Genomic DNA, 112,531 nt, shown 5'->3' with positions numbered 1-112,531 from the left:
GAAGGCGAATTCGCCGGAGTTCCCGCGTCAGACCGGTTACAACGTGCCGCTTGAGCTCAGCTACACGGCCATCCCGTTCGTGATCATCGCGGTGCTGTTCTACTTCACCGTGGTGGTGCAGAACTACGTGCACGAGAAGGTCGCCGACCCGGACGTCACCGTGGATGTGACCGCCTTCCAGTGGAACTGGAAGTTCGGCTACCAGAAGGTCGACCTCAAGGACGGCAGCGCGATCTACGACGGCGTCGATCACGATCGCCAGGAGATGAACACCGAGATCGACGAGCGCTACAAGGAGCGCACCGAGGACGGTCACCCGCAGCCCGGCCCGAACAACGGCAAGCCCGCGAACGACATCTCCTACCTGCACTACGACAAGATCGAGACCGTCGGCACCTCCAACGAGATCCCGATCCTGGTGCTGCCGACCGGCAAGAACATCGAGTTCCAGCTGGCCGCCGCGGACGTCATCCACTCCTTCTGGGTGCCGGAGTTCCTGTTCAAGCGCGACGTGATGCCGAACCCGAAGGAAAACAACTCGGACAACGTCTTCCAGATCACCAAGATCGAGAAGGAAGGCGCGTTCGTCGGCCGTTGCGCCGAGATGTGCGGCACCTTCCACTCGATGATGAACTTCGAGGTCCGCGCGGTCTCGCCGGAGAAGTTCAAGCAGTACCTGGACGCCCGCAAGGCCGGCAAGACCAATGCCGAGTCCCTGGAGAGCATCGGCGAGTCCCCGGTCGCCATCACCACCAAGCCGTTCAATACCGACCGGACTGCCCGCGGTAATGAGCGCGCGGAAGCCAAGTGAGGACTGAACTGATATGAAGGTCGAAGCTCGCATCTTCGAACTGATCACGGTCTTCTTCGTGATCGTGGCCGTCGTGTACGGCTACTTCACCGGCCAGTCCCGGACCGGCGTCGAATGGGCGGGCACCACCGCCATCGTCCTGTCCGCGGGCCTGGCCCTGATCGTGGCCACCTACTTCCGCTTCGTGGCCCGCCGCCTGGACCTGCGTCCCGAGGACTACGAAGAAGCCGAAATCGTGGACGGCGCCGGCGACCTGGGCTTCTTCTCGCCCGGCTCGTTCTGGCCCATCCTGCTGGCCGCCGCGGGCTCCATCACCGCCCTCGGCTTCGCCTTCTTCGAATTCTGGCTCATCGGCACCGGCGTCGTCTGCGTGCTCATCGCCGCCGGCGGCCTGGTCTTCGAGTACCACCTCGGCCCGGAAAAGCACTGAGCTGACGCTCGGCCGAGCAAACTGAACGAAGCGCCCCACCCGAATCCGGGTGGGGCGCTTCGCTGTTCCAGTAGTAAGTCGCGATCGGTCGGCGCGCGCGTCATTCGGTATCCCAGGTCACGGAGTCGGTGAGTCGTCGTGCGAGATGTGCGAATGCCTCCGCTGTTTCTCGGGCGGAGTCGCGCGATCGTGTCCGTACTCGGCGCCGGGAACCAGCCGTAGCGCGTAGAGCGAGTTCCAGCGCGACCGAACGGCCGGCACTGAGATCGACCATCACCACGCTGAATTCGGCGGCCAGCGAGTTCAACAGCGCGATACAGCGTTCCACGATCATGTCGTCGGCGACGAGGAACTCCGCGCCGCCCGCATCGCCCGGAACGAGCAGCAGCTTCCCTGCTCCGGGTGGCATGTCGCGCAACTGCCGACGGTCGGTGGTCCGGCCGACGTCGAGTCGTGCGGCAGCACCGATTTCGCCGAGCAGATAGGAATGCAGGCCGGTCCCCGCTTTCACTCCGTGTTCCGCCGTACCGATCTCGAATACCGTCCCAGCCGTCGGCGAGCCGAAATCGGAGTCCACGTAGGCCACATCATGGCCGTGCAGGCACAGCCGGTAGGCGATGTTGGCGGTGGTTACCGTTCGGCCCGCGCCTCCCTTGTCGGAAGTCGCGAACACGAGAATCGGGTCGCTGCCGCGGAAACTCATCGGGGCACCTCCTCCCCGGCGTAGGCCGGCGATCCCCGCACCACCAGTGTGAACGCAGGGCGATGACCTTGTCATCGGTTGTGCGGGAATATGTTTCGCGACGTGAAAAGGCGGGTCGCCCCGGCCGCGGGCGACCCGCCTCCCCTCATCGGATTACCGAAAGTCAGATGCCGAGGGCGTGTTTCAGGCGGGTGGTGCGGGGGGCCATGTTGGCCAGGCCGAGGAGGGCGCGGGGGAAGCGGGGGTGGATTTGGGTGGGGCGGGTGCGGATGGCGGTTTCGATCCAGCGGGCGGCTTCTTCGGGGTTCAAAAGGGGTTGTTCGGTGAAGGCGGTGGGGGTGGTCGCGTCGGGGCGGAAGGCGGGGTAGTGGACGGCGGTGACGTGGATGCCGCGGGGGGAGAGTTCGGCGTCGGCGCATTGGCCGAAGGTGGTCCAGGCGGCTTGGGAGCTGGCGTAGGAGGCGTAGTTGGGGGCGGCGCCGGTGGTGGGGTTCCAGGGGCCTACGTTGACCACGTGGCCGGAGCCGCCGGCGAGCATGGCGGGGAGCAGGCCCAGGGTGAGGCGGAGGGGGCCGAAGTAGTTGGCGGCCATGGTGCGCTGGTAGTCGCGGAAGCGGTCCAGGGATTGCAGGACGGGGCGGCGGGTGGGACGGGCCGCGTTGTTGACCAGGACGTCGATGCTGTCGAATTCGGTGAGCAGCCATTCGACGAGCTGGTCGACGTCGCCGAGGGCGGACAGGTCGCAGCGGTACCAGTGCGCGCGGCCACCGGATTCGATGAGCTGGGCGCAGTCTTCGACGAGTTGAGCGCCGTTGCGGGCCACCAGGATCACCTCGGCGTCCTGGCTGGTGAGCAGGCGGGCGGTGGCGCGGCCGATATCGGAGCAGGCGTCGGTGATGACCACCCGCTTACCGGCTATGGGTTGTTTGCCGGGTAGGGCGGCGGGTCTGGGACGGCGGGCAGCACGGAATTCGATCATGGGACAGGCAACCTTCGCTGGAAAGAATGAGCTGAACCATGCACCGGCACCCCGCCGACAGTACCGATACCGCCGCACCGCTCCCGGCTGCTAACCGGTTGCTGGGAGTGCGGCGGAACACATTCTAATCGGTCGGGTCATAACGCCGGGCGCGTTCGGAGACGCAGATCTCGTCGATCGAGGAAACGATGTCCCGCAACAGTTCCGAGGGCAGCGCGGCCGGGCGCAGCCGGCAGGTGAAGGTGATGAAGGCGTGGTCTTCGTTATCGAGTTCGTGCAGGTAGCGGGACCGCACACCATAGGTCATGGCCGAGATGACGGTGAAGCACCCGGTGCGTTCGCGATGCCCGGAGAACAGATCGTGCAGCCGGTGGAACACCCGCGTATAGGACGTCATGGGCGCGAAAAGCGAGACGCGATAGGCCGGTCCGCGCTCCGAGGAGCTGATGACGGTATCGGCCAGGTACTCCGCATCGCGCAGCGTCAGCACCTTCGGAGCGAACATGAGGGCGCCGGCCGCGGCATTGCGCACGGGCATGCCGGCGCGCCCGCTGGCCGAGGAGGCGATGGCGCCCAGCGATTTACGGGCACGCGCACCGACCTCGCGGCGGGCGCGCAGCGACAGGTTGGGGGTGGTGGGGTGCAGGCTGGACCACTGGCCGAAGCGGACGGTGCCGAGCTGCACATGACCGGTACCGACCGGTCGCGACACTTTCAGGGGCGCGGTATCGACCCAGCGGCCGGACTGCAGCAGCGAATCGCCCGGCGACTGAATCGCTTTGAACGACTGCTCGACGAAGGTGTCGAAATCCAGGAAGCGATGCGCGTCCGAGGTCAGCCAGGTGCGGTCCTTGTCGACCGTGTTCACTTCGAGCGTCAGCGCGGTGATGATCCCGGTGCGCCCGCCCCCGCCCAGGATCTTGCGGAACCGCTCCACATGATGCGTGCGCCCGCAGGTGCCGAAACGCCCGTCCTGATCGACGTATTCGAGCTCCACCACATTGTCGCTGAACATGCCGTACTTGTGCGAGGCCGCCGAGAGCCCGCCCACGGCCGCGAACCCGCCCGCCGTGATGTCCCGATGGTCGCCGACCACCGGCAGCCCGAGCCCGTGCGCCGCAAGGGTTCTGTCGATATCGGACAATTTGGCGCCCGCCTGCACCCGCACCGTGCGCGCGTCCGCATCCACCACCTGGACCCGGTTCATCTTGCGCAGCGAGAGCACCTGCCCGTGATCGGGCACCGCCAGTTCCTCGTCCGGCCGTTCCCCACCCCGGATGATCAGGGGTTTCGTATTCTTGCGTGAATCCCGCACGGTGCGAACCACATCCGCGGTATCGCGGGGCAGGAATTCTTCGGGGAGCGTGGAGACGGGCGTGCTCATGGCGCTACAGCTAACCATAGTCGCGCCCGTCGCGCTCGTAGTTGGACAGCCGTCTCAGTGTGCGGGGGTGAGACGCTGCGTGAACAGCACGTTCCCCGTCGCGTCACACAGGTTCACCGTGAGTTCGCGGGACTTGCCGTCGATGCGCACTTCACCGAAGTGCTGGAAGGCGCCATCCAGCGGCGATGCGTTCTGAACCGGCGGCGCGTGCACGAAAACGGCCTCCGGGCCGAAGGTTCCGTCCAGGTCGTTCGGGCCGAACGCACCGGCGTTGAGCGGCCCGGAGACGAACTCCCAGAATTCATCGAAGTCCTTGAAGGCGGCGCGCTCGGGGGAATAGCGATGCGCGGCCGTGTAGTGCACGTCGGCGGTCAGCCACACCACGCCGCTCACCTTGTTCGCCTTGATGGAGCTGAGCACCTTGGCGATCTCGACCTCGCGACCGGACGGCATCCCCGGATCGGCATTGGCCGGGCCCTCGAAGGCGGTGCGATCCTTCTGTTCGCCGTCCTTGACCACCAGGCCCAGCGGCAGATCATTGGCGACGATCTTCCAGGTGGCCTTGGAGTCGCGCAAACCGTCCATCAGCCATTGGGTTTGGGCCGGGCCGAAGATCTTCCCGTCGGGGGAGCGGTTCTCGTTGTTCTCGTCCTTGTAGGCGCGCATGTCGAGCACGAACACGTCCAGCAACGGGCCGTAGGAGATCTTGCGGTAGAGGCGGCCGTCGACGGCTTCCTTGGGCTCCAACGGCATCCATTCGTGGAAGGCCTGCCAGGAGCGGGTGGCGAGGGTGTCCATGCTGCGCTCGGTGTAACCCTTGGATTCGGCGACCAGGCCGCCGTGGTACCAGTTGTTGACCGTTTCGTGGTCGTCCCATTGGACGATCTGCGCCACCGAGGAGTTGAACTTCCGATAGTGCTCGTCGGTCAGGTTGTAGGCGTAGTTGCCGCGGAACTGGTCCAGGGTCTGGGCGACAGCGCTTTTCGCCTGCGAGACGGTATTGCGCCAGACGCGGCCGTCGGGCAGCGTGACCGATTCCTGCAACGGCCCGTCGGCATAGATGGAATCGCCGGAGTGAATGAAGAAGTGCGGGTCGCGTGCGGCCATGGCGGAGAAGATCTTCATACCGCCGAGATCCGGGTTGATGCCGTAGCCCTGCCCGACCACATCGCCGGACCAGAGCAGCGTGATATCGGATGCCGACGAGGGCACGGTGCGGAAGACGCCGGTGACCGCCTCGGAGGTAGCGCCGCCCTCGCCTTCCAAGGTCACCCGGTAGTGCACCTGTGAACCGGCGGGCAGCCCGTTGACCCGCACCCGCCCGGTCCCGTCACTGTCCGGCGTCAGCATCGGCCCCTCGAAACGCTTGGCGTCCTTGAAGGATTCGGTCGCCGCGGTCTCCACGATCAGCTTGGCCGGCTGATCCGACCGCGCCCAGATGAGCGCCCCGTCACCGCGCGGATCGCCGACCGCCACGCCGTGGGTCAGCGTAGGACGCTGACGCACCAGCGCCGGGCCGTTGTCCTTGGAACACGCGACCAGACCGGGTGCGATGACCAGTCCGGCCGCGGTGGTGCGCAACAGGGTGCGGCGCGAGAAACCGGATTGCCGAGGTGTCGAATGCGGTGCCATGCCCCGACCTTTCATCAGCCGCCTCAACATCAGCTGAACTGTGCCGGACAGGTCAGCGAATGCTCGGCTACACCGCGGCGTGTCGCCAGAGCGCCGGATACCCAGCGGACGTCGTCACCCGGTTCCACTAATGTCGGGCGACGTGGACAGGGCGCAGCTGACAGCCGAGATGGCGGACGGATCCAGACCGGAATTCCTCTACTTCTGGGGACACACCCGGACTCCGGGGCACGAAGTGGGGAAGTGGGTGCTCAGCCAGTGGTGGCCGGTGGAGTTCACCGTCGACGGTCAGAATTACCACAGCGCCGAACATTTCATGATGGGTGAGAAGGCGCGGCTCTTCGGCGACGAGGAGATGCGGGGGAAGGTGCTGGCGAGCGAGACGCCCGCCGATGCGAAGCGGATCGGGCGAGCGGTCCGCGGCTTCGACCAGGACGCCTGGGTGGCGCATCGGTACGACATCGTGCTGCGGGGGAGTATCGCCAAATTCGGGCAACATGCGGCGCTCCGTGAATTCCTGTTGGCGACCGGTGAGAAGGTGCTGGTGGAAGCCGCGCCGCGGGACACCATTTGGGGGATCGGGTTGGGGGCGGAGCATCCGGACGCAGCGCACCCGGCGACGTGGCGGGGCGAGAATTTGCTGGGGTTCGCGTTGATGGATGCGCGAGCTGCGTTGGGCTGACCGGTGATTGGAGTTTTGCTCCACTTTCACCCGTGATCTGTCGGAAACCCGACGGCGGGGGCCTGAAAGTGGAGCAAAACTCCAGGTTCAGCGGTTGGCTAGTTCGGCCAGGCGGAAGGTGATCGCCTTCCGCACCGCTGGAATGCGGGTGACGTTGCTGATGAGCAAGTTCCGTATCGCGCGAGCGGGGCGTGCGCGCAGCGTCGCCATACGGGTGATGCGGTCGGTGAAAGCGACGACCCCCAACGCCACGGGGCGGCGCTTCGTCTCGTACTCGTCGAGCAGAACGGCTGCTTCGCCGTTGAGCACACGCCCGAGCAGAGTGCCCAGCAGTGCGGCGTCCTGAATACCGGTGTTCATGCCCTGCCCGCCGGCGGGGCTGTGCACATGGGCGGCGTCGCCGGCGAGGAAGAGGCGGCCGGCGCGGTAGGCGTCGGCGACGCGGTGGTGGATGCGGAAGCGGCTGCTCCACAGCACTTCCTGGACCTTGACGTGCGCGCCGGGGCGGCGGGCGTCGATGATCGCCTGGATATCGGCGAGGGTCGGGTGCTCGGGGGCTTCCGCAACGGTGGCGACCACGCGGTAACGAGTGCCGGTCTCGTCGGGGAGCGGGGCGACGACGGTGACGCCTTCGGGTGAAAGATGCAGGGAGACCTGGGTGCGCGGGTCCGGCCACGCCATGTGGACGTCGGCGAGGACGAAGGACTCCTGGTAGGTGGAGCCGGTGAAGCCGATGCCGGCGGCGTCGCGGACCCGGCTGTGCATGCCGTCGGCGCCGATCACGTAATCGGCTCGGACGGAACCGGTCTCGCCTGCGGCGTCACGGTATTCGACGGTTGCGCCGTCGCCGTCCTGGATGACCCCGGTGACCTCGTAGGGGCGATGCACCTGCCCGCCCGCCTTCTCCAGCCGCGCCAGCAGCAGCGCCTCGGTGGTCTCCTGGCCGAGCATGAGCGTGTACGGGTAGTCGGTGGGCAGGCCCGAGAAGCCGAGGTGCGCCAGGGCCCGGTCACCGTCCCACAGCACGAAATCCGGTACCACGACGCCACGTTCACGCAGCTGAGCGGTAACCCCATACTCCTCCAGCACTTCCAACGTGCGCGCGTGGATCACGGCGGCCCGGGAAGTGTTCGCGCCCTCGGCCAGACGGTCCAGCAGCAGCACGTCCACGCCCGCGTCGGCGAGCGCGATGCCGGCGGTGAGACCGGCGGGCCCGGCGCCGACGATGACGACCTGGGCGGAGGCGGGGAGGGCGTTCATGGTGACTCCTAAAGCGTCGGAAGTGACGTGGAACAGGCTGGCATCGCGGCGGTGCGCGGGACAGTGCGTGCGCCACCTGTTGCAGGTGCGGTATCACCTGGCGGCACCGTGCAATCTGCATGAGCGCCAGGGGAATCGGTGTGGTCAACATTTGTTGGCCAACGGACGTTGACATAAAGATAGGTCCCCCGTGCGCGACTGTCAACACTTGTTGGCCTACAGTTGTTGGCATGACCGCATCGCTGGAACCCGACCCCGCGCAGACCCCGGCGCCGCGCCGCTCCGACGCCACGCGCGCCGTGATTCTCGAGGCCGCGCGCCGCCGATTCGCCGAGGACGGCTTCCGCAAGGCCACCATTCGCGCCATCGCCACCGACGCCGGGATCGATCCGGCCATGGTCATGCGCTATTACGGCAGCAAGGACGGACTGTTCGCCGCCGCCGTGGATATCGAGCTGGGATTGCCGGATCTGTCCGCGGTCCCCTCGGATTCGATCGGCGAGGTGCTGGTCCGGCGGTTCCTGGAACTGTGGGAGACCGCGCCGGGCGACGAGATCCTGTTGACGCTGCTGCGGTCCGCGGTGACCGACGACGCCGTGGCGGCCCGGGTGCGCGAGGTGTTCGCCGGGCAGGTGATGCCCGCGGTGCTGCGCTTCGGTGCGCCCGCGGACGCGCTGCGGCGGGCGGCGCTGGTGGTGTCGCAGATGCTGGGAATCGCCTTGTGCCGCTACGTGCTTCGCATTCCGCCGGTCGTCGCGCTCACGCACGAAGAACTACTGGCCGAGGTAGCGCCGGCCATCCAGCGCTACCTGTCCTCCGAACCCGCCGCCTGACCGGCGAGCGAATGGAAGACCGCCGCGGTGCGCGAACCCGGTGCGGGGCAGTAGACGATCAGCCGCTGATCGGTGTCGGAGATGTGCAGCACCTGGCATTCGAATTCCAGCCGGCCGAGCTCGGGATGCTGCAAGCGTTTGTGATACCCGCGCCGCACCTCGACATCGTGCGCCCGCCACATCTCGGCGAAACGCGGTGCGGTGCCCAGCAGTTCGGTGACCAGCCCGGCCAGCGCGGGATTGCCGGGATAGCGGGCGTAGGCGGCGCGCAGATCGGCGACGGTGGACTGGGCGAAACGTTGCACGTCCTCCTCCGACCATTGCGGATGGTCGGCGGCCTGCTGGAACATCCAGCGCACCATATTGCGTTCGTGGCCGGGCACCCGTTCCAGATCGCCGATGAACGGCACCGCGGCGCGATTCCAGGCCAGCACCTCGTAGGTGGCGTCCACCAGATAGGCGGGCGTGGTGAGGCTGTCCAGGATCACCCGCGCCGAGGCCGGCACCGTGCGATCCGGCCCGGTCACGGCCGGCGGCTGCTCGCCCGCGATCCGGTACAGGTATTCGCGTTCGTCGGCGGTCAGCATGAGCGCCCGCGCCACCGCGCCCAGCACCTGCCGGGACGGCCGGGCGCCGCGCGCCTGCTCCAGCCGGATGTAGTAGTCGACCGAGATCCCGGCCAGCTGGGCGACCTCCTGCCGGCGCAGCCCGGGCGCGCGCCGGTTCAATCCGTCGGGCAGCCCGACATCGCTGGGCTGCAATCGATTTCGCCGGGTGCGTAGGAAATCCGCGAGTTCGCTCCGATCCGCCATACCTCAAGTGTCGGCCCTGTGGGCGATTCGCGGGTGGTACAACTTGTTCCTCCCCGTGGATTTCATCCGATGTCAGGGTGAATGTCATGACCATCGCACTCATCACCGGAGCCAACAAGGGCATCGGATTCGAAACCGCGCGGCAGCTCGCCGCGCGCGGCACGACCGTGCTCGCGGCGGCCCGCGACGCCGAATTGGGGCGGGCCGCGGTCGAGAAGCTGAAAGCCGAAGGGGCGCAGGCGCATTTCGTGCACTTGGATGTGACGGACGCGGAATCCATCGACCGGGCCGCCGCGTGGATCGACGCCGAGTTCGGCAGGCTCGACATCCTGATCAACAACGCGGGTATCACCGGGGGCTTCGACGGGGACGGTAAACCGTCCTCGACCTCGCTCGCCAATCTGCGGAACGTGTACGAGACCAATGTCTTCGGGGTGGTGGCGGTGACCAATGCGCTGCTGCCGCTGCTGCGCCGCGCCGAGGCCGCCCGCATCGTGAACGTGTCCAGTGAGGTCGGTTCGCTCGCGGGCATGAGCGACCAGGCCGGGCCCATGTGGCCGATGGTCTCGGTGCCGTACCCGTCGTCCAAGACGGCGCTGAACATGGTCACCGTCATGTACGCCAAGGAACTGTGGGACACCCCGATCAAGGTCAATGCCGCGAATCCGGGTTACTGCGCCACCGACCTCAATCGCAATACCGGCTTCCGCACCGCCGAGCAGGGTGCGGAACCGTCGGTGTATCTGGCCACGCTGCCCGCCGACGGGCCCACCGGCGAACTGTGGGGTTACCTCTGGGGTGCGGAGGGCGGGGCCGAATACGGGCGTCTGGCTTGGTGATTCACTCGCCGCCGCGTTCGTGCAGCAGCAGCATGCCGTAGGCGGCGACGGTATCGGCGTCCAGGATCTCGCCCGCGCGGATCATCCGCTCCAGTTCCGCCCGGGTGAACCAGCGCGACACCATGTCCTGCTCCGAGGGTTCGCGTTCGTGCGCGCCCTCGGTCAGGTGGGTGGCCAGGAAGACGTGCCCCGAATGGCTGCACACCGACGGGGCGACCGCCAGCTTGCCCAGGAAGGTCATGCGCCCCGCACGCAGCCCGGTCTCCTCGCGCAGTTCCTGCCGCGCCACCGCCTCGGCGTCGAACACCTCGTCGGCGACGGTGCCCGCCGGGAACTCCCAGCTGCGCTGGTCGATCGGGTACCGGTACTGCTCGACCAGGTGGAACCGTTCCCCGTCGAACGGGATCACGACCGCGAAATCGGACTTCTCCACCACCGAGTACAGCGACGGCTGCCCGTCCCAGCCGGGAATGTAGTCCTCCCGCACCGTAATCCATCGATTCGAATAGACCTCGCGCGAGGAAAGGGCGTCCATTCCTCCGATCCTGCCCTATGACCAGCGCTGTTGCCGCTCTCCCGGAGGTGCGCGGGTGCGATTCGGTGCTTACGATGCGCTTCGAGCGGTAGGGAGAACACCGGAATGTGGATGATCGTGTCGGTCGCGGCCGTGATGGCGGGGATGACCGCGGTGTTCTGGCAGACGGATCACCTGGTCGCGCTGTCGCCCTGGTTCGCGGCGAGCTACCTGATCGTGTCGCTGGTGCTGCACGAGCTCGGTCACCTGGCGGCCGGCCGGTTGCTCGGGGTGCGTGCGACGGCGGTGTACCTCGGCGCCCAGCCCGGGCAGTCCGGGATCCGGGAAATCCGGATCGGCGGCCTCCCGGTGTATTTCGGCCTGCACCCGACCGCGCGCGTGGAACTGCCGGTGCACCGCGCGAGATGGCCCCGGCTGATCTATTTCGCCGGTCCGGCCGCGAACCTGCTCCAGGTGGCGGTGGTAGCCGTGCCCGCCCCGATCGTGGTGCGTGTCGTGCTCGTGATGGTGCCGCTCTCCCTTGCTGTCGGCAACCTCATCCCGATGCGGGACCGGACTGGAATGTGGAGCGACGGAGCCCGCATCTTCGGCTTCGCCTCACCGACCGAGGGCCGCGAGATCGAGCAGCGTCAGCGCGTCCTGACCACCGCCTTCGGCCTGCCCGCCCCCGTATCCCCGGCCCCGCGCGCGGATCTCGCGCCGACCGTGATCACCGTCTGCCGCCGCACCCTCACTGGCCCCACCCCTACCGAAGCCGACCTGGAACTCACCGCGAAACGTCTGCAATGGTTGATCGAGAACACTCCGCGCACACCGCGATTGATCGGCCTGCTCGCCCTCGCCGCGCTGCGCTCCGGTGACCCGGGCCGGGCGGAGAGTCTGAGCGTCGAAGCCTTGTCGTACGGCCGGAGCTCCGCTGAAGGCGAGGAGGCCGAGTCCGGCGACGGCCGCGACTCCAGCAGCGGTGCAGCGCTTCCCGGCGATCCAACCTCCGCCGAACTGGCCGACATCCACGCCGTCCGCGCGCTCGCGGCGCACGTCCTCGGCGGCGATGGCCGAAACCACCTACGTGCTGCGATCGCCCTCGACCGCAGCGGCGACCTCGTCCGAGAAGCCGTGCGCGCCATAGCCGTTCAGCCCGACCCGATCCAGCACTGATCATGCCGGGATGACGAGGGGGCGCGTCCGAGTCGGGGAGAGTCGAGCTGTGCCTTCGGATTCAGCGGGCGCGGGTCACGGTGTCTGCGGCGGCGACGGTGGCGGCTGCCAGTGCTTCCAGGTCGGCGGCGGAGAGCTGGCTGTCGGGGCAGGCGACTATCGAGGCGGTGACCGCGCCCTGGGGGGAGAAGATCGGGGCGGAGACCGAGACGACGGCGTTGTGGTCGGTGAGTTCGTCGGGGAGGTAGTCGATGGTGATCAAGTCGGCGATCAGGGCGCTGAGGCGGTGGCGGAGGGGGTCGGTGACGGGGGAATTGCGCAGGGCGGCCAGGGCTTCCAGCATGGGGCCGGAGTCGTCGGCGAGGCGTTCGACGGTGTAGCCGCGGGTGCGGATGGCGTCGAGGACCGATTCCAGGCGGGCGCGATGGGTGGGATCGGCGGCGGCCAGCCAGGATTCGCGTTCGGCGGCATCGGCCCAGGCGATGTATTCGCGGGTCACCGGGGGCGCGAGGGGGAGGCGGCGGCCGGTGCGGATCCACGGGACCGACGGGGTGCCGAGGACCTCGGTGATGACGATGGTGTCCTGCTGGCGTTCGGACAGGAAGACCGGGACGCCGAACCGCTCGTGCAGGGCGCGCATGGGGGCCAGGGCCAATTGGTGCAGGGGGAAGGCGGATTCGGCGCGGCGCGCGACGGCCAGCAGTGAGAGGCCCAGGGCGTAGTTGCCGGCGTCGTCGCGGGTGGTCCAGCCGTCGGCGGTGAGCTGGGTGAGCACGGCGTGCGCGGTGGCGCGGGACATGCCGGTGGCCCGGACTATGCGGGCCAGGGACAGCCGTTCGGCGGGGTGCCGGGAGAGCAGTTCGACGGCCTGCACCACGCGGCGGGTCGGCGGCGAGGTCGCGGCGTCGGGGGCGGCCTCGGAAGTCGATGCGGCGGTGGTCATTCGGGCGGGTCCATCCCTACTGGTCGGGGGTGCGGCGAAGCAATTATCCGTGGTCGGTGCCGGTGGGGCATGTCCGGCGGTCGAGGCGGCCGATGGCCCGCGGCTGCCGGCCGTTCGGCGGGGTGCGTATTCGGGTGTACGGGCGTGCTGTTCGCGATGCGGTGGACGGCCGCACCGCCCGCCGGGCCTTTGGCTGGACGGCCGTGAACAGGCCGGACACCGGAATGCGCGGCGGGGTATTGACCGCTGCTGGTCGGCCGACCTATCGTCGGTGTCACATTATCGAACGATAGCGTCGAATATTCGACAACGCAAGTTGGGTGGATCGGCGCGGCGAGTGAGTGACGTTGATGCGTGCGGGATACGAGTTGTCGCACCTGTCCGCCCTGGAGGCGGAATCGGTGCACATCATCAGGGAGGTGGCGGCCACCTTCGAACGGCCGGTGCTGCTGTTCTCCGGCGGCAAGGATTCGGCGGTGATGCTGGAGCTGGCGCGGCGGGCGTTCTGGCCCGCGCCGCTGCCTTTTCCGTTGCTGCACATCGACACCGGGCACAATTTCGACGAAGTGATCGACTTCCGGGACCGCACCGCCGCCGAACTCGGCGCGCAATTGCTCATCGGCAGCGTGCAGGAGGACATCGACGCCGGGCGCGCGGTGGAGAAGCCGGGCGAGACCCGGAATCGCCTGCAAACCACCACTTTGCTGCGCACCATCAAGGAACACCGCTTCGACGCCGTGTTCGGCGGCGCGCGTCGCGACGAGGAGAAGGCCCGCGCCAAGGAGCGGGTGTTCAGCTTCCGCGACGAATACGGCAGCTGGGATCCGCGCGCGCAGCGCCCCGAGGTGTGGAACCTGTACAACGGCCGGCACGCCAAGGGCGAGCACATCCGGGTCTTCCCGCTCTCGAACTGGACCGAGCTGGATATCTGGGAGTACATCGATCAGGCCGGCGTGCAGCTGCCTTCGCTGTACTACGCGCACCGCCGCACCGTGCTCGAACGCGACGGCATGCTGCTGGCGGACAATCGCTTCCTGACCGTCGGCCCGGACGAGAAACCGTTCGAGACCACCGTGCGCTTCCGCACCGTCGGCGACGCCACCTGCACCGGCTGCGTGGAATCCACCGCCGCCACCCCGGCCGAGGTGATCGCCGAAACCGCCGTCACCCGCCTCACCGAACGCGGCGCCACCCGCGCCGACGACCGCATCTCCGACTCCGGCATGGAGGATCGCAAGCGAGAGGGCTACTTCTGATGCGCCGCAACCTTTTACGCCTCGCGACCGCGGGCAGCGTGGACGACGGCAAGTCGACGCTCATCGGGCGGCTGCTGTTCGATTCCAAGGCGCTGTTCAGCGATCAGCTCGACGCCATCGAGAAGGCGAGCGTGGCGCGCGGAGCCGGGCAGCCGGACCTGTCGCTGGTCACCGACGGACTGCGGGCCGAGCGGGAGCAGGGCATCACCATCGATGTCGCGTACCGCTATTTCGCCACGCCGCGTAGGAAATTCATCATCGCCGACACCCCGGGGCACGTGCAGTACACCCGGAACATGGTGACCGGCGCCTCCACCGCGGACCTGGCGCTCATCCTGGTCGACGCGCGCAAGGGCGTCTCCGAGCAGACCCGCCGCCACGCCTTCCTGTCCTCGCTGCTGGGCGTGGGCCACCTGGTGCTGTGCGTGAACAAGATGGATCTCGTCGACTACTCCGAACAGCGGTTCGAGGAAATCCGTTCGGAATTCGCCGATTTCGCCACCAAGCTGGATGTCGGCGACCTGAGTTTCGTGCCGGTGTCGGCGCTGCTCGGCGACAATGTGGTGGACACCTCCGAGCGCATGAGCGACTGGTATCCGGGCCCGCCGCTGCTGCGGCATCTGGAAGAAGTGCACGTGGCCTCCGACCGGAACCTCATCGACACCCGGCTGCCGGTGCAGTACGTGATCCGGCCGCACGGGGATTCGCAGCGCAGTTACGCGGGCACCGTCGCGGGCGGCATCTTCAAACCGGGCGACGATGTGGTGGTGCTGCCGTCCGGGCGCACCAGCAAGGTCGCCCAGATCTGGGGACCGGGCGGCGGCAAGGTGGAGGAGGCCTTCACCGGGATGGCCGTCTCGCTCACCCTGGACGACGAAATCGATATCGGCCGTGGGGATATGCTCGCGCGGCCCGGCAATCAGCCGCATCAGGACCGGGAACTGGACGCCATGGTGTGCTGGTTCTCCGACGACACCGAGCTGCGGGCCGGTAATTCCTATTCGATTCGCACGGCCGCGCAGACCTCCAAGGTCGAGGTGAGCGAGCTGGACTATCGCCTGGACGTCAACACCCTGCACCGGCAGACGGACGCGGATCGGCTGGGGCTCAACGATATCGGGCGCGTGATCCTGAAGGCGCGGCAGCCGCTGCTGTTCGATCCGTATCGCGCCAATCGGTCGACGGGCAGTTTCATCCTGGTCGACGACGCCACCAATCAGACCGTCGCGGCGGGCATGATCACCGGGCGGTCGACGGGTGCGCCGAAGGTGGAGCACAAGGCGTCCAATGTGGTGTGGCATCGGTCCGCCGTGGAGCGCACGCAGCGCCTGAGCACCGGTGCGACCGTGTGGATGACCGGGCTGTCCGGATCCGGGAAGTCCACCATCGCGGTGGAATTGGAGCGGCAGCTGATCGCCGCCGGACAGCCCGCCTATCTGCTCGACGGCGACAATCTGCGGCACGGGCTCAATCGCAATCTCGGCTTCACCGACGACGACCGGCGCGAGAACATCCGCCGCGTGGCCGAGGTCGCGGCGTTGTTCGCGGATGCGGGCATGATCGCCATCGTCTCGCTGATCAGCCCGTTCCGGGCGCAGCGGCGCGAGGCGCGGAAGTTGCACGACGAGAAGCACCTGCCGTTCCGCGAGGTATTCATCGACACTCCGCTCGAGGAATGCGAACTGCGCGACCCCAAGGGGCTGTACAAGAAGGCCCGCGCCGGGGAACTGCGCGAATTCACCGGCATCGACTCGCCGTACGAGCGACCGGAATTCGCCGAATTGACCATTACCCCGTCGGCCGGAACCCCGGCCGATATCGCCCGACTCATTCGCACCGAACTAGGGATCACCGATAGCTGATGAACCAGCCGAATATCGAACAGGCCGAGCTACCGCTCACCGAGCCGTTCCTGGCGGCCGTTGCCGAAGCCGAGAAGCTCATCGCGGCAGCCGATTTCATTCGTGACGAGCACGACCTGGCGGAGGGGTACGACTACCTCCAGGGCAGTATCGCCGCGGTCTTGCAGCTGTCGCGGGCGCACGGGACCTCGCACCCGTACTTCGTGACCTCCACCGGGCCTTACACCAAGATGGGCCTGGATAATCCGGACACGCTGTACTACCACGCGAATATCGAACCCGGTGCGGAGTACCTGCTCACCGGGGTGCGCGGGAGCACCGTCGATCTCAGCTTCCAGGTGCTCAAGGGCGATTACACCGCCACCGATGTGCCGGGCGGTGAGGACGCGTTCGACGATCGCCGGCTGGAGATCGCCGAAGACGGCAGTTACACACTGCGATTCGGGCCGCCCAAGGAGAACCCGGAGCCGAACTACTTCCAGCTCGGCGAAGGCGCGTCCATGCTCGCGGTGCGCGAGGTTTATGGGGATTGGGCGAACGAGCGCAAGGGGCGGATCCGGATCGAGCGGGTCGACACCATCGGCACCGCGCCGGTGGAAGCCGATGCGGCGCAGCTGCGTAAGCGGTATCGCGCGGCGGGGCGGATGCTGCTGACGCGGGTGCACACCTGGTTCAACTTTCCGAAGTGGTTCTATCTGAATCTGCCGGTCAATACGCTGACCGAGCCGCGGCTCACGCCGGGTGGGTTGAGCACGCAGTACTCGTCGGTGGGGCATTACGAGCTGGCGGATGATCAGGCGTTGATCATCACCGTGCCGAAATCCGATGCGCCGTATCAGGGTTTCCAGCTGGGCAACCGCTGGTACACGTCACTGGATTACGTAAACCACCAGACCTCGCTGAATTCGGCGCAGTCGCAGGTGGATCCGGACGGGAACATTCGCCTGGTCGTGTCGGCGCGCAACCCCGGCGTCACCAACTGGATCGAGACCACCGGCCGCAAGCTGGGGATCCTCCAGTTCCGCTGGCAGCGGGTCGCCCGGGCCATCACCGAAGCCGATGGACCGACCATCGAACTCGTCCCCTTCGACAAGGTCGCCGAACGGCTGCCCCACTACGAGACAAACAAGATCGACGAAACCGCTTGGCGCGCACGCATCGCCGACCGCCAGCGGGCTTTCGCTGAAAGGATGCTGGGCTGATGAGTGAGGACAACTCTCGTAACTCTCAGGGGCAAGCCCCTGAAACCCCGGACCAGCGCCTGCGGACCGCTCTGCTCGCCGACAAGGTCGTCGTGGTCAGCGGCGTGGGGCCGGGGCTCGGTCGCTCCGTCTGCCTGGAAGCCGCCGCCGCCGGCGCCAAGGTCGTGCTCGCCGCGCGCACCGAATCGCGGTTGAAGGAGGTCGCCGCCGAGATCGAGGCCATGGGCGGCACCACGCTGTGCGTGCCCACCGACATCACCGATGACGCGGCCGTGCGGAACCTGGTGGAACGCACCCTTGCCGAATTCGGGCGGGTCGACGCGCTGATCAACAATGCGTTCGCGGTGCCGTCCATGAAGCCGTTCGCGCGCACCGACTTCAAGCAGATCACCGACAGCCTGGAGCTGACCGTGCTCGGCAATCTGCGCATGACGCAGGCGTTCACCGATGCGCTGGCCGAGACCAAAGGCGCTGTGGTGATGGTGAACTCGGCGGTGCTGCGGCACTCCGAACCCCGCTACGGCAGCTACAAGGTCGCCAAGTCGGCGCTGCTCGCCATGTCGCAGACCCTCGCGACCGAGCTGGGGGAGAAGGGGATTCGCGTCAATACCGTCGCCCCCGGCTACATTCACACCGATCAGCTCAAGTGGTACTTCGGCGAGGTCGCCAAGAAGTACGGCATCACCGCCGAGCAGGTGTACCAGACCACCGCCGCCAAATCCGACCTCAAGCGGCTGCCCGAACCCGACGAGATCGCCAACTCGGTCATCTTCCTGGCGTCGCCGTGGGCCAATGCCATCACCGGGCAGACCCTCGACGTCAACTGCGGCGAGTACCACGTTTAAGGAGAACGCATGAGCGGGCGTACCAACGTCGGCACCGTCGAGGATCTGCACGCCTCGGCCACCAAGCTCACCGGGCTCGACGACTTCGGGTCCGATGATCACCTCGAGGGTTTGAGCGTGCTGCTCGAGTCCTACCAGCGCGACGCCGAGCTCACCGAGCTCGGCTCGAAGATGAGCCGGTACTTCCTGCGCGGGGCGCTGGTCGCCCGCGCGCTCAGCGAAGCGTCCTGGAAGGCCAACCCGGGCTATGCCGAAACCTCGGTCGCCCGGCCGATTTTCGTGACCGGGCTGCCGCGCACCGGCACCACCGCGCTGCACCGGCTGCTCGCGGCCGACCCGCAGCATCAGGCCCTCGAAATGTGGCTGGCGGAATTCCCGCAGCCGCGCCCGCCGCGCGAGAGCTGGGCGAGCAATCCGGTGTACCAGGGCATCGACGCCGGATTCGCGCAGCATCGGGTGGAGAACCCGGACTTCATGGGCGTGCACTACATGAGCGCCGCCGATGTGGAGGAGTGCTGGCAGCTGCTGCGGCAGACGGCCAAATCCATCTCCTACGAATCGCTGGCCTATCTGCCGACCTATTCGCAGTGGCTGCGCAAGCAGGATTGGACCAATGCCTATGAGCGGCACAAGAAGAATTTGCAGCTGATCGGGCTGGGTGATCAGCGGCGCTGGGTGCTGAAGAACCCGAGCCATCTGTTCGCCCTCGACGCGCTGATGGAGGTGTACCCGGACGCGCTGATCATCCAGACCCATCGCGATCCGGTGACCATCGTCGGATCCTCGTGCAGTCTGTCCGAGCACGCCGCCCGCGGCTGGTCCACCGGGTTCACCCGGGAACGGATCGGGGAGACCCAGCTGGAACTGTGGTCGCGGGGGCTGCGCGAGTTCGATACGGCGCGGGCCAAGTACAACCCGGACCAGTTCCTGGACATCCAGTTCGAGGATCTGCGGGCGGATCCGCTGGGCACGGTCGAGCGCATCTACTCCGCGTTCGGATTGACCTTCGACGAGCCCGCCCGGCAGGCCATGACGGCGCTGGACGAGGAGAGTAAATCCGGCGATCGGAAACCGACCCACACGTATTCTCTGGCCGATTACGGACTGACCGAAGACCAGGTCAAGGCGGAATTCCGGGTGTCCTGACCCGACCGAAAATCCTTCCAGCTATGGTTAGCATCACCTAACGCCATCGTGGGCGTTGAGTTGGAAGGACCAAGGCAATGAACGGACGCTGGAACGGGATGCCGTCGCTGCGCAAGAACGCTCTGCGCGCGACGGCACTCGGCGCGGCGCTGATGGTCGCCGCTGCCTGCAGCAGCACCTCGTCGGACACCGACGACGTGAAGGCCATCGACGGCAATACCTACGCGCAGACCAATCTGGCGGCCAATGCCGACAAGTACAAGGCCCAGTTCACCTTCCCCGACATGGTGAACGCCTGGGGCATCGCGGATCGCCCCAAGGGCGCCGGCGGCCACTTCTGGGTCGGCGGCGGCGGTTACTCCTTCCAATTCGTCGGCGATGTCACCGCTTCGCCGGATCCCAAGCTGCAGAAGCTGTTCCAGGATCCGCTTAAGCTGGTCACCGTGCCCGGCGCGGATTCCGACACCTCGGACAAGAGCATCGGCAAGACCACCGGCGTGGTGTTCAACGGCGCGCCCATCACCTCGGATCTGTTCGTGGTGAAGGATCAGCCGGTCAGCTACGACGGCAAGGACGAGAAGCTCACCGGTTCGGCGCGTTTCATCTTCGCCACCGACTCCGGCAAGATCTCCGCGTGGACCGAGCAGGGCCCGGGCGGCTCCATCGTGCGGCACGACGGCCCCGCGCCGCTCATGTTCGACGGCTCGGATCAGAAGATGCAGTTCTTCGGCATCGCTCTCACCCCGTCCGGTGACAAGCTGCTCGCCGCCGATTTCGGCGAGAACTCGCAGATCCGCACCTTCGACAAGAACTGGAAGCTGGTGCCCACCACCGGTTTCGCCAACCCCTTCGCCACCGGTGACGCGATCGACGCCGCCGATGCCTCGAAGGGCAAGAAGGTCAAGCCCGGCGATCCGGCCCCTTGGAACGTGACCACCCTGGGCCAGCGCGTCTTCGTCTCCTACGCCGCCACCAAGCCCGGCGAGGAAGACCCGTCGAAGATCGATGCGGGCGAAGAGGATTCGCTCGACGCGGCCGCCGAGAAGGAAGCCAAGTTCAAGCCCGGCAAGGGCAAGATCGCCGAATTCGACGCCACCGGCAAACTGGTCCGCACCCTCGACGGCGCCGACCGCTTCAACGCCCCCTGGGGCGTCGTGGTCGCCCCCGACAACTTCGGCCCGCTCTCCGGCAAGCTCCTGGTCGGCAACTTCGGCGGCGCCGGCCGCATCGTCGTCCTCGACGACAAGACCGGCGAATTCGTCGACTACCTGCGCAACACCGTCAACCAGCCGGTCGAGATCGGCGGCCTGTGGGGCCTGATGTTCGGCAACGGCGAAAGCCTCGGCGACGCCAACGCCCTCTACTTCACCGCGGGCCCCGAGGACGAGAAGGAAGGCCTCTTCGGCAGCCTCCGCCTGAAGTAATCCGTCACCCACGAGAGCCCCGAGCCGATTCCGGTTCGGGGCTCTCGTGTTTCGCGGGCTGCGGCTAGTGCGCGAGGGCGGCCTGCTGGCGGCGGAGGGCGGCGTCGAGGGCGAGGGTGTCCTCGAGGACGAGGTCGTCGGTGAGGCGCCCCCAGCGCAGGGTGAGCCATTGGATCGCGGTGTTGCGGTAGGGGGTTCCGTCGGCGAGGGTGCCGGTTACTCGGAGGCGGGCGGCGACGGTGGTGTTCCAGGGCCAGCCGTTGGCTACGACGTCTTCGAGTTCGAGGCGGATGCCGGGGAGGTGTTGTTCGAAGGTGTCGAACCAGGCGCGGAAGGCGTCGCGGCCGTGCAGGTCCGCGCCGAGCGGGGAGTCGCCGAGGAAGCGGAAGTGGACGTCCGGGGCGGCCATGCCGACGGCGGCGTCGAAATCGCCCGCGCCGGCGCGACGCCAGGTTTTCCGGACCAGGTAACGCACGATAGCGTGGTACATATAATGACGTTAACCTGCTGACTTGCTTCTAGCAAGGGACTCTCGGGAAGGGTGGGCCGTGGCTCGGACGGATTTCGGGGCGATCGCGTGCTCGATCGCGCGGTCGGCGGCCATCGTGGGGGATCCGTGGGCGCTGCTCGTGGTGCGGGATGTGGCGGTGGGGCTGCATCGGTTCGACGAGTTGCAGCGGGATCTCGGGGTGGCCACCAACGTGCTCAGCGACCGGTTGCAGCGGCTGGTGGATGCCGGTGTGCTGCAACGGGATCGGTATGCGACGCAGCCGGATCGGTTCGAGTACCGGCTCACCGCGAAGGGGCGGGATCTGGTGCCGGCGCTACTGGCATTGATGGCGTGGGGTGACCGGTGGGAGGCGGGGGCGGACGGGCCGCCGTTGCTGGTGCGCCACCACGACTGCGCGCACGTCACGGCGGCGGCGGTCAGCTGCGCGCACTGCGGGGAGTCCCTGGACGCGGGGGCCGTGGAATACCTGCCCGGTCCGGGTGGTCGCGGGGGACCGGGCGCGGCCTTGATCGGCGGATACCTCAGCCCGCCTGCGTGACCGGGATCGGCAGGGCCGCAGCCCATTCGCGGGCCATGTCCTTCGGCTTCACTTCGCTGGAACCGTCGTGGCGGGCGTGTTCGCCGATCTGGATCGCGCCGCGTTCGGTCAGCTTCTCGGCCGCGATCTCGCCGCCGCGGTTGAAGGTGTCGCCGTAGACGCTGTCGCCGAGGCCGAAGACCGCGAAGCGCAGGCCGGTGAGATCGGGGCGGGTGGCGTCCAGGGCGTCGAAGAAAGGCTCTGCGCCGGTGGGCAGGTCGCCGTCGCCGTAGGTGGAGCAGACGACCACCAGGAGTTCTTCCGCGGTCAGGTCGGCGGGATCGAAATCCATCATGTCGTAGATCGACACATCGCAGCCCGAGAGTTCGTCGGCGATGCAATCGGCGACGGTTTCGGCGGTGCCCATTTCGGTTCCGAACAAGATGACGACGCGCACACGGCTCCCTTCGATAGGTAAGTAAGCCTATCCTAACCAACGGGTTTGCCGAGCTCCACGGCTTCCCGCGCAGTAGCGGGGCTACTTGCGGCGCTTCTTCTTCGAGAACGGCTCGAAGCGCAGCGACAACCCGTCCACGAACGCGGTGAGCGCGAGTTCGAAACTCTCCGAATCGATTTCGTCGGCCTTGGCGCGCAGTAGATGCGCCTGCTCGAGGTGTGGGTACCGGTCCCGGTAGACCTGTACGTCATCGACGAAGCCGCGCGAGAACGAGCCGATGGTCGCGCCCATGACCAGGTAACGCGTGGCGGCGCCGATCATGGTCGCCTCGCGCGGCGGCCAGCCCGCGCCGACCAGTCCGCCGTGCACGGCGTCGGCGTGGCGCAGGTTCTCTTCGCGCTTGCCGGGGCCGGTGGCCAGGTATGGGACGAAATTGGGGTGTGCGACCAGTGCGTCGCGATAGGACCGGGCCCAGGACATGAGCCCGGCGCGCCAATCGCCGGACTCGAAACCCGAGGTGTCGACGGTCGCCATGATGGCCCCGGCGATCTCGTCGTACAGATCGTCCTTGGTCGGGTAGTGCCCGTATAGCGAGGCCGCCTGCACGCCCAGTTCGGTGGCCAGCTTGCGCATGGACAGCTCCGCCAGCCCGTCCCGGTCGATGAGTTCGACCGCCGCGTCGCGTATGCGATCACGGCTCAGCAGTGGCACTTTCGGCCTGGCCATGGCACCTCCCTCGGCTGTCCCGGGTGAAGTTATCACCTCGCCCTTGATAAACCGAACAGCGTTAGGATAGCGTGGGTCACATAAACCTAACAACGTTTGGTTAAGGAGCATTCGCTCATGGACTTCGAACTCGGCGAATCCCAGCGCGAGCTGCGCGACCTCGCGCGCGCCTGGGTGGACAAAGAGGTGGTTCCGTTCGCCGCGGCATGGGATCGGGCCGAATCGGTGGATACCGCCATCGTCGGCAAGCTGGGGGAGATGGGGTTCCTCGGCATCGAGATCCCCGAGGAGTACGGCGGTTCGGGCGGCACCGCCACCGACTACTGCCTGCTGCTGGAAGAGCTCGGGCGCGGCGACTCCTCGGTGCGCGGCATCGTCTCGGTCTCGCTGGGACTGGTCGGCAAGTCGATCAAGACCTACGGCACCGAGGAACAGAAGCGGCAGTGGCTGCCCCGGCTGTGCGCCGGCGAGGCGCTGGGCTGCTTCGCGCTGACCGAACCCGGCACCGGATCCGACGCGGGCAATCTGACCGCCAAAGCCGTTCGGGACGGCGATGATTGGCTGCTCTCCGGCACCAAGATCTTCATCACCAACGGCACCTGGGCCGATGTCGCGATCGTGTTCGCGCGCAGCGGCGGGCCGGGACCGAAGGGCGTCACCGCCTACCTGGTCCCCACCGACGCACCCGGCTTCACCCGCACCGAGATCAAGGGCAAGCTCGGGCTGCGCGGACAGGCGACCGCCGAACTCGTGCTGGACAACGTCCGCGTCCCCGACAGCGCCCGGCTGGGCGCCGAGGGCCAGGGCTTCAAGATCGCCATGGCCGCGCTGGACAAGGGCCGCATGGGCGTCGCGGCCGGCTGCGTCGGCGTCGCCAGGGGCTGCCTGGAAGCCGCGGTGAAATACGCTCAGGAGCGCGAGCAGTTCGGCAAGCCCATCGCCTCCTACCAGCTGGTTCAGGAACTGCTCGCCGATATCGCCGTCGATGTGGAGGCGGCGCGGCTGCTCACCTGGCGGGTGGCCGATCTGGTGGAGCGCGGCAAACCGTTCGGCACCGAAGCCTCGGTGGCGAAGCTGTTCGCGAGCGAAGCGGCGGTCAAGGCCGCCAACAATGCCATTCAGGTCTTCGGCGGGTACGGGTACATCGACGAGTTCCCGGCCGCCAAATACCTGCGCGACGCGCGCGTGCTGACCCTGTACGAGGGCACCAGCCAGATCCAGAAACTGCTCATCGGCCGCGCCCTCACCGGCGTCAACGCCTTCCTCTGAAACCCCTCTCGGACAAGGAGAATCGAATGTCGAAAGTTGCCTTCGTGACCGGTGCGGCGCGCGGGATCGGCGCGGCCACCGCCGCCCGGCTGGCCGCCGACGGGTTCACCGTCGCCATCGCCGATCTGGACCCGGCCGCTTGCGCGGACGCGGTGGCCAAGATCGAGGCCGACGGCGGCAAGGCGATCGCGGTGGCCTGCAATGTGACCGACGAGGCCCAGGTGGACGCGGCCGTCGACGGGGTGGTGGCGCAGCTGGGTTCGCTCGACGTACTGGTCAACAACGCGGGCGTACTGCGCGACAACCTGCTGTTCAAGATGTCGGTCGAGGACTGGGACATCGTGATGGGCGTGCATCTCAAGGGCGCGTTCCTGTGCTCGCGGGCGGCGCAGCGGCACATGGTGAAGCAGAAGTCGGGCAAGATCGTGAACACCTCCAGCGTGTCGGCGCTGGGTGCGCGCGGGCAGGCCAACTACAGCGCCGCCAAGATGGGGATTCAGGGGCTGACCCGCACGCTCGCAATGGAATTGGGGCCGTTCGGGATCAATGTGAACGCGGTTGCGCCGGGGTTCATCGTCACCGAGATGACCGATGCGACGGCCGCTCGCGTGGGTGCGACCCCGGAGCAGTTCCGTGAGGAAGCCGCCAAGATCACCCCGCTGCGCCGGGTCGGCAAGCCGGAGGACATCGCGAACGTTGTCTCGTTCCTGGTCTCCGATGACGCGTCGTTCGTGACCGGCCAGACCATCTACGTCGACGGCGGACGCCGGCTCTGACGCCTGCGGTCCATGACCCACCCCGCGCGCCGTCAGATCGGCGCGCGGGCGCACTGAGAGTTGGTTCACCCATGCAGAGAACAGTTTTCGACGCCGACCACGATGCCTTCCGCAAGACGGTGCGCGCGTTCATCGAAGCGGAAGTCGCCCCCGTCTACGACGAGTGGTACGCGGCGGGCATCGTGCCGCGCGAGTTCTATTACAAGCTGGCCGAACTCGGCGTCTTCGGCATCGAGGTGCCGGAGGAGTTCGGCGGCGCGGGCATCGAGTCCTTCAAGTTCCAGGCCATTCTGCTGGAGGAGACCGCCCGCGCGGGCGTGTCCTTCGGCGGCTCCGGCGTGCACGTCGGGCTCTGCCTGCCCTACATCAAGCACCTGGCCACCCAGGAACAGAAGCAGCGCTGGCTGCCCGGCTTCGCGGCGGGCGAGATCATGTTCGCCATCGCCATGACCGAACCCGGCACCGGCTCCGACCTGGCCGGAATGCGCACCACCGCAAAGCTTTCCGAGGACGGCACGCACTACGTGCTGAACGGGTCCAAGACCTTCATCACCGGCGGCGTGCACGCCGACCGCGTCATCGTGTGCGCCCGCACCGCCGCACCGTCGGAAAGCGATCGCCGCCACGGCATCTCGCTGTTCGTGGTGGACACCAAGTCCCCGGGGTACACCGTCGGCCGCAAGCTCGACAAGCTCGGCCTCAAGACCTCCGATACCGCCGAACTCAACTTCACCGACGTGAAGGTGCCGGTCGCGGACCTGCTCGGCGAGGAGCACAAGGGCTTCTCCTACCTGGGCCAGAACCTGCCGCAGGAGCGGCTGTCCATCGCGGTCGGCGCGTACGCGCAGGCCAAGGCGGCCATCCGGTTCGCCAAGGAATACACCCAGCAGCGCAATGTGTTCGGGCAGCCGGTCGCGTCCTTCCAGAACTCCAAGTTCGAGCTCGCCGCCTGCCAGGCCGAGACGGACGCCGCCGAAGCCGTGGTGGACCGCGCCCTGGAGGCCCTGGACGCCGGCACGCTGACCCCCGCCGACGCCGCCTCGGCCAAGCTGTTCTGCTCCGAGGTCGCCGCCCGCGTCATCGACCGCTGCCTGCAGCTGCACGGCGGCTACGGGTTCATCAACGAGTACCCGATCGCCCGCCTGTACGCCGACAACCGGGTCAATCGCATCTACGGCGGCACCAACGAGGTGATGAAGATGATCATCGCCAAGGACATGGGCCTCTAGGCGCTCGGAACGAAGGAGTTCTCATGACCGCGACTCTCTCCCTGGCCAGCATTCTCGCCGAACCGGCGCGCCGGCGGCCCGACCACCTCGCGCTCATCGAAGGGGCGCAACGGATCACCTTCGCGCAGCTGTGGCGGCAGGCGCGCGAACAGGCCGCGGCGCTCATCGAACTCGGGGTGCGGCCCGGGGATCGGGTCGCGCTCATGGGACCCAATACCGCCGACTTCCCGCGCGCCTACTTCGCGATCCTGGCGGCGGGCGCGACCGTGGTGCCGGTGCATCTGCTGCTCACCGCCGACGAAGCCGAATACGTGCTGCGCGACAGCGGGGCGAAACTGCTGGTCTGCCATGAGATGGTGACCGCGGTCGGAACGGAAGCGGCGGCGCGCGTGGGGATTCCGTGCGTGAACCCGAAAGAGCTGACGGCGGAACCGATTCCGGCGTTCGTCACGCGCGGACCGCTCGACACCGCGGTGGTGTTCTACACCAGCGGCACCACCGGGCGGCCCAAGGGCGCGGAGCTGAGCCATCTCAATATGGTCATGTGCGCCACCGTGAACGCCTTCGACGCCAATGAAGTGCATCGCGACGATATCGCGCTGGGGGCGCTGCCGCTGTTCCACGTGTTCGGCCAGACCGTCTCCATGAACTCGCACTGGCGGGTCGGGGCGACGCTGGTGCTGCTGCCGAGATTCGATGCGGCGGAAGCGATCCGGCTGATGAACGCCGAAGGGGTCAACACCTTCCACGGCGTCCCGACCATGTACCTCGGGCTGCTGGAAGCCGCTCGTACGGCCGAGACGTTGCCCAAGCTGAAGTTGTGTATCAGCGGCGGCGCGGCGCTGCCGCCGTCGGTGCTGGAAGAGTTCGAGCGCGTCTACGGCGCGTACATCCTGGAAGGCTACGGCCTGTCCGAGACCTCGCCGACCGCCTCGGTGAACCAGCCGGAGCTCGGCCCCAAGGCGGGCACGGTGGGCCATCCGGTGTGGGGCGTGGATGTCGAGATCGCCGATCCGGCGGTGCGTGACGCCATCGCACTGCTGCCGGTGGACACCGTCGGCGAGGTGGTGGTGCGCGGGCACAATGTGTTCGGCGGCTACACCGGAAAACCCGAAGCCACCGCCGAAGTCATGACCGACGGCTGGTTCCGCACCGGCGACCTCGGCAGCAAGGATGCCGCCGGGTATCTGCGGATCGTCGACCGGATCAAGGAAATGATCATTCGCGGCGGGTTCAACGTGTACCCGACCGAGGTCGAGGCGGCGCTGCTGCGGCATCCGAACATCGCCCAGGTGGCGGTGATCGGCGTACCGGACGAGAACTACGGCGAGGAGATCCTGGCGGTGGTGGTGCCGTCGGGTCCGCTCGGCGCCGAGGAAGTCGTCGACTTCGCGAAAGAGCATGTGGCACGGTACAAGTACCCGCGCCGCGTCGAGTTCGTCACCGAGCTGCCGCTCGGCCCGACGCACAAGGTCCTCAAGCGAGAATTGAAGGAGCGGTACTCATGATCGACTTCGAGAGCTTCGATCAGCTGCGGGCGGCGGCGGGCACCGAGATCGGCGTCAGCGACTGGATCACGGTGGACCAGAAGCGCATCGACACCTTCGCCGATGCCACCGACGACCATCAGTGGATTCACGTGGACGCCGAGCGGGCGGCGGCGGGGCCGTACGGGCGCACCATCGCGCACGGGTTCCTGACGCTGTCGCTGGTGGTGCCGCTGACCGCGCAGGTGATGACCTTCAGCTGCGCGAGCATGGCGATCAACTACGGGCTCAACAAGGTTCGCTTCATCACCCCGGTGAAGGTGGACTCGCGCATTCGGGCCCGCTTCACCCTCGATTCCGTCACCGACATCCCCGGCGGCGTGCAAGCCGTCCGCACCGTCACCGTCGAGATCGAGGGCGAGGCGAAACCGGCCTGCGTGGCCGAGAGCATCGCCCGCTACCTGGCCTGAGTCACGGCTGCCAGGAGTCCGCGTCGGCGATGGGCGTTCCGTAGCCGGCCCGGCCCGACTGGTCGATGCCGTGCGCGGCCCAGGTGTAGAGGTGCAGTTCCAGGCCGTCCGGGTCGTTGAACACCAGCAGCCAGCCGATGGACGCCTCGATGATCGGCGAATGCGCGATGCCCAGCTCGTCCAGCCGTGCGGCCCACCCCGCGAGGTCCGCACGGTCCCGGGCGGCGAAGCTCACCGGGTCGAAACCCTTGCAGCCGCGCGCCGCGACCTCGTTCACCCGCAGGCACAGCTCGGTCGGGCCGAGCCCGGGCACCGAGCCCGCGACCCCGCCCACCGAGCCGTCGGCATCGCGGAACTCGTACTCCGGGCGGAAATCGAAGACCTCGCGATACCAGCGCACCGACCGCGGCATATCGGTGACCGGGAGCTTGACGTGATGAATGCCGGCGACTTCGGGCATCGGGATCACCTTCTCCTGATTTCACCGCAGTGGCACTGCGGCGGATATTGATAGAATCCTCTCCATGACCGACGCCGTCAAGAGGCCGTATCGCGCCGCCAAACGCGCCGAGACCGCCGCGGCGACCCGCGCCGCCATCCGCCGGGCGGCGACCGAGCTGTTCGTCGAAAAGGGGTATGTGGCAACGCCGTTGCGCGAGGTGGCGAAGCGTGCCGGGGTGGGCGAACGCACCCTCTACGACGCGTTCCCCACCAAACTGGATCTCTTCCAGCACACCTTGAACGTGGCCACGGTCGGTGACGAGGAACCGATCGCCGTAGCCGACCGTCCCGAAGTCCTGGCCGCCCTCGACGACCCCGACCCGCGCGCCGCCCTGACCGGCCTGACCGGCTACACCGCCGAATTGTTCGAGCGCGCAGGCGATCTCATCATGGTGGGCGTGGACGCGGCCGCTGCCGACCCCGCCATGCGCGCGGGTGACGAAGCGGGCGCGAACGCCACCCGCGCCCTGTGGCTCACCTGCACCGGCAAGCTCGCCGAGCGCGGCAGCCTGCGTGCGGGACTCGACCCCGAGACCGCCGCCGACATCCTGTTCGCGCTCGGCTCCCCGCACATCTTCCGGCTGCTACGCCGCCGCCGCGCCTGGTCTGCCGATCGCTACCGAAACTGGTTGCGGGACAGTTTGATCGCTCAAGTTCTCTGACCGACGGGGCCAGGGATAGGCGGCTACCAGTTGACGACGCCCGGGCCGAAGGGTTCGGCGTTCAGGGGCGTGCGGTCGGGGGTCATCGTCGCGACCACGGCGATACCGGCGGCGCGGAAGTTGTTGAGGGCGCGGCCGATATGGTCCGCGGAGGTGATGAGGAGCGCGGCGTGCGCGCCGATGGCGTTCATCAACTCCGCGGAGAAGGCGGCGTTCTGGACGGTGGAATTGGCCTTGGTCTCGGTGAAGATGCGGGAGGCGGCGATGCCGCGCTCGATCAGCCAGTCGGCCATGGCCTGCGCCTCGGTGACGCCGGCCTGCGGATTGCCGCCGGTGACGATCACCGGGGCGGTGGGGGAGAGCAGGGCCGAGACATAGCCCGCGTGCAGGCGGTTGACGAGCTCGGGACGCATCTCGCCGTCTTCCTGGAGCCCGTAGCCGAGCACCACGATCGCGGTGTCGGGGGAGAACAGGGCGGGCAGATCCAGGCCTGGGAGGGTGAACGTGGTGAACGAATTGATGGTCGCGAGCACGTCATTGGTGACGCCGGAGACCGCGTCGGGCTGGGTGTCGGCGTGCGCGGGCACGGCCGCGGCGGTGCCGATCATGGTGACCGCGGCGCCGGTGGCGAGCACGCGGGCGGCATAGATCCGGAACCAGTTCGGCTCCGACTTGCGATGGCGTCCCGCGCCCGACCGCCACTGCCAGGTGGGCAGCTGCCACTCGGCGCGCAGGCTCTGCCAGTCCGGGCGCAGGCTCGGCAGGTTGATGCGGGCCGCCGCGCGCCGGCGATGCCGGCCCGAGACGCCCGACCGGGAGGCGAGTGCGAGGGTGCGCGGCGCCGAAGCGGACGCGCGGTGACGGACGGATTTGGATGAACGGAGCTGTGCGAACATCGCGACCCCCTGGGCAGTCAACATTGTGACCACTAGCCGGTTCACATTTCGGTCAATGATGGCGTGAAACGGCCCGTCAGGTACGTGATTTCACAAAATCAAGATCCGAATCGTCCCGCTGGCCGGACACCGGCGACCCGGGCCGATCCCCTAGAGTTGGCCCCATGATTACTGCCATCGTCCTGATTCACGCCGAGTCCGCCGCCATCCCGGAGACCGCGCAGGCGGTGGCCGATATCGACGGCGTGGCCGAGGTCTTCTCGTGCGCGGGCGACGTCGACCTGATCGCCAAGGTCCGGGTGCGCGACCACGAACAGATCGCCGAGGTGGTGACCGGACGGATCAACAAGACCCCCGGCGTGATTCGCACCGACACCCACATCGCGTTCAAGTCCTACTCGCGCGCCGACGTGGAAGCCGGTTTCTCCATCGGCGAATAGACGGTTACTCCGGCTGGAACGAGGCCCCGAGTGGATTGGCGCTGTGCCCCGGGTCCACCACATTGGTGACGCCGCCCTTGCAACCGGGCAGCAGATACACCCGGACCGCCTTGCCGGTGTTGTTGGTGACCGACAGGCGCCGGGGCACCTTGCGCACCGTCATGCACCCGGTCGGATCCGGATAGTCCTCGCCGTCCACCACCACGGTCCCGCCCTCGGCGGCCTGGCGGACCGGATGCGTCGAACTCTGGGCCCCGGCGGGGACCCCGGCGATCAGCAATGCCGCCGCCGCGACCACACCGGTCACCATCAGTCCGGCGCGTAGTCCGGGCTTCCACAAGACGGCTCGCATAAGGCCGAACTGTAGCCCGCTACCAGGCTTTTCAGGGCGGAACAACACACCTGGCCGGAATCCGGCCGGTGCGTCGCCGCCCATCGCTCAGTTGTCGCCGAGCTTGTTGGTGACCTCGACCCAGCGCTCCAGCAGCGCCGCGGCCGCACCGGTGTCGATGGCCGCGGCCACCCGCTCCAGCGCCGCGGCCAGCTTGTCGTGAATATCGGCGGCGGGGTCGGCGCCGGGCAGTTCGTAGGCCACCACGGCGGCGGCCGAATTCAGCAGCACCGCATCGCGGACCGGCCCGCGGTCGCCGGCCAGCATATTCCGGGCGATCACCGCATTGAGGGAGGCGTCGCCGCCCTTGAGGGCCTCCGGCGCCACCCGCTCGATGCCGAGTCGCGTTGGGTCGATGGTGGTTTCGGAGCGCTCGCCGCCCACCACCACCCAGGCATCGGTGGTATCCGCGGTGGTGATCTCGTCCAAGCCGTCGTTACCCCGCACCACCAGCGCCGATGCCCCGCGCTCGGCGAACGCGCCCGCGATCACCGGCAGTAGATCCGGGAAGGCGCAGCCGATCAGCCCCGCGCCCGGCTGGGCCGGATTGGTCAGTGGCCCGAGGATATTGAAGACGGTGGGAATGCCGATCTCACCGCGCGCCTGGCTGGCGAAGCGCAGCGAGGGATGGAAGACGGGCGCGAAACAGAAGCCGATGCCGACCCGGCGCACGCATTCGGCCACCGATTCCGGGCCGAGGGCGATCTTCACGCCCAGCGCTTCCAGCACATCCGCGCCGCCGCTCTTGGAGGAAGCCGCGCGATTGCCGTGCTTGACCACGGGAATCCCGGTGGCGGCCACCACGATCGAGGACATGGTGGAGATGTTCACGGTGCCGGAGCGGTCGCCGCCGGTGCCGACGATGTCCACGGCCGGAGTTTCGACGTGCACGCGGCGCGCGTGCGAGAGCATGCCGGAAGCCAGACCGCCCAGTTCGGCGGGCGTCGGGCCCTTCATCTTCATGGCCACGCCGAACGCCGCGATCTGCGCGGAGGTGGCGCTGTCGGTGAAGATCTCGTTCATGGCCCACGCGGCCTCGTCCTCGGACAGATCATTGCCGTCGGTGAGGATGCCGAGGATTTCTCGCCAGCTGCGCGCGCTCATTGCTCTGCCTTCCGGGTGTTGTTGCCGCAAGCCTAGTGCGACGGGCCTAATTCTTTACGCCTGGTTCGCGACCCGCCGGTTGCAGGGCGTCCCAGCCGAGCACGTCGCCCTCGTGCCGCTGGGCGATGGCGGCCATCCGGGAGCGCTCCTGCGAACAGTGCAGGGCATCGAGCACCTGCACGCGCTGCAGCACCAGCTTGGCCGGATCCGACTCGTCGACCGACCCGGTGTCATAGCCGAGCTGCCCGGCGATGATCTGTACCTCATTCACCCGCACCGTGGGTATGCGCAGGTGATGCCGGAGAACGACCGGTTGGTCCGGAGTCCAGTTCAGGGCCTTCCCCAAGGCGGCCGAACACGCTTCCGCGTCATCGAAACTCGACGCCACCACGACCAGATCCGGGCGCCGGGCATCCAGTTCCGTTGTCCCGCCGCGCTTGAACAGTCCGCGCCACCACGCCATCGACCCACACTCCCTCGAAATCCGGCTCAGGTTCCTCTTACCTGGGCAATCTAGGCTGCTCCGTGACACGCCGAGCGGTCCCTGAGAGACCCGCTCGCCCTGCGGTTTCCGACACGTACGACAAAGTTTCGTACCCGCCTACTCCTGTCGTACTACGACAAGTCATACTTACCGGCGTGACGACCGCAGTAGGGACCCCAGGATCGGCCATTACCCAGCGTGTGCATTCGCTGAACCGGCCCAACATGGTCAGCGTCGGTACCATCATCTGGCTGTCGAGCGAGCTGATGTTCTTCGCCGGCCTGTTCGCCATGTACTTTGTCGCCCGCGCTCAGGCCCACGGGAACTGGCCGCCGGAGCCGACCGAGCTGAACCTGAAGCTCGCCGTGCCGGTGACCGCCGTCCTGGTCGCTTCGTCCTTCACCTGCCAGATGGGCGTGTTCGCGGCGGAGAAGGGCGACGTCTTCGGTCTGCGTCGCTGGTACCTGATCACGCTGATCATGGGTGCGTTCTTCGTCGGTGGCCAGGGCTACGAGTACTACCACCTGGTCGCCGAGGGCACCTCGATCTCCAGCTCCGTGTACGGCTCGGTGTTCTACATCACCACCGGCTTCCACGGCCTGCACGTGATCGGCGGTCTCATCGCGTTCGTGTTCCTGCTGATCCGCACCACGCTCAGTAAGTTCACCCCGGCGCAGGCCACCGCGGCCATCGTCGTGTCCTACTACTGGCACTTCGTCGACATCGTCTGGATCGGGCTCTTCGCCACGATCTACTTCGTCCGCTAACCCCGGGCGAAGCGCTTCGACGGCAGCCAGCCCCCGCCGTCGGCACCAACACTTTTTGTACAAGTCGGTTCCGTCTACTCCAAAGGGACACAGATGAGTTCATCTCCCCCGTCAGCGCCAGATCCCAGCGAAGGGAACGGCGAGGCCACCAAGACCCGGAAGCAGCGTCGTATGCGGCGCAAGCTGGCCGGCGGTCTGGTTCTTCTGATGGGCCTCGTCGGAGCCGGCTTCGCGGCCGCGGCCCTGACCCCGCAGGCGCAGGTCGCAACCGCGCACGAGGACCAGTCCGCGCTGATCCGCGAGGGCAAGCAGATCTACGACACCTCCTGTGTCACCTGCCACGGTGTCAACCTGCAGGGTGTCCAGGATCGCGGCCCCAGCCTGATCGGCGTCGGTGAGGCCGCCGTCTACTTCCAGGTCTCCTCCGGCCGTATGCCGGCCGCGCGCAACGAGGCTCAGATCGAGCGCAAGCCCCCGAAGTTCGATGCCCGCCAGACCGACGCCCTGGGTGCCTACATCCAGGCCAACGGTGGCGGCCCGACCGTGCTGCGCGACGCCAACGGCGAGATCGCCCAGGAGTCGATCATCGAAGGCGCCGACCTCGGCCGCGGTGGCGAGCTGTTCCGCATGAACTGCGCCTCCTGCCACAACTTCACCGGCAAGGGCGGCGCGCTGTCCTCCGGCAAGTACGCGCCGCCGCTGGAGGAAGCCTCCGAGCAGCAGATCTACCTCGCGATGCTGACCGGCCCGCAGAACATGCCGAAGTTCTCCGACCGGCAGCTGACGCCGGAGGAGAAGAAGGACATCGTCGCGTACATCAAGGACCGTATGGAGACCAAGTCCGAGGGCGGCTGGGGCCTGGGTGGCTTCGGTCCCGCCACCGAAGGTCTCGCCATGTGGCTGATCGGCATCGTGGCCCTGGTCGGTTCCGCGATGTGGATCGGATCCCGGTCATGAGCGAACAGGAGCGAAACAGCATGGGGGCCAACCCCACCGAACCCACCGATGAGCAGCTCGACGCCATGTCGCGCGACGAGCTGGTCAAGCTCGGTACCGAGCTGGACGGCGTCGACGTCGCCTACCGCGCCCCGCGCTGGCCGGTGCCCGGCACCAAGGCCGAGAAGCGCGCCGAGCGCAAGGTCGCGCTGTGGTTCGCCATCTCCGCGCTCGCGGGTGCGGCGCTCATCGGCGTCTACCTGTTCTGGCCCTGGGAGTACAAGGGCCGCAACGACGAAGGCAATGCCGCCTACACGTGGACCACTCCGCTGTACGGCCTGACGCTGGGTATCTCCATCCTGGCCATCGGCATCGCCGTGGTGCTCATCCGCAAGCACTTCATCCCCGCCGAGATCTCCGTGCAGGATCGCCACGACGGCGCATCCTCCGAGGTCAACCGGCGCACCCTGGTCGCTCAGCTGCAGGACGCCGCCGAGACCTCGACCCTGGGCCGCCGCAAGCTCATCACCCGCACCGCGGGCCTGGGCGCGGGCATGTTCGGCATCGGCGCGCTGTTCGTCTTCGCCGGCGGCATGATCAAGAACCCGTGGGCCAAGGGCGACAAGTCGCCGCTGTGGGTCTCCGGCTGGACCCCCGACTACGAGGGCCAGACCATCTACCTGCGTCGCGACACCGGCCGCCCCGAGGACGTCGTCCTGGTGCGCCCGGAGGACCTGGACGCCGGCGCCATGGAAACCGTCTTCCCCTGGAAGGAAGAATGGCGCGGTAACGAGCACGCGACCCTGGAGTCGCTGCGCGGTATCCGCAACGCGGTCATGCTGATCCGCTTGCGCACCAAGGACGCCGAGCACGCCATCAAGCGCAAGGGCCAGGAGAGCTTCAACTACGGCGACTACTTCGCCTACTCGAAGATCTGCACCCACCTCGGCTGCCCCACCTCGCTGTTCGAGCAGCAGACCAACCGGATCCTGTGCCCCTGCCACCAGTCGCAGTTCTCCGCGACCGAATGGGGTAAGCCGGTCTTCGGTCCCGCCGCCCGCGCGCTGCCGCAGCTGCCGATCACCGTCAATGCCGAGGGCTACCTGGTGGCCGTCCACGACTTCGTCGAAGCCCTCGGCCCGGCCTTCTGGGAGCGTCGTTCATGAGCCCGAGCAAAGCCGCCGTCCAGGCGAACGAAATGGACGAGCGCTACCACCTGGCCGCGTTCGCCAAGCGCTCGATCAACAAGGTCTTCCCGACCCACTGGTCGTTCCTGCTGGGTGAGATCGCGCTGTACGCGTTCATCATCCTGCTGCTGTCGGGTGTGTACCTGACGCTGTACTTCGACCCGTCCATGTCGGAGACCGTCTACAACGGCGCTTACCAGCCGTTGCGCGGTGTCACCATGTCGCGGGCCTACGAGACCGCGCTCGACATCTCCTTCGAGGTGCGCGGCGGTCTGTTCGTGCGCCAGGTGCACCACTGGGCGGCGCTGCTGTTCGCGGCGTCGATCATCATCCACCTGTTCCGCATCTTCTTCACCGGCGCGTTCCGCAAGCCGCGTGAGGCGAACTGGGTGATCGGCTCGCTGCTGCTCATCCTGGCGATGTTCGAAGGCTTCTTCGGTTACTCGCTGCCGGACGACCTGCTCTCGGGTACCGGTCTGCGCGCGGCCTTCTCGGGCATCACCATCGGCGTGCCGGTGGTGGGCACCTGGCTGCACTGGCTGATCTTCGCCGGTGACTTCCCGGGCCACATCATCATCCCGCGTCTGTACATCGCGCACGTGCTGCTGCTGCCGGGCATCATCCTGGCCCTGATCGCCGCCCACGTGGCGCTGGTCTGGTACCAGAAGCACACGCAGTTCCCCGGACCGGGCCGCACCGAGAAGAACGTCGTCGGCGCCCGCATCGTCCCGGTGTTCGCCGCCGACCAGGGTGCGTTCTTCGCCTTCACCCTCGGCGTGGTCGCCATCATGGGCGGCGTGCTGCAGATCAACCCGATCTGGAACCTGGGTCCCTACAACCCGTCTCAGGTCTCCGCGGGTTCGCAGCCCGACTTCTACATGATGTGGACCGACGGCATGGCGCGTCTCATGCCGCCGTGGGAGCTGTACCTGGGCCGCTACACGGTCCCGGCGCCGTTCTGGGTCGCGTTGATCATGGGTCTGGTGTTCACCGTGCTGGTGGCCTACCCGTGGATCGAGAAGCGCCTCACCGGCGACACCGCCCGCCACAACCTGCTCCAGCGTCCGCGCGACGTGCCGGTCCGCACCGCCATCGGCGCCATGGCCATCGCGTTCTACCTGGTGCTGACGCTGGCCTGTGTCAACGACATCATCTCGCTGAAGTTCTCGATCTCGCTGAACGCGACGACCTGGTTCTTCCGCATCGCCCTGCTGGTCGCCCCGCCGCTCGCCTACTTCGTGGCCTACCGCTTCTGCATCGGCCTGCAGCGCTCGGACCGCGCGGTGCTCGAGCACGGCGTCGAAACCGGTGTGATCAAGCGGCTCCCGCACGGCGAGTACATCGAAATCCACCAGCCCCTGGGCGGCGTGGACTCGCACGGCCACGCCATCCCGCTGGAATACCAGGGCGCCCCGGTGCCCAAGAAGATGTCCAAGCTCGGCTCCGCCGGCAAGCCCGGCACCGGTTCCTTCCTCTTCGCCGACCCCCCGGCGCAGCAGGAGAAGAACGTCGAGCTCGCCCACGAGGAAGAGCACGCCATGCTCGAAGCCCTCGAGGCGCAGCAGCCGTCCGGTGGCAAGAGCAGCCACTGATCCGGTCGTTGAAAAGGGAAGGCCCCGAGTCGAATCAGACTCGGGGCCTTCCCCGTTTTCCGGGCCCTTCCATTCAAGGCCTGCAGCTCGGCTTGGTCCAGGTGAGGGCGTAGCGCCAGAGGAGGAGGCGGCGGTAGTGGGCGCCGGGGAGGTGGGATTCGGCGAGGGTTCGCATTTGGGAATAGGTTTCGGGTGGGGGCCAGGCTACGGGGGAGGGGTGGGTCCATTGGGTGCGGATGATGCGGTGCCAGGTGCTGGCCAGGAGGGTGGCGGCTTCGAGGGGGAGGTCGCGGGGGAGGTCGGGGCGGGCCATGCCGAGGATGGCGAGGGTGCCGCCGGGGCGTAGGAGGTCGCGGATGCGGGTCAGGGCGGTGGGGGCGTCCATGTGGTGGAGGGTGGCGACCGAGACTATGCCGTCGAAGGAATCGGGGGTGAAGGGGTGGGTTAGGAAATCGGCTTGGAGGTAGGTGATTTCGCCGTCGGGGGATTGGGCGCGGGCCAGGTCTATGCCGTGTGCGTCCAGGTCTATGCCGGTGACCCGGTGGCCTTCGGCGTGCAGGCGGCGGGCCAGCATGCCTTCGCCGCAACCGATGTCGAGGACGGCGCCGCCTGCGGGGAGGGCGTCCGCGAGCAGGCGGTGGTAGTGGATGTTGTGGTTCCAGCGCTCGGCGTCCGGGACGTGCATGGGGTCCATTGTGGCCGAGATGATCGGTGTGGGGACCGCCCCGGCCGGAGCCGGGGCGGGAGCGGTGTCAGGCTTTGTCCGGCAGCACCTCGATCAGGGCGAAATCCAAAGGCAGGGTGTGCGTTCGGCCGATGGTCAAGCCGGCGTCGGCTGCCAGCTCGGCGTAATGGGCCAGGGTGCGTTCGCGGCCGCCGACATTGCAGAGCATGTGGATGTCCCAGGCGGGTGCGAGGGAGGGCAGATCGGTATCGGGGAGGAGGCGTTCGATGATGTAGAGGCGGGAGTGAGCGGGCATGGCGGCGGCGCAGCGGGACAGGATGGTGCGGCAGCGTGCGTCGTCCCAGTCGTGCAGGACGCGGGACAGTAGGTAGATGTCGCCGCCGCCCGGGACCTCGGACGTGAAATCGCCTTCCAGTAAATGGCATTGGTGCAGACAGCCTGCTTGCTCGAGTGCGGTGCGCGCGGTGATCAAAGCGGAGGCGCGTTCCAGCAGAACGCCTTTCGCCTGTGGCGCGGTACGGAGCAGGGCGGCCAGCAAAGTGCCGTTGCCGCCTGCGATATCGACGATGGTCTCGGCGCCGGTGAGTTCGATCAGTTCGCCGACCTGGCCGAAGATGGCGGCGCTGGCGGCCATGGCATTGTCGAAAAGTTCGGCGCCGGAGGGTGTTCCGGAGAAGTACTCGAAATGGTGCCGGCCGAAATGATGGTCGAATCCGGCTGTGCCCGTCCGCACCGCGTGATCGAGATGGGCGAAGGATTCGTAGAACGCTCCGCCGTACAACTGCGCCAAGGGCTGCAACGATTGGGCGGCGGCGCTCGAGAGCAGCGCCCCGGAATCGGTGAGCTCGTATCCGTCCCCGCGCGGCCGCACGATATCGAGTTCGGCGAGGTAGCGAAGCAATCGGGCCAGGCTGTCCGGGTCGGTGGCGGTCAGTTCGGCCAGGTAGGCGACCGAAGCGCCCGGGGCGGCGGCCAATCGGTCGGCGACGCCGAGGGTCGCGGTGACGGCGAGCGCCTGGGTCGCCCACGCGCCGGTCATCAGGCGGAGCAGGCGGGTGGGTGCGTCGTGCGAGGCATGGCAGTGCGCGGTCAGGATCGGCGAATGCCTGCCTGCCACATGCAATTCCAGGCGGCGGTAGGGGCGGTCCGTGGCGGTGGTGCGGAAGTAGAGGACGGTCGCGTTCTCGTGGCTGTTGTATCCGCCGCCGTCGGCGTGCATGCGGCCGCGACGCAACAGCAGGGTGCGCAGTCCGGTCAATTCGACCGGGTCGGTGCTCTCGACCTCCAGCGCCAGATGCGATTCGTTCCCGGCGGCGCGTTCGGCGGCCGCGATCTCGGTCTGATCACCGATCAGCGCGAAGATCTCCAGCAGGCGCGGATCGCCGTCCGGGCTGGGTAGCGCGACCCGGACGATCCGAACATCCAGTCTGTCCGCTGATCTCCCGTAACGGGTAGCCAGCCGCGCCCGCACCACCATGGACGGCGTGGCCGGCCCGGCGGTCATCCCGCGCTGCGCCAAGGCGGCAACGAGGGTCTCCGGATCCGGCGGGAACACCAGTACAGCGGTGTGCGCGAAGCGGCACCGGGCCACGATCGCGGCCCGCTCGCCCGCGGTCAGACCGGGCAGCATGGCGTTCAGCACGGCCTCGGTGTCGTAGGTCGTGGCGAATCTCGCCGCGGCGTCCAACTGGTGGAGATCGAACGAATCGAGCTCGGCAGGCGCTGCCAGCGCGGGGGTCACGCGTCCTCCTGAGGGGATGGCGAAATAGGTTGTTCAGTTGTGGGACAGGGAGTTCAGAGTCCGACGTAGTTGTCGGCGAAGAAGTCCTGATGCGCCCGGGAGGTCGCCAGGTCGCGCAGGCGGGAACGACGCAGTACGCGTTGATAGTCGGCATGCGGATCGCCGGCGGCCGGGGGATGCAGCAGGTCGATCATCCAGTGCGAGAACTCTTGGGCACGTTCGATTATCGGCGTGTAGTCGGCCGTATATCGGTCGAGGCCGTCGAGGTCGCCGTACCGCACCGCGCTGGTGAGTGCCCGTGACAGGAGTTCGGCGCCCAGGATCGCGAGGTTTGCGCCCTTGGCTGCCGATGGGCTGATCGCGGTGGCGGCGTCTCCGGCGAGCAGCAGGGCGCCGTATCGCAGCTGATCGCGGATCTCCGAACGCAGACGCACCAGCCCGCGCTCGATGATCGGGCCCTGCGTGAGCGGTCCGTGCCTCGCGCTGTCCAGGCGCTGGTTCAACGCGGCCCATACGCGCGCGTCATCCCAGTCCTCGGGCGTATCGGCCGGATCGCATTGCAGGTAGTAGCGGGTGATTTCGGGGGTGCGCGGCATCTGCCCCGCGAAGCCGTCGGGGTGGACGCCGTACAGCACATTCGGCGAACTCGGCGGCGCTTGCACCAGCAATGCCAGCCAGGTGATCCCGTGATCGCGCACCGCCCGTGACCCCGGAACCGCGGCGGCCCCCACCCCGCGCCCGCCATCGCAGCCCGCCACATACCGCCCGGTTATCCTCCGCTCCCGCCCGTCGCGGTCACGAACCAGCACCCACGGCCGCTCGCTCTCCAGCCCGCCGACGTGTTCGGCCGCGGTCTCGAAATGCACTGTGCCACCGTGCCGCAGAAATTCTGCGACCAAATCGGAAACCAGCGCCTGCTGTGGGTACACCGTATGTACCCGGCGCGAACCCCTTCGCCCATAACGCAATTCGAACCCGCCGTCGGGCCCCCGGAATTCGCACACATCATGCTCGCGACCGCGCCGAAGCAGCCCCTCGGCCAGCCCGTGCGTACGCAGTACCCGCACCGCGTCGGGCGCCAAAAACCCTGCTCGAGCGCGGTTCTCGATCCAATGGCGAGACTGCCGCTCCACCACTGCGCACTCGATCCCCGCCGCCCGGAGCAGGTTCGCCAGCACCAACCCGGCCGGCCCCGCACCCAAAACGACGACCTCGGTGTCGATCTCGCCATCCCGGCGATCCATCGACTCCACGTTGCTCACGAAACCGTCCTAACCGAAAGGAAAGTGGTGACGCGGAAGTGTGTTCGGCGGCAGATGTTACTGGCCTTGACAAGTCCAACCCGGGATTGCTTCACAAACCGTGTGGCGGCGTGGCGGACCTGCCTTTATGCCGACAAATCGCCCGTAAAAGACAAACCACGCACCGCGTCCTTCGGGGTGTCAGCACACCTGTCAGCCCGCTGTCAGCGCGATATCAGCGAGCCCGGCGAAAGTGTGTACATCGAACAAAGCGACCGGATCCCCGGTCCACCAAAACCCAAGGAGCACAACAAATGTCCACCGTCGCCCTCACCGCCGAAGCCACCTCCACCCTCCGCACCGCCGCCTACGGCGCCGTCTCCCTCCTCGCCGCCGCCGGCGCGCCCCACAAGTCCGTCGCCCAAGCCACCATCGCCCTCACCTCCGCCACCGGCCTCGTCGGCCACGTCCTGTCCACCAAGTCCCGCGACATCCACCTCCCCGGCAAGTCCGTAGCCGAACTCGCCGACCACGTCCTCCCCGCCCTGACCTCCGCCACCCACCTCCTGAACGCCCAGTCCCCGACCGAATCTGCCAACTTCCGCACCACCATCCTGGTAGCCGTCGAAACCGCCACCACCGCCAAAGGCCAGCCCACCCCCGCCGTAAATGCCATGGCCCGCAAAATCATCGAGTCCCTCGACGCCGCCTGATGCGGCCCGCCGGCGGCGCGTCGCCCACCCGGCGCCGCGCCGCCCGAACCCCGAATCGCCTCGACCATAACCGATCCTGAAGACTCGAAGAGCATGTCAGCACCCTCCTGGTCGGCCCTCAGTGGCGCAGACGGGCTCGTTGTTCGGGCCATCCCGGCGTCGCGTCGGAATCGCGCGGGAAACGTTGGAGCTCTTCCTGATACGCATCGACTGCTGGAGGGATGCCTTCCCAGCGCGGCTCTCTGGTCCAGTCGAAGCCGATGTCGAGTCGAGTCGGATAGGTGAACCGAACCTTGGCGCTGAACCAGGTGCCTATCCCAGGTCGGTACATGCCGACTCTGAGCCGATCCAGCATCTCGAACAACTCGCCCGGTGGAGTCCAGGCGAGTCGTTCGTTGAACAGATTCAGTGTGCTGCAACGGAAGTCGAAATAGCTGCCGACAGAGTGGAAATTCAGATGGAGGATGTTGTAACAGGGCGGCAAGGTGTCGACGAGCAACGCACTGATCTCATCGGCCAGGCGGCCCTAGACTGCGGCGTCCGTCTGTCCTTCTGCGGCAAGTGCATTGGCGCGCGGCAAGAGCTTCTCGGTCGACGGAGGATGCCGATCGGACCTGTGATGGAAGTTGTACCCAGCCGAATACGTGAAATTGGTTCCTGTGAAACCCGTCTCGGGCGTATCCAGCCACAAGCGCATCGAGTACCACGTGCCACCATCCTGTAGACACGTGGCTTGTCGTAATTGTGTGAGCAGCACAATGATCTGGGCGCACGTCTCCGGGTCGGCTGCGACCGGGTCGGAAATAGTGGTGGTCCCGTCATCCATCACGGTCGTCAGCCGTAGCCGGTAGTCATCCACGGTCACCGCCGCATACAGCTCCACCTGCGCCCAACCGTTTTCGGGTGCGAGCCGGCCCAGCGCTGCTCCGATTCTGCCTTCGAGTGTCAGCCGTTGGCTGCGGCTGGAGTCGGGTCCGATGCTGATCGCTGCCCCCGTTCGAGTCGGATTCGTGCCAGGCTCGACGGTAGTGCCGGGTGCCGGTGCGGGCAAACGTGGTTCCGGGCTGATCAGTCGGTGACCGGGTCGGTGGCTGCGGCTTCGGCGCGGGCCAGCCAGGTGAGCCAGGGGCCGGCGCCGAGGCGGGGTTCGTGGTAGGCGTCGGTGGTTCGGACTATGCGGGTGCCGGGTTGTTCGAGCCAGCGGGCGAGGAGGGCGGCTTCTTCGGGGAGGGCGCCGCGGAGGGGTGGGTAGGGGGCGTGGGGGTGGGCTGCCGGTGTTAATGCGGTGTCGTCGAGGGGTGGTTCGGCTTCGGTTGGGTTCAGGCGGGTGGGGATTACGGTTTCGGCGGAGGCGGCTAGGTGGTCGACTATGTGCATGGGGGCGGTGCCGCGGGGTGCGTTGCCGGCGGCGGCTAGGCGGGCGTGGCGGATTACGGCGAAGTGCCAGCCGCCGGCGCCGTCGGGGTGGGCGGCTATCAGTTCGGGGATGCGGGCGAGGGCTGCCAGGCGCTGGGTGCGGCGGAGGGCGCGGACGATGGGGACGGTGCGGTCTCGGAGGCGGGCGGCGGCTTCGAAATGCTCTGCGGCGGACAGGGATTCGAGCTTCGCGTTGATGGCGTGGAGAAGCGCGTCATCGGCGCCGGTGAAGAGGGCGCGGATCGCTTCGGGGGCGTGACTGTATTCCTTTATATATAGGGGGCTGTTTTCAGTGGCCGCGGGGCAACCGCCGACGATGGCTGGCTGGCAATCGTGGCGGCCGGTGCGGGGGATGCGGGTGGTGCAGGTGCGCAGGCCGGCGGTTTCGGCGAGGGTGATCGAGATCTCCTGGGCTTCGGTGCGGGAATTGAAGGGGCCCAGGGCATCTCGGGTGGGGGTGCGGGAGACCGTGAAACGGGGGAAGGGTTCGTCGGTGAGGGTGAGCCACCAGGCGCGCTGCGGGAATTTGGAGCGGCGGTTGTAGGGCGGGGTGTGGGCGAGCAGGAGCCGGAGTTCGCGGACGCCCGCCTCCAAGCCGTGGGCGCACTCGACGTGGTCGACTCGGGTTGCCAGCTGGACCATTTCGCGCATGCGAGGGCGAGTGTCGGAACCGGTGAAGTAGTTGCGGACACGGCGGCGCAGATTCACGGCCGTCCCTATATAGAGGACTTCGTCGGAGGGGCCGCGGAAGAGATAGACGCCGGGGGTGGCCGGGAGGTCGGTGGCGAGAACGCGTTTGGCGCGCTGGCGGCGCGTGACTTCGGGGAGATAGTCGAGGAGTTCGGTGAGGCTGTGCACGCCCTGATTGCCGACGCGGGCGATGAGGGCGTGCAGCACGTCCACGGTGGCGCGGGCGTCGTCCAGGGCGCGGTGCGTGGGGCGGGTTTCCGCGCCGAGCAGCTGTGCGAGAAACCAGAGCTTCGCCGACGGCGCTTCGTCCTTGGGCAGCACGCGGCGGGCCAGCTGCACCGTGCACACCACTTGGAAGGCGGGCCACGGGAGTTCGAGGCGGTGCGCGGCGGCGCGCAGGAAGCCGGTGTCGAAGCGGGCGTTGTGGGCCACCAGCACCGCGCCTTTGGCGAACTCCAGGAAACCGGGCAGTACTTCTTCTATGCGGGGCGCGTCCATGACCATGGCGGTGGTGATGCCGGTGATGTGGACGATCTGCGGCGGGATGGCGCAACCGGGGTTGATGAGGGTGGCGAACTCGCCGAGCACCTCGCCGCCGCGCACCTTCACCGCCCCGATCTCGGTGATGGCGTCCCCTTCGGGGCTGGTACCGGTGGTTTCCAGGTCGACGACCACGAATGTGGTGTCGTACAGCGGGGTTTCGAGTTCGTCGAAGGCCAGCTGCTGGGACACGGACAGCAAGCGTAGGCGCGAGGTCCGACAAGATTCGCGTGTCGCGCGGGACGGCCGCGGCCGTCCCGGACCCCGCCGTTGACCTTGTTGGGCTCCGCCGCAGGTCAGCGACTCGAGGCCGGTGGTGCCATCGAGTCGCGCGCCATGGGATTTCCGGGGGAAATGTCTGGATATCGCATCGAGATACTCGAGATGAGAACTCCGAATTGCAGAAATATGCCGAAATGTGGTCAGGGTCACATTGATTCATGATGTGTATCAATTCGGGCGGACCGGCCGGATGGTTCGGCTCGGTGCCGACCGCGTGCTGCTGGCTCCCCGCGCGGTCGGGCGTGTCGCTCGAGGTCAACCGTCCAGCCCAGGTCGCGGGGTTAGGTGCTGAGCTGGTGTTATACGGAATCCGTCGAGCTCGAGCGCGTTTCACGGGCGTGTCGGCTACCGGCGGGTAGCCGCCGGGAAGCTCCCGGCAAAACCGGCGTCGTTATCGTTTCGTGATTGCTGTGACGTTTGTCGCACCGAAATACGAGCGCGTAACTATTTCCGATCACCGAGCGTTCGTCTCGGCTTTACAAGCCACCGTTATGTCCTCGTAATCTTCCTGAGACCTCGCGGAGTCCGACGCACCACCCGGTGCGACGCTGCGGGGCAGATTGGAAGTACCTCATCATGGCGACCAACACCGTCAAGCGGGTCCGGGGCATGCAGCGCGGCGCGCAGCGTGCTGTCGCGGCCGGCGCCGTCGGCGCTGCCACGCTGAGCGCGCTGCTGCTGCCCGCCGCCCCCGCGTCGGCCCAGCCGGTGACCATCCCCGGCGTCGGCACCTTCGACGTACCGGACCAGATCCAGCTGCCGGCCGGCATTCCCGGTGTGCCGGAATCGATTCCGGTGACCATCCCCGCCATCCCCGGCGTCGAGACCCCCGGCGCGCCCGCCGCCCCGGCTCCGCAGACGAGCCCGCGCGCGGAGGCTGTGAACGCCGCGCTGAGCAAGGTCGGCTCCCCGTACGTGTACGGCGCCGCCGGCCCGAACGCCTTCGACTGCTCCGGCCTGGTGCAGTGGTCCTACGCGCAGGCCGGCGTGAGCCTGCCGCGCACCAGCTACGAGCAGCTCAATGCCGGCTACGCGGTGTCCGAGGATGCCCTCGAGCCCGGCGACGTGGTCTCGTTCTACGGCGGCAGCCACTCCGGCATCTACGTCGGCGACGGCAATGTGGTGCACGCCTCGACCTCCGGCCAGCCGGTCAAGGTCGCGCCGATCTCGTCCATGCCGTTCGCGGGCGCGCGCCGCATCTGAGGCTCGAACCGCAGGTCGTGACCTGCAAACGAAGCGGCGGCCGTAATGATTTCGTGGCCTGCTGGACACAAGCGGTCGCCGTTTCGTAATCTTATCGAGACCTTCTTTTCCAGCTCGGGGTAAGAGAACGGGACAGGCCGACGGTGGCAGCGCAGCAGCATCGAACACGGCGGGATCGGGTGCGGGACCATCGCACCGCGAAACTGGTGGGAGCGGCCCTGACCGCGGGGGTCATCGCGGTAGCCGCGGGGGCCGGACCCGCGACAGCCGATCCGGTCGCCGCACCGGCATCCGCGGGGGAAGCGGTGCAGCGGCTGGTGGATCTGTCGCGGCAGTCCGAACAGCTCAATCAGCAGGCGCTCGACGCGCAGACGGACTTGGACAACAAGCTCACCGTCGCCCGGGACGCCGACGCCAAGGCCGGCAGCGCCGCCGCCGCCCTCGAAGCGGCCCGCGGCGAGATCAAGAAGTATCAGCCGGTCATCGATCGCGCCGCCACCTCCAGCCTGCTCGGCGGGCGCACCAATCGGCTCAGTTCGCTGCTGGTCAGCAGCTCCCCGCAGCAGTTGCTGGATCAGATGTCCATCGTGGATCTGGTCGGGGCGCGCACCAATGAGCAACTGAGCCAATACAAACAGGTGAGCGACGCCGCCACCGCCGCCGAGAAGACCGCGCGCGCCACCGCCGAGGAGGCGCGCGCCGCCAGCAATCAGGCCGACGCCTTGCGTGCCGAGCTGGAACGCAAGCGCTCGGATCTGCAAGGTTCCATCGCCGGTGTGATCGCCGCCTGGGGTCAGCTCTCGGCCGGTGACAAGTCCGCGCTGGCCGGTTCCATGTTCCCGCCCGGCTTCGATCGGGATTCGTTGCTGCGCGGGCTGGTTCCCGGCAGCGGCACCAGCGCCCTCGCCGCCGGGCTGACCCGGGTCGGCGCGCCCTACGTCTGGGGCGCGGTCGGTCCCGACCAGTTCGATTGCTCGGGACTGGTGCAGTGGGCTTTTCACCAGGTCGGCAAGAACGTGCCGCGTACCAGCCAGCAGCAGTCCAACTTCGGCACGCCCGTGGACCAGAAGGACCTCCAGCCCGGCGATGTGGTGTTCTTCTACTCTGAGGTCTCGCACGTGGGCATCTACGCCGGCAACGGATTGATGCTGCACGCTTCGACTTTCGGCGTACCGGTCCAGGTCGCGCCGATGGGATCCACCCCGTTCCATTCCGCGCGCCGGTTCTGACCGCGCCGCACCCGGAGGAGGCAGCATGCGTACCCACGGTCCGGCCTGCGTCCCGCCGCGTACGGAGCTGCCATGACGGGATTGCGGCGACTGCGCGGGTGGTGGCTGGCGAAACGGCGGTTCCAGTTCGCGCTCACCCTGGTCACGGTCAGCGCGCTGACCGCCGCGTGCGGGGCGCTGCTCATGCTGCCCAATTCGGTACTGCCGAAACTGCGTGCGGTGGCGCCGGCTTCGGATGCACTGACCGTCACCGATCCGCAGCTCGCCGAGCTGCGCCGGACCATGGAGTCCTACGGCAAGCTCGTGATCGAACCCGTGCCCACCGGAGCCGGGAAGGTGGGCGCGGTGGTCGGGCATCCCGCGCGGCAGAGCGATATCGACGTGCTGGCCGGGGAACTCGCGGCGGCGACCACTGCGGTCAGCTCGCTGTGGGGATCGGACTGGTCGCAGGCTCCGGTCGTGGTGGTCGCGTCCTCGCCCGCCGAATTCGCCGCGCTCACCCATGAAACCGGAACCGTGCCCGCCGAAGTGGCGGCCGCGACGGTGGCCGATCCGTTCCATCCGGGCACACAGCCGAAGGGGCAGCGGGTCGTTTTCGGATCCGAGGCCGGGCGGCGGCTGGGCGCGGACGGACTGCGGGTGACGCTGCGGCACGAGCTCACGCATGTGGCGACACGGGCCGTCACCGTCGATGGTTCGCCGCAGTGGATGCTCGAAGGCTTCCCCGAATACTCCGCCTATCGCGGGCTGCGGCGGCCGATCACCGAGACCGCGCCGACGCTGACCCATCGCGCTCGCGCCGGGGAACTGCCCGCCGAGCTGCCGTCCGACGCGCTCTTCGCACCCGGCGGGCAGCCCGCGCTGGCCTACGAACAGGGCTGGGCCGCCTGCGCTTTCATCGCCGATCGATTCGGTGAACAGCAGCTCGTGGCGCTGTACCGGCAGCTGGCCACCGGGGCCAAGGATCGGGCCGCGGTGGACGGCATCTTCCAGAAGACGCTGGGCACACCGTATTCCGCCTTCGTCGCGGACTGGCGGGCGTGGATCACCTCCCGCACCGCCGAAGGCGCGTGACCAGCGCGGTCACTGATCGTGCGGGCCGCCGGACTCCGCGAGATCGCGCAGGCGGTGCAGGTCGCGGCGCAGATTCCGTTGCAGCAGACCGCCGAACAGCAAAGCCACCACGCGGTCGGCGCCACGCGCGCGCAGCAGCGTTTCCAACCGGACCTCGCAGCGGTCCGCGCCGAGCGGCGTGACCGTGCGCGTTCCGGTCGCATCGACGCCGCTGGTGGTGCGCCATTCGAACCGCACACCCGGTTCGACCGCCACCACCTCGCCGTCATTGCGATAGGTGCGCCCGGCGAACCGCAGCTCCTCGGCGGTGCGCGTGCCGACCTTGACCGGGCCTTCCGGGTCCGGAGCCATGGTGCGCACACCCTCCCGCCATTTCGGATCATTGCCGTAATCGGCCAGCAGCGCCCACACCGCGGCGGCCGGCCGGGCGATCTCGGTCTGCGCGGACAAACGGGTCGTCATCGATTCCCTCCCTCAACCTCGAGATTCGATGGTCGCGCCGGCTGGGCGCCCGATGCCATAGTCGTAGGAGATATGGAGAGGAATCGGCCATGGGATTCGGAAAACCCGGCCGGCCCAAGGAGGATCGGCTCGCCCGGCAGCAGGAGATATTCCTGGCTGTCCGCCCGCTGCTGACCCCCGGCCGCACCCGGCAACTCACCATGGCCCAGGCCGCCCGGCAGGCGCATCTCTCGGTCGGCGGGCTCTACCACTACTTTCCTTCCAAACGCGACCTCGTGCTCTTCGGCATCGACCCCGAGAATCTGGGCCGGGTCTGCACGGATTTCCGGGCCGAGCACGCACGCGCCGGCACCGACGCCCGCGGTCTGCTCACCGCCAGCCTGGACATGTTGGCTTGGGCCGCACTGCATTACGTACAGCCCTCGGTGCTGGCGGCGGTCGAACTCGGCCTCGACACTTTCCGCGCCGCCCTCGACGAGGTGCTGACCACCGAGCTCATCGGCCTGATGGAGACCGTCGGCCGCGCCTATCCGGCGCTCACTCCGGAGGGCGCCGCCGCGCTGCAACTCACCCTGCGTCGCATCTGCACCCTCGCCTTCGTCGATCCGTCCATGACCCGGGCGCAGCTGCGCGACCAGTTGCGCGCCACGGTCGATGGAACCCTCGCGCACGCGGGCTGACGTCCGTCCGTCGATGACTCCCCTGCTTCGCGCGAGGGCGCCGGAGTTCGGCGGCTCATCGTGCGCGAAGGTCGGGCGTCTTCTCGGGCGGAGTCCGTCCGCACCGGCGCGTCGTGCGCGAGGATTCGGGCTGGGACGGGGATCGGGGGGCGGTGCAGTAGGTTTGTGGGATGGGGCGAACTCTGCTGGTTACCAATGATTTCCCGCCGCGACCGGGAGGTATCCAGTCCTATGTGCATTCGCTGGCCATGCAGCTGCCGCCGGACGAGCTGGTGGTGTACGCGCCGCGGTGGAAGGGCGACAGCCACTGGAAGTTCGATGCCGATCAGCCGTTCCAGGTGGTCCGGCATCCCACCACCTTGATGCTGCCGACGCCGCTGGTGGCGCGGCGGGCGCGCAAGCTCATGCGGGACGAAGGCTGTGACCGGGTGTGGTTCGGCGCCGCCGCGCCGCTCGCGCTCATGTCGCCCTACCTGCGCAAACACGGCGCCCAGCGGATTCTCGCCTCCACCCACGGGCACGAGGTGGGATGGTCCATGCTGCCCGGGGCGCGCCAAGCCCTGCGCGTCATCGGCGATCACACCGATGTGGTGACCTACGTCAGCAAATACACCCGCCGCCGGTTCGCGCCCGCGTTCGGCGCGCAGGCCGCCCTGGAATATCTGCCGCCCGCCGTGGATTCCGAAGTGTTCAAACCGGATCCGGCCGCGCGCGCGGAACTGCGCGAACGCTACGGGCTGGGCGAACGCCCCACCATCCTGTGCCTGTCCCGGCTCATGCCGCGCAAGGGCCAGGACGCCTTGATCGTGGCCATGCGCGAGATCCGCAAGAAGATCGACGGTGCGGTCCTGGTCATCGCGGGCGGCGGCCCCTACGAGGGCAAACTCCGCGAACTCACCAAGATCATGGAGGTCGAGAACGACGTGGTCTTCGCGGGCCGCGTCGCGTCCAAGGAACTGGCGGCGCACTACACCTTGGCCGATGTCTTCGCCATGCCCTCCCGCACCCGCGGCTTCGGCCTGGACGTCGAGGGCCTGGGCATCGTCTACCTGGAAGCCTCCGCCGCGGGGATCCCGGTGGTCGCGGGCACCTCCGGCGGCGCCCCCGAAACCGTGCGCGAGGGCGAAACCGGCCTGGTTGTGAACGGCCGCTCCGGCGCGGCCATCACCGAGGCCATCGTTTCCATCCTCTCCGATCGCGATGCCGCCGCCCGTATGGGTTCGGCCGGTCGTGCCTGGGTACAGCAGCAATGGAGGTGGGATCTGATGGGAGAGCGACTACGTGAACTCCTCGACCCGGGCGTCGCGCAGGCTCTGCGCTAGGCTCAGCGCCGTGAGCAGTATCCAGGTTGCCGATCAGACCTTCGTCGCCGCGCCGGGCACGGCCGTGGCCGAGGTGCTGGCGGATCGTGGCCGGTGGCGCCGGTGGTGGCCGGACCTGACGATTCAGGTGCGGGAAGACCGGGGCGACAAGGGGATTCGCTGGACCGTGGAAGGCCCGGTGAACGGGACCATGGAGGTGTGGCTGGAGCCCATGCTGGACGGGGTGATCATGCATTACTTCATGCACGCCGAACCGCAGGGCCTGTCGGGGATGTCGGCGCGGGACCTGCTGGCCGCCAACCGGGTGCGCCGGATCGCCGGGAAGAAGATGACGTTCGAGGTGAAGGCCCGGCTGGAGGCCGGTCGCAAGGCCGGCGTCGCGCCCGCCGCGCGCTAGTTCGCCACCATCGTGGCGGTCCGCCCGCCGCGTCCAGAAAGGAAGCGTTGCCACCCATGGCCGATCGCACTCAACGGTCGATCGTGATCGCCGCCCCGTCGGATCGGGTGATGGCCGTGATCGCCGACCTGGAGTCGTATCCGGAATGGGTCGCCGCGGCCCGCTCGGTCGAGGTGCTGGAGAAGTACCCGGACGGCCGCGCCCGCACCGCGCGCTTCGTCTTGGACGCCGGAGTCGTCAAGGACACTTACACGCTGTCCTACACCTGGCGGCCCGACGGCAAGGCGGTCAGCTGGACGCTGGTGGGCGGTGACCTGCAGAAAGCGCAGGACGGCACCTACGAATTGATCGCCCTGCCGGACGGCACCACCCAGGTGGTCTACGAACTCACCGTCGACCTGAACATTCCGATGATCGGCATGTTCAAGCGCAAAGCCGAGAAGGTCATCACCGATACGGCCTTGAAGGAACTCAAGAAACGGGTCGAAGGCTGACCGCGAGCACACAGGGGAGCCCGCCGCGGCCCACCACCCGGGTGGAGCTTTTCGTCGGCAAGGGCGGAGTGGGGAAGACGACGCTGGCCTGCGCGACCGCGCTCGCCTACGCGCGTGACGGCCGGCGGGTGCTGCTGGCCTCGCTGGATCAGGCGCATTCACTCGGCGACGCGCTGGGTTTCCGGTTCCGGCGCGAACCCGGCGGGGTGGCCTCGGTCGCCACCGGGCTCGATGTGATCGAAGTGGATTCGCTTGCGCTGCTGGAGGATCGGTTCCGGTCGGTGGCGCTGATGCTGTCCGGTGCCGGACACGATCACGGCGTCGACGTCGGGGCGCTGGATCCGGCCGAACTCACCGGGCTGCCCGGCGTGCAGGAGATCCTGGCGCTACTGGAGATCACCCAGTTCGCCGCGCGCGCCCGCTGGGACGTGATCGTGGTGGACTGCCCGCCGTCGGCGGACATGCTGCGCATCGTCACCACGCCCGACACGCTGCTGGGTTACCTGGAGCGGGTGTGGCCGGCGCACGCGCGCACGCTGAGCGCGGCGGGCGGGGACTTCCGGCGCGCCGTGCTGGCCGTCAGCGTCGAGCAGATCGCGTCCGCGGTGGCGGGCGCGCGGGATCTGATCGCCGATCGGGAGCGCACCGGCGCTCGCCTGGTGACCGCGCCGGAACGGGTCGCGGTCGCCGAATCCGCGCGGGTGCGATCCGCCGCGGCCCTGCTCGGACTGCGCCTGGATTCCATCCTGGTCAACCGGGTACTGCCGGAAATGCCTGCTCCCGCAGACAATGCGGACCCGCACCCCGCGGTGCGCTGGTACTTCGATCGCCGCGGCGAACAACTTGACGTGGTGGCCGAACTCCGCAAGCGAATGACCGGTATTCCCGTCCAAGTGGTCGGGCACGCCGGGGCCGAACCGATCGGTCTGGCCGCGCTTTCCGCGCTGTCCTACCAGGTCGACGCGAGTGGTAACTGGGTGGGAACGGGTCCGGTACCTATGCTTGGCACAGACGTGGACGCCGGGACGTCCGTTCCGACCGGGCCGGACGTGCGGCTCGAGTCGGGAACAGGGCTGCAGTCGGTGTTCGCGATGCGCATGCATCTGCCGGTGGTCGACGCGTCGACCCTGCAGCTGGGACGAGTGGAGGACGATTTGATCGTGGGAGCGGACGGCGTCAGGCGGCGCCTGCGCCTGGCACCGGTATTGCGGCGGTGCACGGTCGACGCCGCCGAACTCGACGGCGACCAACTCGTCATCCGATTCCGTCCCGACCCGCAGGTGTGGCCGAAATGACCAGTACGCACGATGGCACTGCGGCGCCCGGCCCGGCCGAGGTCAATTTCGCCGAATTCGCCGAGGAACTGCGGCTGCTCGCCGAGGCCGTGCTCGAACGGGTCGAACCGGTGCTGCGCCGCACCGCTTCCGACGGACGCGCCAACTGGGACAACTGCAGCTGGTGCCCGGTGTGCGCGGCCGCGGCCATCGTGCGCGGGGAGCATCACGATGTGGTGGCCGCCATCGCCGATCATGGGACCGCCATCGTCACGGTATTGCGCGAAGCGCTGGCCGGGGTGCCGGTGGATCCGGTGATCCCGCCGGATCTGGACCCCGAATCGGCCGAATTCCATGCCCACCACCAGCATTCGAGCCAGCGGGCGGGCATTCCGCCCGAGGCTCCGGAGGCCGCGGCCGAGGGCGCACCGGATGCCGAGCGCCGCAGGCGTTTCGGGCGCGGACCCGGGACGGCGCGCCGTCCCGGCGCCGAGAATGCCGGAGCGCCCGCGGATTCCGCGCCGGGCGGCCGCCAATCGGGGGAGCGAGGGCGGTCGAAGCCGGGTTACGTGCCCATCAACGTCACCATCAAGGCATGAACGGCGGTGGGAACGTGCCGTTGACAGTCGGAATCGATGTGGGCGGCACGAATATTCGCGCGTCGGTGGTGGACGGGGCCGGTGAGGTCCTCGACACCGTGACCGCGCCGACCCCGCAATCCGCGCGGGCGCTGGAGGACGGTCTGGCGCGCGCGGTGCGTGAGCTGTGCGCTCGGCATCCCATCGGCGCGGTGGGGCTGGCGGTGGCCGGTTTCGTCGACGAGGACCGCGCCACCGTGCGTTTCGCGCCGCACCTGCCATGGGAGGACGCGCCGGTCGCGCAACGCCTCACCGATCGCTTGGGCTTGCCCGTCATTCTCGAACACGATGCCAACGCCGCGCTCTGGGCCGAATATCGTTTCGGCGCAGCCGCGGGCGGCCGCAATGTCGTTCTCGTGGCGATCGGTACCGGCATCGGCGCGGCTCTGCTCATCAGCGGCCAGCTGTATCGCGGAAGCTACGGCGTGGCACCCGAACTCGGCCACATCCAGGTCGTCCCCCAGGGCCGCGCCTGTGCCTGCGGCAAACGCGGCTGCTGGGAACGCTATTGCAGCGGAACAGCTCTCGTGGACACCGCCCTGGAGATGCTGGCCACCGACCCCCAGCGCTCCAAAGTCCTTGCCCGCGAAGCCCTCCGCGACCCCGGCTCCCTGACCGGCCGCCGCGTAGCGGGCGCGGCCCAGGACGGCGACCCCGTAGCCCAGGAAGTAATGGCCGACTTCGCCCGCTGGCTAGGTCTCGGCCTGGCCGCCGTCAGCGACATCTTCGACCCCGACCTGATCGTGGTCGCGGGCGGCGTCAGCACCTCGGCCCCCCTCTTCCTCGACGACGCCCGCGAGCACTACGCCGCCTCCATCACCGGCGCCCGCCACCGCCGCCTAGCCCGCATCCGCACCGCCCAACTGGGCGAAGCCGCCGGCATGATCGGCGCCGCCGAGCTCGCCCGAGCCGCCCTCGAAGCCCCCCAAGACGCCATCCCCGCCCACCACTGATCCGCCACGCCCACGTCTCAACCAACCTTCAGCTCGTAAAAGGTGGATGAACCGATCACATTGGGCGGGGGAGAGGTTGGTCACCGATCGGTCTCAGCGGTAGGGTGGGCATTTGAGTGTGGTGCCCGCAACGAGGCCGGTCCCGGGTATCGAAACAGGGGAAAGGACGCAATGTTCTACTGGCTGCTGAAGTTCGTCTTCGTGGGACCGCTGATCCAGTTGCTGAACCGGCCCAAGGTCGAAGGCGTCGAGAACATACCGGCCGAGGGTGCGGCGATTCTCGCCGGTAATCACCTGTCGTTCACCGACTGGTTGTTCACCCCGCTTGCCAGCCCCCGGCGCATCACCTACCTGGCCAAGGCCGAGTACTTCACCACCCCGGGCCTCAAGGGGCGGCTGCAGAAGTTCTTCTTCTCCGGCACCGGCCAGTACCCGATCGACCGTTCGGGCGCGAGCGCTGCCGAAAGTGCGCTGAACACCGCGCGCAAGCTGCTCGAGGAAGGCCGCCTGGTCGGCCTGTACCCCGAGGGCACCCGTTCCCCGGACGGCCGCCTGTACAAGGGCAAGACCGGTGTGGCACGCCTCGCCCTGGAGACCGGTGTCCCGGTGATCCCGGTGGCCCTGATCGGCACCGACGAGGTGTGCCCGCCCGGACCGTTCCGCTGGCGCCCGCGCAAGGTGACCGTGAAGTTCGGCAAGCCGATCGACTTCTCCCGCTACGAGGGCATGGGCGGCAACCGTTTCGTCGAGCGGGCCGTCACCGACGAGATCATGTACGAGCTCATGACCATGGCCGGCCAGGAGTACGTGGACGTGTACGCCGCCAGCCTGAAGGAAGGCGTGCCCTCGGGTTCGCGCCCGGACGCCGACCGCGTCCCGCAGACCATGGCCGGCTGAGTCCGAGCCTGGCGCAAAGCAGAGAACCCCGGGAGCGATTCCCGGGGTTCTGTCGTTTCAGCGGTCCTGCGGATTCAGAACGCCTTCATCCGCCGATGCGCCTCGATGGCCTCGAACTTGGCCAGGTTGTGCCGGGCGTCGGCGAGCGCGTCGTGCGCGTCCTTCGGCACCGGCGGCAGCGCGGGCCGGCCGTGCTGATCCCAATGCTGGCGCAGCTCATTGGTGTAGCGCGGCAACGCGTTCGGCAGATCGACCATCGAGCCCCACAGCTGGCACAGCGCGACGTGGTCGTAGGCGCCCACCCACGCCCACAGCTCGGGCTCCACGCCCGGGCGCGGCACCAGGAACTTGTACAGGTCGTCGCGGATCCTCTCCCGGCTCCGCCACAGCGGCGAGGAGGGCGGCGGCAGCTTGGGCAGCACGTTGCGGCGGACGAACGGGCCGGCTTTCTCCGCATCGAATTCGGTGGAGACGGCGTAATATTCGCGCCCGTCCTCGCAGACGACGGCGATCGACACCAGGTCGATGGTGGTCCCGTCCTCGATGAATTCCGAGTCGTAAAAATACCGGATGGTTCTCTCCTCAGTTCGTCGCCGCTGACCGCCGCCACCGACAAGCTCGCCGATCCGCGCGGATCGTCCGATGTGCCAGCCTAGGCAACCGCGCCCGGCTCCCGCCCGGCAGGCGCAGACCATCCGGCACGGTGTGAGTCATCCTCACCCTGGGGGTGGTCCAAGTCACCGATAGCGGTCCGTATTCTGAACGGGTGAACTGGACCGTCGACGTACCGATCGATCGCTTGCCCGAGCTGCCCCCGTTGCCCGCCGAGCTGCGTCGGCGTCTGGACGACGCCCTGGCCCGACCGGCGCTGCAGCAGCCTTCGTGGGATCCCGAGCAGGCCGCCAAGATGCGCACCGTGCTCGAATCCGTGCCGCCCATCTGCGTGCCCGCCGAGGTCGAGGAACTCAAGCTACGACTGGCCGAGGTCGCCCGCGGCGAGGCCTTCCTCATGCAGGGCGGCGACTGCGCGGAAACCTTCGCCGACAACACCGAACCGCATATCCGCGGCAATATCCGCACCCTGCTGCAGATGGCCGTGGTGCTCACCTACGGCGCCAGCCTGCCGGTGGTCAAGGTCGCGCGCATCGCCGGCCAGTACGCCAAGCCGCGGTCCTCCGACACCGACGCGCTGGGCCTCAAGTCCTACCGCGGCGACATGGTCAACTCGCTGACCGCCGATGCCGGTCTGCGCGAACATGATCCCTCGCGCCTGGTGCGCGCCTACGCCAATGCCTCGGCCGCCATGAACCTGGTGCGCGCGCTGACCTCCGCCGGCATGGCCGACCTGCACAAGGTGCACGACTGGAACCGCGAATTCGTCGCCCAGTCCCCGGCCGGCGCCCGCTACGAGGCCATGGCCACCGAGATCGATCGCGCGCTGGCGTTCATGAACGCCTGCCGGGTCAACGATCCCAACCTGTCCAGCGCCCGCCTGTACGCCAGTCACGAAGCGCTGGTGCTGGATTACGAGCGCGCCATGCTGCGGCTGGCCGAGCATCCGGTGACCGGTGAGCCGTCGCTGTACGACCTGTCGGCGCACTTCCTGTGGATCGGCGAGCGCACCCGCGGGCTCGACGGCGCGCACATCGCCTTCGCCGAACTGCTGGCCAACCCCATCGGCCTGAAGATCGGTCCCACCACCACGCCGGAGATGGCCGTGGAGTACGTGGAGCGCCTGGACCCGAACAACGAGCCCGGCCGGCTGACCCTGGTGGCGCGCATGGGCAATGGCAAGGTGCGCGATGTGCTGCCCGCCATCATCGAGAAGGTGCAGGCCACCGGACATCAGGTGATCTGGCAGTGTGATCCCATGCACGGCAACACCCACGAGGCGTCGACCGGTTACAAGACCCGGCATTTCGATCGCATCGTGGACGAGGTGCAGGGCTTCTTCGAGGTGCATCACGCGCTGGGCACCCATCCGGGCGGCCTGCACATCGAGCTCACCGGTGAGAACGTCACCGAATGCCTCGGCGGCGCGCAGGACATCTCGGACCTCAACCTCGAAGAGCGCTACGAGACCGCTTGCGATCCGCGCCTGAACACTCAGCAGTCCCTCGAACTGGCCTTCCTGGTCGCGGAAATGCTGCGCTGATCATCCCTGCGCGACAAGCGAATACGTACGGCCCGATCGGAATCCGATCGGGCCGTACGTATTTCCTATGGGAGTTAGCGATCAGGGCAACGCGACCAGCGTGATATTGGCGCCCGGCTCCACGTTCGCGGTGGGCGCGACACTCTGCGAGATGACGATCGAGGAATCGTTGGAGGCCAGCTGCCGCACCGTGACGGTCAGCCCCATACCCTCCAGTTTGGCGCGCGCGGTGGCGACGCTGTTGCCGAGCACCGAGGGCATCTCGAGCGCGTTGTTGACCAGCAGCACCACGCCGTTGCCGGAGTCCACAGTGGTGCCGGACGCGGGATCGGTGCCGATGACCTGCCCGGACTTCACCTTGCCGTCGTATTCGCTGCGGGTGGAGCTGACGGTCAGCCCGGCCTTCTGCAGGGCCGTGCGCGCCTCTTCCTCGGTCTTGCCGCTCACATCGGGCACCTTGACCGGCTGCGAGCCCTTGCTGCGGTAGACCTTCACCTGCGCGTTGGCGGGCAGCACGGTGCCGGGGCCCGGATCGACCTTGGCCACACTGCCTTTGGGCGCGGTGCTGCCGACCTCGCCGGCGTCCACGGGCGTCAATCCGGCCTCGCGAATGGCCTTGTTGACAGCGTCCACGGCCTGTCCGGGCTGGATGTCGGGGACCTTGGGCTTACCACTGGACACCAGCACGGCGATGGTCGCGCCCTTGAGGACCTTGCTGCCGGCGGACGGATCGGTGCCGACCACATTGCCGGCCGGCACCGTATCGGAAGCCTTGTTGCGGATCTCGGTTTCGAAACCGGCGGACTGCAGGGTGCTGACCGCCTTCTGCTGATCCATGCCCGCGATCGACGGGACCGCGTCGTAGCGGCCCACCCCGAGCCACCAGCCGCCGATGCCGAGCAGCAGTGCGAGGGTGATCACGATGCCCAGCCAGATCATCACCCGCCGCCGGGACTTGCCGCGATCCTCGATGAAATCGCCGCGCCCGGGCGGCTGCTGCTGGGTGGGCGGGGCGCTGGGCGGTGCGTAATCGGGGGCGAGTTCGCGCGCGGCGGTCATCACCCGGGTCTGCTGATGCGGCGGCTGCACGAATTCGGTGGGCGGGTCCACCGGGAGTCTGGTGGTGAGATCGGTTGCGCCGGGCGGGCTCTGGCGCGCGCCGGCGGCCTGCGGGGCGTGGCGAGCGGGGGCGTGCCGAACCGGGGCGGGGGTGTGCGGGGCCCGGGCGGGCATCTGCGGCGTCGGGCCGCCGACCTGGTAGCGGGCGCTGAGGTGTTCGGCCGATTCCTGCGGCGCGGGCACCCGGTAGTCGGGTAGCTGCAGTTCGCGGGCGATCCGGCGTAGCTCATTGGCCATCGAAGTGGCGTCGGGGAAGCGGTGCGACGGTTCGCGGGCGGTGGCGTGCGCGACCAGTTCGTCGATCTCCGGCGGGACGCCGCCGATGAACCGGCTCGGGCTGGGCACGTCCTTCTCGGTGCGCTGCAGGGCGATCGAGAGCGAATTGTCGCCGGTGAAAGGCGTACGGCCGGTGAGCATTTCGAAGATGAGAATGCCGGCCGAGTACACGTCGCTGCGGGCGTCGGCATCGCCGGTGGTGACCTGTTCGGGCGAAAGATAGGCGGCCGTGCCGAGAATCACGCTGTCGGCGGTGATCTTGGCTTCGGCGACGGCGCGCACCAGGCCGAAATCGGCGATCTTCACCTCGCCGGAATCGGAGATGAGCACGTTCTCGGGCTTGATATCGCGATGCACCAGACCTGCTGCGTGCGCCACCCCGATGGCCTGCAGCACCGGTTCGGCTACCGCGCGCACCGCGTGCGGCGGCATCGGGCCGCGTTCGCGCAGCAGCTCGCGCAGCGTGCCGCCCTCCACCAATTCCATGATCAGGAAGGGGTGGTCGCCGTCCACGCCCTGGTCGTACACCGCGACCAGCGACGGGTGCTTGAGCTTGGCGACCGCGCGCGCCTCCAGTTCGAATCGCGTCAGGAATTGGGGATCGGAGGCGAATTTCGGATCCATCACCTTGATCGCGACCGGTCGGTCCAACCGGGTGTCCACCCCCCGGAACACCATGGACATACCGCCACGCGCGATCGGCGCGTCGATGCGGTAGCGCCCTTCCAGCATCTCGCCGATCAACTGAGTATTGCCCTTCCACGTCCCAGGCCGCCCGGTGCGGCTCACCCGATGGTAGTCGCGTCGGGGTGTGATGCGACCGTGGCGACGCGAGCGACTACCGTTATCGCCGTGAGTGCCTTTCCTTGCAGCGAAGACGTCCTGCCGGACTCGGTGACCCTGATCCCGCTGCCCGACGTGGCAGAACAGCTGGGCATGGTGGTCACCCGGGTGCATCAGATGCTGCGCGACCACCAGATCATCGCGGTCCGCCGCGACGGCGTGGCCGGCATCCCCAAGGAGTTCTTCGACTCCACCGGGGCCGTCGCCAAGCATGTGACCCCGCTGATCACCGTCATGCGTGACGGTAAATACACCGACGAAGAGATCCTGGAATGGATCTACAAAGAGGACGACTCGCTCCCGGGTCGCCCCATCGACGCCCTGCACGGGCCCCTGGCGCGTGAGGTCATTCGCCGCGCGGCCGCGGACCCGTTCTGAGCGGAAGTTGATCCGCACCCCGGCATTGACATGCCGGGGTGCGTGAAAGCGGGGGTGCGGGAAATGTCCCGCACCCCCACTTGTTTCGGCCGCCGTGGCCGGTCAGTGGGGGGTGGTGCCGCGGAATGGGCGGGAGGCGGCGAATTCTTTTGCGGCGACGCGGATTCGGCGGTGGGCGGGGACTACCGCGCGGCGGGTGAAGATGGTGTAGTCGTTGCGCTCGATCTCGTCGAGGATGCCGCTGTAGAGGGTGGCCGCGGTGCGGATGCCGGGGCGGACGCGGGGGGTCAGCAGGTCGATACCGGGGACGGCGCGGCGGTAGATGCCGCGGTTGACGGCGATCAGGTGGGCCAGGGCGCGGCGGACGCGTTCGTCGGTGCGGCCGGTGCGGCGGCAGTGGTGGAGCAGGTCGGCGTCGACGTCGAAGGCGGAGAGTTCGTCGGTGGGGAGGTAGATGCGGCCGCGGTCGAGGTCTTCGGCGACGTCGCGCAGGAAGTTGGTGAGCTGGAAGGCTTCGCCGAGGGCGGCGGCCGCGGGTTCGGCTTCGGCGCGGGGGACGACGGTACCGAGGACCGGGAGCAGTTGCAGGCCGATGGCGGCGGCCGAACCGCGCATGTATTCGCGCAGGGCGGCCATCGACGGGTAGCGGTCGCGGTATTGCGGGCCGCCCGGAATGTCCATGCGCATGGAGTCGAGGAACACCCAGAAGTGTTCCGGCGCAATCTCATAGCGCCGGATGGTGTCGGAGACGGCCAGCAGGATCCGGTCTTCGTCGTTCGCCGGGGCGACGGCCGGCGTGTGCACCAGCCGCCCGCGTAGTTCGTATTCGATGCGATCCAGCGCCCGCGTCGATTCGGCGGCGTGCGCGGGGGCGTCCGCGGCATCGACGATGTCGTCCACCATGCGCGCGAACGCGTACAGCGCGTGCACGGCCGGTCTTCGCTCCGCCTCCAGCAGACGCGTGGCCAGGAAATACGTCCGCCCGTGCGCCGCGGCGACCCGGCGGCAGTCCCGGTAGGCGCGCGCGAGCTGAGCCTCCTCCGCCGATCCGCCGATGCTGGTCAGGTGGGCGCCGGTCATGTGGTGGCGGCGTGGCCGACGCCGTCCGCCCGTGCCGCCTCGCGTTGCGGGTGGTGGGCGCTGAGCTTCAGCGGGTCCGCGTTCTTCAGCGCGAGGGCCGCGACGACGGCGGCGAAGGTGGCCAGGGCCACGTGCACGAAGTTGTACAGGCCGATGGAGCCGTCGGGCTGGAAGACCAGCATGAGCCAGGTGCACAGGCCGACCAGCCATTGCAATGTCCTGGTGGACAGGGCGAATCCGGCGGCCAGGGCCAGCGGCCAGGAGTAGTACCAGGGCAGCGCGGCGGGGGAGAGGATGACGATCGCGACGAATGCGACCAGGATGCCCATCACCGCTTCGCGTTCGGTGCTCTTGAACCGCCACCAGGCCCAGACGAGCACCGCGACCATGGCGATCGCGCAGATGGTGCGGGTCACCGACAGCACCGATTCCAGGCGCAGCGGCGTCACCCAGGTGACCATGTGCGCCATCACGGTCGGCAGCGACAGCCAGTTGATGATCTTCTTCGAGCCGGAGAGCGCGGTCAGCCAGCCGACCCCGTCACGCCCCAGCCCCGTCAGCCAGGTGGCCACCGCGAACACCACCACGAACACGGCCACGCCCAGCCCGCTGATCTTGGCGAAAGTCCGTACCGGATGCGGCAGTTCGCCTTCGTTCTGCGCGGCCCGGCGCTCGCGTTCGTGAATCATCCAGATCCACACCAGGAACGGCAGCGCCACGCCCGCGGTCGCCTTCACCGCCACGCCGATCGCCACCACCACGATGCCCGCCGCGTGATGGTGTTCGAGCACCAGCGCGATACCGGCGGTCATCAGCCCGACCATGAGCATCTCGTTGTGCACGCCGCCGATCAGATGGATCAGCACCAGCGGATTGAGCACCGCCAGCCACACCGCCACGGTCGGCTTGCCGCCCAGATGCTTGGTCAGATGCGGTACCGCCCAGAGCATCAGCGCCAGACCGGGCAGCATGACCAGCCGCAGCGCGATGGTCCCCGCCACCACGTTGTCGCCGGTGATGGTGGTGATGCCGCGCGCCATGAGCAGGAAGATCGGCCCGTAGGGCGCGGTGGTGGTGGTCCAGACCGGGCTGACATTGTCGAGCAGGATGCCCGGGTTCTGCACCGGCCCGACCAGGTACGGGTTGAAGCCGTCGCGCAGCAGCGCGCCCTGGGCGAGATACGAGTAGGCGTCGCGGCTGAACATGGGCACCGCGAACAGCAGCGGGAAGATCCAGATGCCGACGATGGCGCGCAGCTCGTTCAAGCTCACCGTCGCGCCCGGCTGATTGCCGATGACGATGCGCCCCAAGCGCACCCACGCGGTGATCATGGCGAGCACGCCGATCCAGACGAACACCGTCGACAGCGCGTACCCGTGCCCGAACCGCAGCCACGACAGGTGCGCGGCCTCGAGCAGCGGATCGGTGCGGCGCACGCTGCCCGCGCCGAAACCGCCGAAGGTGATCAGCAGCGCGCCGAAGAACCCGAGCGCCGCGGCATGCCCTTCCGGGCTGCGCGCGAAATCGGCGGCATTGTGCAGCGGGTGATGCGACGGGGTCCGATGGTCCGGGCGCGGCGTCGCGACAGCGCGGGCGCGGGTGGCGTCCGGGGCGATGGCGGCGTCCGTATCGGGGGTCGGCATAAGGCGGTCGTTCCCCCCGGAAAGGTCGGCGGCGGTCGGCCGCGCTGGATTCAGGACGCCGGTCAGTCTAGTGCTTCGCGGCCGGTGCTACCGCCCCGGTGCGGGGTGATCGGGTCCGGGCATGTCGGAGATCACCCTGTGATGCGTGCCGCGGCCAGTTTTCCGGACAGCAGCACGGTCGGCACGCCGACGCCGGGAACGGTTCCCGAGCCTGCCAGGACCACGTTTTCGCGCCCGCGCACCAGGTTCCGGGTACGGAACGGGCCGGTTTGCCGGAACAGGTGTGCGGCGGAGAACGGGGTGCCCGCGAGCATGCCCTGGCGGGCCCAGGTGCGTGGGGTGTCGATGTGGTCGACGGTGAACGCGGTCGAAATGCCTTGGTAGCCGCGGGCTTCCAGGGTCTCCAGGAGTTCGCGCAGGTAGTAGGGGGTGAGGCGGTCCCAGTCCAGCGGCGCCGCATCCAGATTCGGGCACGGGGCCAGGAGTGAGAAAGGTTCGTAGCGCCGGGTCTCACCCAACCGACCGGTCGCGTCGATGTGCGGTTCGGTGCGATCGAGGTACAGGTTCGGGTCGGTCAGCGCCGGCCGGGTCAGCAGCAGCGACGGATCGCTCATCAGCTGACCGCGCCCGCGCCGCGCCGCGATCTCGGCGAACGTCCGCGTCCACTCCTGCCCGAAGTCGATGGTGTGATGCGCCTGCACGGGCCAGCTCGCCGCCACGTCCGCGGGCACGGTGCCGTGTGCGACCACCGCCGACGGTGAGGCGCGCAACCAGCGGCGTCGGCGCAGCCCGAAGCGGGCGAGCGAGCCGATATCGGCGGTTACCACCACGGCATCGCAGGGCAGGGCGCGCCCGTCGGCGGTGTGCACGGCGGTCGCCCGCTTGCCCTCGTAATTGATCCCGGCGACTTCGGCGTTCAGCTCGAGCGTGCCTCCGGCCTCGGTGAACGCCTTCGCCATGGCCTCGGCGATGGCCCGCATGCCGCCCTCGGGGTACGAAACCCCCAGGCAGGTGTCCATATACGGGATAGCTCCGTAAACAGCGAGCGCCTGATCCGGCGAGGTCCCCGCGAACAATGCCTGGAAACTGAACAGCCGGGCGAGCTGCTCATCGCCCATGATCTTCCGCACCCGCGGCCCGAGCCGTCCGAACCCGCCCAGCCGCACCAGCTTCAGCAGCGCCCGCCGCTTCTCCGGAATCCGCACCATGTCCAGGGGCGAATCGAAATTGGTGTCCATGAACTGCCCGAACTCGGCCTCGTACACCCCGCCCAGCCAGCCCCGCAGTCGCCGATACCGTTGCGCCGCACCGGAACCCCGCACCCGCTCCACCTCGGCCGCCATGGCCTTCGGATCCGAGTAGACCCCGACATCGCTCCCGTCGGCGAACCGCGCCCGATACGCGGGCTCCATCTCGATGATCCGCAACCCCACGCTCTCCCGGGTCTGCCCGACCGCGCCCAGCGCCTCGTCGATCAGCTGCGGAACAGTCAGAATCGTCGCCCCGGAGTCGATCTCGTAATCCGGCCCCCGGTACCGCCCGACCCGGCCGCCCGGATGATCCGCGCGCTCGAGCACGGTAACCCGCCGTCCCGCTCCGATCAGATGCAGCGCGGCAGCCAGCCCCGACAGTCCGGCCCCGACGACCACGACCCGATCAGTCGCTCCCGCAACCGTTTTCATCACGCGCCCGCTCTCCCGCCCCTACCGGAGCCGTCATCCGTCTCACGCGCCCGTCACGCGCTCGCCGCCCTGCCCGCACCTGTCCGGCCGCACACCATTCGCATGCGCGAACCGAGTCCGGTGGTCAGCGTGCCGGGACCGGCGAGCGGGACGGACCCGGTCATCGCCCGGCGGCTGTCGCTGTGCGAGCCTGCCGCAGCGGACAATTCGCCTGGTGGCTGGACCGTATCAGTGCACCGCGCGGGCGCGATCAGGAGGCCCGCGCGGTCGTGATCAGTGCGCCCTAACGGTCGTGGTCAGTAGGCCCGCGCGGTGGCGGCGAGGGCCATGGCGCGCAGCTGCTGCTTTGCGTCGGTGGTGGCGGTGCTGGCGTCCAGGGCCGTCAGGGCCTGTTCGGTGAGGCCGGTGATGCGCTGCTCGACGGCGTCGGCCGCGCCCAGTTCGGTGAGGACGGCGCGCAGTTCGGTGACCTGCTCGGGCGTCACGTCGGTGCCCAGGCTGGTGCGGATCAGCGTGGCGGCGGCCGGGTTCGAGTGGTCGGCGCGCTGGAGGGCCTCGGCGATGAGGACCGTGCGCTTGCCTTCGCGCAGATCGTCGCCGGACGGTTTCCCGGTCACAGCGGGATCGCCGAAGACGCCCAGCAGGTCGTCGCGGAGCTGGAAGGCAATGCCGATATCGGTGCCGAATTCGCGATAGGCGGCGATCAGGTCGGCGTCGGCGCCGGCCAGGGCCGCGCCCATGTGCAGCGGACGTTCGATGGTGTAGGCGGCGGTCTTGTACCGGTTGATGCGCAGTGCCGCCGCCACGGTCTCGTCGCCGCTGACCTCGCCGTAGATGTCGAGCAGCTGCCCGCCCAGCACCTCGGTGCGCATGCCCGCCCACACGGGGGCGAAGCGGGCGGCGGCCGCGGCGGGCAGGCCCGCGTCGCGGACCATATCGTCGGCCCAGGCCAGCGCCAGATCGCCGATCAGGATGGCGACGCTCTCGCCGTAGTGAGCGGAATCACCCGCCCAGCTCCGATTCCGGTGCCGCTCTTCGTAATCCACGTGCACGGTCGGGAAGCCGCGCCGGGTGCGCGAGGAATCGATGATGTCGTCGTGGATGAGCGCGCACGCCTGCACCAGCTCCAGCGCGGAGCAGGCGGTCAGCACGGCATCGGCCTCCGGCTCCGCCGCATCGCGGCCCGCGCCCAGCCAGCCGGTCCACGCGAAGGCCGGGCGGGTGCGCTTGCCGCCGCGCAGCACGAAGTCCCGCAGCGCCGCGGCGGCGTCCACGAACACGGGTCCGAGCGGTTCCACGAGCTCGGCGCGGGTCGCGAAGAACCCCTCGAGTCGTTCCTCCACGGCGGCGACGACTGCGCCCGCACCGACCGGATTGCGGGTCGGAGTACCAGGTCCGGCGGACAGAGGAACCTCCTGTGGTGTGGCCGCGCTCCCCGCGCGACGCCGAAAAATCCCCGCCGCCGACTGTACCGAGCGCCCGGTCGCCCCACGGAATCGGTCGGCCGGGAGCGCACGGCCCGGCGATCCGCCCGCCGTAGCGCCCGATTCCCCGGGTCCGAGCGGGAATTCCAGGTCGCGCGCGCACCCGGGGAGCGGCGCGGCGCGGCTTCCGGCCCGGGGCCCGCGTGGAGCGCGCTTGCCGCCCCTTAAAATGGCCGGGTGAGTTTCGACAATGTACGGGGATATTCGACCCCTGGCCGAGTTTCCCGCACACCGCAAGTGTCCGGAACTCGCTCCGTGGTGCAGCAGCTGGGCCCGCGGCCCGATGGGTCGGTTCCGTTCTCGGTCGAGTTCAATCCGCCGCGTGACGCGGCCGGTGAGGCTCGGTTGTGGCGGGCGGCGCGGGAGTTCGAGCGGCTGCATCCGGCGTTCGTGTCGATGACCTACGGTGCGGGCGGTTCCACCCGCGATCGCACCATCCGGGTGACCGGGCAGCTGGCGCGCGAGACCACGCTGCTGACGGTGGCGCATCTGACCGCCGTGGATCACAGTGTCGCCGAACTGCGTTCGATCGTCGGCGCGTACGCGGATTCCGGCATCCGGAATCTGCTGGTGCTGCGCGGCGATCCGCCGGGCGATCCGCTGGGGGAGTGGGTGCGGCATCCCGAAGGCGTCGAGTACGCCGACGAACTGGTGCGCATGGTGCGCGACCTCGGCGACTTCCATGTCGGCGTGGCCTCGTTCCCGCAGGGGCATCCGCGCTCCACCAGCCTCGAGCACGACACCGCGCACCTGACCGCGAAACTGCGTGCGGGCGCGGAGTACTCGATCACGCAGATGTTCTTCGACGTCGATCACTACCTGCGCCTGCGCGATCGGGTGGTCAAGCACGATCCGGTCGAGGGCGACAAGCCGATCATTCCCGAGCTGATGCCGATCACCTCGCTGCGCACCGTGCAGCGCGCGGTCGAACTGTCGGGCCGCGAACTGCCGGCGGCGGTGCTGGAACGGTTGCAGAAGGCCGCCGGCGACGGGCCGGAGGAGGATCGCGCCGCGGTGCGCGCCGCCGGTATCGAGATCGCCACCGAGATGGCGCAGCGGCTCATCGACGAGGGCGCGCCGTGCCTGCACTTCATCACCCTGAATTTCGCCAAGGCCACCAGCGAAGTGCTGGCGAACCTCGGTTACACCGTGTCGGCGGCTCCCGCCTCGGCCTGATTCCAGTGCGCACGCCGGGGTTCCGCACCCCGGCGTGCCGAGTGGAATGCCGGGATTTCGCTGGTAGGCGGAGTACCGTCGCCCTCGGACCATGATTTCGAGGGGAGCAAGCGAATGCCTGTGAGGACCGATCTCATCCGTTTCGCGGGCGTACTCGGTGCCTGCGCCCTGCTCACCGCCACCGGTCCGGCAACCGCCGCGCCATCGGGTGAGACCCAAGCCATCGCCCCCGGAGCCGGCCAATTCGCCGCCCCCGCAACCGGTACCGCAGAGGCCGCCGCCATGCTCGCTGCGATCAATCGCGCCAACCAGGCCGCCGCGCCCTCCGACTGGTTCTCCGCCTACGGGCAGACCCTCGACGGTCTCCAGGCTCTGGGCGTCGAACCGTTCCTCTACCCGACCGCCTCCCCGTTCTGCCTGGGCGGCACCGTGCTCGGTCTCGCGCCCGCCGTCGCCGGCGCCATCCCCGGGCCATGGCCGCGCTACGCGGTCTCCATCCCCGGGCTCGACCTGTCCGCGGTCAAGGCGGGCCAGACCATGTACGCCTTCGTCCCCTACGGCCTCAACGCCGACGGCGCGGATACCTCGGGCATGCAGGTCATCTGGCTCAACCTGACCACCGGCCGGGGCGGCGCGGCGCCCATGGGCTCGCTGGCCCAGGTCGTCAGCGGCATGATCCCGCCCCAGGTGCCCAGCGAACTGCGCCCGGTCGTCGAACAGGCCGTCAGCGATTTCTTCACCAGCGCCCTCCCGCGCGGCGGCGTGCGCGCCGTACCGGTCGACACCGGCTCGGGCACGGTCCTGGCGACCATGTTCGGCGTGGTCCGCAACGGCCAGAGCTCCTGCTTCTTCTTCCCGACGGTGGGAATCACCCCCGTTCCCTGAATCCGTTCGGACCCAACGGGTCTCGGCGGTCCAGCGGGGATACTTGGTCGGTGGCCTGGTGAGCGTGGGGGAGAAGTGGCCCGGTTCGCCGACGTGGGTGTTCTGCCTGGTTCACCGATCGGTGGGGAGAGCTCGGCCTTTCCAGGACAGCGCACGGTCGCGGTGCGCGCGATGGGAGCGCGCCGACAGGCGTGCGTATGCCGCGATCGACACCGGATGTGCCAGCGCCGCAACCATATCGGCGCGCGTAATAGGCCCGCCGTTCTCGGTGGAGCGCGCGAGGAGCCGCCCAGCCACGCCCGCCGCATATCCCAGCGCCCCGATCCGCCGAACCCTGCCGCGTCCGCCCAGCGCGGCGATCGGCGGCACCCAATAGGCGAGCGCGGCGAACACACCGACAGCCAGACTGCCCACCGGACCGCCGTAAGCCGACCACAGCCAGCGCGTATACCCGGCCTCGACTTCGCCTGCGCCCCGGTACATCCGGGTCGCCGCGACCCGCCCGCCACCGACCAGCACGGTCCGCCGCCCCGCCCGCCGCAGCTCCCGGGCGATCGCCAGATCCTCGGTCACCTCACCGGCCACCGCCGCATGTCCGCCGATCGCACGATAAGCCTCGGCATCGAACACCAGGAACTGCCCGCACGCCACCGCCATCGACGGCCGCAGACTCCGATTCCCCACCGCCACCGGCAAAGTCGATGCCCACGACCAAGCCAGCAGCGGCTGTACCAGCCACTCGGCAATCGACCCGGCCCGCTGCCGTGGCCACGGACAGACCAGCGCCGCCCCCGACCGCCGCAGCTCACCGACCGCCGCCGCCAGCGCCCGTGGCGTCAATCGCACATCGGCATCCAGGAATACGAGCGTGCCTGCGTCGCAACCGGATTCGTGCCGATTTGTGCCGGTCTCCCGGTCGCGCTGGGTTTTCGCGAAGGCGGCAGGCTCCTCGGGGCGATCGATGGGATCATCCGTTCCACCCGGCCCGCCGCCGTCCGCCCGCGATTTGCTCCGATCGCGAGGGGGCGGTGAGGCCCCGGCCAGGGCGGCCAGGAGATCGCACGCGGCGGTCTTGCCGTTCCAGCCCGCCGGCGGCTCGGTTTCGTTGCGTACCAGGGTGAATCGGGAGTCGCGGCTGATTGCGGCGGCGGCCGCGGCGTGAGTGCCGTCGATGGACGCGTCGTCGAGGACTATGACGCGAAGGTGCGGAAGTCCTTGCTGGGCAAGCAGATCAGCAATCAGCGCGGGGAGGCGGTCGGCCTCGTCGCGAGCCGGCACGCAGACGGTGACCGGTTCGGTCACCGTTTCGGCGTGATCGCGGAGCTGCCGCATGGTGAGGCGATTGCCCAGGGCGGCAACGGCTCCGGCGACGGCGAGGCCGGTGCCCGCCCGCACCAGGCGGGCGGCGATCATTCGCGGGTGTCGGTGAAGGTCTTGTCGGGGCGGATCCAGCGGGCGGCGCGGACGTAGGCCGGCGGGTCGGGGTTGCGGCTCATGTAGGCGAGGACGGCGACCACGGCGGCCACGGCCAGGGTGATGCCGCCGACGATGCCCGCCCAGCCCGCGAAGGAGCGCGTATTCGGGTCGGAGTAGCCGACTTCGGCGTTCAGGTTGGTGACCTCGCCGGCGGGCAGCTTCCACGTCACCACGGAATCGCCCTCGCGGGTGCCGTTGGTGGTGGCCACGCGGGCCGGGAAGGCGATGGTGAACTGGACGTCGGAACCGCGCGGCGGCAGGCTCTTGAGATCGACGCGGCCGGTCAGCGTGACCAGGTCGCCGGAGCGGCTGAACTGCAGGGTGAACATGCCCTGGGTCTGGTCGGACAGGCTGCCCAGCTGCTGCACCTCACCGAAGGTGAGATCGTCGAAATAGACCTGGCTGCCGACGTACCCGTCCTGGGAGTAGGAGTCCACGCGCACCTTGGACGAGAGCGCGTCGGGCGCTTTCAGCTGCGGGCCCTTGTCCTGGTTGTTCTGCGGCACGGCCGCGGCGATGATGCGCCCGGACACCCGGTCGTTGGACGACACGCCCATCGAGACCTGTACGCGCAGGCACCCGGTCAGCATTACCGCCAGCGCCGCGAAAAGTACGGCCGCCGCGACCCGCACCCAACGGCGCGGTCGCCGCACAACCGGCGCGGATTCGAGCGTTTCCCCTGCGATGGCGATGATCGGACTCGGCTGCACGGCTCACATCGTGCCATGACCCCCGGGCCCCAGCGTGATTCGACGGGCGCGTAACGCGCGAACCAGCGGAAACCCGAGCGCGCCGAGCCCGAGAAACCCGTAGATCGCCGACACCGGCAGCCCCAGGAACACCGCGTGCGCCAGCGCCGACCCCAGCCAAGTCCACCCGAACACCGCGACCGGAACGACACGCGCGACCCCGCTATCGGGCGCGGTCCGATCCCACAGCTGCAGCAGCCCCGCCATCACCGCCGCCACGCCCAGCCAGCCCACATAGTTCGTCACCGGAATATCCGGCAACCCCGGCAGCCCCGCGACACTCGAGCACCACGTCCACTGCCCATCGGCCACCATCTGCGGATCCAGGAACAGATCCCACCCCACCGCCCCCACCGCCGTCATCGAAACCCGCTGCCACGCGCGGGGATACAACATCCCGGCCACGATCCACACCGGATACAACCCACCGGTCCAAGCCAGCGGCACGATCAACGGCACCCCGGCCAGCTCCGGCCCGATCCGCCCGCTCGCATAGTCATAGCAACCGAACGGCACACCACTCGCCGTCCCGATCATCTCGGCGACGAACCCGACCCCCGACACGATCACCAGAAACCCGGCCGCCCACAGCGCCCCGCGCGTGAGCGCCGCGTGCGTCAGCGCCGTAGCGGCCGAAAGCAGGACCACTGCCACGGTCACCCCATCGCGGGCGGAGCCGTGCGTGAGCGGATAACTGATTTGCACCAGCACCAGCAACACCGCTGGCAACGCCGCGATTGCAGTCGGCCTGCTCAACATGACGCCAGCCCTGGACCACCCGAGCACCTCTGTTCTTGTCCGCCGCGCGCTCCTGCCGTCGGAACGCCCCGGCAGTCCGGCGAATCCGCCGTCGCCCAGCTCGGAGGGTTCAGGTTGTTCACCGGCGCAGGAAGCTTGGTCGGCGTGAGCGCAGGTCGCGTTCGACGAGCCGGGCGACGCTGCGGCCGCTCGCGCCGGAGACGCCGCCGCCGGGATGGGTCGACGCGCCGGTCAGGTACAGGCCCGGTGCACCCGGGACGCGGTGCCCGGCCATTTCCGGCAGCGGTCGCCACATGAACATCTGGTCTATGGACATCTCGACGTGCATGACATTGCCGCCGATCAATCCCATCTCGCGTTCCAGGTCTGCGGGGGTCTGGACGAAGCGGTCGAGCACGGCGCCGGCGAATCCCGGTGCGTGGGCGTCTACTTCGGCGATGATGCGGTCGCCCTCGTGGTCGGCGTGTGCAACCCACGAGCTACCGTCGGCGAGTTCGTAGGGATGCCATTGGGCCCACAGGGAGAGTTGATGTTGCCCGGGCGGGGCGAGGGTGGGGTCCAGGGCGCTGAAGCTCATGGCCAGCACCACCGGGCGCGGCGGCAGATCGCCGGCCATGGCCGCGCCGTGTGCCCGCCGCAGCTGGCGCCGGTCGCTCACCAGGAGTTGCAGACCGTGCGCCGACTCTTCGGGTTTCGCGCCCGGATACTGCGGCAGCGCGCTGGTCGCCGCCCGCACCACCATGCCGATGCCCGGCCCGACGCGGATCCGCCGCCGCCAGTCCGCGATCGTGCCCGCGTCGAATCCGCCCTGCTCCAACAACTCCAGCGTGGTCAGGATGTGACTGCCCGCGATCACGGTGTCCGCGTGCAGGTTCCGCCCGCTCGCGGTGCGCACCCGCCAGCCGTTTCCGGCGCGTGCGACGGAAATCACGGCGTCACCGGGGCTTACGGTTCCGCCATCACTCCGCAAACGCGCCACCAGGGCTTCGCTCAACGCGCCGCTGCCGCCGACCGCGCGCCCGGGCGGCAGCGTGTGCATGAGCGCCGCGAACCCCACCATGGGCGCGGACCCGGGTTCGGACATGGGCGGGCCGGACTGCGCGCCGAACCAGGCCAGCGCCGCCTTCAGCCGCTCGCTGTCGAAAAGGCTGTCCAGCAGCGCGTCCCCGGTCTGCATCATCTCCCGCGAGAGCGCGTTCCCGCTGCCGCGCCCGGTCGCGCCCGCCGCCTCCCGCGCGTCCAGCCCCCAGAACGACCGCAGCAGGTTCCCGCCGGTCGGCGCGCCCCCGAACGCCCGCATCACCCGCGCGCTCCGCTCGCCCCACACCTTCACGAACCGCCGGTACGCCACCGCATCCCGCTCTCCGCAGGCCGCGGCGATGGACGCGCACGTGCGGTCCACGTCCCGGTGGAACACGATCGGCGGCAGGTCGGCGCCCGGCGGCGCGGGCGCGAAAGCCCAAGGATCACAGTCGATATACCGCAGCCCGAACCGCGCGAGCTCCAGCTCCTCGATGATCCCCGTGTGCCGCACCATGATGTGCGCCGACGACCCGCGATCCACCCGATGCCCCGGGAACCGCTCCACCGTCGACACGGCTCCACCGAGCACCGTGTCCCGCTCGAGTACCTCGACCGCATGCCCCGCCCGGGCGAGATAGCACGCCGCGACCAGCGCATTGTGCCCCGAGCCGATGATCACCACGCTCATGCGACGACCTCGCGGCGTCGGATTCCCTGCACTGCGCATCCCTTTCGTCCCGCGCTCGAAGCGGCAACCGCCACGCGCTGTGTAGTGAGTCCTCGGGGCCGGTCGTGTCGAAGCGGCGCCCCGGCTCCGACCGGCGTCCTGCCGTCTCGATCGGGCGATCCGGTGGCCGTGGTGATCTCCCGGTGCGGCGGGACGCCGTTCGCCGCCGCTGGACGTGACCGCCGCGAAGCGCCGCCCGGCATTCGCCGCATCACAGCGGCAGCTGGCGTCCGAGTACCGCGAAGCGGCGGGTGTCGCCGGAGAAGATGAAGTGGCGCACGATATCGCCGAAACCCTGGCGGCGGTACAGCTTCCAGGCCCGATTGGCTTCCTGGTCCACCTCGGGGGTGGAGAGCAGGACCATGCGCTCGGGGCGGTTCTGCAGCAGCCGGGTGAGCAGGATCTCGCCGATGCCGCGGCCCTGGGCGCTGGGGTGCACGTGCAGTTCGGTGAGCTCGAAGTAGTCCGAAAGCAGGTCGCGCGCCGCGTGTTCGGGCCAGCCGGTGCGGCGCATCCCGCTGTAGACCTGCTGATGCCACCACTGGTGCGGCGCGCCGCGATACCCGTAGGCGATGGCCACGATGGGCGCGGTGCGCAGGTCGAGACGGCCGTCGTCGTCGGGGAGCAGCGCCGCCACGGCCTGCCAGCCGGGCCGCGTGGTGTGCTCGGTCCACATGGGCGCGCGCTGGTGTTCGGTGCCGCGCGGGTAGTCCATGGCCGCGACGTAGACCGACAGGGCGTCGTGCAGCCGGGCGCGCAGGGTCGCGGCCGAGAGATCGACGACGACGGGTGCGGGCGTGGTGTTCGGAGTGACTGCGGTCATCGGTTGGGCGCGGCTCTCGTTCGCGGCGGGCGGATGGATCCGACAGTAGCCCGGATGCGGGCCGTGGAACTTGTCGGTGGGTCTCTCTATATTCAATCCCAAGTGAAACCTTCGAATACTTGTTCGATCTTCATCGCCTGTGCTGGGGAATCGGGACGCCGTCCCGGACCCGGCGGGGGAATACCGGTGAGGTCCGGACGGGTAGACGAGTGGGGAGGTACCGATGACCGGCAAAACCGAACGCCCGCCGCATTCCGGCCGGGCCGGAGATCTGTTGCGCAAGGCCGACAACCTGCTCATACAGTCGGCGGGGGAGAAGGACCCGGCCGAGCGCTTCCGCACCGCGTACCTCGCCGCCCTCCGCGGCGCCGGCGCGGTCCTGGCTCTCACCGGCGCGGATCGCGCACCCCGGGCCCGATCCCGCAATGCCTGGGTGCTGATGCAGCGTGCCGCACCGGAATTCACCATGTGGGCGGACTACTTCACCGGGCAGTCCGAAACCCGGGCCGCGCTGGAGGCCGGCCTGCCCCGGCCGGTCGATGATCGGCGCGCCGACGAGTTCGCTTCGCGGGTAGGCGCATTCCTGCACGACGTGGAAGATCTGCTGGCCGCGGCGGCCCGGCAACGTCCCAGCACGGGGTGGGTCGCGGGAATGCTGGCCTGAGTATCGGCGAGTAGGTGGTAGCGCTCTGATCGAACTCGTATTATTGGTGGCAGACAGCCGCCAAGGTCGGCTATCCGTCGCCTACCCGGAGGCGACAGCCACTACCTAGTGCCGGGGGAGGTACCGTGCCACTCTCCGAGCACGAGCAGCGCATGCTCGAACAGATCGAGAGCGCGCTCTATGCTGAGGATCCGAAGTTCGCCTCGACCGTTCGGGGCGGACGGTTACGTTCTGCCACGGGACGACGCAGACTCCAAGCGGCGGCTTTGTTCGCCCTCGGGCTGTTTCTGTTGGTGGCGGGCATTGCCGCTCCGTTCAAGCCGGGCGGTTTCCCGATCATCAGTTTGATCGGTTTCGCTGTGATGTTCGGCGCGGGCGTGCTGTTGCTGATCGGTGGCCCCCGGATGTCTTCCGGTGGCGGCCGCGGCACGGACGCCGTTCCGGGCGCGAGCAGCGGTCCGGGCGCCCAGCGCGCCAAGCCGAAGAAGCAGGGCGGCTTCTCCTCCCGTATGGAGGATCGTTTCCGCCGCAGATTCGAACAGGACAACTGAACCGGTCGGTCGTGCAGCCCTTTTCGGGGCGACGCACGGGCCAGGGTTGCTCCAATAACTGAAGACAGCGCGACACGCCGTGACGCCACACCGATTTGAGGTGTGGCGTCACGGCGTTTCCTGTAGGTCGCCGAACGGCGTGTCGCCCCCTTTCCGCTTCTCCCCACCACCCCCCACACGCATCCCCCACCCCGCCCCACGGCCGCCGGATATGCGCGCTATCTGCGGGTTTGCTGGCAGTTCCCGGGGCCCCGCCGGCGCGCGTCGCGCGTGTCGGGGGAACTGCGGCGAAAGTTCCCCACCCTCGTGATAGCTGGTGTGACCTGCGAAGTTCGCCAAGCGGGGACCGAGATCACCGCCGCTTTCGATTGAAAGTGGGGGAAAGTGGGGTAATGTGGAGCGCGCACTACAGGAGGCCGAACAGTCGAGAGGGTGATCCGGTAGGAGGTGTCGAGGCTTGTTTCTCGGTACCTATACCCCTCGGTTGGACGACAAAGGGCGACTGACGTTGCCTGCGAAGTTTCGCGACGAGCTGGCGGGAGGGTTGATGGTCACGAAGGGACAGGACCACAGCCTTGCCGTTTACCCGAAGGACGAGTTCACCGCCTTGGCGCGGCGAGCCGCCGCGGCGTCGAGAAGCAATCCGCAGGCCCGTGCGTTCGTCCGGGCGCTGGCGGCTTCCACCGATGAGCAGCGTCCCGATGCTCAAGGCCGTATCACGTTGTCGATCGAGCACCGCCGCTACGCGAACCTGACCAAGGACTGCGTGGTCATCGGCTCGGTCGACTTCCTCGAAATTTGGGACAAGACGGCGTGGGATTCCTACCTCGCCGAGCACGAGGAGGACTACTCGCAGGCCAGAGACGAGTCGCTGGGCGGGATCTTCTAGCCCGCAGCGAGGCGAGTGCCCTGCGGCCTCTGCCCGACACCGACCCTGACGTACTTCCCCAACGCCAGGTGCGGTGCTTCGGTCAGAGACCACGGGGCATTGGCCACCGCAGAGTCAGAATCGCAAGCGACCCGCCACGGCGGCCGTGCGACGTACGTGAGGCAGGAAATCCGGGAGGTCGAGGTGCACCGAAGCAGTGACGGCCCCCGCCATGTTCCGGTTCTCCTCCATCGCGCAGACGAAATCCTCGGTCCCGCACTGGAATCCGTCGACGGCGCGGTCTATGTGGACTGCACGCTCGGGCTCGGCGGTCATGCCGAGTACTTTCTGCGGACCTATCCGAACATTCGTCTCGTCGGACTCGATCGCGACACCAATGCGTTGAAGCTGGCCGGTGAACGACTACAACCGTTCGCGGACCGGATCACCCTGGTGCACACCACCTATGACGGCATCGCCGGCGCGCTGGAACAGGCCGGGCTGTCCGCCAAAGGTTCGGTGCGCGGCATTCTGATGGACCTGGGTGTCTCCTCCATGCAGCTCGACGAGGCCGATCGCGGATTCGCCTATTCGATCGACGCGCCCCTGGATATGCGCATGGACGCCACCACCGGTCCCACCGCCGCGGATGTGCTCAACAACTACAGCCACGGTGACCTGGCCCGGGTGCTGAAAATCTATGGCGAGGAACGCTTCGCGGGGAAAATCGCCTCCGAGGTGCTGCGCCGCCGCCAGCGCACGCCCTTCACCACCAGCGCGCAACTGGTGGAACTGCTCTACGACACCATCCCCGCCGCCGCCCGCCGCACCGGCGGGCATCCGGCCAAGCGCACCTTCCAGGCGCTGCGGGTCGAGGTGAACCGGGAGCTGGAATCGCTGGAGGCGGCCATGCCCGCGGCGCTGGACGCGCTCGCGCCGGGCGGCCGCATCGTGATCATGAGCTACCAGTCCCTCGAGGATCGGGTGGTCAAGTCGGAGCTGGCGAAGCGTTCGGTCTCGCGCACGCCGCTGGACCTGCCCGTCGAACTTCCCGGCATGGGACCGGAATTCAAGATTCTGACCCGGGGCGCGGAGAAGGCCACCGAGCAGGAGATCGAGGAGAACCCGCGGGCCGCTCCGGTGCGCATGCGGGCCGCGGAACGCATCGCAGGGGAGGACGCGCAGTGAGGTTCCGGACGCGAGTTCGTTTGCGGGAGGGGATCTTCCTCCGGTACACCGGCGCGCAGGCGGCCGGGACCGATCGGGCCAGGGGGAGCGGGGGCGCTGTTCCCTCCGGGATCGGGGCCGCCCTATGACGATCCGGACGCAGGCGGCGGGCCGGGGGGCTCGCCGGGTGCAAGCGGCGGACCGGGTGAAATCCGGTGCGGCGCAGCGGGCTTACGCCAAGCGCAAGAACCGTGCGGGCCGTACCGAACTGCCGCCCATGCTGCGGCGCACCGGGGATCCGATGCCGCGCGGGCGCATGTACTTCGTGGCGACCATCATCGCCCTGCTCGGTTGCGGGCTGGCCATGACGCTGCTGCTCACCACCCGCGCCACCGAGGACAGCTATCAGCTCGGCGCCGCGCGCCGGCACAATACCCAGCTCGCCGATGAGAAGGCCGCGCTCCAGCGTGAGGTGGAAGCCGCCGACTCCGCGCCCGAATTGGCCCAGCGCGCCGCCGAACTCGGCATGATCCCGGCCAAGGATCCCGCGCGCCTGGTGATCGGCCCCGACGGCCAGGTCATCGTGGTCGGCACCCCGACGCCCGCCCAGGGCTCCCCGGCCGCACCTCTGAACACCACCCCGTCCGCGCCCTCGACCGCACCGAAACTGTCGCAGGCACAAGGGGAGCGTGTGGTCCCGGTGACCACCACCCCGAACGCACCCACCACCCCCGCCGCTCCCGCCGCCCCGCAAAACCTTGCCGGACAGCAGAACCCGGCCGGGCAGAATGCCGGAACCCGGAATCCCGCCGCCCAGAACGCGGGCGCGCAGAACACGGGTGGCCAGAACCCCGGTCCGCAGAACGCCGGTGTGCAGAACCAGGCCGGGCAGACGCCCGGCACGCAGAACGCGGCGGCGCAGGTTCCCGGTGCGCAGAACGGGGCCGGGCAGAACGCCGGCGCACCCGACACAGGCACCCAGAACCCGGCCGTGCAGGCCGCGCCGGGAGCAGGTCGGTGAGCCCGTCCCGCGCCGCGCGCGGGCGTGACTCGGGCCGGGGCCGAACGGATTCCGGACGGGTGCGGGCCGCCGCTGGGCGGGGCCGGGCCGGTTCCGGCCGGGCGAGTTCGGGGCCGGGACGGCAGTCGAGACCGCGGCCCACCCCGGGGATGGACGGGGCGACGCGGTTCCGGTTCGGGGTGGGCCGGGTGGTCATGCTGGTCGCGCTGCTGGTGGCGGCCATTCAATTGCTGTGGGTGCAGAGCTTTTCCGCGCCGAAGCTGTCGGCGGAGGCGGCCAGTCAGCGCACCGTGCGGCTGCCGGATGTGGCGGCGCGCGGGACCATCACCGATCGCAACGGGAAGTCGCTGGCCTACACGATTTCGGCGAAACAGCTGACCTTTCAGCCGGTGAAGGTGCGCAAGGATCTGGCCGACGCGCACGAGAAGAAGCCGACCGCACCGGAACCGGACGCGCGGCTGCAGGCCATCGCCAAATACATTCACGAGAAGCTGGGCGCCGCGGCTCCCGAGAAGGACGTGCTGGCCAAGCTGCGCAGTGACGAGCCGTTCGTCTACCTGGTGCGCAATGTCGATCCGCGGGTCGCCTCGGATATCAGCCTGCAGTTCCCGGAGGTCGGCTCGGATCCGCAGGAGCTGCGCGAATATCCGGGCGGCTCGCTGGCCGCCAATATCATCGGCGCGACCGGCTGGGACGGGCACGGGCAGATCGGCCTGGAGTCCTCGATGGACGCCATCCTCGCCGGTTCCGACGGTTCGCTGACCTACGACCGCGGCTCCGACGGCGCGGTCATCCCGGGTTCGTGGCGCGACCGCCAGCCCGCCGTGAACGGCAACGGCGTCGAACTCACCATCGACTCGGACCTGCAGTACTACGTGCAGCAGCAGGTGCAGCAGGCCAAGGAGCTCTCCGGCGCGCAGGCCGCCTCGGCGGTGGTGCTGGACGCGCACACCGGCCAGGTGCTGGCCATGGCCAACGACTCCACCTTCAATCCGAAACTGGGACCGCAGTATTGGTCGCAATCCGACCTCGGCAACCCGTCGGTGCAGGAGGTGTACGAGCCCGGTTCGGTGAACAAGATCGTCACCGCGGCCGCGGCCATCGAATACGGGCTCACCAATCCCGATGAGGTGCTCCAGGTTCCGGGCAGCATCTCCCTCGGCGGCGTCACCGTGCACGACGCCTGGGATCACGGCGTCGCTCCGTACACCACCACCGGCGTCTTCGGTAAGTCCTCCAATGTGGGCACCCTGATGCTGGCCCAGCGGGTCGGCGAGGACCGCTACTTCGACATGCTCAAGAAGTTCGGCCTGGGCCAGCGCACCGGCGTCGGCCTGCCGGGCGAGAGCGCGGGCGTGCTGCCCACCCGCGACCAGTGGTCGGGTTCCACCTTCGCGAACCTGCCCATCGGCCAGGGCCTTTCGATGACCACGCTGCAGATGACCGCCATGTACCAGGCGATCGCCAATGACGGGGTGCGGATTCCGCCGCGCATCGTCAAGGCCAAGATCGCCCCGGACGGCGCCCGCACCGAGGAGGAGCAGCCCGAGGGCGTGAAGGTGGTCAGCCCGCAGACCGCGGCCACGCTGCGCCAGATGTTCCAGTCGGTGGTGCAGAAGGACCCGCGCGGCGTGCAGACCGGCACCGGCGGCCCGGCGGCCATCGAGGGCTACCAGGTGGCCGGAAAGACCGGTACGGCGCAGCAGATCGACGCCAAATGCCGTTGCTATTCCAGCGATCGGTACTGGATCACCTTCGCCGGGATGGCGCCCGCCGACAATCCGCGCTACGTGATCGGCATGATGCTGGACGCGCCGGTGCGCAGCTCCGACGGCAGCGGCGGCGGATCGGCCGCGCCGCTGTTCCACAGCATCGCCTCCTGGGCCTTGCAACGGGACCGGGTGCCGCCGTCGCCGCCCGCGAAACAGCTGATTCTGCAGGCGAGTTAGAGCAGGTAGGCGATGGATGTGACCCCCGCCGCGCTCGCCGTGGGGACGGGCGGGCGACCGAACTGCGCCGTGCCGACTGCGCGGCGATCGAACACAGGTAACCTGACACGTCGATCCGAGTCCCAATACTCGGAATCGGCATAAGACCACCATCCCGGAGAGGAGCTTCGTGCCCGCGCAGTCGCCGCCCCGCGGAGATTCGGCAGAGTCGCCCCGCGGAAACTCGAGCGAGCCGCAGGTGCTCCGGCCCGCCACCCCGCAGCCGACCGGCTTGCCCACGGTGGCCGAGCTGACGGGAGCCCGCCTCGCGTCGTCGCAGGTGACAGCGTGGGAGGAGGTGGTGGTCACCGGTATCGAGCAGCGTTCCAACGCGGTTCGGCCGGGTGACCTGTTCGCCGGACTGGCGGGCGCGAAGGCCCACGGCGCGCGGTTCGCCCGCGATGCGGTGGCGCGCGGTGCGGTCGCGGTGTTCACCGATCCGGCCGGCGCCGAGATCGCCGGCGAACTCGGCGTGCCGGTGCTGGTGCACGACACGCCGCGCGCGGTGCTCGGCGAGTTGTCCTCCGCTCTTTACGGTGATCCCTCTCGCAAACTGCGCATCGTGGGCATCACCGGCACCTCGGGCAAGACCACCACGTCGTACCTGGTCGAGGCCGGGCTGGCCGCCGCCGGGCTGCGCACCGCGCTCATCGGCACCATCGAGACCCGTATCGGCGGGGTCCGGGTGCCCTCGGCGCTCACCACCCCCGAGGCCCCGCAACTGCACGCCATGTTCGCGCTCATGGTCGAGCAGGGCGTGGACGCCGTGGTCATGGAGGTCTCCAGCCACGCCCTCGCACTGGGCCGGGTGGACGGCGTGGACTTCACCGTCGGCGCGTTCACCAACCTCTCGCAGGATCACCTCGACTTCCACTCCGACTTCGAGGACTACTTCGCCGCCAAGCGCCGCCTCTTCATCCCCGATGGCCCGGACAGCGCCGCCTCGCCCCGCCCGTCGGTGGCCGCGCGCACCTCGGTGATCTGCGTGGACGATCAGTGGGGCCGCCGCCTGGCCGGGGAGATCGCCGGCGATCTGCCGTCCGACGCCGCCTTGCCGACCGCGGCCGATCCCGCCGCCGGGGAGGCACCGCGCCGGCTGCTGACCGTTGCGACTACTGTTGGCGCACAGGCTGATTGGACCGTCACCGCATCGGCCGAGGGGCCCGGCGGCACCCAGGAGTTCACCGCCGCGGGCCCGCACGGCAAGGTGGATGTGCGCCTGCGGCTGCCGGGGGCGTACAACATCGCCAACGGCCTGCTGGCCGTCGCCGTGTGCGCGGCGGCGGGCGTGGACGAGACTTCCGCTGCGGCGGCGCTGGGCGCGGTCGACGTGCCCGGTCGCATGCAGCGGGTGGACCAGGGGCAGGATTTTCTGGCCGTGGTGGATTACGCGCACAAGCCGGCCGCGATCGAATCGGTCGTGGCCACGCTGCGTGCGTTGCTCACGGAGAAGGGGGAGGGGAGGTTGGCGGTGGTGGTCGGCGCGGGCGGCGACCGCGATGCCGGGAAGCGTCCTTTGATGGGCGCGGCCGCGGCGCGCGGAGCGGACCTGCTGATCATCACCGACGACAATCCGCGCAGCGAGGATCCGGCGAGCATTCGCGCCGCGGTCCGGTCCGGGGCCGTCGAGCTCCCGGACGGCGAGCGCGGGGAGGTCCGGGAAGTCGGGGATCGGGCCGCCGCGATCGAAACCGCCGTCGACTGGGCCCGCCCCGGTGACGTGGTGCTGGTCGCGGGCAAGGGACATGAGACAGGGCAGGAGATTTCAGGCGTGAAGTATCCGTTCGACGACCGCGAGGTGCTCGTGGCAGCCCTGTCGCGAAAGACGAGGGACCTGACGCATTCATGATCGAGATGACTCTGCGGGAGCTCGCGGAGGTCGTGGGCGGCACGCTGCACGACGTCCCCGACCCCGAGGCGAAGGTCACCGGACAGGCCGAATTCGATTCGCGCCGTGTGGGTTCCGGTGATCTGTTCCTGGCGCTGCCGGGGGAACGCGTCGACGGCCACGAGTTCGCGGCCAAGGCGATCGAACAGGGCGCGGTGGCGGTGCTGGCCGCGCGCCCGGTCGGGGTGCCCGCCGTGGTGGTCGCGCCGCGCCCGCACGCCAGCCGCGCCATCGCGCTGGCCGCCGATACCGATGGTTCCGGGGCCGCGGTCCTGGAAGCGCTCGCCAAGCTGGCCCGCGCGAGCGTGGACCGCCTGGTGGCCGGCGGCCTGACCGTGGTCGGCGTGACCGGATCCTCCGGTAAGACCTCCACCAAGGATCTGCTCGCGGCTGTACTGGCCCCGCTGGGACCCGTGGTGGCCCCGCCGGGCTCGTTCAACAACGAGCTGGGCCATCCGTGGACGGCCCTGCGCGCCGATGCCGAGACCAAGTTCCTGGTGCTGGAGCTGTCGGCCCGCGCACCCGGAAACATCAAGGCGCTCACCGAGATCGCGCCGCCGCGCGCCGGTGTGGTGCTGAACGTGGGCACCGCGCACCTGGGCGAGTTCGGCAGCCAGGAGGTGATCGCGCAGACCAAAGGCGAACTGGTGGAAGCCCTTCCGGCCGACGGCCTGGCGGTGCTGAACCTCGACGATCACCTGGTCGCCAAGATGGCCGAGCGAACGAAGGCCCGCGTGGTCACCGTCGGTCTGGCCGCCAACGCCGATATCCGCGCCACCGACGTCACCCTGGACGAGCAGGCTCGCGCGCGATTCACCTTGCACGCCAACGGCGAATCCATCGCGGTTCAGCTGGCCGTGCACGGCGAACACCAGGTCGGCAATGCCCTCTCCGCCGCCGCGGTCGCCATCGACCAGGGCGCGGATCTCGCCACCGTGGCCGCCGCCCTGGCCGGCGCCAAGCCGGTCTCCGCGCGCCGCATGGACGTGCGAACCCGCGCCGACGGCGTCACCGTCGTCAACGACTCCTACAACGCCAACCCGGATTCGGTGCGCGCCGCCCTCAAGGCGCTGGTCACCATGTCCAAGGCCGGTACCGAACCGCGCCGCAGCTGGGCCGTGCTCGGCGAAATGGGCGAACTCGGCGACGAATCCGTCCTCGAACACGACAAGATCGGCCGCCTGGCCGTGCGCCTGGATGTCGACCGCGTGGTCGTCGTCGGCGCCGGCCGTCCCGTGCGCGCCCTCTTCCAAGGCACCGTGCAGGAAGGCTCGTGGGGCGACGAAGCCGTCCACGTGCCGGATATCGCGTCCGCCATCGAACTGCTCGACGAAGAACTCGAACCCGGTGACGTGGTGCTGGTGAAAGCCTCCAAGTCCGTTGGACTGTGGGCGGTCGCCGAACATTTGACCGGTGCGGAGCAGGAGGCCGCCCGATGACCCAGATTCTGCTCTCGGCCGCGATCGCGCTGGCCGTTTCGATTCTGCTCACGCCCGCCGTGATCAGCTACTTCGCCAAACAGGGCTTCGGCCAGGAGATCCGGGTCGACGGCCCGGAGAGCCACAAGGCCAAGCGCGGCACCCCGACCATGGGCGGCGTGGCCATCCTGGCCGGTATGTGGGCGGGTTACCTGGGCTCGCACCTGATCTCGATGAGCTACGGCGAGCCCGGCCCCTCGGCCTCGGGTCTGCTGGTGATGGGCCTGGCCACCGCGCTGGGCGGCGTCGGCTTCCTGGACGACATGATCAAGCTGCGCAAGCAGCGCAATCTGGGCCTGACCGCGGCGGGCAAGTACATCGGCCAGCTGGGTTCGGCCATCATCTTCGGTGTGCTGGCGCTGCAATTCCGGAACGCGGACGGGCTCACCCCCGCGAGCCGGAAGCTGTCCTACGCCCGCGATATCACCACCCTGTCCATGGGCGTGATCATCTTCCTGCTGTTCGTGTCGCTGGTCGTGGTGGCCTGGTCCAACGCGGTCAACCTCACCGACGGCTTGGACGGCCTGGCCGCCGGTTCGATGAGCCTGGTGCTGGGCGCGTACATGATCATCACCTTCTGGCAGTGGCGCAATGCCTGCTCCACCCACGTGGCCGGCGGCTGCTACAACGTGCGCGATCCGCTGGACCTGGCGCTGGTGTGCGCCGCGGGCGGCGCCGCGTGTATCGGCTTCCTATGGTGGAATGCCGCGCCCGCCAAGATCTTCATGGGCGATACCGGTTCCCTCGCGCTGGGCGGTCTGCTCGCGGGCCTGTCCATCACCACCCGCACCGAACTGCTGATGATCGTGATCGGCGCGCTGTTCGTGGCCGAGGCCGCGTCGGTGATCCTGCAGGTGGCGGTGTTCCGGACCACCCGCAATCGATTGTTCAAGATGGCGCCCTTCCACCACCACTTCGAGTTAAGTGGCTGGGCCGAAACCACGGTGATCATCAGGTTCTGGTTGCTGGCCGGTATGGCATCGGCGATCGGCCTGGGCCTGTTCTACAGCGAATACCTCTCAGCGGTCGGGTGATAGGACGATGGTCGAACATGCTCCGCGGGTCCTGCGTTCGCCGGGACCCATGCTCGAATTCCTGCGCGGCCGTGATGTTCTCGTGGCCGGCTGGGGTGTTTCCGGGCGCTCGCTGATCGAGCCGCTCCAGGACATCGGCGCGCGCCCGGTGGTGACCGACGGCGGCGGCAAGGCCCTGGCCGAGGCCGCCGAACTCGGGCTGGCCACCGCCACCGCCCAGGACCTGCTGGAACCCGATGCGCTGCAACGCTTCGCGCTGGTCATCACCAGCCCGGGCTGGCGGCCGGATTCGCCGGTGCTGGTTTCCGCCGTCACCGAGGGCATTCCGGTCTGGGGTGACGTGGAATTCGCGTGGTGGGTGGATCAGGCGCGCATCTACGGGCCGGTCCGCAAGTGGCTGGTGATCACCGGCACCAACGGCAAGACCACCACCACCCAGATGACGCACTCGATTCTGCGTGCGGCCGGGATTCCCAGCGTGGCCTGCGGCAATATCGGGCTGCCCATCCTGGACGCGCTGCGCCGCAATCCCGGACCGCAGGTGCTGGCCGTGGAACTGTCCTCGTTCCAGCTGCACTGGGCGCCGTCGGTGCGCCCGGAAGCGGGCGTGGTGCTGAATGTGGCCGAGGATCACCTGGATTGGCACGGCGGGCTGGACGCCTACGCCGCCGCCAAGGCCCGGGCGCTGACCGGTCGCGTCGGCGTCGTCGGCCTCGACGATCAGGTGGCCGCCGCGCTGGCGCGTAAGTCCAAGGCGCGCCGCACGGTCGGTTTCCGCATCGGCGTGCCCGCTGACGGCGAACTGGGCGTGGTGGACGGCAAGCTGCTGGATCGCGCCTTCACCAAGGCCGCCATCCTGGCCGAGACCGGCGATATCAGCCCGCAGGGTCCGGCCGGTGTGGCCGACGCCCTGGCCGCCGCCGCGCTCACCCGCTCCATCGACGTGGCCCCGCAGTTCGTGAAAGAGGGGCTGCAGGAGCACAAGGTCGGCCCGCATCGCGCCGCCTTCGTGCGCGAACTCGCCGGCGTCGAATTCGTCGACGACTCCAAGGCCACCAACCCGCACGCCGCCCGTTCCTCGATCCTGGCGCACCAGTCGGTGATCTGGGTGGCGGGCGGACAGCTCAAGGGCGCGGGCGTGGAAGACCTCGTCGAAGAGGTGCGCGAGCATCTCGTCGCCGCCGTGCTCTTCGGCGCGGACGCCGCCGTGATCGCCGCCGCACTCGCGCGACACGCGCCGGATGTCCCCGTGGTGGAGCTGAATTCGGGGGACGATGCTCGGATGGGTGATCCCTTCACCGAAGTCGAACCCGAAGCGGTGATGGCCCGCGCCGTGCGCGTGGCCGCAGGATACGCCACTCGCGGCGACACCGTGCTGCTGGCTCCGGCCGCGGCCTCGTTGGACATGTTCGCCGACTACACGCACCGCGGCCGCAGCTTCGCGGCGGCGGTGCAGGCCCTGGACGAGAAGGACATCGGGAGACCGCAATGACCGCATCACGGCACGCCGGGAGTTCCACGCCGCGGCGTGCCGTGAAAACGGCCTCGGGTCCGGCCGCGCGCCGCACCGGCATGAGCTGGTTCGGGGCCTGGCTGGCCCGCCCCCTCGCCTCCTTCCACCTGGTGGTGGCGATCGCGGTGCTGCTCACCGTGCTCGGGCTGGTCATGGTGCTCTCGGCGTCCAGCGTCGAATCGTATGCCGGTGGCGGATCGGCGTATTCGCTGTTCATCCAGCAGGCCATGTTCGCGGTGTTCGGCGCGGTGCTGTTCTACATCGCGCTGCGGATTCCGTTGCGGGTGATGCGGCGGCTGTCGTTCCCGGTGTTCGCGCTGTCGGTGGTGGCGCTGGTGCTGGTGCTCATCCCCGGCATCGGCTCGGAGGTGCAGGGTTCGCGGCGCTGGTTCGACTTCGGGCTGGTGTCGGTGCAGCCGTCGGAGCTGGTGAAGATCACGCTCGTGGTGTGGGGGTCGCATCTGCTGGCCTCGCGGCAGAGCGAAAAGGCCGGGTACAAGGAAATTCTCATGCCATTGGTGCCCGCGGGCCTGCTGGTGTGTTTCCTGGTCGTGCTCGAGCCCAACCTGTCCACCACCATCGCGCTCGGCATCGTGCTGTCCTCGCTGCTGTGGTTCGGCGGGCTGCCGCTGCGCATGTTCGTGACCATCGCGGCCTCGGGCGCGGTGGCGGCGGCCATCCTGGCCTTGTCGGCCGGGTACCGGTCCGATCGCATGCGCGCCTTCTTCAATCCGGGTGAGGATCCGCAGGGCATCGGGTATCAGTCGCGGCAGGCGCTGTATTCGCTTGCCGACGGCGGGATCTGGGGCCGCGGGCTCGGGCAGTCCCGGGCCAAGTGGAGCTATCTGCCCAATGCGCACAACGATTTCATCTTCGCGATCATCGGCGAGGAACTCGGCTTCCTCGGATGTGCGCTGGTGCTCGGCCTTTTCGCGCTGTTCGTCTACACCGGCCTGCGCATCTCCACCCGCTCGGTGGACCCGTTCCTGCGGCTGCTGACCGCCTCGGCCACCACCTGGATCACCGGCCAGGCGCTGATCAACGTCGGCTACGTGGTCGGCCTGCTGCCCGTCACCGGCCTGCAGCTGCCGCTGGTCTCGGCCGGCGGTTCCTCGCTGGCCATCACCCTGTTCATGTTCGGCATCATCGCCAATGCCGCCCGCCACGAACCCGAGGCGGTGGCGGCGTTGCACGCCGGGCAGGACGGCCGGGTCAGCCGCATGCTCCGGCTGCCCAAGCCCGAAATGTATTCCCCCGCACGGGCCCAGGCCTCCCGCGCCCGCGCCAAGGCCAAAGCCAAGCCCAAGGTCAAAGCGGCTCCGCAACGCCGCGCGCTGCCGCCCACCGGACGCGGCCGGGGCGGATCGGACAACGGCGGCCGCCGCTCGATAGATTCGGATTCGGCCCGCCGTTCCAGCCGCTCCACCGAATCCTGGCGCAGCACCCGGGCCTGGGAACCCAGCTATCCGGTCAATCACGCGAGAGAACGAGGTAATTCGAGGTGACGGCGGCCGGCCTCCCGATGCACACGACCCGGCCACTGTCTGTGATCGTGGCCGGCGGGGGCACCGCGGGCCACATCGAACCCGCCCTCGCCGTGGCCGACGCGCTGCGCCGCCGCGACCCCGCCATCCGGGTCACCGCACTCGGCACCCACCGCGGCCTCGAGACCACCCTTGTCCCCGCCCGCGGCTACCCCCTCGAACTCATTCCGCCGATTCCCTTGCCCCGCACACTCACCGCCGACCTGCTGCGGCTGCCGGGCCGCATCCGCGCCGCGGTCCGCCGCACCCGCGAGGTGATCGACGCGGTGGACGCCGACGTGGTGATCGGCTTCGGCGGCTACGTCTCGCTCCCGGTCTACCTGGCCGCCGGACGCGGTCTGCGCGGTACTCGTAAGCGGGTTCCCGTGGTGCTGCACGAGGCCAATGCCATGGCGGGCATCGCCAACCGGGTCGGCGCGCGCCTGGCCACCCGGGTACTGGCCGCCGCACCCGATTCCGGTGTCCGCGCCGCGGGCCGCGCCGACGCCGAAATCATCGGCATCCCGGTGCGTTCCACCATCACCACCCTCGACCGCGCCGCCCTGCGCGCCGAAGCCCGCGCCCACTTCGGCCTGCCCGCCGACGGCCCGGTACTGCTCGCCTTCGGCGGCTCCCAGGGCGCCCGCTCCATCAACGAAGCCGTCTCCGGCGCGGCCCCGCAGCTGGCCGCCGCCGGGATCTCGGTGCTGCACGCGCACGGCCCCAAGCACACCCGCACGGCCGACCCGCGCGCGACACCCGGAGCCGGTGCCGCCAAATACCTTGCCGTGCCCTACCTTTCCCGTATGGACCTGGCCTATGCCGCCGCCGACGCGGTGATCTGCCGCTCCGGCGCGATGACCGTGGCCGAGGTGTCCGCGGTCGGCCTGCCCGCGTGGTATGTCCCGCTCCCGCACGGCAACGGCGAACAGGAGTTCAACGCCCGTCCGGTGGTCGCCGCCGGCGGTGGCAGAATCGTCGCGGACGCGGAGCTGACTCCGAAATACGTGATCGACGAGGTGATACCGCTGCTCATGGATCCTGACCGGCTGACCACGATGGGCCGTGCCGCCGCCGACGCGGGCCACCGCGACGCCGCCGACGCGGTCGCGCGCATCGCGATGGAGGTGGCGGGCCTATGACCACGGGAACCCTGCGAGTAATGGAGGTGGAGGGTCGATGACCGACGCGGCCGATATCGAGCGGACGGCGGTCGATCAGCAGACCGATCTGCCGGAGTTGTTGCAGCGCGTGCACATGATCGGGATCGGCGGGGCCGGCATGTCCGGTATCGCGCGGATCCTGTTGTCGCGCGGCGGGCTGGTGTCCGGATCGGACGCCAAGGAGAGCCGGGGCGTGCTGGCGCTGCGGGCGCGCGGGGCGCAGGTGCGGATCGGGCACGACGGGAGTGCGCTGGATCTGCTGCCGGGCGGGCCGACCGCGGTGGTGACCACCTACGCCGCCATCCCGAAGACGAATCCCGAACTGGTGGAAGCGCACAAGCGCGGGCTGCCGGTGCTCCTGCGCCCGGCCGTGCTGGCCGAACTCATGCAGGGGCACAAGACGTTGCTGGTGTCGGGCACGCACGGTAAGACGTCGACGACCTCCATGCTGGTCGTGGCGCTGCAGCACTGCGGGCTGGATCCGTCGTTCGCGGTGGGCGGCGAGCTGAACGAGGCGGGCACCAATGCCCATCACGGAACCGGCGGGATCTTCGTGGCCGAGGCCGACGAGAGCGACGGCTCGCTGCTGCAGTACGCGCCGGACGTCGCGGTGGTGACCAATATCGAATCCGATCACCTGGACTTCTTCGGGACCGACGAGGCGTACGTGCAGGTCTTCGACGATTTCGTGGACCGGCTCGAACCGGGCGGCAAACTGGTGGTGTGCCTGGACGATCCGGGTTCGCTGGGGCTGGCGCGGCGCTCGGCGGCGCGGTTGGCCGGCGATCCGCGCGGCATCGAGGTGATCGGTTACGGCTCGGGCGATTTCGCCGAAGCCGGCATCACCGTCGGTGCGCGGCTGCTGTCCTGGGAGCCGCGCGATGTGGGCGGCAATGCGGTGTTCCAGCTCTCGGACGAGGCCGCGCCGCGCGGGCTGCGGCTGTCGGTGCCGGGGCGGCACATGGCGCTCAACGCGCTCGCGGCACTGCTGGCCGCCCGCGCCACCGGAGCCGATATCGACGAAATCATCCAGGGCCTGGAGGGTTTCGGCGGCGTGCACCGGCGCTTCCAGCTCACCGGGCGCGAGAACGGCGTGCGCGTGTTCGACGATTACGCGCACCATCCGACCGAGGTGCGCGCGGTGCTGTCCGCCGCCGCCGAACTGGTCGCGCAGGAAGCCCGGGACGGTGCGCGGTCGCGGCCGGGCCGGGTGATCGTGGTCTTCCAGCCGCACTTGTACAGCCGCACCGCCACTTTCGCGACCGAGTTCGGCGCGGCCCTCTCGCTCGCCGACGAGGTCGTGGTGCTCGACGTGTACGGCGCGCGCGAGGAACCGCTGCCGGGCGTGAACGGCGCGCTGGTGGCCAATGCGGTCACCAAACCCGTGCACTATCAGCCGGATATGTCGCGCGTCGGCAAACAGGTCGGTTCGCTGGCCCGGCCCGGCGATGTGGTGATCACCATGGGCGCGGGCGATGTGACCATGCTGGGCAGCCAGATTCTGGACGGGCTGCGGGCGCGAACCTCACACGGGCGGTGACCGATGAGCCCGGGTGGGGGAGCGGACGGCAAATCCGGTCACGAGGACGATTGGGACGAAACGGATTCCGGGCGCGCGGGGGTCGCGGACTCCGCTGACGCCGCCGCGGCCGAATCCGCGGCGGCCCGGCGCGCCCGCTTGCGCCGGGGCCGCGCGCCCCGAGAATCGCGGCTCGGCAATGCCTTACGGTCCGGGCGGGTGCGCCTGGGCATCGCCGCGGGTGTCGTGGCGGTCATCGCGCTCGGACTGGTCGCCTGGTTCACGCCGGTGATCTCGGTCAGCACGGTCCGCGTCACCGGCCTGTCCACGGTTCCGGAACAGGAAGTGCTGACCGCGCTTCAGGTTCCGGAGGGCCTGTCCATGCTGCGCCTGGACACCAATGCCATGGCCGAACGCGTCGCCGCCCTGCCCAAGGTCCGGTCCGCCCGCGTGCAGCGGGTCTTTCCGTCCAGTGTCGAAGTGACGGTGGACGAACGAGTCGCGGTAGCCTATTTCGACAGCCCCGACGGCACCCATCTGCTCGATCGTGACAGCGTGGAATTCGCCATCGAACCGCCCTCGCCGAGCCTGCCCAAACTGGTCACCGAGCATCCCGGCGGCACCGACCCGGTGACCGAGGCGGCCGTGGCCGTGATCGCCGCCGCCCCACCGGATCTGCGCGTCCTGGTGGAACGGATCATCGCGCGCTCGGCCTCCGATATTGCTCTCGAGTTGCGCGACGGGCGTACCGTGCTGTGGGGTGGGGTGGCGGACTCGGCGCGCAAGGCGGCGGTCGTAATGCCGGTGCTGACCCAGGACGGCAAGGTGTTCGACATTTCGAGTCCGAATCTGGTCACGGTAAAGTGAGCGATACCCATTGGGCCGCCGGAAATTTCGGCGGCTTGCCGGAATGTCACCGCTGGTTCCGATCCCGGCACCGGAGGGCAACCGTCCACGATACGATGCGCAAGTGGGCCGGACGAGCCGAATCACACAAGATTCTGGTACTGCGTTCGGCGCGCCTGCGCCCGTAACGCGGTGGCTGCGAATACCGTTCGGCACCAGTCGGATACTTGACATAACGCTGAACCTATGGTTGAGGGTTTACCGGACCGAGACCAAACGGGTCGCGTAACGGCGAGTATCCGAAGACGACAAGCTTTTTGGATCGAAGGAAGGCGAACGCGAATGACGCCCCCGCACAACTACCTTGCTGTGATCAAGGTCGTCGGTATCGGCGGCGGCGGCGTGAACGCCGTCAACCGAATGATCGAACAGGGACTCAAGGGAGTCGAGTTCATCGCGGTCAATACCGACGCGCAGGCTCTGCTGATGTCCGATGCCGACGTCAAGCTCGACGTCGGCCGGGAACTCACCCGTGGTCTCGGCGCCGGCGCCGATCCGGAGGTGGGCCGCAAGGCCGCCGAGGACCACAAGGACGAGATCGAAGAGGTGCTCAAGGGCGCCGACATGGTCTTCGTGACCGCCGGTGAAGGCGGCGGCACGGGCACCGGCGGCGCGCCGGTGGTGGCCAGCATCGCCCGCAAGCTCGGCGCGCTCACCATCGGTGTGGTCACCCGCCCGTTCTCCTTCGAAGGCAAGCGCCGCAGCAATCAGGCCGAGGCCGGTATCCAGGCGCTGCGCGAATCCTGCGACACCCTCATCGTCATCCCCAACGACCGCCTGCTGCAGCTGGGCGATGCGGCCGTCTCGCTGATGGACGCCTTCCGCTCGGCGGACGAGGTGCTGCTCAACGGTGTGCAGGGCATCACCGACCTGATCACCACCCCCGGCCTGATCAACGTCGACTTCGCGGACGTCAAGTCCGTCATGTCCGGCGCGGGTTCGGCCCTGATGGGCATCGGCTCCGCCCGCGGCGAGGGCCGCTCGGTGAAAGCCGCCGAGGCCGCGATCAATTCGCCCCTCCTCGAGGCCTCCATGGACGGCGCCCACGGCGTGCTGCTCTCCATCGCCGGCGGCTCCGACCTCGGCCTCTTCGAAATCAACGAGGCGGCCTCCCTGGTGCAGGAAGCCGCGCACATCGAAGCCAACATCATCTTCGGTACCGTCATCGACGACTCCCTCGGCGACGAGGTGCGGGTAACCGTCATCGCCGCCGGTTTCGACGGCAGCGGCCCCGCCCGCCGCATCGAACCCGCCGTCGGCCGCCTGCCCTCCTCCTCGACGAGCACCGCCCGCGCCGTCGCCGGCGAGGTCGGCTCCGCGCGCACCGAATTCACCTCGCGCACCCCGGAACCGGCCCCCGTCCGCGCCCCGGAGCCCGCCCCGGCCCCGGTCTCCCGCATCCCGGCCCCGTCCTACGAACCGGCCCGCCCGGTCGAGCCGACGGTCCAGCACAACTCCCGCGAGCACATCCAGCCCTCCGACGATGACGACGAGGTGGACGTCCCGCCCTTCATGCGCCGGTAAGTTCCAGCGCCCATAGGGATTTCACATCGACCGTGCCCGCCCCGTCACCCCGGGGCGGGCACGGTCGTTTCACCGGTGAGCACGCCCCGCGCATGACATGTGCCACGCCCGCCAGGTGGGAGTTGCCCGGAGTTCACCACTACCCTCGTAGGTATGACTTCAGCGGCACCGGTTTTCCGGACCAGACGAGTGGTGACGTCCCGGACGGGCGGGTTCTCGCAGGCTCCCTACGACTCGTTCAATCTCGGTGATCACGTGGGGGACGATCCGGAGGCGGTGCGGCGCAATAGGGTTCGGCTGGCCGAGAGTATCGGGCTGCCGTTCGAGCGGCTGGTGTGGATGGAGCAGATCCACGGGCGGAATGTGGAGATCGTGGACGGGCCGCGGGCGGAGCCGGTTCCTGCCACGGATGCGCTGGTGACCACGCAGCGGGATCTGGCGTTGGTGGTGCTCACCGCGGATTGCGTGCCGATTCTTTTGTCGGACGACGAGGCGGGGGTGATCGCGGCGGTGCACGCGGGGCGGATCGGGGCGCGGATCGGGATCGTGCCGCGAGTGCTGGAGGCGATGGTTTCGGTGGGGGCGAAGCCCGAGCGGATCGGCGCGTTCCTGGGACCGGCGGCCAGCGGTCGCCAGTACGAGGTGCCCGCCGCCATGCGCGCGGACGTGGAGGCGCATCTGCCGGGGAGCGCGACCACCACGGCGAAGGGGACGCCGGGACTGGATCTGCGGGCCGGGATCCGGCGGCAGCTGGAGGCGGCGGGCGTGGCGGCGGTGGCCATGGATCCGCGGTGCACCATCGAGGACAAGACGCTGTTCAGCCATCGGCGCGGCGCGCCGACTGGAAGACTCGCCGGTGTGATTTGGATGGCATCGGAAGGAACCGCAGAATGACCGAAAACGGAGTCACCGCAAGGGGTTCCGAAATGGCGAACGAGGCGCAGGTCACTTTCGAAGGGGAAAGGGCCGAGCAACTGGCCGGTTCGCTGCGCGCCCTCACCGCTCGCATCGACGCTGCGTGCCGGGCCGCCGGGCGTGCACCCGGCGAGGTCCGGCTGCTGCCGGTCACCAAGTTCCACCCCGCTTCGGATATCGAGATCCTCTATGGCCTGGGGCTGCGTGAGTTCGGGGAGTCCCGTGAGCAGGAGGCATCGGGCAAGGTGGCGCAGTTGCGCCATCTGTCTCGAGTGCGCTGGGAATTTATCGGGCGCTTGCAGCGTAACAAGGCGAAATCCGTTGCACGCTGGGCAAATACGGTCTATTCGGTCGATTCCGACCGGTTGGCAAGTGCCCTGGACGCCGGCGCCCGGGCGGCCCTGGACGCGGGGGAGCGCGATACCCCGCTGCGGGTGCTGCTGCAAGTCAGCCTCGATGCCGACCCGGCCCGCGGCGGCGCCTACGAAGCGGAGTTGCTGGCCCTCGCCGATCAGGTGGAGACCGCCGCATCGTTGCAGCTCGGAGGCTTGATGGCGATCCCGCCGCTGGATGCCGAGCCGGACGCGGCGTTCGCGCAACTCGCCCGGCTCCATACCTCTCTTTTGGCGGAACATCCCCAGGCCACGGAGCTGTCGGCGGGTATGTCGAACGATTTGGAGGCCGCGATCCGCCACGGATCGACGTGCGTGCGTGTCGGAACCGCGTTGATGGGCGCGCGACCGATAACCTCGGCGTAGCAAAGAAACCTCATCAGTCACATTTGAAACATATGCTTGGTGACAGACGAGGTCTGAGCAGGACAACACCCCAGGCCAACCGGGGCCGAAGGAAGGTCGACCAGATGAGCGAGCGCAGCGAGCGGGAAAAGTACGCAGCCACGAGCGTGCTCGTGCTGGAAACGAGCGCCAGCGAGGTGGAAGCATGAGCACGCTGCATAAGTTCAAGGCGTACTTCGGGATGGTTCCGCTCGAGGATTACGAAGACGATTACGTCGACGACCGCGGAGTGAGTGGACCCGCCCGGAGTGCCGACGAGCGTGGCCAGCGTCGTGCCCCCCGTTCCTACGCAGATCGCGAGTACGACCGGTACTCCGACGAGCGCTACGACGACGAGCCGGCGTACGCCGAGCCGTCCTACAAGGCGCCGTACAAGCCGGGTTACAGCGTGTCCCGCCGGGACGACTACGCGGACGAGCGCGAGCGCGGCTACGACGCCGACGACCGCTACGAGCCGCCGCGCCGCCCCACCCGCATCGACACCGCGCCCTCCAGCCGCACCCGCAGCATGGGCGGCAGCGCGCCGAGCATGCGCGGCGCGACCCGCGGCGCCCTGGCCGTCGACACCGAGGCCGAGCGGCGCATGGAAGAGCTGCGGATGGAGGAGCGCCGGCTGGAGCAGCCCGCGCCGCGCCGTTCGCAGATCTTCGAGGACGGAGGCCCCTTGTCCAAGATCACGACACTGCGCCCGCGCACCTACGCCGAGGCCGCCATCATCGGCGAGCGGTTCCGCGACGGCACCCCGGTGATCATGGATCTGGTCGAGATGAGCAACTCCGACGCCCGCCGCCTGGTCGACTTCGCCGCGGGACTTGCCTTCGCCCTGCGTGGTTCGTTCGACAAGGTCGCCACCAAGGTGTTCCTGCTCTCGCCCGCCGACGTCGACGTCTCCGCCGAGGAGCGCCGCCGCATCGCCGAAAACGGTTTCTACAACCAGAAGTAACCAGCTGTACCGGTTCGGGAGTTATCGGTTGCGGTGGCGCGTGGGGGCGAGCCGCGACCAAAAGTAAACGGCGGCAACGAATTGCCGTTCGTCAACGGGGGTTGCGAAGAAGTCGCTGTCGCGCGGCTGACCGATTCAACGGCCGATTCGGCATGCGGGGGAAGCGATCATAGCGGGGGAATCTTACTGTGACCGGCACGATCCGTGTTTCTGTTTTGCTGATCATGGATTCTGAGGCAGAGTGGTCGGGTGGCCCTCTTCCAGGTGTTGTACTTGCTGCTCTTCGTCTTCTGGCTGCTGTTGATCGCCAGGGTCATCGTGGAGTTCATTCGCAGCTTCGCCCGGGACTGGCGACCCGCCGGGATCCTGGTGGTCATCCTGGAGGTGATCTTCACGATCACCGACCCACCGGTGAAACTTCTGAGGCGTTTGATACCCCCAGTGAATCTTGGGGGAATTCGGCTCGATCTGTCGATTATGGTGCTGCTGTTTATCGTCTTCATCCTGATGACGATCACGGGCTCGCTCGGGCAGTCGGTAGCTCAGGTGTGACAGAATGGGCCGAAAGAATGCTTGCCCAGATCTACCGCTAGATCTCCATACGAAGCGTGAAGGGATCGTTCCATGCCGCTGACCCCCGCCGATGTTCATAACGTCGCGTTCAGCAAACCACCGATCGGGAAGCGCGGCTACAACGAGGATGAAGTCGACGCCTTCCTCGACCTGGTCGAGCAGGAGCTCTCACGCCTCATCGAAGAGAACGCCGATCTGCGCCAGCGGGTCGCCGAGCTGGATGCCGAACTGGCCGACGCCAAGAAGAACCGCGGCCCGGTACAGGCGGTGAAGGGCCCGCAGGTCCCCGAGCCGGTCAAGGCCGCGCCGGTGGCCCCGCCGCCGCCCATGCCGGCTCCCGCGCCGGTCGCCCAGGTCAAGGCCGAGGCCCCGTCCGCGGACGCGAATCTGCAGGCCGCCAAGGTGCTTTCGCTGGCCCAGGAGATGGCCGACCGCCTCACCTCCGACGCCAAGACCGAGGCCGAGCAGCTCCTGGCGAATGCCAGAGCGAACTCCGAGCGCCTGGTCAGCGACGCCCGCACCCGCTCCGAAGCGATGATCGCCGACGCCCGCCAGAAGGCCGAGGCCATGCTGTCGGACGCGCAGAACCGCTCGGATTCCCAGCTCCGCCAGGCCAAGGAGAAGGCCGACGCCCTGCAGGCCGACGCCGAGCGCAAGCACACCGAGATCATGGCCACCATCACCCAGCAGCGCAGCGTGCTGGAGAGCCGGATCGAGCAGCTCAAGACCTTCGAGCGCGAGTACCGCGTGCGCCTGAAGTCCTACCTGGAATCGCAGCTGGAAGAGCTGGAGAACCGCGGCTCCGCGGTGCCGGTCGACGGCGGCGAGTTCGGCGAGGGCGCGTCCGGCAACGGCGCACTCCTGAAGGGCGGCAAGTAAACTCGTAACTACGGACATCGGTGTCGCATTGCCCGGTCCTGACGGCCGGGCGGCGCGGTACCTCCACCGCCGCTATCGACACAGCGCTAGGGGTTGGTGCTCTTGCTCGTAGTGACGCTCGTTCTCGCGGCCATCGGCTTCGGCTTGCTGGTAACCGCGCTGACCACCGGTTCGGTGATCTGGGCGTGGGGCTGCATCGTGGTGTGTGTGATCGGCGCGGTGCTGCTGCTGGTGAGCGCGTTGTCGCTGCGTGACGGTGACGAGGACGCCGAGTCTCATCCCGGCGGCAGGCACGCCAGGCATTAGGTCTCCCGGCACCAGGTTTCGGCAAGCGACCTGGACGGGCGGGCCGGGGGAATATCCACTGGACGCGCCCCGCTAGAATCGGACACAGCAGTTCGGCGTCGATCCGGCCATCACCGGGGAGCCTTCGGAAGAACGGCGCGGGATTTCCGCGCTCACTAGAACCGAACGGGTGAGCCCGTCACAGCTCGCAATGAAGTGGTTCGGCCGCAGGAGTCTCGTCACGGCCGGGCAAGCGGGGTGGTACCGCGGTCACGGCGCACCGAGCGCCGGGATTCGTCCCCGTGCCTACCAGGTGATGGCACGAGGAGACGAGAGGCCGCGATGGCGGACGAGACGACCACCCGAAACGCGTACCCCCGGGTCGAACTGGCCGCGACCGGCGGTCCGGTGTCGTTCCCGGACTTGGAGCAGCGCGTGCTCGAGTACTGGAGCGCCGACGACACCTTCCGGGCCAGCATCGAGAACCGTTCCGATGCAGAGGAATTCGTCTTCTACGACGGCCCGCCGTTCGCGAATGGCCTGCCGCACTACGGTCATCTGCTGACCGGATACGTCAAGGATTTGATCCCGCGTTTCCAAACCATGCGCGGTAAGAAGGTCGAACGGCGATTCGGCTGGGATACTCACGGGCTGCCCGCGGAAATCGAAGCTGAGAAGCAGCTGGGTATCACGGACAAATCACAGATCGATGCCATGGGGCTCGCGGAATTCAATGCCGCGTGTAAATCCTCGGTGCTTCGCTACACCAACGAGTGGCGCAACTATGTGACCCGTCAGGCCCGCTGGGTCGACTTCGACAACGACTACAAAACCCTCGACCTGGACTTCATGGAATCGGTCATGTGGGCGTTCAAGTCGTTGTACGACAAGGGTTTGATCTATCAGGGCTTCCGGGTGCTGCCCTACAGCTGGTACGAGCAGACCCCGCTGTCCAATCAGGAAGCGCGCCTGGACGACGCCTACCGCATGCGCCAGGATCCCGCGGTCACCGTGGATATGGTGCTGTCGGTGCCGGCGGATCATCCGCTGTCGGCCCTGGACGGCGCGAACGCGCTCATCTGGACCACCACGCCGTGGACGCTGCCGTCCAACCTCGCCATCGCCGTGCACCCGGACGTCACCTACGCGCACGTCGAGGGCAAGGACGGCAAGCGCTACCTGCTTGCCGCCGAGCGCGTCTCGCACTACACGCGCGAGCTGGGCGACGAACCGGTCGTGCTGTCCGAGCACACCGGCGCGGCGCTGGCCGATCTGCGCTACGCCCCGCCGTTCGACTTCTTCCTCGGCCACCCGAACGCGCACCGCGTGCTGAACGCCGACTATGTCACCACCGACTCCGGCACCGGCATCGTCCATCTCGCACCGGCTTTCGGTGAGGAGGATATGGACGTCGCCACCGCGGCCGGCATCGAACTGGTGCAGCCGCTGGACGCGGGCGGCAAGTTCACCTCGATGGTGCCGCCGTACGAGGGCCTGATGGTCTTCGACGCCAACCCGGTCATCATCAAGGACCTCAAGGCGGCCGGAAAGCTGCTGCGGCACGAGACCATCGAGCACTCCTACCCGCACAGCTGGCGTTCCGGGCAGCCGCTCATCTATATGGCGGTGCCGTCCTGGTTCGTGGCCGTCACCAAGTTCCGCGATCGCATGGTCGAGCTCAACAAGGAGATCACCTGGGTTCCGGAGCACATCCGCGACGGCCAGTTCGGCAAGTGGCTGGAGAACGCGCGCGACTGGAACATCAGCCGCAACCGCTACTGGGGCGCGCCCATCCCGGTGTGGGTGTCGGACAACCCCGAATACCCGCGCGTGGACGTGTACGGCTCGCTCGATCAGCTCGAGCACGACTTCGGCGCGCGTCCGGAAGACCTGCACCGGCCGATGATCGACGAGCTGGTGCGCCCGAATCCCGATGACCCGACCGGGAAGTCGATGATGCGGCGCGTGCCCGAGGTCCTGGACTGCTGGTTCGAGTCCGGTTCCATGCCGTATGCCCAGGTGCACTACCCGTTCGAGAACAAGGAATGGTTCGAGGGCACCGCCGACGCGGCCCCGCACTCGCCGGGCGATTTCATCGTCGAGTACAACGGCCAGACTCGCGGCTGGTTCTACAACCTGCACGTGCTCTCGACCGCGCTCTTCGACCGCCCGGCGTTCAAATCGGTGGTGGCGCACGGCATCGTGCTCGGCGACGACGGCATGAAGATGTCGAAGTCCAAGGGCAACTACCCGAACGTCAACGAGGTCTTCGACCGCGACGGCTCGGACGCCATGCGCTGGTTCCTGATGGCGTCCCCGGTCCTGCGCGGCGGCAACCTGATCGTCACCGAGCGCGGCATCCGCGAAGGCGTCAGCCATGCGCTGCGCCCGCTGTGGAACGCGTGGACCTTCCTGCAGCTGTACGCCTCGACGCCCGGCACCTGGCGCACCGACTCCAGCAATGTGCTGGACCGGTACATCCTGGCCAAGCTGGCGCAGACCCGCGACGTCATGACCGAGGCGCTCGAGGTCTTCGACATCGCCGGGGCCTGTGACGAGCTGCGCTCGTTCGCCGACGCGCTCACCAACTGGTATGTGCGCCGGTCGCGTTCGCGCTTCTGGGAGGAGGACCGCGACGCCATCGACACCCTGCACACGGTCCTCGAGGTGACCACGCGGCTGGCGGCCCCGCTGTTGCCGCTGCTCACCGAGGTGATCTGGCGGGGCCTGACCGGCGGCCGTTCGGTGCATCTGACCGATTGGCCGGCCGCGACCGATCTGCCCGCCGATCCGGACCTGGTCTCGGCCATGGACGAGGTGCGCACGGTGTGCTCGACGGTGCTGAGCCTGCGCAAGGCGCAGAACCTGCGGGTGCGGCTGCCGCTGTCGGAGGTGACCGTGGCCGCCGCCGACGCGGAACGACTGCGCGAGTTCGCCGAGCTGATCGCCGACGAGGTGAACGTCAAGAAGGTCGACCTCACCACCGATGTGGCCTCGCACGGCCGCTTCGAGCTGGTCGTGAACGCCCGGGCCGCCGGTCCGCGCCTGGGCAAGCAGGTGCAGACGGTCATCAAGGCGGTCAAGGCCGGCGAGTGGAGCGAGGCCGCCGACGGCACCGTGACCGCGGCGGGCATCGCGCTGCTGCCCGAGGAGTACACCCAGCGCCTGGTCGCCGCCGAACCCGAATCCACCGCCGCGCTGCCCGGCAATAGCGGTCTGGTGGTGCTGGATTCGGTGGTCACCGAGGAATTGGAGGCCGAGGGCTGGGCCCGCGACCTGATCCGCGATCTGCAGGAGACCCGCAAGTCCCTGGGCTTGGACGTCTCCGACCGCATCACCGTGGTCCTCGAGGTGCCGGCCGAGCGGCTGGGCTGGGCGGAGACGCACCGCGAGCTGATCGCCGGTGAGATCCTGGCGACCGCACTCACCTTCGGGGATGCGGGCGCGGGGGCGGCCGAGATCGTCGGCGGTGTGAAGGCGGCGGTCACCAAGGCGTGAGCGCAGCCGTCGCCACGGCGGCGGGTGTGAGGTGAGGCAGGGGCGGGATCCGTACGGGTCCCGCCCCTGTCGCACGCTGTGATGTCGAGACCGTGGCCGTTTCCGTCATGTCGCTCCCGCGGCAGCGCGCTTGCGGCGACTAGCATAGCCATTTGCTATGTCCGATTGATCCTTTTGTCGAAAGGTTCAGCATGCGGGGCAAGCGGTTGGCGGTGCTGCTGGTGCTGTGCGCGGCGGGTTGCGCGGTGCGGCAGGGGGATATCGAAGTTCCGGGCACCACGACCGCCGACGGTAATGCCGCGGTGACGGCCCCGGCCCCGGTGGCGAAAACCGCGGTCCTCGAGGGGTTCTCGGCCCCGGAATCGGTGTACTTCGTGGGCGATCGGGTGTTCGTGTCCAATTTGGGCACCGCCGATCGGTCCGCGAAGGACGGTGACGGCTTCCTTTCCGAACTCACCCCGGCGGGCGCGGTGGTGGAGCCGAAAGCCTTGCCGCGCGAGGGTGATCCGGTGCTCGACGCCCCGAAGGGCATGGCGCACATCGGCAATCGGCTGTACGTGGCCGATGTGGACCGAATCGTCGGCTACGACATGGACACTCGTGAGCAGGTGTTCGAAGCGACCATGAGCACCGCCCGGCTGCTCAACGGGCTGGCGGTGCTGAACCCGACCACGCTGCTGGTGACCGACACCCTGGCCTCGTCGCTGTATCGGCTGGATCTGGACTCGCGGCAGTTCGCCCTCGTCGCCGACGGCATGTCCGGCGCGAACGGCATCGCCCTCGATCCCGCAGGTCAGGTGGCGTACGTGGCCGCTATGGGCGTGGATTTCGGCGGCGGCAATGTGTACCGCCTCGACCTGGCCGCGGCCCCGGTGACCCCGGTCCGGGTGGGCACCTTGTTCGGCATCCACGACGGCATGGCGGTGCGCCCCAACGGCGATCTGGTTGTCTCCGACTGGGTTTCGACGCCCGGCGACGAGCCCGGCACGGTCACCGTCTACGACCCGGAGGGCATCGCGCTGGCTCCGGTCGCGGTCTCCGCGCCCCTGCACGGCCCCACCGGTTTCGCCCTCGACCCCGACGGCCTGAGCATCTGGATTCCCTCGCAGGCCGATAACCGCGTGGTGCTCGCCCCGCTTCCCGCGACGGCCACGTGACCTGGATCTCGAGACACGCCCGGTTTGTACCCCTTGTGGCCAGTGTGGCCGATGCGATAGAACAGCTAATTGATAGCAATCGAGTTGTTCGCGGCATTACCTGATGCAAGGGGCAAGTGCATGACACGCAGACTGCTACGCCGATTAGCCGTATCCCTACTCTCGATCGCAACGTTGACGGTGCCGAATGCGGTACTGGCGAGCTCCGCCTCGGCGGATTCCGGTTCTGCTTCGGGCTCTGCCTCGGGTAGTGCGAGTGGTTCCGCCTCGGGCAGTGCCAGTGGTTCAGCAAATCTCCCGCTAGCCAGCCCGCGCGCCATGGTCGCGCTCACCCTGGCCACCACCCAGACCGGCAAGCCGTATCTGTGGGGCGGCACCGGCCCCGATGCCTGGGACTGCTCCGGGCTGGTGCAGTGGGCCTTCCGCAGCGTCGGCATCGATATGCCGCGCACCACCTGGCAGCAGGCGGACGCGGGGCTCGAAGTCCCTTACGGCGCACTGCAACCCGGCGACATCATCATCCTGAACGGCGACGCCTCCCACGTCGGCATCTACGCGGGAGGCGGCAATGTGTTCAATGCCCACAGTCCGGGCGTGCCGGTCGGCCTTACCCCGCTGTCGGACTTCGAGATCTACGACATTCGCCGTTTCTACTGAATCCCGTTACTCCACAACCAGTTCCACCGGGATATTGCCCCGGGTGGCGTTCGAGTACGGGCACACCTGGTGCGTGGTCTCGACGAGCTGCTTGCCGGTCTCGTTGTGCAGATGCTCGGGCAGTTCCACGCGCAGCACGACCGAGAGCGAGAAACCGCCGCCCTCCTGGGCGTTCAGCCCGACCTCGGCCGTCACCGCCGCGTCCTCGGCCTCGATCTTCATGCGCTTGGCGACCAGCTGCAGCGCGCTGGCGAAACAGGCCGAGTAGCCGGCCGCGAACAGCTGTTCGGGATTGGTGCCCTGGCCGTCGCCGCCGAGCTCCTTCGGTCGCGCGAGGGTCAGATCGAGAATGCCGTCATCGCTGACCGAGCGGCCTTCGCGGCCGACCGAGGTGGCTACTGCGGTGTACATGGGGGCCATGATTCCTCCTAGACAGACTTGTCTGTTCACTTCGTGCTCGAGGGTAGACAGATCTGTCTGCTATCGTCAACAGTGAGATTCCGATTCGGAAGGAAGTGCAGGTCAGCGATGAGCGAAGCGCGTGAGCGGCTGCTCGACACCGCCACCCGGCTGTTCTACGCCGAGGGCATTCACACGGTGGGCATCGACCGCATCATCGCCGAGGCCGGCATCGCCAAGGCCACCTTCTACCGGCATTTCAAGACCAAGGAGGACTTGGTCGTGGCCTATCTGATCCGCGAGTACGAGCGACAGCGCGGCGTGCTGGAAGCGGTGCCCGGCGACGGCGTCGACAGCATCGCGGCGATCTTCGAGCGGCTCGGCGAGCTGAGCTGCGGGCCCGGCTTCCGGGGTTGCCCATTTCTGAATGCGGCCGTGGAGTTTCCGGATCCCGGCCATACCGTGCGCAAGGTGGTGGACGACTACCGCGCCTGGTTCCGCGACCTGATGGCCGACCGGCTGGCCGCGGCCGGGCACGGCGATCCGGAGGGGACGGCGCGCGCGCTGCTGCTGACCCGCGACGGCGTGGCCGTCAGCGGCGGGGTGGGCGATGCCGAGACGGTGCGGGCCGGTGTGCGAACCGCCTTGGCGCACTTGGATTCCCGGCGCTGATGCCGGTGCGCTGACTTCGGTTCAGCCGCGCGGGCGCAGGCCGTCGAGGACCTGCTCGACCAGGGCGGGGGAGTCGGCGACGTCGGCGACGCCGAGCAGGAAGCGGAAATAGACCGGGCCGTAGAGCAGCTGGACCATGGTCGCGGTGGGCAGATCGGCGCGCAATTGCCCGGCGGCGACGGCGATGTCGAGGCGGGCCCGGCACTGGGCGGCGCGCGGTTCGATGATCGTCGCGCGCACCGCCTCGGCCAGGCGCGGATCGGTCTGGGCCTCGGCGATCACGCCGCGATAGACCCCGCCCACCTCGCCCGCGAGGGCTTTCGACAGGCCCGCGAACTGGGTTCGCAGGTCGGCCGCGATATCGCCGGTGTCGGGAAAGTCGGTGGCGCTGCCGAGCTGTTCGTTGATGGTGTCCAGGGCCAGCGCGCCCTTGGACGGCCACCAGCGGTAGATGGTCTGCTTGCCGACCCCGGCCCGCGCGGCGATCGCCTCGATGGTGAGTTTGCCGTAGCCATTGCGCACGGCCAGGTCCCAGGTGGCGTCCAGAATGGCCTGGTGGGAGCGTGGACTGCGCAATTCCGGATTCGGGGGTGGGGTCACGGGGTACATCCTAGCGTGGAACGAGACGCAACGTCTCGTCTTGACAGTCCATCCGGCCCGGGGCTAGCGTCATGACACGAGACGGACCGTCTCGTTCGCTGAGGTAGATCCCCGCACATCGTCGAAGGAAGCCGCCATGAGCACGCACGCCGAGCACTCCGAGACCGCCGCCGCCCGCTTCGAGCGCGGGCTCACCGTCCTGGATCGGGTCGGCGGGCCGAACGGCCGGGCCGTCGTCGAATCGCTCGCCGATATCGCCCCCGACCTCGGCCGCTATGTCGTCGAATTCGGTTACGGCGACATCTATTCGCGTCCCGGCCTCACCCTGCCGCAGCGTCAGGCCGTCAATGTCGCCGCGCTCACCGCGCTCGGCTTCGCCGCCCCGCAGCTGCGCTGGCACATCGACGGCGCGCTCAATGTCGGCCTCACGCCCGCCGAAATCGTCGAGATCATCGTGCACACCGCGATCTACGCGGGCTTCCCGGCCGCGCTCAACGGCCTCACCGTCGCCCGGGCCGCCTTCGCCGATCGGCCCGAGGCCGGAAACCCGGTGTCCGCCAGCACTATCCGGCCCGGGGAGACCACCGAACAGCGCTACGAACGCGGCCTGGCCAAACTCGCCGAGGTCGATGGCGCGGCCGCCGACCACGTCCTGGCCGCCCTCGCCGATATCGCCCCGGACCTGGCGCGCTACCTCATCGAATTCTGTTTCGGCGACGTCTATTCGCGCCCCGGTCTGGACCTGAAGACCCGCGAACTGGCCACCGTCGCCGCCTGCACAGTGCTCGGCACCGCCGGCCCGCAATTGCGCGTCCACCTGCACGGGCTGCTCAATGTGGGCGGCACCGAGCAGGAAGCCGTGGAGACCATCATCCAGATGGCGGGCTACGGCGGGTTCCCGGCCGCCATCAATGCCATCGGGGCGGCCCGCGAGGTGTTCGCCGAGCGCAAGCCGGAGTGAAACCCCGGGCCCGGCGCCGCCGTCCGTGCGAACATGGCCGCGCCCTTGCTGTTCGACTTCGACGCGCGACAGGATACGCATGGACGATGTGACCGCGGTGGGACGGGCGGCGGCCCCGGTGAATTCGGGGCGGCGGATCGCGGTGGCGAGCTTCATCGGCACCGCCATCGAGTACTACGACTACTACATCTACGGCACCGCGGCGGCGCTGGTGCTGAACAAGCTGTTCTTCCCCACCTTGTCGGCCTTCGCGGGCACGCTCGCGGCGCTGGCCACCTTCGCCATCGGGTTCATCGCCCGGCCGCTCGGCGCGGTGCTCTTCGGTCATTTCGGGGACCGGATCGGGCGCAAGGCCACGCTGGTGGTTTCGCTGCTGCTCATGGGATTGTCCACGGCCGCAGTGGGTTTGCTGCCCGGTTACGGCACGCTCGGCATCGCCGCGCCGTTCCTGCTGGTGGTGCTGCGGGTATTGCAGGGCGTCGGGCTCGGCGGTGAATGGGGCGGCGCCGCACTGCTTTCCACCGAACACGCACCGCCCGGGCGACGGGGACTGTTCGCGGCGGCCGCCCAGATGGGCGCGCCCGTAGGGTTTTTCGCCGCCACCGCGATCTTCTGGGCGTTGTCGAGCGGGCTGTCCGATGCCGCCTTCGAATCCTGGGGCTGGCGGATCCCGTTCCTGCTGTCTTTCGCCCTGGTCTTCGTCGGACTGCGGATTCGCTTGCGAGTGGCGGAGACTCCGGTTTTCGCCGCCCTCGTCGCGGACCGGGAAGCGCGGCGCGCACCGCTGATCTCGGTCGTCCGCCGCTATCCGCGCGAACTGCTGCTGGGCGCGGGCGGGATCGTGGTGTCCTACGTGCTGTTCTACACGGTGGCCACCTACTGCCTGAGCTATGCCACCAAGACCCTGCACGTCCCGCGGAACACCATGCTGGCAAGTACTTCGGTGGCCGTCGTGGTGCTGGGCGTGACGACCTTGCTGGTGGCCCGGCAATCGGATCGCATCGGCCGCCGGGTGCTGCTGCTCGGCGGTGCGGCGCTCGCCATGGTGTTCAGCCCGGCGCTGTTTCCCTTGCTGGACACCAGGAATCCGGTGCTGATCACGGTCGGGCTCTCCGGTGCGCTGCTGTGCATGGGCATTGTCTACGGTCCGCTCGGCGCGTTCCTGCCGGAGCTGTTCGGCACCGATGTCCGCTACACCGGCGCGGGCATCGCCTACAACCTGGGCGGCGTATTGGGCGGCGGCATCGCGCCTTTGGTGATCGCGCAACTGGGGGAGAGCCATGGTTCGGGGGCCATCGGGTGGTTCATGAGCGCGATGGCGCTGTGCTCCCTGCTGTGCCTCGTCGCACTGCCGGAGACGCGCCATCGCGCCCTGGATCGGGTCTGATCAGACGCCGACCGCTTCTTCCATCTCCTCCTCGGCCTCTTCCCGGGCCTCGTGCCGCGCCGCGGGATCCGGGCTCACGGCGGCGGGGCGCTGCTGCCGCTCGCGCAGCGCCGCCAGGCCGATGAGCACGAAACCGGCTGCCAGCCAGGCGATCAGGGTCGCCAGGTGCCCGGTGAATCCGGTGCGGCCGAAGTACAGCAGGCTGCGCGCGCCCTCGACGAACCCGGCGCCGTTCCAGAAGGAATGCAGCACACCGAAGAAGTCGTGCTGCAACCACGGGCTGTACACGCCGCCGGAGGTGGTGAAGTTGAGCATGACGAACAGCACCATCATGACCAGGGTGGTCCAGCGCTGCAGGAAGGTGTGCAGCCCGATGCCGATGGTGAGAATGCCCGCCGAGTAGATCCACGACATGGCCCAGATGCCGGCGTAATCGTGGTCGATGATGTGAAAGACCGGACCGGCCAGCACGATTCCGATAATGCTGACCGCCAGCGAGGTCCCGATGGCGAACAAAGCGCGAATCCGCATGGACAGCCCCGCCCCCGCCGCGCCGATGGCGGCCACGCTGCCGTACGAGCCGATGGACAACGCCACCAGCAGAAAGAACAAGCCCTGTGCGGTCGGATCACCCGAACTCGGCGGCGCCACATCGGTAATGGTCAGCGGCACGCCCTGCTGCGCCGCCACCGGTGTGAAGACCAGTTCGGTGGCCATGGCCGTGGTGTCGGATCCGGCCTTGGCGACCAGCAGTTCGGGATGCTGCGGATCCGGCAGGTAGGCCCCGGCCAGCTTGCGATCCATCAGTTCGCCGACGGCGCCGTCGCGGCTGGGCAGGGTGACGACGTCGAGTTTGTCGCCGCCCTTGTCCTTCAGCGTCTGCGCCAGCACCTTGACCTGTGGGGCGTCGCCGACCACCGCCACCGCGAGCCGATTGGGCTCGGGCTGGTGGAACGCGCCCAGGTAGGCGAGGCCCATGCCGACGCACATCAGCAGGGGGGTGAGCAGATGGGTGGCGACATGCCGGATCTGATGCGAGGCCATGGAATCTCCGAACAGTTGGTAAATGCAACTATATGAGGTTGTACTATACAACTATGAGCGGCGAAACGGTATTCCCCGGCGGCGAACCCGGTCGTGACCAGGCCATCGAGGTGATTCAGCGCGAGCTCACCGCCTTCGCGCGCCGGGCCCGCGGCCGGGCCGCCGAACTACACCCGGAGCTGTCGCTGGTCGCCTCCAGCGTGCTCGACCTGGTCATCGAGCGCGACGGCTGCCTGGCCGCCGATCTGGCCGGGCACTTCCACCTGGACAAATCCACCGTGAGCCGCCAGGTGTCGGCCCTCGAACAACTCGGCTACCTGGTCCGCGAGGTCGATCCGGCCAATCGCCGCAACCACATCCTGCGGGCGACCCCGGAAGGGCGGCGGGTAGCACGCGCGGCCGCCCGCAGCCGCGCCGACGCCTTCACCGAGCGCTTCCAGGACTGGGACGACGCCGATGTGGCACGGCTGGCGGCGTACCTGGTCCGCTACAACGCCGCCGACGAATAGACCGGGCCCCAGGCTGGCACCGGTTCGCTCGCCATCCGCCGCTCCCGCGCGGCCGGCGGCCGATCAGGACTCCGGCAACTCCAGTCCCTTGGCCAGGACCGGCCACGAACTGCGCAGCGCGTCCTGCCAATACCCCCACGAGTGCGTGCCCGCCTGGCTGATGTCGAAGGTGGCCGGAATCTGCAACTGCTGCAACCGTACCTGCATGTTGCGCGCGCACCAGTCGCTGGCCGCCTCCAGCACGCCACCGACCAGCAACTGCTGCATCAGGCCGCCGTCGTTGGGTCCGAGCGTCCGCACATCGGTGAGGGTGTCGTGGCGGCCCGGCAGGCCGCTGCCGTTGGAGATGTAGAGCCCGAGGCCCCGCAAACCCTCGGCATGCACGTACGGATCATTGGCTGCCCACATCGGATCCTCCGGCGGCCCATACATATTCGCCGGATTGCCGCCGCCGATCGACACCACCAGCTCGGCGAACTGCCGCCCGATCGGATCGCTGATCTGCGCGCACCCGCTGTAGGCCGCCACCGCCCGGTACAGTCCCGGCTTGGCCAGCGGCAGCTGCAGCACCGACGTCCCCGACATGGACATCCCGGCAATGGCATTGACCCCGTTGGTGTCCAGGGCCCCGTCGATGATCGGCGGCAGCTCCTCGGTGAGGAAGGTCTTCCACTTGTTCACGCCGAGCTTGGGGTCGCTGGTCTGCCAATCGGTGTAGTAGCTGAACGCGCCGCCGATGGGCATCACCACGTTCACGTTCTTGTCGGCGAAGAACTGCACCGAATCGGTATTGCGCTTCCAGGTGGCGGTGTCCTGCCCGCCGCCGGCGCCGTTGAGCAGGTACAGCACCGGCCGCGGTTCGGTGGCGTCGGCGGGCCGCTGCACTTCCACCCGCACCTCGGTGTTCATGGCCGCCGAACGCACCCGCAGGGTGAGGTTGTGCGCGTCCACGATCTCGAAACCGGCGATGGCCGAGCCGTCCTCGGAGACCGGGGTATCGGCGAGCGTCGCGGTGCTGGTGATGGGATCCCGTGGCGCCGCCGCGGCTTCGGCGCCCCACCACGTGGTCGGCGAACTCCCGAGCAAACACACAGCGGCAGCGAGCGCCGACGCTCGTGCACCATATCCACTACGCAAGATCCAAACCTCTTGTACATCCATACGTGATTCGAGAGAGCTAATCGCGAATCCGTTATGAGTGTTTCAGATTTGCCGGGATCTTGGGGAGACTCATAGGTGGCACCCGGCCCATGTGTGCCGGACCACCTTGTGGAACAGGGCCGTTACATTCGGACTACTCCTCGACGAGACCGCGCAGCACCGGTCCGTAGTCCGGATGCGCCAGCGCCGAGGCGAACTGGGCCACCAGATAGTCGGCCGGATTGCCGGTGTCGTACCAGCGCCCGCGAATCACCTGGCCGTACACCGGGTTAGCGGCCGCGAACAGGTTGATGGCATCGGTCAGATACACCTCGCCGGTGCGATGGGTGTACCAGTTGTCCACCTGCGCACGCAGTTCGGCGATGATGCCGGGCGTCACCACATAACCGCCGATGGCGGCATATGAGGACGGCGCGTCCGCGGGCTTCGGCTTCTCCTTCAGCCCGCTGATCCGCATCAGGCCCGCACCGACGGTGTCCTCGACGACCGGCACGCCGTAGCGCTGGGATTCGGCCGGGTCCATCGGCATCAGCGCCAGCACCGGCGCATCGGTTTTCACATAGGCGTCGATGAGTTGCTGGGCGCGCGGCACCTCGGCCACGAACACGTCGTCGGGCCACAGCACCAGCATGGGTTCGTCGCCCAGATTGCGGGCGGCGTTCAGCACCGGGGTGCCGTTGCCGTAGGGGCCGTGCTGATCCAGATAGGTGATGTGGCCCTGCCGGCTCAGCTCGCCGACCTCCTCGACGGCGTCGGCGTAGGCCGCCTTGCCGTCGGCGCGCAATTGCGCGACCAGGGCCGGATTGGGGCGGAAGTGGTCCTGGATCAACGACTTTCCGCCGCTGACCACGATGGTGATGTCGGTGATGCCGGAGGCGACCAGCTCGCGGACCGTGTGTTCGATGACCGGTTTGTCGCCGACCGGGAGCATCTCCTTGGGGATCGCCTTGGTCAGCGGTAGCAGGCGGGAACCGATGCCGGCGGCGGGGATCACGGCCTTGCGAATCGTCATTACCCGATCATCACACACCGGCGCTTACGTACCTGTCGGTAGCCGCGCGTAGATTCCCGATTGTGAACCCCCCTGCCCGAAATCCGAGCGAGCGTATCGTGCCTGGTCACGGCTCTGCAGCCGGTGCGGACGGGTTAGCCGGGGCGATGCTGCACCCGGATTCGCGCCCGGGCCGGCGCTGGGTGCTGCACATCGATATGGACGCCTTCTTCGCCTCGGTGGAACAGCTCACCAGGCCGACCCTGCGCGGGCGGCCGGTGCTGGTGGGCGGCATGGGCGGGCGCGGGGTGGTGGCCGGGGCCAGCTACGAGGCGCGGGTGTTCGGGGCGCGGTCGGCCATGCCCATGCATATGGCGCGGCGGCTGGTGGGCGGCGGCGCGGTGGTGGTGCCGCCGCGCGGCGCGGTGTACGGGGAGCTGAGCGGGCAGGTGTTCGAGGCGCTGCGCTCGCGGATTCCGGTGCTGGAGACGTTGTCCTTCGACGAGGCGTTCGGCGAGCCGGCCGAGCTGGTCGGGCGGCCGGCCGCGGCGGTGCTCGAATTCTGCGAGGAATTGCGGGCGTTGGTGCGCGAGCGCACCGGCCTGGTCGCGTCGGTGGGCGCGGGCAGCGGCAAACAGCTCGCCAAGATCGCCTCCGGGCTCGCGAAACCCGATGGCGTGCGGGTGATTTCCCCCGCCGAACAGCAGGGTTTCCTGGCGGCGCTGCCGGTCGGCAAGCTGTGGGGCGTCGGGCCGGTCACCCAAAGCCGTTTGCGCTCATTGGGTATCGAGACGGTGGGCGCGCTGGCGGCGCTGCCGGAAACCGAGGTCACCTCGATTCTCGGCAATGCCATGGGCATCGCATTGCACCGGCTGGCGCGCGGCATCGACGACCGGCCAGTGGCCGAACGCGCCGAGGCCAAGCAGATCAGCGCCGAAACCACCTACGAGACCGACATTCTCACCCTCGCGCAGCTGCGCCCGGCCATCGACGCCATGGCGGTGTCGGCGCACCGGCGGCTCACCGAGGACGGCCGGGCAGCGCGCACGGTGGTGCTCAAACTCAAGAAGTCCGACATGTCCATCGTGACCAGATCGTCCACCCTGCCTTACGCCACCGAGGATTTGACGACGCTGACCGCCGCCGCGCAGCGCTCGGCCATCGACCCCGCGGAACTGGGCCCGATCCGCCTGGTGGGCGTCGGTTTCGCGGGTTTGTCGGAGATTCGCCAGGAATCGTTGTTCCCGGAGCTGGATCAGACCGTCGAGACCGCCGAATCGGTCTCGGAGGAACCGACTCTCGGCCTCGCCGAAGTCCCCGGACCGCCGCCGGTGCCGCCGCCGACCAGGTCCTACACCACCCAGATCTGGTATCCCGGCCTGGATGTCGAGCATCCGGAGTACGGTCATGGCTGGGTGCAGGGCGCGGGCCACGGCGTGGTGACGGTCCGCTTCGAGACTCGTTCCAGCGGACCGGGTCCGGCACGCACCTTCGCCACCGAAGATCCGCAGCTGAGACGCGCTGATCCGCTCGGCAGCCTCGCGTGAACCCACGGGATTCCCGCTCTAAGGGGCAAATCGCCGAATTATGAGGATTCGGACTGAAAGTGCCGCGGCACCGCTTCCGGAGTCGGTTTCGCAGCCGACTCGTTGGTAGTCTCGGCCCTCGTGCAGCGTCGCCGGTCGGGTGCTCGGCTGTCATGTTGTCGTAACGGACCTACTCGAACGCAAAGGACGAGCAGTTGAAGCTTCAGAAGACTGGACGAATCGCGGTCGCCACCCTCGCCGTCGTAGCCGCTCTCGGGCTGACGGCGTGCGGCAGCGGTGACAAGAAGGAAACCACCAAGCCCAAGGTGAGCACCTCCAAGACCACGAGCGCGGCCCAGAACTACCCGGCGGCCCCGACCGTCGCGGATCTCAACGCGGAACTGCAGAAGGCCCTGGACCCGAACGTCCCGAACGCGCAGAAGCTGGACATGATGCAGGGCGTGCAGGCCGACCCGAACCTGCCGCAGCTGCTCAGCGACGCCTACAAGGCGAACAACGCCAGCATCACCGTCACCGGCGTCACCGACCTCGGCAACGGCACCCTGACCGCCGACGCCCAGGTCGCCGTCAACGGCGGCGCGCCGCAGAACGCCGTGGTGCCGTTCGTGGCCGAGGACGGCAAGTGGAAGGTCCAGAAGGAATGGATCTGCAACATGCTGTCGCTGGGCAACCAGACCTCGCCCGCCTGCAGCTAGCGCTTTTCCGGCGGGCCGGGCCTCCCACCAGGGCGGACCGGTCCGCTGGTGGACCGGGCCAAATCTGCTTGCCGGACGCGGGGGAGCGCGTTCCCAGGAACGCCGCCTAATATCTCCGGTCGTGACCGACGTGTTGGAGAGAGCCGGGCAAGGCCCGGCCGGGAGTGCAGGTACCGCCGCAGTAGAACGGACTCCCGGTGGCTGGCAACGGCCGCTCGCTCTGATCGCCGGCTTGATCGCGATCCTCTCCGCGATCGCCGTGCCGCTGCTGCCGGTGCGGGTCGACGCCGCCACCATCTCGTGGCCGCAGGACAACTCGACCCGCAGCATCGAAGCGCCGCTGGTGTCCTACGCGCCTTTGACTTTCGACGCCACCATCCCGTGTTCGGCTGTGGCGCAATTGGCTTCGACCGGCGGGACGCTGGTCGCCACCGCGCCCAACGGCGCCCCGGACCTGGAGCGCTACGGGTTCACCGCCCGGGTCAAGGCCGCGAGCACCGCCTCCGACGGGACCGTGACGCCCGCCAAATTCGAAGCGGTACTGCAGAATCAGGCCCTGGTCAGCGTGCCGGTCGAGCAGCTCGCCGCCGGCTGCGCCTTCACCGTGCACTCGGGCATGACCCAGACCACGGCGGTGCTGACCGGATCCACCCTCGCACCGGTCACGCTGTCCGGGGACTACCGGCCGCAGCTGGTCGGCATCTTCA

110 protein-coding genes (2 of these 110 cut by a window edge) are annotated in these 112,531 nt (G+C 68.5%); 71 read left to right on the top strand and 39 right to left on the bottom strand.

Annotated features, from left to right (window positions below):
* Positions 1-811, top strand: the 3' portion of a protein-coding gene (gene ctaC / locus NY1_RS24085) for an aa3-type cytochrome oxidase subunit II (RefSeq protein WP_084535262.1). 185 nt of this gene lie to the left of the window's left edge; the window shows 811 of its 996 coding nt (coding positions 186-996); its start codon lies beyond the left edge, outside the window; it ends in the stop codon at positions 809-811.
* 13 nt (positions 812-824) lie between these two features.
* A complete protein-coding gene (locus tag NY1_RS24080; protein ID WP_067717536.1) occupies positions 825-1,241 on the top strand; it encodes a cytochrome c oxidase subunit 4 in 417 nt (138 codons plus the stop codon).
* Positions 1,242-1,341: 100 nt separating this feature from the next.
* Here NY1_RS24080 and NY1_RS24075 read toward each other — a convergent pair whose 3' ends face one another.
* From NY1_RS24075 to NY1_RS24060, 4 genes are all read right to left on the bottom strand, one after another.
* Entirely contained in the window at positions 1,342-1,944 is a 603-nt protein-coding gene (locus NY1_RS24075; protein WP_067717533.1) for an SCO2523 family variant P-loop protein, read from the bottom strand.
* Between the two features lie 163 nt (positions 1,945-2,107).
* Positions 2,108-2,923: an SDR family NAD(P)-dependent oxidoreductase gene (locus tag NY1_RS24070; RefSeq protein ID WP_084535261.1), complete on the bottom strand. Its 816-nt coding sequence runs from the start codon at positions 2,921-2,923 to the stop codon at positions 2,108-2,110.
* Between the two features lie 124 nt (positions 2,924-3,047).
* Positions 3,048-4,307: an FAD-binding oxidoreductase gene (locus NY1_RS24065; protein WP_067717530.1), complete on the bottom strand. Its 1,260-nt coding sequence runs from the start codon at positions 4,305-4,307 to the stop codon at positions 3,048-3,050.
* A 54-nt stretch (positions 4,308-4,361) separates the two neighbouring features.
* A complete protein-coding gene (locus tag NY1_RS24060; protein ID WP_067717528.1) occupies positions 4,362-5,939 on the bottom strand; it encodes an alkaline phosphatase D family protein in 1,578 nt (525 codons plus the stop codon).
* 142 nt (positions 5,940-6,081) lie between these two features.
* Between NY1_RS24060 and ybiA the strand changes: the two genes are divergently transcribed.
* On the top strand, positions 6,082-6,621 hold the full coding sequence (gene ybiA, locus NY1_RS24055; RefSeq protein WP_233434451.1) for a riboflavin biosynthesis intermediates N-glycosidase: 540 nt from the start codon (positions 6,082-6,084) through the stop codon (positions 6,619-6,621).
* An 87-nt stretch (positions 6,622-6,708) separates the two neighbouring features.
* Here ybiA and NY1_RS24050 read toward each other — a convergent pair whose 3' ends face one another.
* Positions 6,709-7,881 carry an FAD-dependent monooxygenase gene (locus NY1_RS24050; protein ID WP_067717525.1) on the bottom strand — a complete coding sequence of 391 codons (1,173 nt, stop codon included), beginning with the start codon at positions 7,879-7,881 and terminating at the stop codon, positions 6,709-6,711.
* A 230-nt stretch (positions 7,882-8,111) separates the two neighbouring features.
* Between NY1_RS24050 and NY1_RS24045 the strand changes: the two genes are divergently transcribed.
* Positions 8,112-8,714, top strand: a complete 603-nt coding sequence (locus tag NY1_RS24045) for a TetR/AcrR family transcriptional regulator (RefSeq protein ID WP_157762453.1) — start codon at positions 8,112-8,114, stop codon at positions 8,712-8,714.
* On the opposite strand, the gene NY1_RS24040 is transcribed toward NY1_RS24045, so the two are convergent.
* Positions 8,687-9,526 carry a helix-turn-helix transcriptional regulator gene (locus tag NY1_RS24040; protein WP_067717522.1) on the bottom strand — a complete coding sequence of 280 codons (840 nt, stop codon included), beginning with the start codon at positions 9,524-9,526 and terminating at the stop codon, positions 8,687-8,689. The two genes, NY1_RS24045 and NY1_RS24040, sit on opposite strands and share 28 nt — an antisense overlap.
* 86 nt (positions 9,527-9,612) lie before the next feature.
* Between NY1_RS24040 and NY1_RS24035 the strand changes: the two genes are divergently transcribed.
* Complete coding sequence (locus tag NY1_RS24035) at positions 9,613-10,365, top strand: SDR family oxidoreductase (RefSeq protein ID WP_067717520.1); 753 nt, start codon at positions 9,613-9,615, stop codon at positions 10,363-10,365.
* A 1-nt stretch (position 10,366) separates the two neighbouring features.
* On the opposite strand, the gene NY1_RS24030 is transcribed toward NY1_RS24035, so the two are convergent.
* A complete protein-coding gene (locus tag NY1_RS24030; RefSeq protein ID WP_067717518.1) occupies positions 10,367-10,900 on the bottom strand; it encodes an NUDIX domain-containing protein in 534 nt (177 codons plus the stop codon).
* Positions 10,901-11,011: 111 nt separating this feature from the next.
* On the opposite strand from NY1_RS24030, the gene NY1_RS24025 reads away from it, so the two are divergent.
* The gene (locus NY1_RS24025) at positions 11,012-12,058 is read left to right on the top strand and encodes a site-2 protease family protein (RefSeq protein ID WP_157762451.1); all 1,047 of its coding nucleotides are present in this window, start codon (positions 11,012-11,014) and stop codon (positions 12,056-12,058) included.
* A 61-nt stretch (positions 12,059-12,119) separates the two neighbouring features.
* Here NY1_RS24025 and NY1_RS24020 read toward each other — a convergent pair whose 3' ends face one another.
* Positions 12,120-13,001: a helix-turn-helix domain-containing protein gene (locus NY1_RS24020; RefSeq protein WP_067717513.1), complete on the bottom strand. Its 882-nt coding sequence runs from the start codon at positions 12,999-13,001 to the stop codon at positions 12,120-12,122.
* A 350-nt stretch (positions 13,002-13,351) separates the two neighbouring features.
* On the opposite strand from NY1_RS24020, the gene cysD reads away from it, so the two are divergent.
* The 6 genes from cysD (at position 13,352) to NY1_RS23990 (ending at position 20,736) form a co-directional block, all read left to right on the top strand.
* Positions 13,352-14,257, top strand: a complete 906-nt coding sequence (cysD, locus tag NY1_RS24015) for a sulfate adenylyltransferase subunit CysD (protein WP_067717511.1) — start codon at positions 13,352-13,354, stop codon at positions 14,255-14,257.
* Positions 14,257-16,119, top strand: a complete 1,863-nt coding sequence (gene cysC, locus NY1_RS24010) for an adenylyl-sulfate kinase (protein WP_067717508.1) — start codon at positions 14,257-14,259, stop codon at positions 16,117-16,119. Before cysD ends, cysC begins: the two co-directional genes overlap by 1 nt.
* Entirely contained in the window at positions 16,119-17,321 is a 1,203-nt protein-coding gene (locus NY1_RS24005) for a hypothetical protein (RefSeq protein WP_067717505.1), read from the top strand. Before cysC ends, NY1_RS24005 begins: the two co-directional genes overlap by 1 nt.
* Entirely contained in the window at positions 17,321-18,166 is an 846-nt protein-coding gene (locus NY1_RS24000) for an SDR family oxidoreductase (RefSeq protein ID WP_084535260.1), read from the top strand. Before NY1_RS24005 ends, NY1_RS24000 begins: the two co-directional genes overlap by 1 nt.
* Positions 18,167-18,175: 9 nt before the next feature.
* Positions 18,176-19,312 carry a sulfotransferase family protein gene (locus NY1_RS23995; RefSeq protein WP_067717502.1) on the top strand — a complete coding sequence of 379 codons (1,137 nt, stop codon included), beginning with the start codon at positions 18,176-18,178 and terminating at the stop codon, positions 19,310-19,312.
* A 77-nt stretch (positions 19,313-19,389) separates the two neighbouring features.
* The gene (locus NY1_RS23990; protein ID WP_439956034.1) at positions 19,390-20,736 is read left to right on the top strand and encodes a TIGR03118 family protein; all 1,347 of its coding nucleotides are present in this window, start codon (positions 19,390-19,392) and stop codon (positions 20,734-20,736) included.
* A 64-nt stretch (positions 20,737-20,800) separates the two neighbouring features.
* Here the strand turns inward: NY1_RS23990 and NY1_RS23985 are convergent, their stop codons facing one another.
* Positions 20,801-21,226, bottom strand: coding sequence for a nuclear transport factor 2 family protein (locus NY1_RS23985; protein WP_067717500.1), 426 nt, complete (start codon positions 21,224-21,226; stop codon positions 20,801-20,803).
* A 58-nt stretch (positions 21,227-21,284) separates the two neighbouring features.
* Between NY1_RS23985 and NY1_RS23980 the strand changes: the two genes are divergently transcribed.
* A complete protein-coding gene (locus NY1_RS23980) occupies positions 21,285-21,785 on the top strand; it encodes a winged helix-turn-helix transcriptional regulator (protein ID WP_067717490.1) in 501 nt (166 codons plus the stop codon).
* On the opposite strand, the gene NY1_RS23975 is transcribed toward NY1_RS23980, so the two are convergent.
* On the bottom strand, positions 21,769-22,221 hold the full coding sequence (locus NY1_RS23975) for a flavodoxin domain-containing protein (protein ID WP_067717487.1): 453 nt from the start codon (positions 22,219-22,221) through the stop codon (positions 21,769-21,771). The two genes, NY1_RS23980 and NY1_RS23975, sit on opposite strands and share 17 nt — an antisense overlap.
* A gap of 81 nt (positions 22,222-22,302) precedes the next feature.
* Positions 22,303-22,947 carry a TetR/AcrR family transcriptional regulator gene (locus NY1_RS23970; protein ID WP_067717484.1) on the bottom strand — a complete coding sequence of 215 codons (645 nt, stop codon included), beginning with the start codon at positions 22,945-22,947 and terminating at the stop codon, positions 22,303-22,305.
* 117 nt (positions 22,948-23,064) lie between these two features.
* Between NY1_RS23970 and NY1_RS23965 the strand changes: the two genes are divergently transcribed.
* From NY1_RS23965 to NY1_RS23945, 5 genes are all read left to right on the top strand, one after another.
* Positions 23,065-24,216, top strand: a complete 1,152-nt coding sequence (locus NY1_RS23965) for an acyl-CoA dehydrogenase family protein (RefSeq protein WP_067717481.1) — start codon at positions 23,065-23,067, stop codon at positions 24,214-24,216.
* A gap of 26 nt (positions 24,217-24,242) precedes the next feature.
* Positions 24,243-24,992, top strand: a complete 750-nt coding sequence (locus tag NY1_RS23960) for an SDR family NAD(P)-dependent oxidoreductase (RefSeq protein ID WP_067717478.1) — start codon at positions 24,243-24,245, stop codon at positions 24,990-24,992.
* 71 nt (positions 24,993-25,063) lie between these two features.
* Positions 25,064-26,221 carry an acyl-CoA dehydrogenase family protein gene (locus NY1_RS23955; RefSeq protein ID WP_067717477.1) on the top strand — a complete coding sequence of 386 codons (1,158 nt, stop codon included), beginning with the start codon at positions 25,064-25,066 and terminating at the stop codon, positions 26,219-26,221.
* Between the two features lie 23 nt (positions 26,222-26,244).
* Positions 26,245-27,729 (top strand): long-chain-fatty-acid--CoA ligase, encoded by a 1,485-nt coding sequence (locus NY1_RS23950; protein WP_067717475.1) that lies wholly within the window; start codon positions 26,245-26,247, stop codon positions 27,727-27,729.
* Positions 27,726-28,178, top strand: a complete 453-nt coding sequence (locus NY1_RS23945) for a MaoC family dehydratase (RefSeq protein ID WP_067717473.1) — start codon at positions 27,726-27,728, stop codon at positions 28,176-28,178. Before NY1_RS23950 ends, NY1_RS23945 begins: the two co-directional genes overlap by 4 nt.
* 1 nt (position 28,179) lies before the next feature.
* Here NY1_RS23945 and NY1_RS23940 read toward each other — a convergent pair whose 3' ends face one another.
* The gene (locus tag NY1_RS23940; protein ID WP_067717471.1) at positions 28,180-28,638 is read right to left on the bottom strand and encodes a VOC family protein; all 459 of its coding nucleotides are present in this window, start codon (positions 28,636-28,638) and stop codon (positions 28,180-28,182) included.
* A 64-nt stretch (positions 28,639-28,702) separates the two neighbouring features.
* On the opposite strand from NY1_RS23940, the gene NY1_RS23935 reads away from it, so the two are divergent.
* A complete protein-coding gene (locus NY1_RS23935; RefSeq protein WP_067717468.1) occupies positions 28,703-29,341 on the top strand; it encodes a TetR/AcrR family transcriptional regulator in 639 nt (212 codons plus the stop codon).
* A 23-nt stretch (positions 29,342-29,364) separates the two neighbouring features.
* Here NY1_RS23935 and NY1_RS23930 read toward each other — a convergent pair whose 3' ends face one another.
* Complete coding sequence (locus NY1_RS23930) at positions 29,365-30,237, bottom strand: YdcF family protein (protein WP_233434450.1); 873 nt, start codon at positions 30,235-30,237, stop codon at positions 29,365-29,367.
* A gap of 164 nt (positions 30,238-30,401) precedes the next feature.
* Here NY1_RS23930 and NY1_RS23925 point away from each other — a divergent pair, with 164 nt between their 5' ends.
* Positions 30,402-30,677, top strand: a complete 276-nt coding sequence (locus NY1_RS23925; protein WP_067717463.1) for an Lrp/AsnC family transcriptional regulator — start codon at positions 30,402-30,404, stop codon at positions 30,675-30,677.
* 4 nt (positions 30,678-30,681) lie between these two features.
* Here the strand turns inward: NY1_RS23925 and NY1_RS23920 are convergent, their stop codons facing one another.
* The 3 genes from NY1_RS23920 to NY1_RS23910 all read right to left on the bottom strand — a co-directional run bounded on the left by NY1_RS23920 (position 30,682) and on the right by NY1_RS23910 (position 32,635).
* Complete coding sequence (locus NY1_RS23920) at positions 30,682-31,029, bottom strand: hypothetical protein (protein WP_157762450.1); 348 nt, start codon at positions 31,027-31,029, stop codon at positions 30,682-30,684.
* A gap of 87 nt (positions 31,030-31,116) precedes the next feature.
* A complete protein-coding gene (trpD, locus tag NY1_RS23915) occupies positions 31,117-32,172 on the bottom strand; it encodes an anthranilate phosphoribosyltransferase (RefSeq protein ID WP_067717459.1) in 1,056 nt (351 codons plus the stop codon).
* Positions 32,173-32,218: 46 nt separating this feature from the next.
* Positions 32,219-32,635 (bottom strand): hypothetical protein, encoded by a 417-nt coding sequence (locus tag NY1_RS23910; protein WP_067717457.1) that lies wholly within the window; start codon positions 32,633-32,635, stop codon positions 32,219-32,221.
* A 176-nt stretch (positions 32,636-32,811) separates the two neighbouring features.
* Here NY1_RS23910 and ctaE point away from each other — a divergent pair, with 176 nt between their 5' ends.
* From ctaE to qcrB, 4 genes are all read left to right on the top strand, one after another.
* The gene (gene ctaE / locus NY1_RS23905; protein ID WP_067717455.1) at positions 32,812-33,423 is read left to right on the top strand and encodes an aa3-type cytochrome oxidase subunit III; all 612 of its coding nucleotides are present in this window, start codon (positions 32,812-32,814) and stop codon (positions 33,421-33,423) included.
* Positions 33,424-33,516: 93 nt separating this feature from the next.
* Positions 33,517-34,380, top strand: coding sequence for a cytochrome bc1 complex diheme cytochrome c subunit (gene qcrC, locus NY1_RS23900; protein WP_067717452.1), 864 nt, complete (start codon positions 33,517-33,519; stop codon positions 34,378-34,380).
* Positions 34,377-35,525: a cytochrome bc1 complex Rieske iron-sulfur subunit gene (qcrA, locus tag NY1_RS23895; protein ID WP_067717784.1), complete on the top strand. Its 1,149-nt coding sequence runs from the start codon at positions 34,377-34,379 to the stop codon at positions 35,523-35,525. Before qcrC ends, qcrA begins: the two co-directional genes overlap by 4 nt.
* A complete protein-coding gene (qcrB, locus tag NY1_RS23890) occupies positions 35,522-37,138 on the top strand; it encodes a cytochrome bc1 complex cytochrome b subunit (protein ID WP_067717449.1) in 1,617 nt (538 codons plus the stop codon). The genes qcrA and qcrB overlap by 4 nt, the downstream gene beginning before the upstream one ends.
* Positions 37,139-37,211: 73 nt before the next feature.
* On the opposite strand, the gene NY1_RS23885 is transcribed toward qcrB, so the two are convergent.
* From NY1_RS23885 to NY1_RS23875, 3 genes are all read right to left on the bottom strand, one after another.
* Positions 37,212-37,823, bottom strand: a complete 612-nt coding sequence (locus NY1_RS23885) for a class I SAM-dependent methyltransferase (RefSeq protein ID WP_067717781.1) — start codon at positions 37,821-37,823, stop codon at positions 37,212-37,214.
* A gap of 67 nt (positions 37,824-37,890) precedes the next feature.
* Positions 37,891-39,564 carry a methyltransferase gene (locus tag NY1_RS23880; protein WP_067717447.1) on the bottom strand — a complete coding sequence of 558 codons (1,674 nt, stop codon included), beginning with the start codon at positions 39,562-39,564 and terminating at the stop codon, positions 37,891-37,893.
* 53 nt (positions 39,565-39,617) lie between these two features.
* Positions 39,618-40,826, bottom strand: a complete 1,209-nt coding sequence (locus NY1_RS23875; protein ID WP_233434449.1) for an FAD-dependent monooxygenase — start codon at positions 40,824-40,826, stop codon at positions 39,618-39,620.
* Between the two features lie 293 nt (positions 40,827-41,119).
* Between NY1_RS23875 and NY1_RS23870 the strand changes: the two genes are divergently transcribed.
* A complete protein-coding gene (locus tag NY1_RS23870; protein WP_067717444.1) occupies positions 41,120-41,518 on the top strand; it encodes a hypothetical protein in 399 nt (132 codons plus the stop codon).
* Between the two features lie 118 nt (positions 41,519-41,636).
* On the opposite strand, the gene NY1_RS23865 is transcribed toward NY1_RS23870, so the two are convergent.
* The 3 genes from NY1_RS23865 to NY1_RS23855 all read right to left on the bottom strand — a co-directional run bounded on the left by NY1_RS23865 (position 41,637) and on the right by NY1_RS23855 (position 44,356).
* A complete protein-coding gene (locus NY1_RS23865) occupies positions 41,637-42,017 on the bottom strand; it encodes a hypothetical protein (protein WP_067717438.1) in 381 nt (126 codons plus the stop codon).
* A gap of 27 nt (positions 42,018-42,044) precedes the next feature.
* A complete protein-coding gene (locus tag NY1_RS23860; RefSeq protein ID WP_067717436.1) occupies positions 42,045-42,401 on the bottom strand; it encodes a hypothetical protein in 357 nt (118 codons plus the stop codon).
* A 185-nt stretch (positions 42,402-42,586) separates the two neighbouring features.
* Positions 42,587-44,356: a DEDD exonuclease domain-containing protein gene (locus NY1_RS23855; RefSeq protein WP_067717776.1), complete on the bottom strand. Its 1,770-nt coding sequence runs from the start codon at positions 44,354-44,356 to the stop codon at positions 42,587-42,589.
* Positions 44,357-45,022: 666 nt separating this feature from the next.
* On the opposite strand from NY1_RS23855, the gene NY1_RS23850 reads away from it, so the two are divergent.
* The 3 genes from NY1_RS23850 to NY1_RS23840 all read left to right on the top strand — a co-directional run bounded on the left by NY1_RS23850 (position 45,023) and on the right by NY1_RS23840 (position 47,952).
* Entirely contained in the window at positions 45,023-45,649 is a 627-nt protein-coding gene (locus NY1_RS23850; RefSeq protein ID WP_067717433.1) for a C40 family peptidase, read from the top strand.
* Positions 45,650-45,828: 179 nt separating this feature from the next.
* Complete coding sequence (locus tag NY1_RS23845; protein ID WP_067717430.1) at positions 45,829-46,878, top strand: NlpC/P60 family protein; 1,050 nt, start codon at positions 45,829-45,831, stop codon at positions 46,876-46,878.
* A gap of 72 nt (positions 46,879-46,950) precedes the next feature.
* Positions 46,951-47,952: a hypothetical protein gene (locus tag NY1_RS23840; protein ID WP_067717427.1), complete on the top strand. Its 1,002-nt coding sequence runs from the start codon at positions 46,951-46,953 to the stop codon at positions 47,950-47,952.
* A 9-nt stretch (positions 47,953-47,961) separates the two neighbouring features.
* Here the strand turns inward: NY1_RS23840 and NY1_RS23835 are convergent, their stop codons facing one another.
* Positions 47,962-48,414, bottom strand: a complete 453-nt coding sequence (locus NY1_RS23835) for an SRPBCC family protein (RefSeq protein WP_067717426.1) — start codon at positions 48,412-48,414, stop codon at positions 47,962-47,964.
* An 89-nt stretch (positions 48,415-48,503) separates the two neighbouring features.
* Here NY1_RS23835 and NY1_RS23830 point away from each other — a divergent pair, with 89 nt between their 5' ends.
* From NY1_RS23830 to NY1_RS23795, 8 genes are all read left to right on the top strand, one after another.
* Positions 48,504-49,094, top strand: a complete 591-nt coding sequence (locus NY1_RS23830; protein WP_067717424.1) for a TetR/AcrR family transcriptional regulator — start codon at positions 48,504-48,506, stop codon at positions 49,092-49,094.
* 170 nt (positions 49,095-49,264) lie between these two features.
* Positions 49,265-50,416, top strand: coding sequence for a glycosyltransferase family 4 protein (locus tag NY1_RS23825; RefSeq protein WP_067717422.1), 1,152 nt, complete (start codon positions 49,265-49,267; stop codon positions 50,414-50,416).
* A 10-nt stretch (positions 50,417-50,426) separates the two neighbouring features.
* Positions 50,427-50,813 carry a polyketide cyclase / dehydrase and lipid transport gene (locus NY1_RS23820; RefSeq protein WP_067717419.1) on the top strand — a complete coding sequence of 129 codons (387 nt, stop codon included), beginning with the start codon at positions 50,427-50,429 and terminating at the stop codon, positions 50,811-50,813.
* 56 nt (positions 50,814-50,869) lie between these two features.
* Entirely contained in the window at positions 50,870-51,307 is a 438-nt protein-coding gene (locus NY1_RS23815; RefSeq protein WP_067717418.1) for an SRPBCC family protein, read from the top strand.
* Between the two features lie 41 nt (positions 51,308-51,348).
* Positions 51,349-52,602: an ArsA family ATPase gene (locus tag NY1_RS23810; RefSeq protein WP_067717417.1), complete on the top strand. Its 1,254-nt coding sequence runs from the start codon at positions 51,349-51,351 to the stop codon at positions 52,600-52,602.
* A complete protein-coding gene (locus NY1_RS44695; RefSeq protein WP_233434448.1) occupies positions 52,599-53,180 on the top strand; it encodes a hypothetical protein in 582 nt (193 codons plus the stop codon). Before NY1_RS23810 ends, NY1_RS44695 begins: the two co-directional genes overlap by 4 nt.
* Positions 53,177-54,172 carry an ROK family glucokinase gene (locus NY1_RS23800; RefSeq protein ID WP_067717415.1) on the top strand — a complete coding sequence of 332 codons (996 nt, stop codon included), beginning with the start codon at positions 53,177-53,179 and terminating at the stop codon, positions 54,170-54,172. The genes NY1_RS44695 and NY1_RS23800 overlap by 4 nt, the downstream gene beginning before the upstream one ends.
* A gap of 171 nt (positions 54,173-54,343) precedes the next feature.
* Positions 54,344-55,069 carry a lysophospholipid acyltransferase family protein gene (locus NY1_RS23795; protein ID WP_067717413.1) on the top strand — a complete coding sequence of 242 codons (726 nt, stop codon included), beginning with the start codon at positions 54,344-54,346 and terminating at the stop codon, positions 55,067-55,069.
* Positions 55,070-55,143: 74 nt separating this feature from the next.
* Here the strand turns inward: NY1_RS23795 and NY1_RS23790 are convergent, their stop codons facing one another.
* Complete coding sequence (locus tag NY1_RS23790) at positions 55,144-55,641, bottom strand: polyadenylate-specific 3'-exoribonuclease AS (RefSeq protein WP_067717773.1); 498 nt, start codon at positions 55,639-55,641, stop codon at positions 55,144-55,146.
* Positions 55,642-55,835: 194 nt separating this feature from the next.
* On the opposite strand from NY1_RS23790, the gene NY1_RS23785 reads away from it, so the two are divergent.
* Positions 55,836-57,224 carry a class II 3-deoxy-7-phosphoheptulonate synthase gene (locus NY1_RS23785; RefSeq protein WP_067717411.1) on the top strand — a complete coding sequence of 463 codons (1,389 nt, stop codon included), beginning with the start codon at positions 55,836-55,838 and terminating at the stop codon, positions 57,222-57,224.
* A gap of 81 nt (positions 57,225-57,305) precedes the next feature.
* Here the strand turns inward: NY1_RS23785 and pknB are convergent, their stop codons facing one another.
* Positions 57,306-59,351, bottom strand: coding sequence for a Stk1 family PASTA domain-containing Ser/Thr kinase (gene pknB / locus NY1_RS23780; RefSeq protein ID WP_084535280.1), 2,046 nt, complete (start codon positions 59,349-59,351; stop codon positions 57,306-57,308).
* A gap of 120 nt (positions 59,352-59,471) precedes the next feature.
* On the opposite strand from pknB, the gene NY1_RS23775 reads away from it, so the two are divergent.
* Positions 59,472-59,840 carry an Rv2175c family DNA-binding protein gene (locus NY1_RS23775; protein WP_067717407.1) on the top strand — a complete coding sequence of 123 codons (369 nt, stop codon included), beginning with the start codon at positions 59,472-59,474 and terminating at the stop codon, positions 59,838-59,840.
* 102 nt (positions 59,841-59,942) lie between these two features.
* On the opposite strand, the gene NY1_RS23770 is transcribed toward NY1_RS23775, so the two are convergent.
* The 4 genes from NY1_RS23770 to NY1_RS23755 form a co-directional block, all read right to left on the bottom strand.
* Complete coding sequence (locus NY1_RS23770; RefSeq protein WP_067717405.1) at positions 59,943-60,920, bottom strand: phytoene/squalene synthase family protein; 978 nt, start codon at positions 60,918-60,920, stop codon at positions 59,943-59,945.
* Positions 60,917-62,563, bottom strand: coding sequence for an alpha-(1->6)-mannopyranosyltransferase A (locus tag NY1_RS23765; protein ID WP_084535259.1), 1,647 nt, complete (start codon positions 62,561-62,563; stop codon positions 60,917-60,919). The genes NY1_RS23770 and NY1_RS23765 overlap by 4 nt, the downstream gene beginning before the upstream one ends.
* Positions 62,564-62,694: 131 nt before the next feature.
* Positions 62,695-64,245 (bottom strand): phytoene desaturase family protein, encoded by a 1,551-nt coding sequence (gene crtI, locus NY1_RS23760; protein ID WP_067717403.1) that lies wholly within the window; start codon positions 64,243-64,245, stop codon positions 62,695-62,697.
* Positions 64,246-64,541: 296 nt separating this feature from the next.
* Positions 64,542-65,651, bottom strand: coding sequence for a polyprenyl synthetase family protein (locus tag NY1_RS23755; protein WP_067717768.1), 1,110 nt, complete (start codon positions 65,649-65,651; stop codon positions 64,542-64,544).
* A gap of 255 nt (positions 65,652-65,906) precedes the next feature.
* On the opposite strand from NY1_RS23755, the gene NY1_RS23750 reads away from it, so the two are divergent.
* Positions 65,907-66,905 carry a methylenetetrahydrofolate reductase gene (locus NY1_RS23750; RefSeq protein WP_084535278.1) on the top strand — a complete coding sequence of 333 codons (999 nt, stop codon included), beginning with the start codon at positions 65,907-65,909 and terminating at the stop codon, positions 66,903-66,905.
* Positions 66,906-67,019: 114 nt separating this feature from the next.
* Positions 67,020-67,790: a hypothetical protein gene (locus NY1_RS23745; protein ID WP_067717400.1), complete on the top strand. Its 771-nt coding sequence runs from the start codon at positions 67,020-67,022 to the stop codon at positions 67,788-67,790.
* Between the two features lie 111 nt (positions 67,791-67,901).
* Here NY1_RS23745 and NY1_RS23740 read toward each other — a convergent pair whose 3' ends face one another.
* The 5 genes from NY1_RS23740 to NY1_RS23720 all read right to left on the bottom strand — a co-directional run bounded on the left by NY1_RS23740 (position 67,902) and on the right by NY1_RS23720 (position 73,347).
* The gene (locus NY1_RS23740; protein WP_157762448.1) at positions 67,902-69,203 is read right to left on the bottom strand and encodes a glycosyltransferase family 2 protein; all 1,302 of its coding nucleotides are present in this window, start codon (positions 69,201-69,203) and stop codon (positions 67,902-67,904) included.
* Complete coding sequence (locus tag NY1_RS23735) at positions 69,200-69,976, bottom strand: LppM family (lipo)protein (protein ID WP_408639301.1); 777 nt, start codon at positions 69,974-69,976, stop codon at positions 69,200-69,202. The genes NY1_RS23740 and NY1_RS23735 overlap by 4 nt, the downstream gene beginning before the upstream one ends.
* Positions 69,977-69,979: 3 nt before the next feature.
* The gene (locus tag NY1_RS23730) at positions 69,980-70,774 is read right to left on the bottom strand and encodes a carotenoid biosynthesis protein (RefSeq protein WP_067717760.1); all 795 of its coding nucleotides are present in this window, start codon (positions 70,772-70,774) and stop codon (positions 69,980-69,982) included.
* Positions 70,775-70,892: 118 nt separating this feature from the next.
* Positions 70,893-72,485, bottom strand: a complete 1,593-nt coding sequence (locus NY1_RS23725; RefSeq protein WP_067717398.1) for a phytoene desaturase family protein — start codon at positions 72,483-72,485, stop codon at positions 70,893-70,895.
* 250 nt (positions 72,486-72,735) lie between these two features.
* The gene (locus NY1_RS23720) at positions 72,736-73,347 is read right to left on the bottom strand and encodes a GNAT family N-acetyltransferase (RefSeq protein ID WP_067717396.1); all 612 of its coding nucleotides are present in this window, start codon (positions 73,345-73,347) and stop codon (positions 72,736-72,738) included.
* A gap of 223 nt (positions 73,348-73,570) precedes the next feature.
* Here NY1_RS23720 and NY1_RS23715 point away from each other — a divergent pair, with 223 nt between their 5' ends.
* The 24 genes from NY1_RS23715 to NY1_RS23600 all read left to right on the top strand — a co-directional run bounded on the left by NY1_RS23715 (position 73,571) and on the right by NY1_RS23600 (position 101,858).
* On the top strand, positions 73,571-74,011 hold the full coding sequence (locus NY1_RS23715; RefSeq protein WP_067717393.1) for an SAV_6107 family HEPN domain-containing protein: 441 nt from the start codon (positions 73,571-73,573) through the stop codon (positions 74,009-74,011).
* 125 nt (positions 74,012-74,136) lie between these two features.
* A complete protein-coding gene (locus NY1_RS23710; protein WP_067717391.1) occupies positions 74,137-74,562 on the top strand; it encodes an SCO2097 family morphological protein in 426 nt (141 codons plus the stop codon).
* A 457-nt stretch (positions 74,563-75,019) separates the two neighbouring features.
* On the top strand, positions 75,020-75,451 hold the full coding sequence (mraZ, locus tag NY1_RS23705) for a division/cell wall cluster transcriptional repressor MraZ (RefSeq protein WP_067717389.1): 432 nt from the start codon (positions 75,020-75,022) through the stop codon (positions 75,449-75,451).
* Between the two features lie 168 nt (positions 75,452-75,619).
* Positions 75,620-76,618, top strand: coding sequence for a 16S rRNA (cytosine(1402)-N(4))-methyltransferase RsmH (gene rsmH / locus NY1_RS23700; protein ID WP_332909606.1), 999 nt, complete (start codon positions 75,620-75,622; stop codon positions 76,616-76,618).
* A gap of 124 nt (positions 76,619-76,742) precedes the next feature.
* Positions 76,743-77,618 carry a cell division protein FtsL gene (gene ftsL, locus NY1_RS23695; protein ID WP_233434447.1) on the top strand — a complete coding sequence of 292 codons (876 nt, stop codon included), beginning with the start codon at positions 76,743-76,745 and terminating at the stop codon, positions 77,616-77,618.
* A 149-nt stretch (positions 77,619-77,767) separates the two neighbouring features.
* Positions 77,768-79,567, top strand: coding sequence for a peptidoglycan D,D-transpeptidase FtsI family protein (locus NY1_RS23690; protein WP_084535258.1), 1,800 nt, complete (start codon positions 77,768-77,770; stop codon positions 79,565-79,567).
* A 169-nt stretch (positions 79,568-79,736) separates the two neighbouring features.
* Positions 79,737-81,455 carry a UDP-N-acetylmuramoyl-L-alanyl-D-glutamate--2,6-diaminopimelate ligase gene (locus NY1_RS23685; RefSeq protein WP_084535257.1) on the top strand — a complete coding sequence of 573 codons (1,719 nt, stop codon included), beginning with the start codon at positions 79,737-79,739 and terminating at the stop codon, positions 81,453-81,455.
* A complete protein-coding gene (locus tag NY1_RS23680) occupies positions 81,452-82,933 on the top strand; it encodes a UDP-N-acetylmuramoyl-tripeptide--D-alanyl-D-alanine ligase (protein WP_067717364.1) in 1,482 nt (493 codons plus the stop codon). The genes NY1_RS23685 and NY1_RS23680 overlap by 4 nt, the downstream gene beginning before the upstream one ends.
* Positions 82,930-84,006, top strand: a complete 1,077-nt coding sequence (gene mraY / locus NY1_RS23675) for a phospho-N-acetylmuramoyl-pentapeptide-transferase (protein ID WP_067717361.1) — start codon at positions 82,930-82,932, stop codon at positions 84,004-84,006. The genes NY1_RS23680 and mraY overlap by 4 nt, the downstream gene beginning before the upstream one ends.
* A gap of 49 nt (positions 84,007-84,055) precedes the next feature.
* Positions 84,056-85,498: a UDP-N-acetylmuramoyl-L-alanine--D-glutamate ligase gene (murD, locus tag NY1_RS23670; RefSeq protein WP_067717748.1), complete on the top strand. Its 1,443-nt coding sequence runs from the start codon at positions 84,056-84,058 to the stop codon at positions 85,496-85,498.
* Positions 85,495-87,024, top strand: coding sequence for a putative lipid II flippase FtsW (gene ftsW, locus NY1_RS23665; RefSeq protein ID WP_084535256.1), 1,530 nt, complete (start codon positions 85,495-85,497; stop codon positions 87,022-87,024). The genes murD and ftsW overlap by 4 nt, the downstream gene beginning before the upstream one ends.
* Before the next feature lie 17 nt (positions 87,025-87,041).
* A complete protein-coding gene (murG, locus tag NY1_RS23660; RefSeq protein WP_067717745.1) occupies positions 87,042-88,184 on the top strand; it encodes an undecaprenyldiphospho-muramoylpentapeptide beta-N-acetylglucosaminyltransferase in 1,143 nt (380 codons plus the stop codon).
* Between the two features lie 37 nt (positions 88,185-88,221).
* Positions 88,222-89,745: a UDP-N-acetylmuramate--L-alanine ligase gene (gene murC, locus NY1_RS23655; protein WP_067717360.1), complete on the top strand. Its 1,524-nt coding sequence runs from the start codon at positions 88,222-88,224 to the stop codon at positions 89,743-89,745.
* 3 nt (positions 89,746-89,748) lie between these two features.
* Positions 89,749-90,591, top strand: coding sequence for a cell division protein FtsQ/DivIB (locus NY1_RS23650; RefSeq protein WP_084535255.1), 843 nt, complete (start codon positions 89,749-89,751; stop codon positions 90,589-90,591).
* Positions 90,592-90,912: 321 nt separating this feature from the next.
* On the top strand, positions 90,913-92,154 hold the full coding sequence (ftsZ, locus tag NY1_RS23645) for a cell division protein FtsZ (protein WP_067717358.1): 1,242 nt from the start codon (positions 90,913-90,915) through the stop codon (positions 92,152-92,154).
* A gap of 153 nt (positions 92,155-92,307) precedes the next feature.
* Positions 92,308-93,048, top strand: coding sequence for a peptidoglycan editing factor PgeF (gene pgeF / locus NY1_RS23640; RefSeq protein ID WP_067717356.1), 741 nt, complete (start codon positions 92,308-92,310; stop codon positions 93,046-93,048).
* A gap of 32 nt (positions 93,049-93,080) precedes the next feature.
* A complete protein-coding gene (locus NY1_RS23635) occupies positions 93,081-93,827 on the top strand; it encodes a YggS family pyridoxal phosphate-dependent enzyme (protein WP_067717349.1) in 747 nt (248 codons plus the stop codon).
* A 184-nt stretch (positions 93,828-94,011) separates the two neighbouring features.
* Positions 94,012-94,809 (top strand): cell division protein SepF, encoded by a 798-nt coding sequence (locus NY1_RS23630; protein WP_067717346.1) that lies wholly within the window; start codon positions 94,012-94,014, stop codon positions 94,807-94,809.
* A gap of 249 nt (positions 94,810-95,058) precedes the next feature.
* Positions 95,059-95,361, top strand: a complete 303-nt coding sequence (locus NY1_RS23625) for a YggT family protein (RefSeq protein WP_067717345.1) — start codon at positions 95,059-95,061, stop codon at positions 95,359-95,361.
* 72 nt (positions 95,362-95,433) lie between these two features.
* Positions 95,434-96,261, top strand: coding sequence for a DivIVA-like cell division protein Wag31 (gene wag31 / locus NY1_RS23620; RefSeq protein WP_067717343.1), 828 nt, complete (start codon positions 95,434-95,436; stop codon positions 96,259-96,261).
* A gap of 102 nt (positions 96,262-96,363) precedes the next feature.
* A complete protein-coding gene (locus tag NY1_RS23615; RefSeq protein WP_067717741.1) occupies positions 96,364-96,567 on the top strand; it encodes a hypothetical protein in 204 nt (67 codons plus the stop codon).
* Positions 96,568-96,888: 321 nt separating this feature from the next.
* Complete coding sequence (gene ileS, locus NY1_RS23610; protein ID WP_067717340.1) at positions 96,889-100,044, top strand: isoleucine--tRNA ligase; 3,156 nt, start codon at positions 96,889-96,891, stop codon at positions 100,042-100,044.
* Positions 100,045-100,235: 191 nt separating this feature from the next.
* Positions 100,236-101,201 carry an SMP-30/gluconolactonase/LRE family protein gene (locus NY1_RS23605; RefSeq protein WP_067717337.1) on the top strand — a complete coding sequence of 322 codons (966 nt, stop codon included), beginning with the start codon at positions 100,236-100,238 and terminating at the stop codon, positions 101,199-101,201.
* 120 nt (positions 101,202-101,321) lie between these two features.
* Positions 101,322-101,858 carry an NlpC/P60 family protein gene (locus NY1_RS23600; protein ID WP_067717334.1) on the top strand — a complete coding sequence of 179 codons (537 nt, stop codon included), beginning with the start codon at positions 101,322-101,324 and terminating at the stop codon, positions 101,856-101,858.
* A 6-nt stretch (positions 101,859-101,864) separates the two neighbouring features.
* On the opposite strand, the gene NY1_RS23595 is transcribed toward NY1_RS23600, so the two are convergent.
* Positions 101,865-102,278 (bottom strand): organic hydroperoxide resistance protein, encoded by a 414-nt coding sequence (locus tag NY1_RS23595; RefSeq protein ID WP_067717331.1) that lies wholly within the window; start codon positions 102,276-102,278, stop codon positions 101,865-101,867.
* Between the two features lie 108 nt (positions 102,279-102,386).
* On the opposite strand from NY1_RS23595, the gene NY1_RS23590 reads away from it, so the two are divergent.
* Positions 102,387-102,929 (top strand): TetR/AcrR family transcriptional regulator, encoded by a 543-nt coding sequence (locus NY1_RS23590; protein ID WP_067717328.1) that lies wholly within the window; start codon positions 102,387-102,389, stop codon positions 102,927-102,929.
* 21 nt (positions 102,930-102,950) lie between these two features.
* Here NY1_RS23590 and NY1_RS23585 read toward each other — a convergent pair whose 3' ends face one another.
* Positions 102,951-103,529, bottom strand: a complete 579-nt coding sequence (locus tag NY1_RS23585) for a TetR/AcrR family transcriptional regulator (RefSeq protein ID WP_218028417.1) — start codon at positions 103,527-103,529, stop codon at positions 102,951-102,953.
* Between the two features lie 136 nt (positions 103,530-103,665).
* Here NY1_RS23585 and NY1_RS23580 point away from each other — a divergent pair, with 136 nt between their 5' ends.
* On the top strand, positions 103,666-104,490 hold the full coding sequence (locus NY1_RS23580) for a carboxymuconolactone decarboxylase family protein (RefSeq protein ID WP_067717322.1): 825 nt from the start codon (positions 103,666-103,668) through the stop codon (positions 104,488-104,490).
* A 79-nt stretch (positions 104,491-104,569) separates the two neighbouring features.
* Entirely contained in the window at positions 104,570-105,877 is a 1,308-nt protein-coding gene (locus tag NY1_RS23575) for an MFS transporter (RefSeq protein ID WP_067717319.1), read from the top strand.
* On the opposite strand, the gene NY1_RS23570 is transcribed toward NY1_RS23575, so the two are convergent.
* The gene (locus NY1_RS23570; RefSeq protein WP_067717316.1) at positions 105,878-106,921 is read right to left on the bottom strand and encodes a hypothetical protein; all 1,044 of its coding nucleotides are present in this window, start codon (positions 106,919-106,921) and stop codon (positions 105,878-105,880) included.
* A 53-nt stretch (positions 106,922-106,974) separates the two neighbouring features.
* Here NY1_RS23570 and NY1_RS23565 point away from each other — a divergent pair, with 53 nt between their 5' ends.
* Positions 106,975-107,430, top strand: a complete 456-nt coding sequence (locus tag NY1_RS23565) for a MarR family winged helix-turn-helix transcriptional regulator (RefSeq protein ID WP_067717313.1) — start codon at positions 106,975-106,977, stop codon at positions 107,428-107,430.
* A 63-nt stretch (positions 107,431-107,493) separates the two neighbouring features.
* On the opposite strand, the gene NY1_RS23560 is transcribed toward NY1_RS23565, so the two are convergent.
* Positions 107,494-108,591, bottom strand: a complete 1,098-nt coding sequence (locus NY1_RS23560; protein WP_084535254.1) for an alpha/beta hydrolase — start codon at positions 108,589-108,591, stop codon at positions 107,494-107,496.
* Between the two features lie 133 nt (positions 108,592-108,724).
* Complete coding sequence (locus NY1_RS23555; RefSeq protein ID WP_067717307.1) at positions 108,725-109,603, bottom strand: UTP--glucose-1-phosphate uridylyltransferase; 879 nt, start codon at positions 109,601-109,603, stop codon at positions 108,725-108,727.
* Positions 109,604-109,749: 146 nt separating this feature from the next.
* Between NY1_RS23555 and NY1_RS23550 the strand changes: the two genes are divergently transcribed.
* From NY1_RS23550 to NY1_RS23540, 3 genes are all read left to right on the top strand, one after another.
* A complete protein-coding gene (locus NY1_RS23550) occupies positions 109,750-111,129 on the top strand; it encodes a DNA polymerase IV (RefSeq protein ID WP_067717304.1) in 1,380 nt (459 codons plus the stop codon).
* Between the two features lie 194 nt (positions 111,130-111,323).
* Complete coding sequence (locus NY1_RS23545; RefSeq protein ID WP_067717301.1) at positions 111,324-111,824, top strand: WKL family lipoprotein; 501 nt, start codon at positions 111,324-111,326, stop codon at positions 111,822-111,824.
* Between the two features lie 121 nt (positions 111,825-111,945).
* Positions 111,946-112,531: the 5' portion of an arabinosyltransferase domain-containing protein gene (locus NY1_RS23540; protein ID WP_084535253.1), read on the top strand. It continues 2,717 nt past the right edge of the window; 586 of the gene's 3,303 nt are visible here — the first part of the coding sequence; the start codon lies at positions 111,946-111,948; its stop codon lies beyond the right edge, outside the window.

The sequence above is a fragment of the Nocardia yamanashiensis NBRC 100130 genome, from assembly GCF_001613325.1.
Lineage (GTDB): Bacteria > Actinomycetota > Actinomycetes > Mycobacteriales > Mycobacteriaceae > Nocardia > Nocardia yamanashiensis.
Note: the sequence above shows the minus strand (reverse complement) of the source record. Positions and strands in the feature narration are given on the sequence as shown.

Excerpts from the sequence above, each read along its gene's own strand:
- NY1_RS24025 (WP_157762451.1), top strand. The coding sequence starts at position 11,012 with ATGATCGTGTCGGTCGCGGCCGTGATGGCGGGGATGACCGCGGTGTTC.
- NY1_RS24000 (WP_084535260.1), top strand. The coding sequence starts at position 17,321 with ATGAGTGAGGACAACTCTCGTAACTCTCAGGGGCAAGCCCCTGAAACC.
- NY1_RS23765 (WP_084535259.1), bottom strand. The coding sequence starts at position 62,563 with ATGCCGACCCCCGATACGGACGCCGCCATCGCCCCGGACGCCACCCGC.
- NY1_RS23740 (WP_157762448.1), bottom strand. The coding sequence starts at position 69,203 with ATGATCGCCGCCCGCCTGGTGCGGGCGGGCACCGGCCTCGCCGTCGCC.
- NY1_RS23920 (WP_157762450.1), bottom strand. The coding sequence starts at position 31,029 with ATGCGAGCCGTCTTGTGGAAGCCCGGACTACGCGCCGGACTGATGGTG.
- NY1_RS23870 (WP_067717444.1), top strand. The coding sequence starts at position 41,120 with ATGTCCACCGTCGCCCTCACCGCCGAAGCCACCTCCACCCTCCGCACC.
- NY1_RS23910 (WP_067717457.1), bottom strand. The coding sequence starts at position 32,635 with ATGGCGTGGTGGCGCGGACTGTTCAAGCGCGGCGGGACAACGGAACTG.
- NY1_RS23590 (WP_067717328.1), top strand. The coding sequence starts at position 102,387 with ATGAGCGAAGCGCGTGAGCGGCTGCTCGACACCGCCACCCGGCTGTTC.
- NY1_RS23600 (WP_067717334.1), top strand. The coding sequence starts at position 101,322 with ATGACACGCAGACTGCTACGCCGATTAGCCGTATCCCTACTCTCGATC.
- NY1_RS23605 (WP_067717337.1), top strand. The coding sequence starts at position 100,236 with ATGCGGGGCAAGCGGTTGGCGGTGCTGCTGGTGCTGTGCGCGGCGGGT.
- NY1_RS24075 (WP_067717533.1), bottom strand. The coding sequence starts at position 1,944 with ATGAGTTTCCGCGGCAGCGACCCGATTCTCGTGTTCGCGACTTCCGAC.
- NY1_RS23745 (WP_067717400.1), top strand. The coding sequence starts at position 67,020 with ATGCCTGTGAGGACCGATCTCATCCGTTTCGCGGGCGTACTCGGTGCC.
- cysC (WP_067717508.1), top strand. The coding sequence starts at position 14,257 with ATGCGCCGCAACCTTTTACGCCTCGCGACCGCGGGCAGCGTGGACGAC.
- qcrB (WP_067717449.1), top strand. The coding sequence starts at position 35,522 with ATGAGCCCGAGCAAAGCCGCCGTCCAGGCGAACGAAATGGACGAGCGC.
- NY1_RS23850 (WP_067717433.1), top strand. The coding sequence starts at position 45,023 with ATGGCGACCAACACCGTCAAGCGGGTCCGGGGCATGCAGCGCGGCGCG.
- NY1_RS23680 (WP_067717364.1), top strand. The coding sequence starts at position 81,452 with ATGATCGAGATGACTCTGCGGGAGCTCGCGGAGGTCGTGGGCGGCACG.
- NY1_RS23580 (WP_067717322.1), top strand. The coding sequence starts at position 103,666 with ATGAGCACGCACGCCGAGCACTCCGAGACCGCCGCCGCCCGCTTCGAG.
- NY1_RS23570 (WP_067717316.1), bottom strand. The coding sequence starts at position 106,921 with ATGGCCTCGCATCAGATCCGGCATGTCGCCACCCATCTGCTCACCCCC.
- NY1_RS23595 (WP_067717331.1), bottom strand. The coding sequence starts at position 102,278 with ATGGCCCCCATGTACACCGCAGTAGCCACCTCGGTCGGCCGCGAAGGC.
- NY1_RS23830 (WP_067717424.1), top strand. The coding sequence starts at position 48,504 with ATGGGATTCGGAAAACCCGGCCGGCCCAAGGAGGATCGGCTCGCCCGG.
- NY1_RS23985 (WP_067717500.1), bottom strand. The coding sequence starts at position 21,226 with ATGTACCACGCTATCGTGCGTTACCTGGTCCGGAAAACCTGGCGTCGC.
- pknB (WP_084535280.1), bottom strand. The coding sequence starts at position 59,351 with ATGCTGGAAGGGCGCTACCGCATCGACGCGCCGATCGCGCGTGGCGGT.
- NY1_RS24045 (WP_157762453.1), top strand. The coding sequence starts at position 8,112 with ATGACCGCATCGCTGGAACCCGACCCCGCGCAGACCCCGGCGCCGCGC.
- NY1_RS23925 (WP_067717463.1), top strand. The coding sequence starts at position 30,402 with ATGATTACTGCCATCGTCCTGATTCACGCCGAGTCCGCCGCCATCCCG.
- NY1_RS24035 (WP_067717520.1), top strand. The coding sequence starts at position 9,613 with ATGACCATCGCACTCATCACCGGAGCCAACAAGGGCATCGGATTCGAA.
- NY1_RS23715 (WP_067717393.1), top strand. The coding sequence starts at position 73,571 with ATGACCGGCAAAACCGAACGCCCGCCGCATTCCGGCCGGGCCGGAGAT.
- NY1_RS23630 (WP_067717346.1), top strand. The coding sequence starts at position 94,012 with ATGAGCACGCTGCATAAGTTCAAGGCGTACTTCGGGATGGTTCCGCTC.
- NY1_RS23950 (WP_067717475.1), top strand. The coding sequence starts at position 26,245 with ATGACCGCGACTCTCTCCCTGGCCAGCATTCTCGCCGAACCGGCGCGC.
- qcrC (WP_067717452.1), top strand. The coding sequence starts at position 33,517 with ATGAGTTCATCTCCCCCGTCAGCGCCAGATCCCAGCGAAGGGAACGGC.
- NY1_RS23770 (WP_067717405.1), bottom strand. The coding sequence starts at position 60,920 with ATGACCGGCGCCCACCTGACCAGCATCGGCGGATCGGCGGAGGAGGCT.
- NY1_RS23555 (WP_067717307.1), bottom strand. The coding sequence starts at position 109,603 with ATGACGATTCGCAAGGCCGTGATCCCCGCCGCCGGCATCGGTTCCCGC.
- NY1_RS23565 (WP_067717313.1), top strand. The coding sequence starts at position 106,975 with ATGAGCGGCGAAACGGTATTCCCCGGCGGCGAACCCGGTCGTGACCAG.
- NY1_RS23990 (WP_439956034.1), top strand. The coding sequence starts at position 19,390 with ATGAACGGACGCTGGAACGGGATGCCGTCGCTGCGCAAGAACGCTCTG.
- wag31 (WP_067717343.1), top strand. The coding sequence starts at position 95,434 with ATGCCGCTGACCCCCGCCGATGTTCATAACGTCGCGTTCAGCAAACCA.
- murG (WP_067717745.1), top strand. The coding sequence starts at position 87,042 with ATGCACACGACCCGGCCACTGTCTGTGATCGTGGCCGGCGGGGGCACC.
- NY1_RS23635 (WP_067717349.1), top strand. The coding sequence starts at position 93,081 with ATGGCGAACGAGGCGCAGGTCACTTTCGAAGGGGAAAGGGCCGAGCAA.
- NY1_RS23725 (WP_067717398.1), bottom strand. The coding sequence starts at position 72,485 with ATGAGCGTGGTGATCATCGGCTCGGGGCACAATGCGCTGGTCGCGGCG.
- NY1_RS23730 (WP_067717760.1), bottom strand. The coding sequence starts at position 70,774 with ATGTTGAGCAGGCCGACTGCAATCGCGGCGTTGCCAGCGGTGTTGCTG.
- NY1_RS44695 (WP_233434448.1), top strand. The coding sequence starts at position 52,599 with ATGACCAGTACGCACGATGGCACTGCGGCGCCCGGCCCGGCCGAGGTC.
- NY1_RS23995 (WP_067717502.1), top strand. The coding sequence starts at position 18,176 with ATGAGCGGGCGTACCAACGTCGGCACCGTCGAGGATCTGCACGCCTCG.
- NY1_RS24040 (WP_067717522.1), bottom strand. The coding sequence starts at position 9,526 with ATGGCGGATCGGAGCGAACTCGCGGATTTCCTACGCACCCGGCGAAAT.
- NY1_RS23970 (WP_067717484.1), bottom strand. The coding sequence starts at position 22,947 with ATGGCCAGGCCGAAAGTGCCACTGCTGAGCCGTGATCGCATACGCGAC.
- qcrA (WP_067717784.1), top strand. The coding sequence starts at position 34,377 with ATGAGCGAACAGGAGCGAAACAGCATGGGGGCCAACCCCACCGAACCC.
- NY1_RS23960 (WP_067717478.1), top strand. The coding sequence starts at position 24,243 with ATGTCGAAAGTTGCCTTCGTGACCGGTGCGGCGCGCGGGATCGGCGCG.
- NY1_RS24020 (WP_067717513.1), bottom strand. The coding sequence starts at position 13,001 with ATGACCACCGCCGCATCGACTTCCGAGGCCGCCCCCGACGCCGCGACC.
- NY1_RS24060 (WP_067717528.1), bottom strand. The coding sequence starts at position 5,939 with ATGGCACCGCATTCGACACCTCGGCAATCCGGTTTCTCGCGCCGCACC.
- NY1_RS23575 (WP_067717319.1), top strand. The coding sequence starts at position 104,570 with ATGGACGATGTGACCGCGGTGGGACGGGCGGCGGCCCCGGTGAATTCG.
- NY1_RS23690 (WP_084535258.1), top strand. The coding sequence starts at position 77,768 with ATGGACGGGGCGACGCGGTTCCGGTTCGGGGTGGGCCGGGTGGTCATG.
- NY1_RS23930 (WP_233434450.1), bottom strand. The coding sequence starts at position 30,237 with ATGTTCGCACAGCTCCGTTCATCCAAATCCGTCCGTCACCGCGCGTCC.
- NY1_RS23825 (WP_067717422.1), top strand. The coding sequence starts at position 49,265 with ATGGGGCGAACTCTGCTGGTTACCAATGATTTCCCGCCGCGACCGGGA.
- NY1_RS23935 (WP_067717468.1), top strand. The coding sequence starts at position 28,703 with ATGACCGACGCCGTCAAGAGGCCGTATCGCGCCGCCAAACGCGCCGAG.
- NY1_RS23795 (WP_067717413.1), top strand. The coding sequence starts at position 54,344 with ATGTTCTACTGGCTGCTGAAGTTCGTCTTCGTGGGACCGCTGATCCAG.
- cysD (WP_067717511.1), top strand. The coding sequence starts at position 13,352 with ATGCGTGCGGGATACGAGTTGTCGCACCTGTCCGCCCTGGAGGCGGAA.
- NY1_RS24070 (WP_084535261.1), bottom strand. The coding sequence starts at position 2,923 with ATGATCGAATTCCGTGCTGCCCGCCGTCCCAGACCCGCCGCCCTACCC.
- NY1_RS24050 (WP_067717525.1), bottom strand. The coding sequence starts at position 7,881 with ATGAACGCCCTCCCCGCCTCCGCCCAGGTCGTCATCGTCGGCGCCGGG.
- NY1_RS23650 (WP_084535255.1), top strand. The coding sequence starts at position 89,749 with ATGAGCCCGGGTGGGGGAGCGGACGGCAAATCCGGTCACGAGGACGAT.
- NY1_RS23815 (WP_067717418.1), top strand. The coding sequence starts at position 50,870 with ATGGCCGATCGCACTCAACGGTCGATCGTGATCGCCGCCCCGTCGGAT.
- murD (WP_067717748.1), top strand. The coding sequence starts at position 84,056 with ATGCTCGAATTCCTGCGCGGCCGTGATGTTCTCGTGGCCGGCTGGGGT.
- NY1_RS24080 (WP_067717536.1), top strand. The coding sequence starts at position 825 with ATGAAGGTCGAAGCTCGCATCTTCGAACTGATCACGGTCTTCTTCGTG.
- NY1_RS23840 (WP_067717427.1), top strand. The coding sequence starts at position 46,951 with ATGACGGGATTGCGGCGACTGCGCGGGTGGTGGCTGGCGAAACGGCGG.
- pgeF (WP_067717356.1), top strand. The coding sequence starts at position 92,308 with ATGACTTCAGCGGCACCGGTTTTCCGGACCAGACGAGTGGTGACGTCC.
- NY1_RS24005 (WP_067717505.1), top strand. The coding sequence starts at position 16,119 with ATGAACCAGCCGAATATCGAACAGGCCGAGCTACCGCTCACCGAGCCG.
- ileS (WP_067717340.1), top strand. The coding sequence starts at position 96,889 with ATGGCGGACGAGACGACCACCCGAAACGCGTACCCCCGGGTCGAACTG.
- NY1_RS23885 (WP_067717781.1), bottom strand. The coding sequence starts at position 37,823 with ATGCACGTCCCGGACGCCGAGCGCTGGAACCACAACATCCACTACCAC.
- NY1_RS23720 (WP_067717396.1), bottom strand. The coding sequence starts at position 73,347 with ATGACCGCAGTCACTCCGAACACCACGCCCGCACCCGTCGTCGTCGAT.
- ftsW (WP_084535256.1), top strand. The coding sequence starts at position 85,495 with ATGACCGCATCACGGCACGCCGGGAGTTCCACGCCGCGGCGTGCCGTG.
- NY1_RS23835 (WP_067717426.1), bottom strand. The coding sequence starts at position 48,414 with ATGACGACCCGTTTGTCCGCGCAGACCGAGATCGCCCGGCCGGCCGCC.
- NY1_RS23940 (WP_067717471.1), bottom strand. The coding sequence starts at position 28,638 with ATGCCCGAAGTCGCCGGCATTCATCACGTCAAGCTCCCGGTCACCGAT.
- NY1_RS23550 (WP_067717304.1), top strand. The coding sequence starts at position 109,750 with ATGCTGCACCCGGATTCGCGCCCGGGCCGGCGCTGGGTGCTGCACATC.
- NY1_RS24030 (WP_067717518.1), bottom strand. The coding sequence starts at position 10,900 with ATGGACGCCCTTTCCTCGCGCGAGGTCTATTCGAATCGATGGATTACG.
- NY1_RS23800 (WP_067717415.1), top strand. The coding sequence starts at position 53,177 with ATGAACGGCGGTGGGAACGTGCCGTTGACAGTCGGAATCGATGTGGGC.
- mraY (WP_067717361.1), top strand. The coding sequence starts at position 82,930 with ATGACCCAGATTCTGCTCTCGGCCGCGATCGCGCTGGCCGTTTCGATT.
- ftsZ (WP_067717358.1), top strand. The coding sequence starts at position 90,913 with ATGACGCCCCCGCACAACTACCTTGCTGTGATCAAGGTCGTCGGTATC.
- ftsL (WP_233434447.1), top strand. The coding sequence starts at position 76,743 with ATGACGATCCGGACGCAGGCGGCGGGCCGGGGGGCTCGCCGGGTGCAA.
- NY1_RS23560 (WP_084535254.1), bottom strand. The coding sequence starts at position 108,591 with ATGGATGTACAAGAGGTTTGGATCTTGCGTAGTGGATATGGTGCACGA.
- NY1_RS23955 (WP_067717477.1), top strand. The coding sequence starts at position 25,064 with ATGCAGAGAACAGTTTTCGACGCCGACCACGATGCCTTCCGCAAGACG.
- crtI (WP_067717403.1), bottom strand. The coding sequence starts at position 64,245 with ATGAAAACGGTTGCGGGAGCGACTGATCGGGTCGTGGTCGTCGGGGCC.
- NY1_RS24065 (WP_067717530.1), bottom strand. The coding sequence starts at position 4,307 with ATGAGCACGCCCGTCTCCACGCTCCCCGAAGAATTCCTGCCCCGCGAT.
- NY1_RS23945 (WP_067717473.1), top strand. The coding sequence starts at position 27,726 with ATGATCGACTTCGAGAGCTTCGATCAGCTGCGGGCGGCGGCGGGCACC.
- murC (WP_067717360.1), top strand. The coding sequence starts at position 88,222 with ATGACCGACGCGGCCGATATCGAGCGGACGGCGGTCGATCAGCAGACC.
- trpD (WP_067717459.1), bottom strand. The coding sequence starts at position 32,172 with ATGAGCGCGCGCAGCTGGCGAGAAATCCTCGGCATCCTCACCGACGGC.
- NY1_RS23965 (WP_067717481.1), top strand. The coding sequence starts at position 23,065 with ATGGACTTCGAACTCGGCGAATCCCAGCGCGAGCTGCGCGACCTCGCG.